Source organism: Streptomyces sp. NPDC001617 (assembly GCF_053596855.1).
In genome coordinates, this window is record NZ_JBSFHA010000045.1 from 1 (window position 1) to 85,772 (window position 85,772).

Here is an 85,772-nt window from a genome sequence, read left to right on the forward strand (position 1 = left end):
GCCGCCCGCCTCCGCCTTGCAGCTGCACGCTCCCCCACTCTCGGCTTCGCTCGAGCGGGGGGACCCCCATGGCCCCGCTCGGCTTGGCCAGGAGGTGCCGTGCCTCACGGCCGACCCGATCCGCCGCACACCCCCTAGGCGAGCCCCGCCTCCGTCAGCAGGTACGCCGTCATCGGGTCGTAGTACCGGGGGCTGACCACGTGGTCGTCGAGGGGGACCGTCACCTGTACGGTCCCCTCGGCCTCGGCGAGGAAGAGTGCCGGGTCGTTGGAGTCGGCGTACCCCACCGAGTCGACGCCGTGCCGGCCGGCGTAGCCCGTCCACCCGTGGTCGGCGACCACCAGGTCGGGCAGCGGGCGGCCCGCGCGTTCGAGTCCCGTCAGGATGGCCTTCATCGGCTCGCCGGAGTGGGTGTGCCACAGGGAGGCGCCGTGCTCCAGGACGGCCACGTCCGCGAACTGCATGACGTACCCCTCCTCCGTCTGCAGCCCCTCCGGGATCACCACGATCTCGCAGCCGGCGGCCCGCAGTGCGGCGGCCGTGGAGTGGTGCACCTCCAGCAGGCCGCCCGGGTGGCCGGTCGCGAACAGCACCCGCTGCTGCCCCTCGGCGGCCTTGCGCAGCCGCCCGGCGAGCCGGTCCAGCGCGGCGACGGTCAGCTCGGGGTCGATGGTGTCCTGGCCGTAGCGGTACTCGGGATCGTCGTTCACACCCACCCGCTCCGCCATCACCGCGAGCACGTCCTGCTCGTCGGTCCAGCGGTCGCCGAGCTCCAGGCCGAGCCAGTAGTGGCGGTTGCCGTTCGCGAGCTGACGGTAGTGCGAGAGGTTGTTCTCCCGCGGGGTGGCGACCTCGCCCGCGATGCGGGTCCGCACAAGGTGGTCGACGAGCTCGGTGCGGCTGGGAGTCCCGGGTATCGGCATGTATCCCATTGTGAGGCAGACGACTGTGCGAATCTCTGGCGTCCCGCGCGCTGGGACGTGCGTCACGTACTCATGCCGCTGAGCCGTCCTCCCTATTGCCCTCCCTATTGCCGGCGCAGCGCGAACCACAGCTCCATGCGGACGTCGGGGTCGTCGAGGTCCGTCTCCAGCAGCGCCGCACACCGGGCGATCCGCTGCCGCACGGTGTTGCGGTGGACCGACAGGGCGACGGCGGTGCGGTCCCAACTGCCGTGCAGGGAGAGCCAGGCGCGCAGGGTCTCGATGAGGGCCGGTGCGTCGGCGATGGGCGCGAGGACGGTACGGGCATGGGCCGCGGCCTCGTCCGCCGACACCAGCTCGGCAAGCCCGCCGCGCTCCCCGTGCCGCACGAGCGCGGACCGGGTGGCACGGGCCCGGGCAAGGGCGCGGGCGGCCTGTGTGTCGGCGGAGGACCAGGCGTCCGGGGAGACGGCGGCACTGACACCCAGCGTCCAGCCGGCTTGCGGCGCGGGCTCGCGACCCGCGGGCAACAGGACGCGTACGACGTCGTCGGCCAGGTCGATCAGCGGCGACCCGAGAGCGCTGCCGAGGGCGGAGGCGGCCACGGGGTCGATGGGGGAGGCGGCGGTCGACGTCGGCTGGGCGGCTCGTGCGGAGGGGGCGAGCGGCGTAGCGCGCGAATCCGTCGCCCCGCCGGTCACCCCGGCTCCGCCTCCGCCCCGCGCGTCGGGCTGGGCGTGCACCACCAGCCAGCGGCCGCCGTCCCCGCCGTCCCCGTCGTCTCCCTCGTCGCCCACTAGCCGCGCCACCTCGACCGGCGCCGCCCCCAGCAGCAGTCGTACGAGGGCCGAAGACCTCGCCGCTGCCGTGCCGCCCTGGTGCTCGGCGGTCAGGAGGGAGAGGAGTACCGCGGCGACGGAGGCGATCGTGTGGTCGCCCGGTTCGCGGTGCGGGGAGGCGACGGCGAGGGTGAAGCCCTGGCCGGTGCCGAGGGCGTAGGCGGCGAGGTGGGTGCCGGCGGTGGTGTCGGTGGCGGAGGTGGGGGTGCCTCGGCCGGAGGGGCGTACGACCTCCGCGAGCTCGGCCAGTGACCGCCGGACGCCGGGAGCCACGGGCCGTCCCGCGCCGGCGATCTCCGCCCCCTCCGGCCCGTACAGCGCGGCCCAGCCGCCCACCCGCTGCCCCAGCTGACGCAGCACCGAAGGCACCGGATCAGGGCGCGAGGCCGCCGCCGCGAGGCTCTGCTGGGCCTCCGTCACACGGCGCAGTTCCGCCGTCCTGGCCTGGGCCATCAGCTGCCAGAGCGCGCGGGCCACGGCGGTGAACGGGGTTTCCGGCGGCACCTCGACGAGCGGGAGCTCGTACGCGTCGCACGCCGCGACCAGCGCACGGGGGACCGTGTCGTGCACCGGGGCCAGTCCGAAACCGAGGGCCACCCCGCCCGCCGCCACGATCCGGGACACGTAGTCGTCGAAGTACGTCCCCGAACCGGCCGCGTCCGGAATGTGCACCCCCGCCGTCAACAGCAGCTCGCCGCCCAGCAGATACGGATACGGGTCGGCCATCTCCGACGCGTGCGCCCAGTGGATGACGAGGTCGGGGTCGACCGGCCCGGCGATCTGCCGCAGGGCCAGGTCCTCACGGGCCAGGAGGGCCGCGAGGGGCACGGGTGGTGTGGGCGGCACTGAGATGTCCTCGGAAATCGGCGCGGTGTGCATTTCCTCCACCCTGCGGCTTGATGATGGGAGAAATGTACACTTCCTCGGCTCTTCTGAGCTGCTTACCGTTGTCGGGAGGCAGTACGACGGCGTGAGGGAGGTGACTCATGACTCTCGGGCAGCCTCGCCTCATGTTTGATCGCGTAGCCGTATCCGTCGCCTCGTTGCAGAAGCTGGATGTTCGTGTGGCGGGTGTCGATGTGGTGTCCGTCGGGGGTGGTGACCCGATGCCGACCGGTGGAGCGGATGGCGATTCGACCGGTGTGGGTTCCGGTATGACGACCAGTGCGGATGACAGCACGAACCAGGTCACCGGTTGCGTAGCCGTAAAACCGCTTCTGCCTCGGCAGGAGCAGGCGGGGAAAGCCGTATGCGTCGGATCGGGTACGCGCATAGGAACCCCGCCCGGTTGCTGTGACGACCAGTACGTCGGTCGGATACCGAACAATGTTGGCGGGGCCGAGATCGCCAACCGCGAGCGCGTCGGTGGTGTGCGTCTTGGCCAGTCCTCCACGCGTGCGGTTGTGCTTCGTCAGCCCGCCCGACCAGGGCCGTACTGGCACACCGAGCCGAGCGAGTTCGCGAGTGAGCTGGAAGCGAGTGGCATTCATGACGGCAGTTCCCAGCAAGGGAGCCTTTGCCTGGGCGAGTATCCGCCGAAGCCGTTCAGGGGCATTGCGGAGGAAGTCCTCGACGGGCAGAGCTCCTCTGGCCTGATTGCACGGCTCGCAGCACAGCGTGAGATTGCTGATTCGACCAGATCCCCCAAGAGCCTTTGGTCTGATGTGCTCGATCTGCAGAGGTACGCCCTTGGTACCGCAGTAGGCGCAGGCTCGTCCCCACCCTGAGGAATTTCATGCAAACACCTGATCGCCCTGCAGTGACCGCCCACCAGTCCGAGGTGCCGCGGGTCGAACCCCGCGGACCCGTCGACTCCTCCCGCGTCCCGCGGTACGCCGGACCCGCGACCTTCGCCCGGCTGCCCCGCCTCGACGAGGTCGGCCGTGCCGATGTCGCCGTGGTGGGCGTGCCGTTCGACTCGGGCGTCTCGTACCGGCCGGGCGCCCGCTTCGGCGGCAACGCGATCCGCGAGGCGTCCCGGCTGCTGCGGCCCTACAACCCGGCGCAGGACGCCTCTCCCTTCGCACTGGCGCAGGTGGCGGACGGCGGCGACATCGCCGTGAACCCGTTCAACATCAACGAGGCCGTGGAGACGGTCGAGGCGGCGGCGGACGAGCTGTTGGGGACGGGCGCGCGGCTGATGACCCTCGGGGGCGACCACACCATCGCGCTGCCCCTGCTGCGGTCCGTCGCGAAGAAGCACGGCCCGGTCGCCCTGCTCCACTTCGACGCGCACCTCGACACCTGGGACACGTACTTCGGCGCGGAGTACACGCACGGGACGCCGTTCCGGCGGGCGGTGGAGGAGGGCATCCTCGACACCGAGGCGCTCTCGCATGTCGGCACCCGCGGCCCGCTCTACGGCAAGCAGGACCTCACCGACGACGAGAAGATGGGCTTCGGCATCGTCACGTCGGCGGACATCTACCGCCGGGGCGCGGACGAGGTGGCCGACCAGCTGCGCCGGCGCATCGGCGACCGCCCCCTCTACATCTCCATCGACATCGACTGCCTGGACCCGGCGCACGCGCCCGGCACGGGCACGCCGGAAGCGGGCGGCATGACCTCCCGCGAACTGCTGGAGATCCTGCGCGGCCTGGCCTCCTGCAACCTGGTCTCGGCCGATGTCGTCGAGGTGGCCCCCGCGTACGATCACGCGGAGATCACGTCGGTGGCCGCGTCCCACACGGCGTACGAACTGACCACGATCATGACCCGCCAGATTGCCGAGGCCCGCGCGAAGTGACCCACGACCACGACCTGGAACTCCGCCCGACGGAGGCGCAGATCTCTGCCGCTCTGAACCCTCCTCCCGGTCGCAACGGAGGAGACCTGGTCGTGGAGACGCTGGCCGGGCTCGGCGCGACAACGGTCTTCGGCCTGCCCGGCCAGCACGCGCTCGGCATGTTCGACGCGCTGCGCCGCTCCGACCTGCGCTACATCGGCCTGCGGGTGGAGAACAACGCGGGGTTCGCGGCGGACGCGTACGGCCGGATCACGGGAGAGGCGGCGCCGCTCCTGCTGTCGACGGGTCCGGGCGCGCTGACGTCGCTCGCGGCGCTTCAGGAGGCGCGTGCGGCCTGTGCCCCCGTACTGGCGATCAGCAGCCAGGTCCCGACGGCGGGCCTGGGCGGCGGCAGGCATGGGTATCTGCATGAACTCCCGGACCAGGCAGCCTCGTTCAGGGGCGTGGTGAAATCGGTCCACACGGTCCGTACGCAGTCCCAGATCCCGTCGGCGATCGCGGAGGCCTGGAAGTCGGCTCTCTCCGCTCCCCACGGCCCGGTGTGGGTGGAGATCCCGCAGGACGTGCTGCTGGCTCAGACGTCGATCCCGGTGGTGACGGGCGGCGACACCTTCCCCGACGACCTGCCTCCGCGCCCCGAACTCACCGCCGTGGCGGCCGACTTGCTGTCGAAGGCCGAGCGCCCGGCGATCATCGCGGGCGGGGGAGTGGTGCGGGCGGACGCGTCGGGGAAGCTGCGCCGGCTGGCGGAGCGGCTGCAGGCGCCCGTCGTCACGACTCCGGGCGGCAAGGGTGCCTTCCCCTGGAACCACCCGCTGTCCCTCCAGTCCTGGATCGAGGACCGCCACACGACGGACTTCCTGGAGGACGCGGACGTCCTGCTGGTGGTGGGCTCGGGCCTCGGCGAACTCTCCTCCAACTACCACACGTTCAAGCCGCGCGGCCGGGTCGTCCAGATCGAGGCGGACCTCGGCAAGCTGGAGTCCAACCATCCGGCACTGGGCATCCACGCGGACGCGCGACTGGCGTTGCAGGCGCTGCTGGAGACGGTGGAGAAGCGGGAGGACACATCGGCTCCGGAGCGGGTGCGCGAGCTGCTGGCAAAGGTCACCGCCCGCATCGCCGCCCAGGAACTCACCCTGGAACAGGATGTGTTGGCGTCCGTCCGCCGTGCCCTCCCCGCGGGCTCCCCGTCCTTCTGGGACATGACGATCCTCGCGTACTGGGCCTGGTCGGCCTTCGACGCCAAGGGCCCCAACCACATGCACTCCGCCCAGGGCGCCGGCGGCCTCGGCTATGGCTTCCCGGCGGCGCTGGGAGCGGCGGTGGCCGACCCGACGACGCCGGTGCTGGCGGTGTCCGGCGACGGCGGAGCCCTGTACTCCATCGCGGAGTTGGCGACGGCGCGGCAGTACGACCTGAACGTCACCTGGCTGATCGTCGACGACGGGGGCTACGGCATCCTGCGCGAGTACATGACGGACGCGTTCGGACAGGCGACGGCGACGGAGCTGGCCCGGCCGGACTATGTGGCGCTGGCGGAGTCGTTCGGGGTGCCGGGGGTGCGGACGACGCCCGAGAACCTGGAGGCGGACCTGGCGAAGGCGCTCGCCTCGCCGGGCCCGTCGGTGGTGGTGCTCCCTGCCGTGCTGCGCATGTTCGCGCCTACGCACCTGGATGGCTGACCGGGTGGCGATCGCGTTCCGTGGGCTCATCCCTCGAACTTGTTGACGGCCAGTGCAGTGGCGGCGATCAGCAACGTCAGTACGGCGGCGGACGCCTTGCCCCCCTTCATCACCGCCACCGCGAGACCGTCTCCTGCCTGGAGCGAGAGGACAGTTGTGATGAGGCCGACCAGTCCGGCACCCAGGAGAGCGACGGTCAGGCCCAGGACGGTCAGGGCGAGGCCGGTCGGAGTGAAGATCATAGGAGTCACCTTCCATCGGTGGTCTTGCGCCTGAGGTGAATCTCCCGGACGGTTCGTACATCGCTGTTCACTGTGTACGTGGATGTACGGCCGCGTGCGGTGTACTCGAACCAGCCATCCGGAGGGGGACGTTGGCGAGTGACGGGCGGAGCGAGGGCGAGGCGGCCGGGGCTCTGGCCGTCCTCAAGAAGCGTCTGCGCGACGCGCGCGAGTCACAAGGGAAAACCGAGGCGTGGCTTGCCGAAGTGACGCAGCTGTCGCGCGGGGCCGTGCGCAACTGTCTCGGTGGTCCGGCGATGCCTCACCGTGACACGGTCGAGCGAGTGGGCCGGGCCCTGGGGGTCAGCAAGACGTCGCTGCTCGGCCTCTGGACACAGGCTCAGCAGGAGAAGGCGGCCCGGATGACCGGCACGAGGGCGTGGTGGCGGGTCGGTCGTGGCCGGCAGGTCGAGATCGACGGGGCGAGAGCCGAAGTACGCGACGGGGACGGGAAGATCTCGTACCTCCTGAACCGGGGAATGCCGAGGCGACGAGACTTCTCCACGCAGGAGGCGCAGGAACGACCCAGTCTGTTGCTCAGGGCCGACCACCAGCAGATTGACTTCGTCGGCAGGCGAGCCGTGATGGAGTCGCTGAGGGAGTGGAGAGATCCGGACGGTCCCGACCCGGACCCGGTGGATGTGCGTCTGCTCCACGGACCTGCCGGGCAGGGGAAGTCGCGGCTGGCCATCGAGTTCGGGGCGGTGAGCCGGGTCGCGGGCTGCTCGGTCCTCCAGGTGCGACACGGCACGGACCAGACGGCCTCGGACATGCTCGACGTAGAGCCGGCCCTGGCTCCGGCCGAGCCCGGTCGTCCGGAAACGCTGCTTCTGGTCGTCGACTACGCCGAGCGCTGGCCGCACCAGCAGCTCGTCGACTTCCTCGACGACTGCCGAGAGCAGGGACACCGGAGAGTTCGGGTACTGCTCATCTCACGCTCGGTCGGAGGGTGGTGGAGTACACCCACGCGGTACCTCACGGATTGGGGAATCCCCTTCGGTGACGTCAGGCTTCCGCCGCTGGAAGAGGACGAGGGCATCGACCGCGGCATGCTCTACACCCGGGCCTGCGCATACTTCGCATCGGCCGTCGACGCGACGATGCCCGACGAGCCGCGCGATCTTACGGGCGACGGATTCTTCACCGTGCTCGCCGTGCACATGGCCGCCTTGGCCGACGTTGAAGCCCAACGCCGGGGTGAGGCACCCCCCAGCAGCCGGGCCGGCATTTCGGAGTACCTGGTGAAGCGGGAGCGTGAACAGTGGGAGCGGCTCCTGCAGTCCGGGCGGGTGGCGATCGGACCAGATGTCTTTGCGCAGGTGGTGTACACAGCGGCACTCACCGGGGCGCTGCCGCGGAACGACGCCGTCGCCGCGGTCGCGCGAGTAGAGGTGGACTGCCACGAAACGCCGGCGAAGGTGGTCAAGGACCACGCCGTCGCCTACCCCGTGCACCAGTCCGGCACCGTTCTGGAGCCGCTCCATCCCGACCTGCTTGCCGAGGACTTCCTCGCGCTGCTCCTGCCGGCCGAACCGGCCTTCTCCCCGCTCGGCGACGACTGGGCCGTGGACGCGCCACGGCGGCTGATCCTCGGCGAAGCGCTCACCGTCGAGGAGGAGCAGGTCGTCAGTGCTGCGTGGACCAAGCGGGCGCTGATCACCCTGATCGAGGCCGCTCGGCGTTGGGAGCACGTCACCCGCCGACAACTCGTCCCGTTGCTGGCGGATCATCCCGAGTTGTTCCGACAGGCAGGCTCGGCCGCGATCTCCCGGCTGGCGGACAACCTCTGTATACCCGAGTCCCTGCTCGACGCGCTGGAAACCGCGCTGCCCTTCATGGACGTGGAACTCGATGCCGGAGCCGCGGCACTGGCTGAGCGCCTCACGGACTATCGTCTGCGCGAGGCGGGAGCCGATGTGTACAAACGAGCCTTGGTCCATCGGCAGTTGGCGCACCGCCTCGACCACGCGGGGGAGTATGTCAAAGCCGCCGCCGAGATCCAGAAGGATCTCGAGATCTTCCGGGAGCTCAAGGACAGGGACGAACACCACCTCGCGCGGTTCGCTGTAGACCTGGACTGGGCCGGAGTCATCTTCACGCGGAGCGGAGACCACGTACGGGGCCTGGAGGCCACGCGCGAGGCGATCGGCATAGAAACAGAACTCGTGGAACGCGTCGGTAGGGCGAACCCGGAACTCGCGGACGAATACCGGCGCATGCTTACCTACAGTCTGGGCAACCTCGCGGGGCGGCCTGGGCTTTCCGCCGAGGAGCGGAGGGACGAAGCGCGTGAGGGGGCTCGCCTCAGTCGGCAGCTGATCGGTGAGGGCGATCCCGCCCAGGACGGCATCGAGCTGGCTGGATGCCTCCATAATCTCGGCTGTGCGTTGATCGACCTCGGGGAGTTCGACGAGGCTCTGGAGCACCTGCACAGTGCGGTGGCGATCCGGCGATCGCAGACGCATCGGCACTTCGGGTACTACGCGCCGCTTCTCGAAATCGTGCTCTTCGACCTCAGGGATTGCCATGCCGCCATGGGGTCCCTGGATGCGGCACTGACCATCGCCGAAGAGCATGTCCGACTCCTGCGGACCTTGGCCGAGGCCAGCGAAGGCCGGTTCGACGACCGACTGGAGGCCGCCGAGAGGCGCCTTCGGGACCTTGCCCGGTCGGCCGACTGAGTGTCCCGGCAGATCCGCGGGGGGTCCGGGTGCGGAGGACCACCCGGACCCTCGCGGGCCCGCCTACCAGATCGCGTCGACCCACTCCGGGTGGTCGATGAACGGGTTCCGGTTGTGCTGGTACGTGGTGTAGATGACGTCGTTGCGGTTCTCCTCGAAGGAGGAGGGCGGGTCCTCGTCGTTCCACTGCTTCAGGATGGAGAGCTTGCCGATGTACGGGTTGGAGCCGTTGTTGACCTGGTCGTCGGGCTCCAGGTCGGCGAAGCCGTCGTCGCCCTCGTAGCGGACGGCCATGTAGAGGATCATGCGGGCGACGTCGCCCTTGACGGCGTCGCGGGGCTCGAAGGAGTCCGAGTCGACCTTGCTGCCGCCGCTGTTGGTGAAGGTGGAGCCGCCCTCGTCGAAGTCGAGGTTGCCGCGCTTGCCGTTGACCGCCACGTCCTCCGGGCGGATGTGGTGCAGGTCGGTGCCCGGACCGGTCGAGGTGGTCAGGTCGCCGTGCGAGATCGCCCACACGTGCTCGCGGTTCCAGTCGCCGCTGTCACCGCCGTTGAGCGACTTGCTGCGGGAGATGCCCGAGTAGAGCAGGATCACGTTGCTGCTGTTGTTCGGGTCCTGGTCCGTGACCTTGAGCGCGTTCCAGAGCGCCGAGTACGACAGCTTCGACACACCCGTGCTGATGATCGTGTGCAGGGAGGACTTGAGGCTGGTGCCCGTCTTGCCGATCGCGTTCTTGTAGTACGTCGAGTCGTACGCGGTCGTCGTCGCGGAGGCCGGGGTCGCCGTGACGGCCGGTGCGGCGAGGCCGACCAGGACGGCTGCGGTGGTGAGGGCCACCGACTTCCAGCGGCGGATGCCTGTCGCCAGCATAAAGGTTGTCCCATCTACGCGGGTTGAATGGAGGCGGCAAGAGGGAGGGTGACATGGACATGAGGTCTTGTCGGTTAACGGGACGTTAAAAACGGCCCCCGACCGTGTGGTCGGGGGCCGTTGTGGGATCGGTTCGCGTCAGCCGACGTCCGACGGGTCCAGACGGTAGACCGTCGAAGTGCTCGACTGGTTCGAGGAGTTCGAGGAGCTGGACGTCTTCGAGGAAGACGAACTCGACGACTCCGACGTCGCGTTCTTGTTGTACGCGCTCTCCTTCACCGCCGTGCCGTGCTTCTGCACCCAGCTGGTGAGTTCCGTGTTCGCGTTGTTGCCGCCACCGGGGCCGCCGCCCATGCCGCCGCCGAGCTGGATGTAGTGCAGCTCGCCCTTCTTCACCAGTTCCTTGAGCTTGGCGAGGGTCATCGCCTTGTCGGAGCCGGTGAAGCCGAACATCGAGATGACGGGCTTGCCGGTGCTGAGGATCATCTGGCCGGCGCTCTGCGAGTTGGAGACCGCGATCAGCCACTCGGCGCCGTCCTGGTGCTTCTCCAGGTACGAGATCAGCTGGCTGTCGGCGCCGCCCATGCCGCCGCCGCCCATGCCGCCGCCCATGCCGCCGGCCTCACCGCCAGGAGCCGTGCCGCCGCCGGGGAACTCCCCGTTCGTGCCGCCCTGTTGGCCGCTCTGGCCGTTCGGCGCACCGCTCGGCATACCGCCCTGCGGCAGCTCACCGTTGCCGCCGCCCGGCGTCATCTGACCGTTCCCGCCACCGGGAAGCTCGCCGTTCGCCTGACCGCCGCCCGGCATCTCGCCGTTCGCCTGGCCGCCCTGCTGCGTACCGCCCTGCTGGCTGCCGCCCGGCCCGTTGCCGCCGCCGAAGCCGCCCCGGCCGCCACCGCCGCCGGGACCGCCCATGCCGCCACCGGTCGACGGGCCCGCCGTCGGGTTGGTGCCGCCCATCATGCCGCTGGAGGAACCGAAGGCCGGGGAGGCGGCGTATGCCGTCGGACCGGCGAGGGCCGCCACGATCGCCGCCGCGATCGACGCGCCGAGCAGCCGCACCTTCGTACCGGAGGTGACGGAGCGGAAGACGAACAGACCCACGATCGCGAGGACCATGACCACGGCGACCGCCGGCCACAGCCAGGTGTTCCAGCCGGTCGCCCGGCGCAGGAGCACCACGGCCCAGATGCCGGTGACGGCCAGACCCGCCGGCAGCACCCACGACCAGCGGGCGTCGCCGCCGCGGAAGGCGCGCCACAGCATGACGCCGCCGCCACCGGTGAGCGCCGCGATGCCCGGGGCGAGCGCGGTCGTGTAGTACGGGTGCATCGTGCCCTCGGCCATGGCGAAGGTCAGGTAGTGCAGGACCAGCCAGCCGCCCCACAGGATCAGCGCGGCGCGCGTGAGGTCGGTGCGCGGGGCGCGGCCCACCAGGACGATGCCGGCGACGCACGCGAGGAACGCGAAGGGGATCAGCCAGGAGATCTGGCCGCCGAGGATGTCGTTGAACATACGGCCGATGCCCGCGCTGCCGGCGAACGTCGCACCGCCACCACCCCCGCCGCCGTTGCCCTCGCCGCCGAGGACGCGGCCCAGGCCGTTGTAGCCCATGATCAGGTTCCAGGCGGAGCCGTCGGTCGAACCGCCGATGTAGGGGCGGTCGTCGGCGGGGACCAGGGAGACCGCCGTGGCCCACCAGAAGCTGGAGACCGCCAACGCCACCGCCGCGAGGGCCAGGTTGACGACCTTCTTCTTCCAGCCGAGCTTGGAGGCGTACACGTACACCGCGAAGACGGCCGGCAGGGCGATGTAGCCCTGGAGCATCTTGGTGTTGAAGGCGAGGCCGAAGCAGACGGCCGAGCCGATCAGGGGCAGCAGCCTGTCGGTGCGGACCGACCTGAGCGCGAGGGCCGCACCGGCGACCATCAGCAACACCAGGATGGTGTCGGGGTTGTTGTCCCGGTTGATGGCCACCGTGATCGGGGTCAGCGCCAGGACCAGGGCGGCGATGGTGGCCGCCACATGGCCGAAGTGACGCTTCACGGAGGAGTGCAGGATCCAGATCGTGCCCAGCGCGGCGGCGATCTCCGGCGCCATCATCTGCCAGGTGCCGAAGCCGAAGAGCCGGCAGGACAGGCCCATGATCATGAGCGCGAACGGCGGCTTGTCGACGGTGATGAAGTTCCCGGCGTCGAGCGAGCCGAAGAACCACGCCTTCCAGCTCTTCGTGCCGCTGTAGACGGCCGCGCTGTAGAAGCTGTTCAGGCTGTTGCCGGACAGGTTCCAGCCGTAGAGGACCGCCGCCAGGACCAGGATCGCGATCAGGGCGGGGAGCGACCAGCGCGGGGCTCGCTCCGGGGGCGCCTGGGCGGGTGGGGCCGGCGGCGGCCAGTCGGCGGAGACGGGCTCGGTGTGGGGGAGTGGATCGGTGGCAGATGTCACGAGGGCATCGTGCAGAGGCGGGGTGAGCGCGCGCTGTGCCGAACCTGGCCCTTGCCTGTGAATTCGCAAAGGGCGCGGTAACGCGTTGTACAGCCGTTGCCCAACAAGCCCGCTGATGCGTACAACCTTTCACCCGAACCTGTGTGTCAACAGGGGCATGACTCACGGGATATCCACCAGACGCGCGAGAGCGCTCGTCACCGGGGCCGTCGGCCTCGGTGTCCTCATACCCGCCGTGGCCGCCGCCTCGCCCGCCGCCGCGGCAACGACGCCGACCGTCAGCTGTACGTCCTCCAAGGCCGCGCTGGCCACCAAGTTGCAGAAGGACATCACCACCGCCCTCGCGAACCGCAAGGGCACGATCGCCGTAGGCCTCTACGACCGCACCACCAACACCACCTGCTCGCTCCGCGCCACCTCGTCCTACGACTCCGCGAGCGTCGTGAAGGTCACCGTCCTCGCCACGCTGCTCTGGGACGCGAAGAAGCACAACCGCTACCTCACCGACACCGAGGCCTCGCTCGCCAAGGCCATGATCACCAAGTCGGACAACACCGCGACCAGCAAGCTCTGGAAGCAGCTCGGCCTGACGAAGATCAAGGGTTTCCTGAGCGCCGCCGGCATGACGAAGACCGTCCCGGGCGCGAACGGCTACTGGGGTCTGACCCAGATCAACGTCACCGACGAGCAGAAACTGCTCAAGCTGATCACCGCGAAGAACGACGTCCTCAGCGACAACTCCCGTGCCTACATCCTGAAGCTGATGGGCCAGGTCATCTCGTCGCAGCGCTGGGGCACGCCGTACGGCGTCCCGTCCGGGGTCTCGTGGCACGTCAAGAACGGCTGGCTCCAGCGCTCCACGCACGGCTGGCGGGTGCACAGCGTCGGCACCTTCAACGGCGGCGGCCACGACTACATGATCACGGTGCTCACCTGGGGCAACAGCACCATGAACTACGGCATCACGACCATTCAGGGCGTCGCGAAGGTCATTCACAGGGATCTGGCCGCGAGTTGACCACTGCCGGTCTCCCGACCGTCACCGTCCCGTCCTACGGTGGCGCCCATGCGCCTGAGAACCGTACTCGCGACCACCACCGCGGCCCTGGCGGCGGCCACCTGTCTGTCCGCCGCCGGGCCCGCCACCGCTGACGTCGACTCGTCGGTGAACCACGCCTGTTCGCCGTCCGTCTCCCTCGACAGCTTCTCCGACGCGCTGGACAAGACGACGTTCGACGGCACGTTCGTCGGCAACTTCTCCGCGCTCGCGATCGACAGGGACGGCTCGATCGCCGCCCTGGAGGACCGCTCCTCGCTGTTCGACCTGGACGCGCAGACCCTCCGGCCGAAGTCCGTCGTCCAGCTCGCCGACGCGAAGGGCGCCGCCCTCGACAGCGAGGGCCTCGCCATCGACCGGGACGGCACCCGGCTGATCACCTCCGAGGTCGAGCCGTCCGTACGGCGTTACAGCACCGACGGCAAGATCCTCGACCGGCTCCCGGTGCCGACCTCGCTGCTCGTCGCCCCGGCCGGACGCGCCACGTCCAACCTGACCTTCGAGGGACTGACCCTGCTGCCCGGCGGCCACACCCTGCTGGCCTCGATGGAGGGAGCCCTCTCCGGCGACAGCTCCACCATCCTCCGCTTCCAGACCTGGGAGCGGACGAAGGGCGGCCACTTCAGGCTCTCCGCCCAGTACGCCTACCCCGTCGACGCCGGTCTCGGCGTCCCCGAGGTCCAGGCCACCCCCGACGGCCGCCTCCTCGTCCTGGAGCGCGGCTTCACCTCCGGCGTCGGCAACACCGTCCGCCTCTACCTGGCCGACCCGCGGCATGCGACGGACACCGGCGGCATCGAGAACCTGACCGGCGAGGCGGGCGTACGGCTCATCAAGAAGACCCTGCTCGCCGACGTCGCCGACTGCCCCTCCCTCGGCGCCACCGCCAAGCAGCCCCAGCCCAACCCCCTCCTCGACAACATCGAGGGCATGACCATCACCGGCCACCACGGCGGCCGGCTCCACCTCCTTCTGGTCAGCGACGACAACCAGAACGCCGTACAGACGACCCGCTTCTACCGGCTCACGGCACGGGTGAAGTGACAGCGCGGGTGAAGTGACAGCGCGGTTGCAGTGACGGCACGGGGCCGCACCCACCGCCCGCCGCGGGCGCGGCCCCGGTTTCCCCTCGGTGACGTCGACGGCACCCACGGCAACCGGACCGGCACGCCGTCCAGCGTTCCCAGCGGTGCGAGCACCTGGCCGCCACCGGGGCGGTCGAGGCTGCCACCTGGCGCGCCCTACGCGCGTAGATGCGGCCGCCCGTCCACCGGCCTCCGCCCTTTTGTTGCGGAGGGATGAAATCCGCTTCTGTCCGTGTTGGTGCCTTCCGGTAGATCAGGGCTGTCGACCGACGGAGGACACCGGCGTGAGCGCGCAAAGGGGCTGGGCACGGCGACTGGCGGGGTACGCATGGCGCTACCCCAAGGACGTCGTCCTCGCGCTCGGCTCCTCCCTGGCCGGCATGGCCGTCATGGCGCTCGTCCCGCTGGTCACCAAGGTGATCATCGACGATGTGATCGGCGACCACAGCCGCCGTATGGGCCCGTGGGCCGGCGCCCTGGTCGGCGCCGCCGCCCTGGTCTACGTCGCCACCTACATCCGCCGCTACTACGGCGGCCGGCTCGCCCTCGACGTCCAGCACGACCTGCGTACCGAGATGTTCGAGACGATCACCCGGCTCGACGGCCGCCGCCAGGACGAGCTGTCCACCGGCCAGGTCGTCGGCCGCGCCACCAGCGACCTCCAGCTGATCCAGGGCCTGCTCTTCATGCTCCCGATGACCATCGGGAACGTCCTGCTCTTCCTGATCTCCCTCGCGATCATGGCGTGGCTGTCGCTGCCGCTCACCCTGGTCGCCCTCGCCGTCGCCCCGGCCCTGTGGTGGATCGCCAGGCGCAGCCGCTCCAAGCTGCACCCCGCCACCTGGTACGCCCAGGCCCAGGCGGCGGCCGTCGCGGGTGTGGTCGACGGCGCCGTCAGCGGCGTACGCGTGGTGAAGGGCTTCGGGCAGGAGGACCAGGAGACCGGGAAGCTGAGGGAGGTCGGCCGCAGGCTCTTCGCGGGTCGCCTGCGCACCATCCGGCTGAACAGCACCTACACCCCCGCCCTCCAGGCCGTCCCCGCCCTCGGCCAGGTCGCCATGCTCGCCCTCGGCGGCTGGCTCGCGGTCCGCGGCCACATCACCCTCGGCACCTTCGTCGCCTTCTCCACCTACCTCGCCCAGCTGGTCGGCCCGGTCCGTATGCTCGCCATGGTCCTCACGGTCGGCCAGCAGGCGAGGGCCGGTACCGAGCGCGTTCTGGAGCTCATCGACACAGAACCGTCCATGACCGACGGCACGAAGACCCTTCCCGCCGACGCCCCCGCGACCGTCGAGTTCGACGACGTCTCCTTCGGCTACGACCACGAGCGCCCCGTCCTCGACGGCCTGAGCTTCGAGATCCGCCCCGGCGAGACCCTCGCGGTCGTCGGCTCCTCCGGCTCCGGCAAGTCGACGGTCTCCCTGCTCCTCCCGCGCTTCTACGACGTCACCCACGGCGCCGTCCTCGTCGGCGGCCACGACGTCCGCGAGCTCACCCACGACTCGCTCCGGGCCGCGATCGGCCTGGTCCCCGAGGACTCGTTCCTCTTCTCGGACACGGTCCGCAACAACATCGCCTACGGCCGCCCCGACGCGACCGAGGAACAGATCCTGACCGCCGCCCGCGCCGCCCAGGCGGACCGTTTCATCAAGGACCTCCCCGACGGCTACGACACCAAGGTCGGCGAACACGGCCTCACCCTCTCCGGCGGCCAGCGCCAGCGCGTCGCCCTGGCCCGCGCGATCCTCACCGACCCGAGGCTCCTGGTCCTGGACGACGCCACGTCGGCCGTGGACGCGCGCGTGGAGCACGAGATCCACGAGGCGCTGAAGCAGGTCATGCAGGGCCGCACCACCCTTCTGATCGCCCACCGCCGCTCCACCCTCAACCTCGCCGACCGGATCGCGGTCCTGGACGCCGGGCGCCTGGCCGACATCGGCACGCACGACGAGCTCCAGCAGCGGTCCGCGCTCTACCGCCGCCTGCTCACCGACCCCGACGAACTCGGCGGCGTCTCACCCGGCCACACCCCGCCCGCGTGTCCTCAGGAGGACACCTCCGTACGCGACGAGCTCGATGCCGAGTTCGACGCCGAGCGCGGGGTGACCCCGCGCCTGTGGACGGGCGACCGTGAGCCCAAGGACCACGCCCTGACCGGGATGCCGGCCACCCCCGAACTCCTGACCCAGGTCGACGCGTTGCCCCCGGCGACGGACACGCCGGACATCGACGAGGCGCGTGCGGTACAGCCGGAGGAGTCGTACGGCCTGAAGCGCCTGCTGCGAGGCTTCGGGCTGCCCTTGCTGGTCAGCCTCGGCCTCGTCGCCGTGGACGCCGGCATGGGTCTGCTGCTGCCGATCCTCATCCGGCACGGCATCGACCAGGGCGTCACCGCGATGGCGGTCGGCGCGGTCTGGTCGGCGTCGCTGCTCGGTCTGCTCGCGGTGGTCGCCCAGTGGGCGGCGCAGATCGGCGAGACCCGGATGACCGGGCGGACGGGCGAGCGGGTCCTGTACTCCCTCCGACTGAAGATCTTCGCCCAGCTCCAGCGGCTCGGACTCGACTACTACGAGCGGGAGTTGACCGGCCGGATCATGACGAGGATGACGACGGACGTCGACGCGCTGTCGACCTTCCTCCAGACGGGGCTGGTCACCGCCTTCGTCTCCGTCGTCACCTTCTTCGGCATCATGGTCGCGCTGCTCGTGCTCGACGTACAGCTGGCACTGGTCGTGTTCGCGACCCTGCCTCCGCTGTTCGTGGCCACGTTCTTCTTCCGCCGGGCGAGCGTGAAGGCCTACGAACTCGCCCGTGAGCGTGTGTCGTTGGTGAACGCAGACCTCCAGGAGTCGGTCTCGGGGCTGCGGATCGTGCAGGCCTTCCGGCGGGAGCGGGACGGCGGGGCGCGGTTCGCGGAGCGCAGCGACAGCTACCGGAAGGCGCGTACCCGGGGTCAGTGGCTGATCTCGATCTACTTCCCGTTCGTCCAGCTGCTGTCGTCCGTGGCGGCCGCCGCGGTGCTGATCGCGGGCGCGGGCCGGGTGGACGAAGCCACGCTCACGACGGGCGCGCTGGTCGCGTATCTCCTCTACATCGACCTGTTCTTCGCGCCGGTCCAGCAGCTCTCCCAGGTCTTCGACGGCTACCAGCAGGCCACGGTGTCGCTGGGCCGCATCCAGGAGCTGCTCCAGGAACCGACCTCCACGAAGGCGGCCGACGAACCCCTCGAAGTCCTCTCCCTGCGCGGTGAAGTCGCCTTCGAGGACGTGCACTTCGCGTACGGCTCCGCCGAAGAGGCACACGGGGAAGAGGCGCTCGGCGGCGTCGGGTTGAGCATCCCGGCCGGGCAGACCGTGGCCTTCGTCGGCGAGACGGGCGCCGGGAAGTCGACGCTCGTGAAGCTCGTGGCGCGGTTCTACGACCCCACGGGCGGCCGGGTCACCGTCGACGGCACCGACCTCCGCGCCCTGGACATCACCTCGTACCGCCACCGTCTGGGTGTCGTCCCGCAGGAGGCGTACCTCTTCCAGGGCACCGTCCGTGACGCCATCGCCTACGGCCGCCCCGACGCCACCGACGCCCAGGTGGAGGCGGCGGCCCGTGCGGTCGGCGCGCACGAGATGATCGCCACGCTGGACGGCGGCTACCTCCACGAGGTCGCCGAGCGCGGCCGCAACCTCTCGGCCGGCCAACGCCAGTTGATCGCGCTCGCCCGCGCCGAACTGGTCGACCCCGACATCCTCCTCCTCGACGAGGCGACGGCCGCCCTCGACCTCGCCACGGAAGCCCAGGTCAACCTGGCGACGGACCGCCTGGCAGGCCGCCGTACGACCCTGGTGGTGGCGCACCGCCTGACCACGGCGGCGCGCGCGGACCGGGTGGTCGTCATGGATCACGGGCGGGTCGTCGAGGACGGTACGCACGACGAACTGCTCGCCCTGGACGGGCGGTACGCCGAGCTGTGGCGGACCTTCATCGGGGAGCCGGGCGCGGAGGAGCCGGTCGGGGTGTCTCGCTGACGGTCGTGCAACCATCCGACGTACGTCATGCGTCCGTACATCAGTACGTTCGTTGGCGGTGATGGGGGAGGGGTTGCAGTGGACACTGGTGCGATACGTCGGCGGATGGCGCTCGGCATGGCCGTGCTGACCGCGTCCGGACTGCTCGCGCTGGCGGCGCCGGGGAACGCGCAGGCCGCCTCGTACTGCGCGGGGCGGAAGGTGCGGGACCTGCCGTTCTCCACGGGGGTCGTGCAGGTCTACAAGCGCGACGGCTACGTCTGCGCCGTCACCTTCCCCGCCAAGTCCTCCACCGCCAAGCGGCCCATGTCGGTCAGCGTCCAGGCCCGCGGCAACCGCCCCGTCGTCGACAAGGGGCGGTACTCGCACCACGCCGGCCCGGTGACCGTGCACGCGGGACACCGGTGTGTGTGGATCAAGGGGTCGGTGAGCCGGGGGTCGATCAGCTCCGGCTGGATTCTCTGCTGATCAACTCCCCTTATGACACCTGGGTGCGGCACAACGCCCGGCACATGCTCTTGGTCTACGGCCAGAACGACCCCTGGGGAGCGGAGCGGTTCCGCGTCGGCAAGGGCGCGAAGGGCTCGTACGTCTTCACGGCACCCGGCCTGGACCACGGCGCGAACGTCGCCGGCCTGGTCGCCGACCAGAGGACGTTGGCCACGGCCCGCATCCTGGAGTGGGCGGGCGTCCCGGCGGCGACCGCGGCGCAGGCGAAGCCGCTGGCCACGTTCGATGCCAGGCTGGACCAGCGGGACGTCGAACGCGAACCGGCGCTGCGTCCGTAACACCGCCCGGCAGCCACGGCGCGCGGACGCGGCCCCGCCGCACTCCGCCGTCGTGGCCGGCCGCCGTCGCGGCGGGGCGAGGGCCTGGACGGCCCGCGCGTAGCCCAGGCCGGGGCCAGGGTTGCCCGTCGGCGGGGGAGGGCTTGGGCGGCGCGTGTGCAGCCCTCTGGTCGGGGCCGGGGGCGCCTGTCGGCCGGGGGTTGTCGCGGCGGGGGAGGGCTTGGGCGGCCCGTGTGCAGCCCTCCGGTCGGGGCCGGGGGTCGTCGCGGTGGGGAAGGGCCTAGGCCGTCCGCGCGCAGCCCACCGGTTCGTTGCCCTTCAGCCGCACATACAGCGCCGTCCCCGTCGGGCACTGGGCCCGCTTGGCGACCGCCTTCACCACCTTGTACTGCGGCTTCCGCTTCCCGCTGCCGTCGCACGCCGTCTCGCGGACCTGGCCGTTGCCCGAGCCGTAGACGCAGTCGCCGACGAGGGTGCGCGGGCCGCCCCCGTTGCCGGGGTCGCCGGGGTGCGGGGGCTCCAGGTTGCGCATGCAGGCGTAGCCCTGTGGCACCGTGCCGTCCCCGGCCGTGTCGGAGGATGGACTCTGCCGGCTGATGTGGAGGACGAAGTCGGTGGTCGCCGGGCACAACGGCCCCGTGCTCACCTTGCCGTCGTAGCGCGCGATCACCCGCGCCGCCGCCCGTTCACTGGTGCACGGCACCTCGGTGAAGCTCGTCGTACCGAACGAGCTGCACTCGTCGACCGCCAGGAACTGCGCCCCGTAGCCGGTCTGTTGGGTCGAGGTCGCGCGTCCGCTTCCCGCGGACTCGCTGGGCCCGTCCCCGCCGGCACCGGACTTCGACAGGAGACCGCAACCGCTCACCAGGCCGACGACCAGTAACAGCAGTGCGCAGACCACCCCCGCGGACCATCTCTCACGCATCGCCATCCCCCACCCCCCCCTGGTCCAGCGTGGCCCGCCGCAGCGGGCGCACGCCAGACGCGCGGGATGCTTTGGGCCCGTTGGGGGTCGCACGCCGGGTGCGCGACGTATGTGCCCTACGCCCCGTTTAGTACGACAGTCCGTATCCGATGGGGTACAGCACCCGCGCCGGATCGTCCGCCCGCTGCACCGCCACCGGCAGCCTCCCGCGCGGCCCCACCTTCCCGGCGATCACCCGGGCCGCCGCCCGCAGCTCGACGTCCGTCCAGGAGTAGGTCGCCAACTGTGCGCGGACAGTGGGCAGTTGCGCCACGTCGTACGGGTTTCGGATCGCCACCGCGACCACCGGCTGCCCCGTCGCCACCAGCTGCTCGGCCAGGGTCCTCTGTGAGCCGGTCGCCGTGAGGTTGTAGGTGGCGATGACGACGGCGTCCGCGTCCTGCGCCGCCGCGACCGCCTTGGCGATGGTGGCGGCGGAGGGTGCGGTCCCGGTCGACAGGGCCGTCGCCGTGAAGCCCAGCTCCGTGAGGGCCGTCGCCAGCACACCCGTCGGCGGGCCCGTCGTGCCGGACGGGGAGGCCGGGTCGGCGCCGACGACGAGGACCGTCCTGTGCGTACGGCGGGAGAGCGGGAGCAGGCCCCCCTCGTTCACCAGCAAGGTCGTGGTCCGCTCGGCGATGCGGTCGGCCGCCGCGAGATGTGCGGGGACGCCCACCACCCGGTCCACGCGGCCCTGGCTGACGTACGGCTGCTCGAAGAGCCGGAGCCGCGCCTTCAGGCGCAGGATGCGGAGGATCGACTCGTCGAGCCGGGACTCGGTGAGCTCTCCGTCCTGCACCGCCTTGAGGACGGCGTTCCAGGCGACCGCCAGGTCCGGCGGGTTGAGGAGCTGGTCGACGCCGGCCTTGAGGGCGAGCACGGGGACGCGGTCGTCGCCGTATTTCGTCCGTACGCCCTCCATGCCCAGGGAGTCGGTGACGACCACCCCGTCGTAGCCGAGTTCGCCGCGCAGGATGCCCGTGAGGATCGGGTGGGACAGCGTGGCCGGGTCACCGGAGTCGTCGAGGGCCGGGAACTGGATGTGGGCGGTCATGACGCAGTCGATGCCGGCCTTGATCGCGGCCCGGAAGGGCACGGCGTCCAGCTTCTCCCAGACCTCGCGGGTGTGGGTGATGACCGGGAAGCCGTAGTGGCTGTCGACGGCGGTGTCGCCGTGGCCCGGGAAGTGCTTGGCGGTGGCCGCGACGTGCGAGCGCTGGTATCCGCCGACCTCCGCGGCGACCAGGCCGGCCACCGCCTCCGGGTCGGCGCCGAAGGAGCGGACGCCGATGACCGGGTTGGCCGGGTTGACGTTCACGTCGGCGTCGGGGGCGTAGTCCTGGTTGATGCCGATCGCGCGCAACTCGGCGCCGGAGATCCGGCCGAGGGTGTGGGCGTCCTTGCGGGAGCCGCCGGCGCCGATGGCCATGGCGCCCGGGAAGAGGGTGGCGGGTGCGCCGACGCGGCAGACGATGCCGTGTTCCTGGTCCGTGGTGATGAGCAGGGGCAGGCCGCGGGGCTGGGTGAGGGACGCCTTCTGGATGCCGTTGGAGAGACCGGCGATCTGGTGCGGGTCCTTGGTGTTGTTGGCCCACGTGAAGTAGATGATGCCGCCGACCCGGTACCTGGCGATCAGCTCGGCGGCCGTGCGGACGCCGATCTCCTTGAGGTTGGCGTCGATGTCGGCCTGGTCGGGGGCGGTGGCGGAGGCGCCGTAGACCCGCATGACGAAGAGCTGGCCGACCTTCTCCGCCAGGGACATTCGGGAGATCAGGGCGCGGAGCCGCTTGTCGTCGGGGGTGCCGGCATGGGCGGGGGTGGTGCCGAGTGCCAGGGCCGCGGTGGCGCCTGCGCCGGCGGCGAGAACGGTACGTCTGGAGGGCACGTGCGCTCCTTCCGGAGTGATCCGCTGGAGATCAGCTGGAGATCAACTGAAGGAAACTTCCGTGGGGGAAGCAATATCCGGGAAGTTTCTGCCAGTCAAGGGAGCGCGCAGGGGAGGGATTTGGCGAAGGGGCCGCCATCGGCGCTGTTGGAGGGGGGCGCGCCGATGGCGGCTGTGCTGCCGGCCGCAGTACGGCGGAGAGGGTAGGTCAGCGATCGCAGCCAGCAGCGAGGGCCGACACCGCACGGCGGAGACTCATCCGGCAGCCTGGGGGTTGGACGAACCGTATTCGGGGTGGGTTCCCGCCTTCCCGGCGAATCCCGGAAGTCGGTGCCGGAGGGTTCAACGGGACGGGTGTGCCGTCACGTTCGGCCACTGCTCCTGCAGAGTGCGTACGGCCTCTGCGATGGCCGGACGACGGGCGGCTCCTTTGTCCGCCCATGCTGGGCGCCCCGGCGGGAGGTGGAGCCCGGGTCCACGGCGACTACGACCAACCCCTGGTGGCAGGCCATGCCGGGCGGGGTGGGGCCGGTGTCGGTGACGCGGGGGCGACGGGAATCGGTCCATCCCGTGGACGAGGCGGCGGTCGAGCCGGTGCTCGGCCGATCATGAGGGCATGCCCTCGATCGACATCCCCGGTTCCAAGTCCATCACCGCCCGCGCCCTCTTCCTGGCAGCGGCGGCCGACGGCGTCACCACCCTCGTACGGCCCCTGAGGTCGGACGACACGGAGGGGTTCGCGGAGGGGCTGGTCCGGCTGGGGTACCGGGTCGGCCGCACGCCGGACGCCTGGCAGGTGGACGGCCGCCCGCAGGGCCCCGCGATGGCGGAAGCGGACGTGTACTGCCGGGACGGCGCGACGACCGCCCGCTTCCTGCCGACCCTGGCGGCGGCCGGGCACGGTACGTACCGCTTCGACGCGTCGGAGCAGATGCGCCGGCGCCCGCTGCTCCCCCTCTCCCGCGCCCTGCGCGACCTGGGCGTGGACCTGCGGCACGAGGAGGTGGAAGGGCATCATCCGCTGACCGTGCGGGCGGCCGGGGTCGAGGGCGGGGAGGTGGTCCTGGACGCGGGCCAGTCCTCCCAGTACCTGACGGCGCTGCTTCTGCTCGGCCCGCTGACCCGCAAGGGCCTGCGCATCCGGGTCACGGACCTGGTGTCCGCCCCCTATGTGGAGATCACGATCGCGATGATGCGGTCGTTCGGCGTGGAGGTCGAGAGACAGGGCGACGTCTTCGTGGTCCCGCCCGGCGGCTACCGCGCCACGACCTACGCCGTCGAGCCCGACGCCTCGACCGCGAGCTACTTCTTCGCGGCGGCCGCGCTGACGCCGGGCGGGGAGGTGACGGTGCCGGGCCTGGGGGAGGGCGCGCTCCAGGGCGACCTCGGCTTCGTCGACGTACTGCGCAGGATGGGCGCGGACGTGAGGGTGGGCCCGGCTGCCACCTCCGTCCGGGGCACGGGCGAGCTGCGCGGCCTGACGGTCAACATGCGGGACATCTCGGACACCATGCCGACACTGGCGGCGATCGCCCCCTTCGCCTCCGGCCCGGTGCGGATCGAGGACGTGGCGAACACCCGGGTGAAGGAGTGCGACCGCCTGGAGGCGTGCGCGGAGAACCTGCGGCGGCTGGGCGCGGAGGTCGCCACCGGCCCCGACTGGATCGAGATCCGACCGGGCCTCGACCCACGCGGCGCCGAGATCAAGTCGTACGCCGACCACCGCATCGTCATGTCCTTCGCGGTGGCCGGCCTGCGGGTGCCGGAAATCTCGTTCGACGACCCGGGATGCGTACGAAAGACTTTCCCGGGTTTCCACGAGGCGTTCGCCGACCTGCGGAGTCGGCTGGCGGACGACCGGTGAGCTGAGAGGCGTCGTACGTGGGTTACGTGCTCGAAAGTCCGTTGCTGGAAGGCGAGTTGGTCCGCCTTGAGCCGTTGTCGCACCGGCATGCGGCCGACTTGGCGGTGGCGGCGGAGGAGGACCGGGACACCTACGCGTTCACGTGGGTGCCGAGGGCGGACGAGGTGAACGCCTATGTCGACGCGCAGTTGGAGCGGGCGTCGACGGGTCGGCTCGCGCCGTACGCGCAGGTGTCGCTCGCGACCGGGCGGGCGGTGGGGGCCGCGGCGTACTGGGAGCCGCGGTGCTGGCGGTCGGACGACCGGCTCGACGCGGTGGAGGTCGGGTTCACCTGGCTGGCCCGCTCGACGCAGGGCACGGGCGTGAACGCCGAGGCCAAGCTGCTGCTCTTCCGGCATGCGTTCGAGGTGTGGGGCGTGCAGCGGGTCGACCTGAAGACGGATGCCCGGAACAGCCGCTCCAGGGCGGCGATCGAGAGCGTGGGGGCACGCTTCGAGGGGGTCCTGCGGAACTGGTCGCGGTCCTGGGCGCCGGGGGAGGAAGGGCGGTTGCGGGACTCGGCGGTCTTCTCCATCACGGCGGGGGAGTGGGCGGAGTGCCGGGGGCGGTTGGAGGAGCGGGTGGCGGGATTCACGGCGCGGGTGTAGCGGTCGCTCGCCGGGCCGTCGGTCGGTGAGGCGACCGTTCGGGCCCGTCTCCTCGGACGAGCCCTGTCTTCGCCAACTCGCCCGAGGTCAGCCGCAGTTGGTCCAGTACCGTCCGTACCACCGGATCCTCCTCCGCCCCCGTCCGCACCGCCGCGAACACATGCCGGTGCGGTGGCTCGCCCTCTGTCGTCAGCAGGGCCAGGCGCCGGTGGGCGTACACGGGGCGGACGAGCCGGGGAACCAGTGCCACGCCCTGGCCCGCCTCCACCAGCGCCGCCAGCGCGCCCCAGTCGTCGACCGCGTGCCGGATGTCCGGGGTGAAGCCGGCCGCCGCGCAGGCCGAGCGGGCCACCGCACCGACGCAGCTGCGGGCGTCCCCGATGATCCACGCGTCGGCCGCCAGCTCCCGCAGCGGGACCCGGGCGCGACCGGCGAGGCGGTGGCCGGCCGGGACGGCGATGTCCATCACGTCCGTGAGCAGGTCGAACCGGCTGTAGCGGGCGTCCGTGTGCGGCGGCGCGGCCGCGTAGTGGACGGCCACCGCGACGTCGACCTGACCGCTGTCCAGCGCGGTGAAGAGATCCGGCGGCTGGGACTCGACCACGTCCACGCGGACCTGCGGCAGCCGCTCGCCCAGCGCCCGCAGCACCCCGGGCAGCAGACCGAGGATGCCGCTCGACAGACAGCCGATCGTCACCGACCCGCGGCCGCCCTCCCCGTACCCCGCCAGGTCGGCCCGCGCCCGCTCCAGTTGGGCCGCGATCAGGTCGGCGTGGGCCAGCAGGACACGGGCCTGGCCCGTCAGCCGTACGCCTCGGCCGTCCTTCTCCGTCAGCGGTGCGCCCACCTCGCGGGCGAGCGCGGCGATCTGCTGGGAGACGGCGGAGGGGGTGAGGTGCAGGGCCTCGGCGGTGCGGGCCAGGCTGCCGCGGCGCTGCAGCTCGCGCAGGACGGTCAACCGGCGTAGATCGACTGTGAAGCTCTCGCTTACCTGTTCCACGATGAAAGATTAACTGGACCGATGCCTCGCTCCACGGCCACCATCGAGCCCATGACCTCGCAGTTCCTCATCCTCCACGGCTTCCAGAACCACCGCCCCGCCGACCACTGGCAGCACCACCTCGCCGACCGTCTGAGCGAGCTGGGCCACCATGTCGTCTACCCCGGGCTGCCCGACCCCGACGACCCCGAACTCGACGTCTGGCTCGGCGAGTTGGCCGGTCACCTCGGCGCGCTCGACCCGGCCGCCGAGCGGGTCGTCGTCGCCCACAGCCTGAGCGTGGTGCTCTGGCTGCACGCCGTCGACCGAGGACTGCCCGGCCTCGGCGTCGACCGGGTCCTGCTCGTCGCCCCGCCTTCCCCGTCCGTCCTCGCCGGCATCCCGGAGGTCGCCGGATTCACCCCGCCCCCACTGGAGTCGACGCTGCCCGGACCGACCCTCCTGGCCGCAGGGGACGACGACCCGTACTGCTCCGAGGGCGCCCGCACCGCGTACGGCGACCCGCTGGGCATCCCCACCGTGATCCTGCCGGGAGCGGCCCACCTCGACCTCGACGCCGGCTACGGCGACTGGCCCGCGGTCCTGGACTGGTGCCTGGACCCGGACGCGACACTCACGACGCGTCCGGCGCCGTAGCCGAGCCGCTGTCCGGCACTTCTGCCGCCCCCTCCCGCAGCTCGGGCGTCGACACAGCCACCCCCGTCACCGCCGCCACACACAGCGCACCCCCGACGACCAGCGCCGTCGCCCCCGAGCTCCAGCCCGCCACCACCCCCGCCCGCAGATTGCCGAGCTGAGGGCCCGCCTGGCCGACGATCGTCTCGGCCGCCGTCACCCGGCCCAGCAGGGCGTCGGGGGTGTGGGTCTGGACGATCGTCGTGCGGGAGAGGACCGCGACCGCGTCCGCCGCGCCGGCCACCGCCAGCATCCCCAGGCCCGTCCAGGCGCTGGTGGTCAGGCCGAACAGGGCCAGCATCACGCCCCAGGTGGCGGACGCGCACAGCATCACCGGGCCGGGGCGGGCCAGTCGGGTCAGCGGGCCGGAGAGGGCGGTGGAGGTGACGCCGCCGACGGCGAGGGCGGACAGGAAGAGGCCCAGGGTGCGCGGGTCGCCGCCGAAGCGTTCGGCGTTGACCAGGGGGAAGAGGCTGGTCGGCATGGCCAGGAGGCAGGCCGCCAGATCGGTCAGCAGCGCGCCGCGCACGGTGCGGTGACCGACCAGGAACCGCAGGCCGTCCAGGACACCGTGGACGCCGGGCCGGGACCTCTCGCCCTCGGGCGGCAGCGCGGGGAGCCCGTAGGCGCCGTAGAAGGACATGCCGAAGCTCAGGGTGTCCAGCAGGTAGCAGACGCCGATGCCCCACCAGCCGAGCACGACACCGGCGACGGCCGGGCCGACCAGCATCATCGCCTGGCCGGTGGCCTGCTGGAGGGCCACACCGGCGCCCACCTGGTCCTTGGGCAGCAGCCTCGGCACGAACACGCCCGCCGCGGGCGCGCCGAGCGCGGCGAACGACGTCTGTACGGCCACCAGCGCGAGGACGACGGCCACCGGCACGTGCCCGGTGAAGCCCTGCACGGCCAGGAGGAGGGAGCAGAACGCCGAGCCGACGGTGCCCGTGAGGTACATCCGCCGCCGGTCCGTCCGGTCGACCCAGGCCCCCGCGAACAGGCTGACCCCGACCATGGGCACCGCCTGCGCCAGCCCCACCGCGCCCGTCCACACCGAGCTGTGGGTCATGTCCCACACCTGGTACATGACGGTGACCATGGTCATGAAGCTGCCCAGCGTCGACACCGTGCGCCCGATCAGCAGCCGCCGGAAGACGGGTGAGGTGCGCAGCGGCCGGACGTCGAGGAACGTACGGCCGAGGCTCATGAGGGCAGGAGAGGGTACGGGGCGGGCCGCTGTGGAATCACCGGGGGACCCTAAGCAGCGGGAGCCCGCCCCCGCCACCGAATTACGTCACGGGTCACGCCGAGTCGTTGAGCAACCGCCCCAGATGTGCGCGGCCCACCTCCAGCAGCCCCTCCAGCGGCGCTGCCTCCTCGTACCACCGCTTCTCGTACTCCCAGCACAGCCACCCGTCCCACTCGTGCCGGGAGAGCACCTCCACGACGTCGGAGAGCGGCAGCACCCCGGCCCCCAGCGCCAGCGGTGTCGTGTCGTCGGCGGAGGCGATGTCCTTGACCTGGACATAGCCGAGATACGGGGAGAGGGCGGCGTAGGTCTCCGCGGGCTGCTCGCCGCCCAGCCAGGTGTGCATGACGTCCCAGAGGGCGCCGACGTGCCGGTGGCCGACCAGGCCGAGGACGCGCATGGCGTCGGCGCCGGTGCGGTGCGAGTCGTGGGTCTCCAGAAGGATGCGTACGCCGAGGTCGGCGGCGTACTCCGCGGCCGTGCCGAGCCTCCGGGCGGCCGTCGCGTCGGCCCGCTCGCGGGTCTGCTCGGTGCCGGCGCCGGGGAAGACACGGACGTAGGGGGCGCCGAGGTCATGGGCGAGGTCGAGGAGGGCGCGGATCTCGTCGATGACGGGACCGTCGTCCCCCGGCGCGGCCACGCGCGCGTACCCGGCGAGGCCCAGCACCTCGATGCCGCCGGCCTTGAACTCGGCGGCCACGTCGGCCCGTCGGCCGGCATCGATGCCGGGATGCACCGGCTCCTCCGGGTGGGCGCGCAGCTCCACGCCGTGGTAGCCGTGGGTGGCCGCGAGCCGGATCACGTCCGGGATGGGCAGGCCGGGGACGCCGAGGGTGGAGAACGCCAGTTTCATGCGCTCTACTGTCACTCGTGCGCCCCGCGCAGGTCCAGGCGACGGTCCCGGGCTTGCGCTCATTCGTACGCGGAGTACGCGGCGTGGGTGCTGTGCGGGTCCGGGCGCCGGTCCCGGCCGCTCCGGTCCTCGCCCGGGCTCACTCGGGTGCGCCGTGCAGATCCAGCCGCCAGTCCTGTCCGTTCAGGTCCTGCCCGAAGGAGCGATGCGGCTTCTCGGCGGCCAGGACGAAGCCGTGCCGCTGATAGACGCGCCGGGCCGCGGCGAGGATGTCATTGGTCCACAGGACCAGCTCCCGGTACCCGACCCCACGCGCGAAGTCGATGACGGCGCCGACCAGCCGGTCCCCGATGCCGAGCCCGCGCGCCTCGGGCTCGACGAGCAGCAGCCGCAGCCGGGCGGTGGCCGGCGCGTCGTCCCGTACGCACATCACGCACCCCACCGGCCGCCCGTCGAGCTCGGCGATCCACACCCGCTCCAGATGCGGATCGTGATCCTCGGCGAAGTCCGCGACGATCCGGGCCACCAGCCCCTCGTAGTCGGCGTTGAAGCCGTACTCGGCCGCATACAGCGCGGCGTTGCGCTGCACGATCCAGCCCAGGTCGCCGGGCCCCGGCTCGCGCAGCAGCACGTCCTCCCGGCGGGGAGGCCGGCCGTCGGACAGCAGCGTCCGGACCGTCTGCATCGCCTCGGTGAGCCGGGGCCGGTCGGCGGACGGCACGGTCGACAGCAGGGCACCCACGGACTCGTCGGCCCGCTCGGCGAGCAGCGCGGCGGTCTCCCGGCCGCGCGCGGTGAGGCTGACGTGCCGACGCCTCGGGTCGTGTTGCGAGGCGGTCCGCTCGATCAGGCCGCCCTCCTCGAACTTGTTGAGAATCCGGCTCAAGTACCCAGCGTCCAGGGAGAGTTCGGTGCGCAGATCGACGGCGTCCGTCCGTGGGGAGTGCGCGAGCTCGTACAGGACGCGGGACTCGGTGAGGGTGTACGGGGCGTAGAGGTGGCGGCTGTAGTCGAGGGCACCGATGACGTTCGTGTAGAAGCGGTTGAAGGCGCGGATGTCCTGGACGGTCATGGTGGTCGAACCCCCGGATAGTTGACTCAGTCAGAGATACCGTCGAACCGAGCCTAGGACGCCCACGCCCGTTCCGGCTACCCCTTTTCGGCGGTCCCGACGGGCCGGTAGACGCTCACCTGCACGCCGGTCTTGCCCGCGACCGTGGAGACCAGCTCGAACCCCCGCTTGACCCCGTCCGCCGGGAAAATGGACTTGCCGCCACCCAGGAGAACCGGCATATGGATGAGCTGAAGCTCGTCCACCAGCCCTTCCGAGATCAGGGTCCGGACGAGGGTGGGACTGCCCATCATGGCGAGGTCGCTACCGGGCGCCTCCCGCAGCGCACGAATCCGAGGGACGGCCTCACTCCCCGGAATCCGCTCGGTGTTGTTCCAGGTCAGCTCCTCATCACGGAGGGTGTCGCTGACGACGTACTTCTTCAGCGCGTTGAGCCGGTCCGCTGGGGGTGCCCCCGTTTACGGGGGAGGATCCCCGGCCCGCTCCGGCCAGGCTTCCGCCATCGTCAGATAGGTCCGCCGCCCGTACAGCAGCGCCTCGGCACTCTCCAGCCCCGCAGCGAAGGCCCCGCCCACCACCTCCGGATCGAAGTACGGGTGCGACCACCCACCGTGCGCGAACCCCCCGTCGGTGTCCTCCTCGGGACCGCCGGGCGCCTGCACGACGCCGTCGAGACTGATGAACTCGCTGATGACGATACGCATGACTGTCTCCTGTCGTTCGCTCGACCGGACTGATCGGATACGGCAAGGAAGACCTGGGTGCGGCGCGGAACTCATCGGTGGTTCGAGCGTAGGCCGGGATTCCGGCCCGTGCAGCCGTCAGCGAACGGCGGTGTACGGCGTCGGGTCCTTCCCTAACCTCTTGTGGATGAACGCACCGGGAAGCACGATCGCGGCCTACGACGCACACGCGGACTGGTACAACGCCCATATGTCGCCCGACGGCGTCGGCGACTACGTCCGGCGGGTCCACACGACCCTGGCCGCCCTGCTCGGCCCCGGCAGCGGAACCTGTCTGGACGTCTGCTGCGGCACCGGAGCCCACGCCGACCCCCTCTCCCGACTGGGCTGGTCCCCCGTGGGCATCGACCTCTCCCGCAACCAACTCCGCCATGCCGCACCGCGGTTGCCGGTCGCGCTGGCCGACGCGACGGCCCTTCCGCTGGCCGACGGCTCGGTACCGGCGGCGGTGTGCGTCCTGGCCAGCACGGACGTGCCGGACTACGCGGCAGTGCTGAGGGAGATCACCCGAGTCCTGACGCCGGGCGGCCGTTTCGTCCACGTCGGCGTACACCCGTGCTTCGTGGGCGCGTTCGCCGATCGCACAGAGGCACCGAGGGTTGTCGTGCACCCCGGCTACACCGACCGCTCCCACACCTACGCCGGCGGCAGCCCCAACGGCGTACGGGCCCGCGTCGGGGCCTGGCACGTACCCCTGGCCGACCTGCTGAACGGCGCGGCGAAGGCGGGCCTGCACATCGTGCGAACAGCCGAGGAGGGGGAGGGAGGCGTACCCGAACTCTTCGCCTTCGCCGCGACATCCGCCCGCTCCGACGCTTGAGGCCCCAGAGCGGTTACCGGTGCCGGTCGGTGTCATCCGGCCCGTCCGACGCGCGCGGGCGAGGCCGGCTCAGCCCCTTCCAGCCCGTCCGGCGTTTGAGGACGAGAGCTGCCATCCCGAACCCCCACCCGTCATCCAGCCCGTCCGGCGTTTGAGGACGAGGCGTTCAGGCCGAAGTGGGGGTCTGGGGGCGGCAGCCCCCAGCAGCGGTCAGGTCGTTGCCGCGGCCCGGGGAACCCCGGACGACCCCCGCACCATCAACTCCCCCCGAATCGCGGCGATCCCCCCCGGCGGCGGCTCCTCCCGCCCCATGGCGATCCGCCCCGCCCGAGCCCCCGCCTCCGCCAACGGCAACCGCACCGTCGTGAGCGCCGGCACCGCGTCCACACTGAACGGCAGATCATCGAACCCGGCGACGGACACATCCTCCGGAATCCGCAACCCGGACTCCCGCAGCGCGGCACACGCCCCCAGCGCCACGGAGTCGTTCGCCGCCACCACAGCCGTCAGCGACGCGTCCCGCCGCAACAGCTCCAGCGTCGCCTCGTACCCGGCCTGACGGTCGTAGCGCCCCCACACCGTCCACCGAGGGTCTTCCTCGATCCCCGCCGCCGCCAGCGCGGCCCGATGACCCTCCAGCCGGTGCCGGGTCGTCGTGCGCTCCTCCGGCCCGGCGATATAGCCGAGGCGCCGATGCCCCAGCCCGATCAGGTGCTCGGTCAGCCGCTGACCGCCCCCACGGTTGTCGAAGGTCAGCGCGATCGCCCCGGTGTCCGGCGCGGGCGGCCGCCCGCACAGCACCACCCGCGTCCCCGCGTCCGCCAGCTTCCGCAGCTTCGACGCCACCGCCGCCGCGTGCGGCTCGTTCTCCACGGCCCCGCCGGTCAGCACCACGGCCGCCGCCCGCTGTCGCTGCAACAGGGTCAGATACGTCAGCTCACGCTCCGGCAAACCCCCCGTGTTGCAGACCACCGCCAGCCGCTCACCCCCGGCACGACCACCCGGCCCCCCGATCTCCGACTGGATCGCACTGGCCATGATCCCGAAGAAGGGGTCCGCGATGTCGTTGACCAGGATGCCGACCAGGTCGGAAGTGGCGGCCGCCAGCGCACTCGCCGGCCCGTTCAGCACGTAGTCCAGCTCGTCGACAGCCTTCAGCACCCGCTCACGGGTGGAGGCGGCCACGGGATAGTTCCCGTTCAGCACGCGCGACACCGTCGCGGGCGAGACCTGCGCGCGCGCTGCCACGTCCGCCAGGGTCACCGTCATCTCGTCGTCCTCCGGTCGCGCATCTCTTCGTACGTCGTCGTACGTGCTCGTAGACAGGGCCGCGGGTGGCCATGGTTCCGAAATGTTTCGAGCCGACCCTACGGGTCAAGCTCCCTGTTGTTCGCCCCCTCGAACAACTCGACTCCGTCACGGTCTTGTCCAGACCGCTGCTCAGAGGCTAGCTTCTTATCGCATAGAAAGCGCTTGCTGTGACGCTCACCAGTAGGAGATCGGGCGTACGCGGCGCAGACCCCGCGTACGAAGGGAATGACGTGACACGCAAGACGGTGCGTATCGCCATGAATGGGGTGACCGGGCGCATGGGCTACCGCCAGCACCTGGTCCGTTCCATCCTGGCCATCCGCGAACAGGGCGGCCTCGACCTCGGCGACGGCACCGTGCTGTGGCCGGAGCCGATCCTGGTCGGCCGCCGCGAGCACGCGCTCAAGGCGCTCGCCGAGCAGCACGGCCTGGACCCGGAGAACATCTCGACCGACGTCGACACGGTCCTCGCCGACCCGACCGTCGAGATCTACTTCGACGCCCAGGTGACCTCGGCCCGCGAGGAGGCGATCAAGAAGGCGATCGCGGCGGGCAAGCACATCTACACCGAGAAGCCGACGGCCACCGGCCTGGAGGGCGCCCTGGAGCTCGCCCGCCTGGCGGGCGACGCGGGCATCAAGCACGGCGTGGTCCAGGACAAGCTCTTCCTCCCGGGCCTGCTCAAGCTCAAGCGCCTCATCGACGGCGGCTTCTTCGGCCGCATCCTCTCCATCCGCGGCGAGTTCGGCTACTGGGTCTTCGAGGGCGACTGGCAGACCGCCCAGCGCCCCTCCTGGAACTACCGCGCAGAGGACGGCGGCGGCATCGTCGTCGACATGTTCCCGCACTGGGAGTACGTCCTCCACGAGCTGTTCGGCCGGGTGAAGTCCGTCCAGGCCATCGCCACCACCCACATCCCGCAGCGCTGGGACGAGAACGACAAGCCCTACGACGCGACGGCCGACGACGCCGCCTACGGCATCTTCGAGCTCGACGGCGGCGCGATCGCCCAGATCAACTCCAGCTGGGCCGTGCGCGTCAACCGCGACGAGCTGGTGGAGTTCCAGGTGGACGGCACCGAGGGCTCCGCGGTCGCGGGCCTGCGCAACTGCCGTGTCCAGCACCGCTCCCTGACCCCCAAGCCGGTCTGGAACCCGGACATCCCGGCCACCTACTCCTTCCGCGACCAGTGGCAGGAGGTCCCGGACAACGAGGACTTCGACAACGGCTTCAAGGCGCAGTGGGAACTCTTCCTCAAGCACGTCTACGCCGACGCCCCCTACCACTGGGACCTCCTCGCCGGCGCCCGCGGCGTCCAGCTCGCCGAACTGGGCCTGAAGTCCTCGACCGAGGGCCTGCGTCTCGACGTACCGGAGATCTCGCTGTGACCATCCGACTCCCCGACTTCAAGGGCGGGTTGAGGGCGTACGAGCCCCGCCCCGAGCCGCTGGCCGTCACCCCCGGCTCGCCCCTCACCTCGCGTACGGTCTTCTCGGCGGCCCACGTGGTCGCCGACCCGTACGCGGACGTGTCGCCCGACTCCCCGGCAGCCGTCGACTGGGACGCCACCCTCGCCTTCCGCCGCCACCTCTGGTCCCACGGCCTCGGTGTCGCGGAGGCCATGGACACCGCGCAGCGCGGGATGGGCCTGGACTGGGCGGGTGCGGCCGAGCTGATCCGCCGAAGTGCCGCCGAGGCCAAGGCCGTCGGCGGCCGTATCGCCTGCGGTGTCGGCACCGACCAGATCACCGCCGGGTCTCTCGTGGAGGTCCGGGCGGCCTACGAGGAGCAGCTCGCCCTCGTCGAGCAGTCCGGCGCACAGGCCATCCTGATGGCGTCCCGGGCGCTCGCGGCCGCCGCGTCCGGCCCGGAGGACTACCTGGAGGTCTACGGCCACCTCCTCCGCCAGGCGTCCGAGCCGGTCGTCCTGCACTGGCTCGGCCCGATGTTCGACCCGGCGCTGGAGGGCTACTGGGGGTCGTCCGACCTCGACGCGGCCACCGACACCTTCCTGGAGGTCATCGCCGCCCACCCCGACAAGGTGGAGGGCATCAAGGTCTCGCTCCTCGACGCCCAGCGCGAGATCGACATCCGGCGCCGGCTCCCGCAGGGTGTGCGCTGCTACACGGGCGACGACTTCAACTACCCCGAACTGATCGCCGGCGACGAGAAGGGCTTCAGCCACGCCCTGCTCGGCATCTTCGACCCGCTGGGCCCGCTGGCGGCGGAGGCGGTACGGGTGCTGGACACCGGCAACGTTGTCGGCTTCCGTGAACTCCTCGACCCCACGGTCGAGTTGTCCCGCCATCTCTTCCAGGCGCCGACGCGCTTCTACAAGACGGGCGTGGTGTTCCTGGCCTGGCTCGCGGGTCACCAGTCGCACTTCACCATGGTCGGCGGCCTCCAGTCGGCCCGCTCCCTCCCGCACTTCGCCCGCGCCTACGAACTCGCCGACGGACTGGGTCTGTTCCCGGACCCGAAGCCGGCCGAGGAACGGATGAAGAACCTGCTGTCGCTGTACGGGGTGAACCAGTGAGCACACTCGGAGACCTGTCCCGCTTCTCCATCAACCAGATGACGGTGAAGCAGCTGTCGATGCCCGAACTGGTCGACGCCTGCCGGGAGTTCGGCATCGGCAACGTCGGCCTGTGGCGCGAGCCCGTCCAGTCCTACGGCCTCGACGCGACCGCCAAGCTGATCCGCGACGCGGGCCTGACGGTCACCACCCTGTGCCGCGGCGGCTTCTTCACGGCGATCGACCCGGCCGAGCGCGCCGCCGCCCTGGACGACAACCGGCGCGCGATCGACGAGGCGGCGACGCTGGGCACGGACACGCTGGTGCTCGTCTCCGGCGGGCTGCCGGCCGGCTCCAAGGACCTCCATGGAGCGCGGGAGCGGATCGCCGACGCGCTGGGGGAGTTGGGCCCGTACGCCGAGCAGCACGGCGTCCGCCTGGCCATCGAGCCGCTCCACCCGATGTACGCCTCCGACCGCTGCGTGGTCTCGACGCTGGCCCAGGCCCTCGACATCGCCGAGAGGTTCCCGGCCCACCAGGTCGGCGTCACCGTGGACACGTACCACATCTGGTGGGACGACCACGCGCCCGCGCAGATCGCCCGCGCGGGCGCCGGCGGCCGTATCCACACCTTCCAACTCGCGGACTGGACCACCCCGTTGCCGGAGGGCGTGCTGAACGGGCGTGGGCAGATCGGTGACGGCGCGATCGACATGCGGGAGTGGAAGGGGTACGTCGAGGCCGCCGGCTACACCGGCCTGATCGAGGTCGAGCTGTTCAACGACGGCCTCTGGGCCCGGGACGGCCGCGAGGTGCTGGCCGAGACGGCCCGGCGTTTCGTCGAGCACACCGGCGGACCGCACGTGTGAGAACACCTTCACCCGGTTTCTGCTCATCACGGCAGTTCACGGCGTACGTGCGTTCCTGAATTCCTCTGTGGACGCACGTATCGCCGTGGCCGCCACCGGCATCGACGCGGGCACCAAGGTCTTACCCTTCGGCCGAAGGACGGCCTGCACAGGGGAACGGGACACATGACACACGTGACTGCTCAGCGCACCACCGGCACGGTGGCCGCCCTGCGGCGCTACCCGGTCAAGTCGATGCTCGGCGAGCGGATCGAGGCCGCCGAGGTGACCGACCGCGGTCTCGCGGGCGACCGGCGGCTCGCGCTGGTGGACCGGGAGACGGGCAAGGTGGCCAGCGCCAAGGCCCCGCGTCTGTGGCGGGAGCTGCTGAGCTGCGCCGCGACCCTCACGCAGACCGGCGCGGACATCACCACCCCGGACGGCCGGACCCTCCGCAGCACCGGCCCCGGCACCGACGACGCCCTCTCGGCCCTCGTCGGCCGCACGGTCACCCTGACCGACACGCCCCCGCCCGCCGCCGCGCTCGACCGTTCCCGCCCGGAGCAGGTCCTGGAATCGGGCCTGGACGCCCAGGTGGAGGCGGACCTCGTCCAGTTCGGCTCGGCCTCCCCGCCCGGCACCTTCTTCGACTTCGCGCCGGTCCACCTGATCACCACCGCGACCCTGGCCCGCATCGCCGCCCTGAGCCCGCGTGGCACGGTCGAGGCCGAGCGCTACCGCCCCAACCTGGTCATCGACCTCGACGAGGACGGCTTCCCCGAGAGCGACTGGCTGGGCAAGGAACTGACCGTCGGCGACGAGCTGATCCTCCGGGTGATCGCCCTCACCCCTCGCTGCGCGATCCCCACCCTGGCCCACGGCCCCTTCCCCCGCGACCCCGACGCCCTGCGCGTCCCGGCCCGCCACAACCGCGTCCCCGCCCTCCCGGACCGCGCGCCGGAGCCGTGTGCGGGGGCGTATGCGCAGGTGGTGCGGGGTGGGCGGGTGCGTGTGGGGGATGTCGTACGGGTCTGACGGCCACCCGCGAAAAATTCTTGAAGTTTCCGTACAACCCTTCCGGCAGTCGGCGGGTCGTACTTGGCATCAGGACTCTTGGAGGGGGATCTGGGGGGATCGCGGGGGTTCTGATGTTGGAGGGGAAAAGCCGAGGGGGCCCGGTCGACGGATCGGGCCCCCTCGAATTTGTGGTGACGCGGTTGCACGGGGCTAGCCTCGACGTCAAGCTCCGTTCCCACAAGTGGTACGCGTCCTGCTGAACCGCGGACGACCGGAAGACGGACCGGCGGGCCCGGGGTGCCGGGGCCCGCCGATGCGCACCGCTCGCCTCAGAAGAACACCCCGCACCGCAGCAGCACATTTGCGTACGGCCGCGCCTCGCCCGTGCGCACCACCAGCCGCGCCCCCGCCGACAGCTCCTTCAGCCGCTCGTGCGAGACGAGTTGCAGCTCGGGGAACTCGTCCTTGAGCAGGGCGGCGACCCCGGGGTTCGCCTCCATGACCTCCGCTGCGGCCGTGGCGCCCTCGATCACCAGCTCGGCCAGCAGCCCGTCCAGGACCGTCGCGAAGGACGGCACCCCGGCACGGAAGGCGAGGTCGACCACGCGCGGCCCCTTCGGTATCGGCATGCCCGCGTCGCACACCAGCACCCCGTCCCCGTGCCCCAACTCGGCCAGCGCCCCGGAGAGATGACGGTTCAGGATTCCCGCCTTCTTCACAGTGCGTCGACCTCCTCGGCGGTCGGGAAGGACACCTGCGCGCCCTCCCTGGTGACGGCGGCGGCCCCGACCCGGGCCGCGTACGCGGCCGCCTCGGCCAGGGACGCGCCCGCCCCCAGCCGCCACGCCAGCGCCGCCGTGAAGGCGTCGCCCGCACCCGTCGTATCGACCGCGTCCACCTTCACCGAAGGCACCCGCGTCACCCCCGCCGAGGAGGCCACCAGCGCGCCCTCCGCGCCCAGGGTGATCACCACCGACCGCGGGCCCTTGGCCAGCAGCAGCCGCGCCCAGTCCTCGGGGCGGTCGCTCACACAGGTCTCGCCGAGGACCACCCTCGCCTCGTGCTCGTTGACGATCAGCGGGTCGCAGGCCGCCAGCACCTCGGTCGGCAGCGGGCGGGGCGGGGAGGGGTTGAGGACGAAACGGCTGCCCTCGGCCAGATTCCGCACGACTTCCACGACCGTCTCCAGCGGGATCTCCAGCTGGACCGACACCACCCGGGAGGCGAGGAAGAGGCTGGCCGCCGTACGGATGTCCTGCGGGGTCAGCCGGCCGTTCGCGCCCGGTGACACCACGATGCTGTTGTCCCCCGACGGGTCGACGGTGATCAGCGCGACGCCGGTCGGCGCCCCGCCCACCAGCACGCCCAGTGTGTCGACGCCGGCCGCCCGCTGCGAGTCGAGCAGCAGCCGGCCGTACGCGTCGTCACCGACCCGGGCCAGCAGGACCGTACGGGCCCCGAGGCGGGCGGCGGCGACCGCCTGGTTGGCGCCCTTGCCGCCGGGGTGCACGGCCAGGTCGGACCCGAGTACCGTCTCGCCGGCCCCGGGCCGTCGCTCTACGCCGATCACCAGGTCGGCGTTGGCCGACCCTACGACCAGTAGGTCGTAGTCGTACATGAAATGGCTCCCCTAGTCAGTGCCGTGGGGCGGGCGGTCGCACAGGACCGCCCGCCCGCTTCCCCGTTGTCAGCCCGTGAAGCCGGCCACGTTCTCCTTCGTGACCACCTTCACCGGCACCTTCACCGTCTCCTCGACCGTCTTGCCCTCAATGGCCTTCAGCGCGTTGTCCACGGCGATTTTGCCCAGCATCGACGGCTGTTGTGCCACAGATGCGTACAGCGTGCCGTTCTTCACGGCCGTGAGCCCGTCCGGCGTGCCGTCGAAGCCGACCACGGAGACCGACTTTCCGGCCTTGGAGCCCAGCGCCTTGATCGCGCCGAGCGCCATCTCGTCGTTGGCGGCGATGACGCCCTGGACGTCCGGGTGGGCCTGGAGCAGGTTCGACATCACGTCGAGGCCCTTGGTGCGGTCGAAGTCGGCGGGCTGCTGGGCGACGACCTGGATGCCCGGGTAGGCCTTGAGGCCCGCCGCGAAACCGGCCGCGCGCTCGCGGGCCGCGGAGGTGCCCGCCTGGCCCTGCAGGATCACGATCTTGCCCTTGCCGCCCAGCTTCTCGCCGATCGTCCGGGCCGCGAGCTCACCGCCCTTGACGTTGTCGGAGGCCACGAGGGCGTCCACGCTCGCCTTGTTGACTCCGCGGTCGACCGCGATGACCGGGATCTTCGCCTGGTCGGCGGCCTTCACGGAATTGCTCGCCGCGTCCGAGTCGACCGGGTTGACGATGATCGCGCCCAGGTTCGAACTGGTGAAGTTCTGCAGCTGGTTGGCCTGCTGCGAGGCGTCGTTCTGGGCGTCGGTGACGGTCAGGTCCACGCCCAGCTTCTTCGCCTCGGCCTGGGCGCCCGCCCGGATCTGCACGAAGAAGGGGTTGTTGAGGGTGGACAGGGACAGGCCCATCTTCGGGGTGGTGGAGGACGAGGAGCCGTTGTGCAGGAAGGAGGTCGCGCCCACGAGCGCCACGGTCACCACCGCCGCGAGGGCATACGTCCCCGCCTGCCTGGTCTTGTTGCCACCCGGGCCGGCGGCCACCGGGGTCGCCCCCGCCCTGCGCCGCAGCGTGTCGAGGAGCACCGCGAGCGCGATGACCACACCGATGACGACCTGCTGCCAGAAGGCGGACACGTTCAGCAGGTTGAGGCCGTTCCTGAGCACCGCCAGGATCAGCGCGCCGACGAGGGTGCCGGACGCCTTGCCCGTGCCGCCGGCCAGCGAGGCGCCGCCGATGACGACCGCGGCGATCGCGTCCAGCTCGTAGCCGTCGGCGGCCTGCGGCTGCGCGGAGGAGAGCCGGGAGGCGAGCACGATGCCCGCGACCGCGGCGAACAGGCCGGAGAAGGCGTAGATCGCGAGCTTCTGCTTCTTGACCCGCAGACCCGACAGACGAGCCGCCTCCTCGTTGCCGCCGATCGCGTACATGGAGCGTCCGATGTACGTCCGCCCGAGCACGAAGGCCGCGATCAGACCCATCACGATCATGACCAGCACGGGCACCGGCAGCCAGCCGCCGAGGGTGTCGCCGAGGTGCGAGACCGAGTCCGGGAAGGGGATCGGGGAGCCCTCGGAGATCACCAGCGACAGACCGCGCGCCACCGACAGCATGGCGAGCGTCGCGATGAACGGCGGCAGCTTCCCGTACGCGATCAGGAAGCCGTTGACCAGGCCCGCCGCTATGCCGGTCGCGACGGACAGCACGACCGCCAGGAAGACCGGCACGCCGTGCGCAGTGGCGCTCCAGGCGAGGACGGTGGCCGACAGGGCCGCCACCGAGCCGACCGACAGGTCGATGCCCGCCGAGACGATCACGAAGGTGACGCCGAAGGCCAGGATCGCGGTCACCGCCGCCTGGACGCCGACGTTGAGCAGGTTGTCCGTCGTCAGGAAGTCACCGGACAGCGCCGACAGGGCGATGACCAGGACGATCAGCGCGGTGAGCGCGCCGTTGTCGAGCAGGAGGCGGCGCAGCCCGCTGGTGGCGCTGCCGGCGCCCGCCCGGCTCTTGAGCGTGTCAGTGGCCACGGCTGGCCTCCGTTTCGGTCTTCTCGTTCGTGGGGTTGCTGACGGCGAGGGCCATCACGGAGTCCTGGGTGGCCTCGTCGGCCGCGAGTTCGCCGGCGATCCGGCCCTGGGCCATCACCAGCACCCGGTCGCTCATGCCGAGCACCTCGGGGAGGTCACTGGAGATCATCAGTACGGCGGCCCCGGCGGCCGTCAACTCGTTGATCAGCTGGTAGATCTCGACCTTGGCGCCGACGTCGATCCCGCGCGTCGGCTCGTCGAGGATCAGCACCTTGCTGTCGGCGAGGAGCCACTTGCCGATGACGACCTTCTGCTGGTTGCCGCCGGACAGCGTGCGCCCGTGCTGCTGGAGTCCCGCCATCCGGACCCCGAGCTGCTCGGCGATCCGCGCGGCGGCCTCGCGCTGGCCCTTGAGGTCGACGAGCCCCGCGCGCGTGGCGGCGCGCATGGTCACCAGGCCGAGGTTCTCCTCGACGGTCTGGTCGAGCACCAGCCCCTGGCCCTTGCGGTCCTCGGGGATCAGCCCGATGCAGGCCGTCATGGCCGCGCCCACGTCATGGCCCTTCAGCGGTGTCCCGGAGACCTTGACGGCCCCCTTGTCGTACGGGTCCGCGCCGAACACGGCCCGCACGACCTCGGTACGCCCGGCGCCGACGAGGCCCGCGATCCCGACGACCTCACCGGCGTGCACCTCGAAGCTGACGTCATGGAAGACGCCGTCCCGGGTGAGCCCCTCGACGGTCAGCAACGCGGCGCCCGTCTCGGGCTGTTCACGCGGGTACTGCTGCTCGATGGACCGGCCCACCATCAGCCGCACGAGCTCGTCCTCGGGGGTGGCGGCGGGCACCTGGTCGACGGACCTGCCGTCGCGGATCACCGTCACCCGGTCGCCCAGGGCGGCGATCTCCTCCAGGTGATGGGTGATGAAGACGATGCCGACCCCGTCCTCGCGGAGCTGCCGCACGATCGCGAAGAGCTTCTCGACCTCCTCGGAGGTGAGCACGGCGGTCGGCTCGTCCATGATCAGCACGCGCGCGTCGAGGCTCAGCGCCTTGGCGATCTCGACCATCTGGAGGCGTGCGATGCCGAGTTCGCGGACACGCGCGCGTGGCGACACGTTGACGCCGACACGCTTCAGCAGCACCTCGGCGTCGGCCTCCATCCGCTTCCGGTCGATCATCCCGAGGCGGCGCGGCTGGCGGCCCAGGAAGATGTTCTCGGCGACGCTCAGGTCGGGGACGAGGTTGAACTCCTGGTAGATGGTGGCGATGCCCAGCCGCTCGGCGTCCTGCGCGTCGCGGATGTGCACCTCCTCGCCGTCCACCAGGACACGGCCCTCGTCGGGGTGGTAGGCGCCGGACAGCATCTTGATCAGCGTGCTCTTGCCGGCACCGTTCTCACCGAGGAGTACGTGGACCTCGCCCCGGCGCAGGTCGAAGTCGACGCCGTCGAGCGCGACCACGCCGGGGAAGGTCTTCCGTATGCCCTCGATGCGCAGCAACTCGTCCGCGTTGCTCACGACAGGCTCCTGTTCTGTTCAGGGTTCTCACCGCACGAGCGGCGTACGACGAGCCGGGCGGTGAGGGTGACGGACTCGGGGGGCCGTCCCTCGATGCGATCGACGAGCGCGCGCACGGCGGCACGCCCCAGCTCGCCCGTGGGCTGGGCGATCGCGGTGATCGGCGGATCGGTGTGCACGAACCACGGGATGTCGTCGAAGGCGGCCAGCGCGATGTCCTGCGGAACGCGCAACCCACGCGCGCGTACGGCGTCCAACGCGCCCAGCGCCATCAGGTTGTCGGCCGCGAACACGACCTCGGGCGGCTCGGGCAGGTCGAGGAAGCCCTCGGTGACCCGCCGGCCGCTCTCGGCCTGGAAGTCGCCCTGCCCTGTGTAGGCGTCGGGCAGCCCGAGCCCGTACTCGGCGAGCGCCTCCCGGAAGACCTCGACACGCTCCCGCCCGGTCGTGGTGGCCGCGGGCCCCGCGATGATCGCGAGCCTGCGATGCCCCAGCCCGTGCAGATGCGCGACGAGATCCCGTACGGCGGCCCGTCCGTCGGCCCGCACCACGGGTACGTCGACACCCGGGATCCACCGGTCGACGAACACCATGGGCGTCCCGGCCCGCGCGGCGTCCAGCATCAACGGCGAGCCGCCGTCGGTGGGGGAGACCAGCAGCCCGTCGATACGGCGGTCCAGCAGGGTCCGCACGTGGTGGTCCTGGAGGTCCGGCCGCTCGTCGGCGTTCCCGATGATCACGCTGTACCCCAGCGCGCGGGCCTCCTCCTCGACGGAGCGGGCCAGCTCGGTGAAGTAGGGGTTCATCACGTCGCTGATGACCAGGCCGAGGGTGTGGGTCTGGTCGGTGCGCAGCGAACGGGCGACGGCGTTCGGGCGGTAGCCCAGCGCCTCGACGGCGGCCAGCACGCGGGTACGTGCCTCGGCGCTGACCGACGGATGGTCGTTCAGAACGCGCGACACCGTGGCGACGGAAACCCCCGCCTCGGCCGCGACGTCCTTGATGCTCGCCATCGCCGCTCCACCTCCTCGTGGAATGTGTGGAATCGATTACACGACTCCGTGCAGGGAGGATTGGAATCGATTACACGATCGGGCGCAAGCCCCCGAGACCGGATCGTGATGAAGCGCCGGTGCGCGGCGGGCCGATGCGGCTACGCGGTCAGGGGGCGACCGGGATGTGGGTCAGGACGTCGGTGCCGCCCCGCCCAGCAGCTCCGTCAGCTCCCGCGCCGTCTCCGTGACCCGGCGGCCGATCTCCGGCAGCCGTTCGTGCGTCACCCGGGACGCGGGGCCCGAGATGCTGATCGCCGTCACGACCGCGCCGGCGTGGTTGAACGCCGGTGCGGCCACGCAGCGGATGTCGAGTTCGTTCTCCACGTCGTCGATGGCGTAGCCGCGTTCGCGGATGACCGCGAGGTCGGCGCGGAGCTGGTCGGGGGACGTGATCGTGGACGGCGTGCGGGCGGGGAGGCCGGCCGCGAGCACCTTGTCGAGGACCTCGTCGGCCGCGTGCGCGAGGAACGCCTTGCCGGTCGCCGTGCAGTACGCCGGCTGGCGACCGCCGACCCGGGAGTGCATGCGTACGGCCTGCGGGCTCTCCACCTTGTCGATGTAGACGATCTCCGGCGGGTCGAAGCTGACCAGGTGCACCGCTTCGCGCGCGTCCTGGGCGAGTCGGTGCAGCAGGGGTGACGCCGTCCGCCGGATGTCCAGCCGCTCCAGGTAGACCTGTCCGAGCAGGGCGTTCTGCGGGCCGAGCCGGTAGTGGCCGCTCTCCGGATCCTGGTCGACCAGGCGGGTGTCCCGCAGCGGGGCCAGAAGCCGCAGGATCGTGCTCTTGCTGAGCTGGAGGCCGGTGGCCAGGTCGGTGAGGGACGTGCCGTGCGGATGGCCGTCGTCCTCGGCCAGGTACATCAGGATGCTCAGCGCGCGCCGCAGGGAGGACGAGGAGTTGCGGCGGGTTTCGGGGGCGTCGAGGGTCACGAGGCGCACCCTACCGTACTGCATTGCAAAACTGAATGTTACATATTGAAATCCGCCGTTGACGGCTCTGGGGCTCCGGGCTAATTTCTCCGCAACGCAATCCGCAGCGCAATGCGAAACGTTGTTCTGCATTGCAGAACAACACTCTCTTCGGTCTTCTTCTCCGGCCTTCGGCCACCTGGCTCCCCGGCCCCGGCTTCCCCGGCCCCGCCTCCCCTCGCACCCTCCCGGAACGGAACGCAAGTGATGAGACTTCGTCACGGTACCCGCAACCTGATGGCGATTTGTATCGGTGTGACCGCCGTCGCATCCCTGTCCGCCTGCACCTCCGCCTCCGCCGGCACCTCCGGCACGGCCTCCGGCCGGCAGTCCTCGACGCTCCAGGACGTCATCAAGCGCGGCACCCTCAACGTGGCCAGCTGCCTGACGTTCCCGCCGTTCGGCTCGATGGACAAGAACAACAAGCCGCAGGGCTTCGACGTCGACGTGGCCACCGCCATGGCCACGGCCCTCGGCGTCAAGGTGCACATCGTCGACACCACGTCCGCCAACCGCATCCCGAACCTGCAGACCAAGAAGGTCGACGCGGTGGTCTGCAACTTCACCACCACGGCAGAGCGGGCGAAGCAGGTCGCCTTCAGCGACCCGTACATCGTCGCGGGCGAGGTGCTGCTGGTGAAGAAGTCCAGCGGCATCGACACCCTCAAGGACCTGACCGGCAAGACGGTCGCCGTCACCAAGGGCTCCACCAACGGCGACGCGGTGACGGCCGGCAACCCCAAGGCGAAGATCCAGGAGTACGACACCTCCTCCGCCGCCGTTCTCGCGGTGAAGCAGGGTCAGGCCGACGCGATGGTCGAGGACTCCAACTTCCTCAACTACCAGGCCAAGCAGGACCCTTCGCTGAAGGTGACCAAGGAGTCCGTGGTGCCGCTGGAGTACAACGGCATCGGCGTGCCGCTCGGCGACGCCACCTGGCTGCAGTGGGTCAACACCTGGCTGCGGGAGTTCAACGCCTCCGGGCAGGCCGCCGACCTCTACAAGAAGTGGTTCGGCGTCAGCCGCCCCTACCCGCTCAACCCGTCCTACTGACCTCGACCCACTGAGTCCCGGTCGGGCGGCGGGGTCCTTCCCGCCGCCCCGGGAGGAGTCCCATGTTCGTCGACTGGAGCTACGCCCTCCGGGACTGGCCCACCTATCTGGACGCCGCCTGGCTGTCCCTGCGGCTGTCGCTGGAAGCCTTCGTGCTCGCCTTCGCCCTCGGCCTGCTCGGCGCGCTCGCCCGTGGATCCCGTCTCCTCGTGCTGCGCGCACCCGCCGCCGTCTACGTCGAGGTCATCCGCAACACCCCCGTACTGCTGCAGATGTTCGTCGCCTACTTCGCGCTCCCGTCGGCCGGCCTGCGGCTGACCCCGGTGCAGGCGGGCGTGCTCGCCCTCGGCGTGAACGTCGGCGCGTACCTCACCGAGATCTTCCGCGCGGGCATCCAGGCCGTCCCGCGCGGCCAGCGCGAGGCCGCCCGGGTACTCGCCCTGAGCCCGACCCGCACCTTCGCGCACGTAGTGCTGCCGCAGGCGCTGCGCAACGTCTACCCGGCCGTCGTCAACCAGCTGGTGCAGATCATCCTCGGCTCGTCCCTGCTGTCCGCCATCTCGGTGCCCGAACTGACCGGTACCTCGATGGTCATCAACTCCCGCACCCTGCTGACCGTCCAGGTCTTCGGCATCGCCGCCGTGCTCTACCTGGTCCTCACCAACGCGGTGGTCGTGGTGGCGGGGCTCGTCGGGCGCGTCGCCTTCAAGCCCCCGCTGCGGCCTGCCGCCCGGCCGCGTCCGCTGAGTGCCGTACGGCGTCTGCTGCCCGCGCGGCCCGCCCCGAAGGAGGCCTGAGATGGACTGGTCCGTCATCTGGTCCAACCGCGAGCTCTACCTCTCCGGGCTGTGGGCCACCGTCCAGCTGTCGCTCGCCGCGATCGCCACCGGCACGCTCCTCGGACTGGTCGTCGCCGCGATCCGCACCAGCCGCATCCCGGTGCTGGCCCAGTTCGCCCGCGGCTATCTGGAGGTCTTCCGCGGCACCCCGCTGCTCATCCAGATGCTGTTCATCTACTTCGGCGCCGCCTATCTGAGCGGCTTCGGCATCACCATCTTCGGTGCCGCCCTGCTTGCCCTGACCCTCTACCAGGGCGCCTACATCGCCGAGATCTTCCGGGCCGGGATCGAGGCGGTGCCGCGCGGCCAGTGGGAGGCGGCGCGGGTGCTGGGGCTGGGCCGGGGGAGGACGTTCGTGAGCGTCGTACTGCCCCAGACCCGCGCGATCGTCCTGCCGCCGCTGGTCGGCCAGTACCTCTCGCTGATCAAGGACACCTCCATCGCCGTGGTCATCGGCTACGTCGAACTGGTCCGCCAGGGCCAGGCAGTCATCGACCGCGTGGGCTCGCCGGCGACCTCCTACATGGCAGTCGCCGTCCTCTACTTCGTCATCTGCTACCCGCTGTCGCTGCTCGTGCGGCACATGGAGCGAAAGGCCGTCACCGCATGATGATCACCGACCCCACCGCGCAGCAGGCGGTGACCCCCGCCCGGATCGCCCTCTCCGGCGTGCACAAGCGCTTCGGTGACCTGGAGGTCCTCAAGGGCGTCGACATCGACGTGGAACCGGGCGAGGTCGTCGTCCTCATCGGCGCCAGCGGCTCCGGCAAGAGCACCCTGCTGCGCATCATGTGCGACCTGGAGCGCGCCGACAGCGGCGAGGTGTGGGTGAACGGCGTACCGCTGCACGACCGCAAGCGCGCCCCCGAGATCTTCGGCCATGTCGGCATGGTCTTCCAGCAGTTCAACCTGTTCCCGCACAAGACGGCCCTCGGCAACGTCACCCTCGCCCTGCTGAAGGTGCGGGGGCTCGCCCGCACGGAGGCCGAGGAGCGCGGCCGGGCCGCCCTGAAGCGGGTGGGACTGTCGGACAAGGCCGACTCCTACCCCGCCCAGCTCTCCGGCGGCCAGCAGCAGCGCGTCGCCATCGCCCGCGCGCTCGCCATGGACCCCGCGATCATGTTCTTCGACGAGCCGACCTCCGCCCTCGACCCCGAACTCGTCGGCGAGGTCACCGGTGTCATGCGCTCGCTCGCCGAGGACGGCATGACCATGGTCGTCGTCACCCACGAGATGCGCTTCGCCAAGGACACCGCCGACCGCGTCGTCTTCATGGACGGCGGTGTCGTCCTCGAACAGGGGCCGCCCGAGCAGGTCTTCGGCAACCCGGCCCAGCAGCGCACCCAGCAGTTCCTGCACCGGGTCCTGGACACGTGAGGGGCGCTGACGCGGAGGCCCCCACCGAGGTGGTGTGCATCGGCGAGACCATGGCCGTCCTCGGTCCCGTGGACGCCCGCCCCCTCGCGCACCAGAGAACGCTCGCGCTGGCCGTCGGCGGCGCGGAGTCCAACGTGGCCTGCGCCCTGGTCGCCCTCGGGCACCGCGCGGCCTGGCTCGGCCGGGTCGGCGACGATCCGCTCGGCCGGCGCGTCCTCGCCGATCTGGCGGACCGGGGCGTGGACGTCTCCGCCGCCCGGACGGACCCGGAGCGGCCGACCGGCGTCTACTTCAAGGACCCCGGTCCCGACGGCACCGGCGTCCACTACTACCGACGCGGCTCGGCCGCCTCCGCCATGGGCCCGGCCCTGGCCGGCCTGCCCCTGCTGCACCGGGCCCGGGTCCTCCACCTCTCCGGCATCACCGCCGCCCTGTCGGACAGTTGCGCCGAACTGGTCACCCGTCTCGTCGCCCACCGGGCCGTCCCCGGGCCGTTGATCTCCTTCGACGTCAACCATCGCCCGTCCCTGTGGCGGGACCACCCGGCGGACGCGGCCCCCGTCCTCCTCCAACTGGCCCGCGCCGCCGACCTGGTGTTCGTCGGCCGCGACGAGGCCGAGACCCTGTGGGGCACCCGCACCCCCGCAGCCGTCCGCGACCTCCTCGGCCCCGGCGGGACCCTCGTCGTCAAGGACGCCGGATACGGCGCGACGGCGTACGGCACCGACGGCACCGAGGCCTTCGCGCCCGCCCCGGCCGCCCGGATCGTCGAACCAGTGGGCGCCGGCGACGCCTTCGCCGCCGGCTATCTGGCGGCCCTCCTCGAAGGCCGCGCCCCCGAGGCAGGCCTGCGCCTGGGCCACCTGGCCGCCGCCGCGGCCCTGGCCACGCGTGAGGACGTGCCGGCCGTCCTGCCCCGGGACACCCTCTTCGCTCCTCTGTGTCAGACCCCACCGGTACCGTCGGATCATGGCTCAGCAGGCGGAGAATCCCACGGGTGAACGGCGACTGGCCGTCCTGGAAGGCGTACTCGAACGCATCACCTACGCCAACGAGGAGAACGGCTACACGGTCGCCCGCGTCGACACCGGCCGGGGCGGCGCCGACCTCCTCACGGTCGTCGGTGCGCTGCTCGGTGCCCAGGTCGGCGAATCCCTGCGGATGGAGGGCCGTTGGGGCTCACACCCCCAGTACGGCAAGCAGTTCACCGTGGAGAACTACACGACCGTCCTCCCGGCCACCGTCCAGGGCATCCGGCGCTATCTCGGCTCGGGGCTCGTCAAGGGCATCGGCCCGGTCTTCGCCGACCGCATCACCCAGCACTTCGGCCTGGACACCCTCCAGATCATCGAGGAGGAGCCGAAGCGGCTGATCGAGGTCCCCGGCCTCGGCCCGAAGCGCACGAAGAAGATCGCCGACGCCTGGGAGGAGCAGAAGGCGATCAAGGAGGTCATGCTCTTCCTCCAGACGGTGGAGGTGTCCACGTCCATCGCCGTACGCATCTACAAGAAGTACGGCGACGCCTCGATCTCGGTCGTCAAGAACCAGCCGTACCGCCTCGCGGCCGACGTCTGGGGCATCGGCTTTCTCACCGCCGACAAGATCGCCCAGTCCGTCGGCATTCCGCACGACAGCCCGGAGCGCGTGAAGGCGGGCCTGCAGTACGCGCTCTCCCAGGCCACCGACCAGGGCAACTGCTACCTCCCGGAGGAGCGGCTGATCGCGGACGCGGTGAAGCTGCTGCAGGTCGACACGGGGCTGGTCATCGAGTGCCTCGCGGAGCTGGCCGCACCTCCCGAGGACGGCGAGGACCCGGGTGTCGTACGGGAGAAGGTGCCCGGTGAGCACGGGGAGCCCGTCACCGCCGTCTACCTCGTCCCCTTCCACCGCGCCGAACTCTCCCTCTCCGCCCAGCTGTTGCGCCTCCTGCGCACCGACGAGGACCGGATGCCGGGCTTCCACGACGTGGCCTGGGACAAGGCGCTGGCCTGGCTGAAGGACCGTACGGGCGCGGACCTCGCCCCCGAGCAGGAGGCCGCCGTCAAGCTGGCGTTGACGAAGAAGGTGGCCGTCCTGACCGGCGGCCCCGGCTGCGGCAAGTCCTTCACGGTCCGGTCGATCGTGGAGCTGGCGCGGGCGAAGAAGGCGAGGGTGGTCCTGGCGGCCCCCACCGGCCGCGCCGCCAAACGTCTCGCCGAACTCACCGGCGCCGAGGCCTCCACCGTCCACCGGCTGCTGGAGCTCAGGCCCGGCGGTGACGCGGCCTACGACAAGGACCGCCCGCTGGAGGCGGACCTGGTGGTCGTGGACGAGGCCTCGATGCTGGACCTGCTGCTCGCCAACAAGCTGGTGAAGGCGGTGCCACCAGGAGCGCATCTGTTGTTCGTGGGCGATGTCGACCAGTTGCCCAGTGTGGGCGCGGGCGAGGTGCTCCGCGATCTGCTCGCCGACGGCGGCCCGATCCCGGCCGTGCGCCTCACGCGCGTGTTCCGGCAGGCCCAGCAGTCGGGGGTGGTGACCAACGCGCACCGGATCAATGCGGGGCAGCACCCGGTGACCGACGGCATGAAGGACTTCTTCCTCTTCGTCGAGGACGACACGGAGGAGGCGGGCCGGCTCACGGTGGATGTGGCGGCGCGTCGAATTCCGGCCAAGTTCGGGCTCGACCCGCGCCGGGACGTCCAGGTGCTCGCGCCGATGCACCGGGGCCCCGCGGGCGCCGGCAACCTCAACGGCCTGCTCCAGCAGGCGATCACGCCCGGCCGCCCGGACCTGCCCGAGAAGCGGGTCGGCGGCCGGGTCTTCCGGGTCGGCGACAAGGTCACCCAGATTCGCAACAATTACGAGAAGGGAAAGAACGGTGTCTTCAACGGCACCGTGGGCGTCGTCACCTCGCTCGACCCGGTCGACCAGCGCCTGACGGTGCTGACCGACGAGGACGAGGAGGTGCCGTACGAATTCGACGAACTGGACGAGCTGGCGCACGCGTACGCGGTGACCATTCACCGCTCGCAGGGCAGTGAATATCCCGCGGTGGTGGTCCCGGTCACCACCGGAGCGTGGATGATGCTCCAGCGGAACCTGCTGTACACGGCGGTCACCCGGGCGAAGAAGCTGGTCGTCCTCGTCGGTTCACGCAAGGCGATCGGCCAGGCGGTGCGCACGGTGTCGGCGGGACGACGCTGCACGGCGCTCGACTTCCGGCTCTCACCCCGCCCCCTGGAGCCGTGAGGCCGGACGCCGAGGCAGGGATCACAAAAAATGATCGATCAAATGAGTCGCGAAGGTCACAGAGCACTTCCGGTTGGGGAATCAAGGGGGCAGGATGGGCAAGCTGGCGGCACTCAGTGCCGCGAGTAGGCCCGATGGTCGACCCCGAGTGCACTCTCCTGAGCCAATTGGGGGATGGTAGAGACAGTCAGGGCAACCTCGAAGATGAGGCACTACGTCGGTGAGGGAAGACGTGAGCGACAACTCTGTAGTACTGCGGTACGGCGACGGCGAGTACACCTACCCGGTGATCGACAGCACCGTCGGCGACAAGGGCTTCGACATCGGGAAGCTCCGCGCCCAGACCGGGCTGGTGACCCTGGACAGCGGTTACGGGAACACCGCCGCCTATAAATCCGCCGTCACCTACCTCGACGGCGAGGCGGGCATCCTCCGGTACCGCGGCTACCCGATCGAGCAGCTGGCCGAGCGCTCGACGTTCCTGGAGGTCGCCTACCTGCTGATCAACGGCGAGCTCCCGACCGTCGACGAACTCAGCACGTTCAAGAACGAGATCACGCAGCACACCCTGCTGCACGAGGACGTCAAGAACTTCTACAAGGGCTTCCCGCGCGATGCCCACCCGATGGCCATGCTGTCGTCGGTCGTCTCCGCGCTGTCCACGTTCTACCAGGACAGCCACAACCCCTTCGACGAGAAGCAGCGCAACCTCTCGACGATCCGCCTGCTCGCCAAGCTTCCGACGATCGCCGCGTACGCGTACAAGAAGTCGATCGGGCACCCCTTCGTCTACCCGCGCAACGACCTCGGCTACGTCGAGAACTTCCTGCGCATGACCTTCTCGGTCCCCGCGCAGGAGTACGACCTCGACCCGGTCGTCGTCTCGGCCCTGGACAAGCTCCTCATCCTGCACGCCGACCACGAGCAGAACTGTTCGACCTCGACGGTCCGTCTGGTGGGCTCGTCCCAGGCCAACATGTTCGCGTCGATCTCGGCCGGCATCAACGCGCTGTGGGGCCCGCTGCACGGCGGCGCCAACCAGTCCGTCCTGGAGATGCTCGAGGGCATCCAGGCGAACGGCGGCGACGTCGACTCCTTCATCCGCAAGGTGAAGAACAAGGAGGACGGCGTCCGCCTGATGGGCTTCGGCCACCGGGTGTACAAGTCCTTCGATCCGCGCGCCAAGATCATCAAGGCGGCGGCGCACGACGTCCTCTCGGCCCTCGGCAAGTCCGACGAGCTGCTGGACATCGCGCTCAAGCTGGAGGAGCACGCGCTCTCCGACGACTACTTCGTCTCGCGCAACCTCTACCCGAACGTCGACTTCTACACCGGCCTGATCTACCGCGCCATGGGCTTCCCGACCGAGATGTTCACGGTCCTGTTCGCCCTCGGCCGCCTCCCGGGCTGGATCGCCCAGTGGCACGAGATGATCAAGGAGCCCGGCTCCCGCATCGGCCGCCCGCGCCAGATCTACACGGGCGTGGTCGAGCGCGACTTCGTGCCGGTGGAAGAGCGCTGACACCTGCAGGTGAGTGAGGGGCGCCGCTTCGGCGGAGGGCGTCCCTCGAGCGCCGTAGGCACACAGTCGTAGAGACGCGGAAAGCGGAAGGCGCCCTGGCGCCGGTCCCCCCACGGGCCGACGTCCAGGGCGCCTTCCCATGTCCCGGTGCGGATTCCCCCCACGGGATCCGGCCGGGCGTTGAGAGGACAGCGCCTGAATCGCTGTTCTTTCGGTGGTGCAGGTACTGCTTCTCCTGCCGTTTGAGCAGAACGAGCAAAACTTCTCGTACTACTCGGTGTGCGGTCTGCCGGGACAGCGCACGGTCGGGAGGGCCGCTCAAAGCTTCCCGAAGCACGTGTCCCGGCAACGCATCTCTGAGGAAGTCCCCCAAGACATCCCCAGATGCCAGTTCGCGCCCCCCAAGACGCTCCCTGACATCGCCAACTTAGACCTTCGAACCCCTTCGATGGTTACGTTCACATCACTGTGATCTGCGTCTCTTGCATTTGTCCGTTTGATACGCAAGAGCCCCGATGCACTGATCGGGACTCAAGCGTAAGGATGATGCGCGAGCCTTGTGAAGAGCTTATGTGAGCCCGGCCCGGCGTTCCAGAGGTGCTCTGGTCACGACTTTGGGGTAACCGCCAGTAACTTCGCCGGAGTTCACCGGAACGTCCGCAATCTGAGACTGTTGGTCACCACGAATACCGACGAGAACGCCATCGCGGCCCCCGCGATCATCGGGTTCAGCAGTCCCAGTGCGGCCAGCGGCAGCGCGGCCACGTTGTAGCCGAAGGCCCACACGAGATTGCCCTTGATCGTCGACAGCGTCTTCCGCGACAGCCGGATCGCGTCCGCGGCCACCCGCAGATCCCCGCGCACCAGCGTCAGATCGCCGGCCTCGATCGCCGCGTCCGTCCCGGTCCCCATCGCGAGCCCCAGGTCGGCGGTGGCCAGCGCGGCGGCGTCGTTGACCCCGTCGCCGACCATGGCGACGACCCGTCCCTCGCCCTGCAGCCGCCGTACGGCGTCCACCTTGTCCTCGGGCAGCACCTCGGCGATCACCTGCTCGATCCCGACCTCCCGCGCCACCGCCTCCGCGACCGCCCGGTTGTCCCCGGTCAGCAGCACCGGCGTGAGCCCCAGCGCGCGCAGCTCGCGCACCGCGGCCGCGCTGGTCGGCTTCACCGCGTCCGCGACGGCGACGACACCGCGTGCCACTCCGTCCCAGCCGACCACGACGGCGGTACGGCCGCCCCTCTCGGCCTCCTCCTTGGCGCGGGCCAACTCCTCGGGCAGTGACTCGTACAGCCGCCCCACGGCCACGTCACGGCCCTCCACACGCCCGCGCACACCCCGCCCGGGTACGTTCTCGAAGCCCTCGACCTCCGGGAGCCGCCCGCCTCGCTCCTCGGCGCCCAGAGCGACGGCCCGGGCGACCGGATGCTCCGAGGCGTGCTCGACGGCGCCCGCGAGGCGCAGGACCTCCTTCTCGTCGGCGCCGTCGGCGACGTGGACCTCCTGGAGGGTCATCCGTCCCGTGGTGACCGTCCCGGTCTTGTCGAGGACGACGGTGTCGACACGGCGGGTGGACTCCAGCACCTCCGGACCCTTGATCAGGATGCCGAGCTGGGCGCCGCGTCCCGTCCCGACCAGCAGCGCGGTCGGCGTGGCCAGGCCCAGCGCGCACGGGCAGGCGATGATCAGGACCGCGACGGCCGCGGTGAAGGCGGCGACCGTGTCGCCCGTGACGCCGAGCCACACCCCGAAGGTGCCGAGCGCGATGAGGATGACGACGGGCACGAAGACCGCCGAGATGCGGTCGGCGAGCCGCTGCACCTCCGCCTTGCCGTTCTGCGCGTCCTCGACCAGCTTCGCCATCCGCGCGAGCTGCGTGTCGGCGCCCACGCGGGTGGCCTGCACGACGATCCGGCCACCGGCGTTGACGGTCGCCCCGGTGACCGCGTCACCCACGGAGACGTCCACCGGCACCGACTCGCCGGTCAGCATCGAGGCGTCCACCGCCGACGCGCCCTCGACGACGGTGCCGTCGGTCGCGACCTTCTCTCCCGGCCGTACGACGAAACGGTCCCCGACGGCCAGCTGTGACACGGGAATCCTGACCTCCCGCTCACCCGCCCGTCTCCCACCACCGCCCTCGACCGAGAGCGCTCCGCGCTCGCCCTCTTCGTATCGCAGCACCGCCACGTCCTTCGCGCCCAGCTCCAGCAGCGCCCGCAGCGCGGCGCCCGCCCGCCGCTTGGAGCGGGCCTCCAGATAGCGGCCCAGCAGGATGAACGCGACGACACCGGCGGCCACTTCGAGGTAGATCGTCGAAGCGCCGTCCATCCGCGAGACGGTCAGCCGGAACTCGTCGTGCATGCCGGTCATGCCCGCGTCGCCGAGGAACAGCGCCCACAGCGACCAGCCGAACGCGGCCAGCGTGCCCACCGAGACCAGTGTGTCCATGGTCGCGGCGCCGTGCCGGGCATTGGTCCAGGCGGCCTTGTGGAAGGGCAGTCCGCCCCAGACGACCACGGGCGCGGCGAGGGTGAGGGCGAGCCACTGCCAGTTGTCGAACTGCAGGGCCGGGATCATCGAGAGGAGGACGACCGGGACCGCGAGGACGGCGGAGACGATGAACCGCTCGCGGTAGGCGGCGAGTTCGGGGTCCGTCTCCCCGGTGGGCGCCTCGTCCGCGACGGGCGGGGCCGGCTCCTCGGCCGTGTACCCCGTCTTCACCACCGTGGCGATCAGGTCGGCGACCTGGATGCCCGCGGGGTAGCTGACCTTGGCCTTCTCCGTCGCGAAGTTCACCGTGGCGGTGACCCCGTCCAGGCGGTTGAGCTTCTTCTCGACGCGGGCCGCGCAGGAGGCGCAGGTCATCCCGCCGATCTGCAGTTCGACTTCCGAGGTGTCGGCTATCGGTGTCTGTGTGGTCGTGCTGCTGGTCATGTCCGGACTCCAGACATCGGACCGGACCGTGCGGAGCCAGTATCAGCTGGTCGGCACGGCCCGCTCGGAGAACAGGAACGTGTCGGTGCTCAGGCCGGGCCGACGAGCTCGAAGCCGGCCTCGTCCACCGCGGCGCGCACCGCGGCCTCGTCGAGGGGTGCCTCGGAGACCACGGTGACCTCACCGGCGGAGGCGACGGCCTTCACCGAGCTGACGCCGGGCAGCTCGGAGAGCTCGCTCGAGACGGAACCCTCGCAGTGTCCGCAGCTCATCCCGCTCACCTTGTAGACGGCGGTGACGGAACCCGGGGTGTCGGTCTGCGCGGTCATGTCGTTCTCCTCGTGGAGGCGTGTGGGGCTGACGAGACCCACGATGGGGTCCGTGCTCTGCAGAGCTTACCCCTAGGGGGTATGGATCCAAGAGGGATCGCGCCGGGCCGGCGACCGCACCCGGGCGATGCCGAACAGCGACACCAGCACCAGCCCTCCCACGGAGAACCACGTGAAGAGGTGCTCCTGACGCTCGGTCGGCTGCGGGATGTACCCCTCGGCGAAGAGCTGCCTGTCCAGCCCTGTTCCGGCCAGCCGCGCCACCAGCCAGATCGCGATGCCGTGCGTGGAGTCCCACAGGGCGTGCAGCAGCGAGACGCCGAGACAGGTGCGGATGACCGGCCCGGCGAAGTGGAAGTGCCCGTTCGGGCGACGGTACGAGAGCAGCACGCCACCGGCGATCGCCGTCCACAGCCCATGTCCGAAGGGGGCGAGCACCCCGCGCAGGATCTCCGTCTCCAGCAGGGCCCGCAGGTCGATGCCGTCCGTCGAGACGGCCGCGTCGAAGGCGTACCCCGCGCTCTCCAGGGCGGCGAAGCCGAAGCCGACGGTCGCGCCGAGCACCAGCCCGGCCCGCATCCCGCGCGGCCGTACCTGCCGCCGCAGCACGAACATCAGCGCGCCCAGCTTCACCGCCTCCTCGATCAGTCCGACGCCGACGAACATCCGCAGGGAGGGGTGGAGCAGGTGGTACTCCATCACCGAGGCGCCGAGAACGCCCAGCGTGCCGCCGGTCAGGAAGCAGCCGAGGATCACGCTGACCCCGAGGTCCTGACCGTGGCGCTCGTACGCCCACAACACGAAGGTCACCGGTACCAGGAAGCTGCCGAGCAGGATCAGGGTCGGCAGCAGGGTGGTGTTCCTGGTGGCGTGGGTGACGAGCGCGGTCATCGTCCACAGCCCGAGCCCGCCCCACAGACAGTGCTTCCACAGGCCCGCCCGGATCCGGGGATACGTCGGCGGAGGCTGCTTCGGACCAGGGATGCGGGCCTGGGGCGCGCCGGGCGGTGGAGAGTAGGTCACGGCAAATCCCTCTGTTCGGACGGATTTATCCGCACCTTATGGGGAGTGCCCCTGTGCCGCAGGCCGGGACGCTCGTACTGATCACGTCCATCGCGGTACGGCGCCGCTCCTGGCTTACGGGACCAGCCGCCGGCTCCCGGTCCCGCCCGGTCATCCTCGAGATCCCGCCGGGCAGCCTGGTCGGTCCGCACGCACTGGGCTGGGCGGGCGACGCAGGGGGCGATCGACACGCGTCCCGCCTGGGCCCGACGATGCGGATCTTCCTCGCCGGGTACGAGACCGAGTTCGACAAGGTGCGCGGCTGATCAGAGGGTCGGTCCATGTCCTCGACCCGCTGTACGTCCCACGACGGGACCGGCGTCCTCGCCCTCCTCGCGCCCTCGCCCTCCCGCTGGTCGTGGACATCACGACGCTCGGGGGCGACGACACGGTCCTGAAGGCGGCGGACGTGGCGGCGCTGGTCGGCGTCGCGATGGTGTCGGTGCTGGTGTTCCCGTTGCTCGGAGTGCGGCTAGGGGCGAGCGGGTGCGGCGGAGGTGCGGGTCAGGTGGACGGGGGCGTGGACCGAGTCGTGGTGCGTGCGTCCGGGTGGCCGAGGCGGTCGCCGACGAGCGGGGCGAGATAGCGGATCAGGATGTTCTTCAACTCCCGGACGTAGGCGTCGCGTTCGGTGCCCTCATGGGCGAGGACCAGCTCCAGTCCGGCCTTGTACATGCCGAGGCAGACCTGGGCGGTGCGGCTGAGGTCGGCGGGGGCCATGTCGGGCAGGACGCTGTCGAGTACGCCCTCGATCCGGCCGAGCAGCGTCGCGTGCAGGGCGTCGTGCTCCTCGGTGATCCGGCCCGGCACGTCCGGGCCGTGCATCAGCGCGAAGAACACCGGGTGGTCGCAGTTGAAGGCGATGAACCGGTCGACGGCCGCCCCGACCGCCTCCTCCAGCGGGGTCGCGGGGTCGACCGGTGCGAGCGCCTCCCCGAACGTCTCCCGCATCTCGTGCACGAGCCGCTCGCCCAGCTCGATCGCGATCGCTTCCTTGTTCGGGAAGAACTGGTAGAGCGTGCCGGGGGAGACGCCGGCCTCGCGGGCGATGGCGTTGGTGCTGGCGGCCGTGTAGCCGGTCGTGCAGAAGACGTTGGCGGCGGCATCGAGGAGCTGGGCGATACGGCGCTCACCGCGGGCCTGACGGCGACGCGGCTGTTCCGCCTGCTCGCTCTGCTCCGTCCGCTCTGCCTGTTCCTTCTGCGGGTTGTCGGGCACGCGTTATCCCCAGCTCTCCGAACGTGATTGACAAACACGAGTGGTCGCTCGCATTCTGGATCCAGCGAAATGCGAGCGATCTCTCGTGTTTCCGACTTCATGGTGCCATGATGAAGGGGACATCGCGCGATGACCGAAGTCAACAAGCCACCACAGCCCGGAGGCTGGACGCGGTTCGTCACCGCACGCCCCCGGCTGTCCCTGCTCGTGGCCCTCGTCATCACGGCGCTCGCCGTGGTGGCCGGCAGCGGGGTCGCCGACCGTCTCGGCAGCGGCGGCTGGGAGGACCCGGCCGCCCAGTCGACGTACGCGACCAAGGCCCTGGAGCGCGAGTTCCCGGCCTCCCAGCCCAACCTCCTGCTTCTCGTCGACTCCGGCGGCTCCTCGGTGGACGCCCCGTCGGTCGCCGCCGAGGCGAACCGCCTCACCACCCGCCTGGCCTCCGAGCAGGGCGTGGAAGGCGTCGGCTCCTACTGGCAGACCAGGTCACCGTCCCTCCGCGCGAAGGACGGCCACGAGGCGCTGATCGCCGCGCACATCACGGGCGACGAGAAGACGCAGAGCGACACCCTGGACCGCATCGCGCCGCACTACCGGGGCCCACACGGCCCGGTGCGGGTGAAGGTCGGCGGCATCGTCGCGGTGCGGCACGAGATGCAGACGACCATCAAGGAGGACCTGGCCCGCGCCGAACTGATCGCCCTCCCCGTGACGCTCGTCCTGCTGGTGATGGTCTTCGGCTCGGCGATCGCGGCCCTGCTCCCGCTGGGCATCGGCATCGTCGCCATCCTGGGCACGAACGCGGTCCTGCGCGGCCTGACGACCTTCACGGACGTCTCGGTCTTCGCCCTGAACCTCACCACGGCCCTGGGCCTGGGCCTCGCGATCGACTACGCCCTCTTCATCGTCCGCCGCTTCCGAGAAGAGCTGTCCACAGGCGCGGACCCCTTGCCGGCGGTCGCCACCACCCTCCGCACAGCCGGCCGCACAGTCCTCTTCTCGGCCCTCACGGTCGCGGTCTCCCTGGCGGCGATGCTGGTCTTCCCCCAGTACTTCCTACGGTCCTTCGCCTACGCCGGCATCGCGGTGGTCCTCCTGGCCGCGGCGGCCGCCCTGATCCTGCTCCCGGCTGCCCTGGTCCTGCTGGGCCACCGGGTCAACTCCCTGGACCTGCGCCGGCTGTTCCGCCGCGGACGCGGCCCGTCGAAGACCTCCGGAGAGGAAGGCACCGCCTGGGCTCGCATGGCGACCCTGGTCATGCGCAGGGCCCCGTTCTTCGCCCTGGGGACCACGGCAGTGCTGGTCCTCCTCGGGCTCCCCTTCCTGGGCGTGAAGTTCGGCACCGCCGACGACCGCCAACTCCCGTCGACCGCCGAGTCCCATGTGGTCCAGCAGCACATCCGGGACGGCTTCCCGGGCAACCCGGGCGGCGGCCTGGAGGTGCTGGCCGAAGGAAAGGCGACCCCGGCGCAGTACACGGCCTACAAGGACCGCATAGCGGCGCTCCCCGGTGTGCTCCGGGCCGACGGTCCCCTGGTGAAGGGCGACTCGGCGTACTTCACGGTCCTGCCCAAGGGCGAGGCCGTGGACGACACGGCGCAGCACCTGGTCCACGAACTGCGCGCCACCAAGGCCCCCTTCGACACCAAGGTGACGGGCACGGCGGCGGTCCTGGTCGACTCCAAGCACGCGATAGCGGAACACCTGCCCTGGGCGGCGGCCTTCATAGCGATCGTCACCCTGCTCCTGGTCTTCCTGCTGACCGGCAGTGTCCTGATCCCCCTCCAGGCGGTCATCCTCAACGCGCTCAGCCTGACGGCGATGTTCGGCGCGGTGGTCTGGGTCTTCCAGGACGGCCACCTCTCCGGCCTGCTCGGCTTCACCAGCCCCGGCTCCATAGAGACGACCCTCCCGGTCCTGATGTTCTGCGTGGCCTTCGGCCTCTCCATGGACTACGGCGTCTTCCTGCTCTCCCGCATCAAGGAGGAGTACGACAGAACGGGCGATCACGACGAGGCGGTCCGCCACGGCCTGCAACGCACGGGCGGCCTGATCACGGCGGCAGCGGTGATCCTGGCGGTCGTGATGGTCGCCATCGGCACCTCCAGGGTGACCAACACCAAGATGCTGGGCCTGGGCATAGCCCTGGCGGTCCTGATGGACGCGATGATCGTCCGGAGCTTGCTGGTGCCGGCGGTGATGAGGCTGACGGGAACGGCGACCTGGTGGGCCCCGACCGCATTGCGGCGCATCCATGAACGGTTCGGATTGAGCGAGGGTGGGGGGAATCCACCCAAGGGCGCGGGGCTGTGTCGAGATGCCGCTCCGCCGCGGGGCGCGACCAGCCACGATGAACCCGCAGACGGCAATGGCGACGGGAGCCCACATGAGAGCGGCGATCTTCGAGCAATACGGTGAACCCCTCAAGGTACGTGAGGTGTCCGACCCCCGACCGGCCCCCCACGGAGTGATCGTCCGAGTAGAGGCCACCGGCCTCTGCCGAAGCGACTGGCACGGCTGGCAGGGCCACGACCCGGACATCACCCTCCCGCACGTACCCGGCCATGAACTCGCCGGCGTGATCGAGGAAGTCGGCCCCCGCGTGACCGCCTGGCACGCGGGCGACCGAGTCACCGTGCCCTTCGTCTGCGCGTGCGGAACCTGCGGAGCATGCGCGGCCGGCGACCAACAGGTCTGCGAACGCCAGACACAGCCCGGCTTCACCCACTGGGGCTCCTTCGCCCAGTACGTGGCGCTGGACCACGCCGACGTGAACCTGGTCGCCGTACCTCGGGAGCTCTCCTTCGCCACAGCGGCAGCGCTGGGCTGCCGGTTCGCGACCGCGTTCCGGGCGGTGGTGCAGCAGGGCAGGCTCGCGGCGGGGGAGTGGGTCGCGGTGCACGGTTGCGGGGGAGTGGGCCTGTCGGCGGTGATGATCGCGGCGGCGTCCGGGGCGAGGGTGGTCGCCGTCGACGTGTCACCCCAGGCCCTGGACCTGGCGAGGAAGTTCGGCGCCACGGAGTGCGTCGACGCCTCCCGGACCCCGGACACAGCCGCGGTGATCCGCGAACTGACCGGCGGCGGCGCCCACTTGTCCCTCGACGCCCTCGGCTCGCCGGTGACCTGCGCGGCCTCCGTGAACGGCCTGCGCCGCCGAGGCCGCCATGTCCAGGTGGGCCTGCTCCCGTCACCGGACGGCACGACACCCGTCCCGATGGCCCGTGCGATCGCCCTGGAGCTGGAACTCCTGGGCAGTCACGGCATGGCGGCACACACCTACCCGTCGATGCTGGAGCTGGTGAGGGCGGGTGTCCTGCGCCCCGACCTCCTCGTCACGTCCACGATCACCCTGGACGCGACCCCTGACGCGCTGGCGGCGATGGGGACGGCGCCGGGAGCGGGGGTGACGGTCATCGAGCCGTGGAGCTGAGGGAATCGGGCCGGCCACGGTGGGCTGCCCACTCGTGGTCGAGGACGGCCATGAGCACCTCGTCGACCCACTCGCCGTCGCGCACCCGCACCTCCCGCCGTACGCCTTCGACGACGAACCCGACCTTCTCGTACACGCGCAGGGCCCGGTGGTTGTGGCCGTAGGCCTCCAACTGGACGCGATGCAGGCCGAGTTGCTCGAAGGCGTACCCGACGACGAGGCGCGTGGCCTCGGTGCCGACGCCGCGCCCCCGCCCTCGCGGCCCGATGAGGGTGCGGAACGTACAGCTGCGGGCCGCCGCATCCCACTCGTGGAGGACGACCTCGCCGAGGAGTTCGCCGGTGTCCGGGGCGGTGACGGCCAGGTCCAGGCGATCGGGCTGGGTGGCCCGGGACCCGTACCAGGAACGCAGGCGCTCCAAGGTGAGCTCGGTGGACGGTTCGAAGGTGAAGCGGATGACCTCCGGGTCCTGGATGATCTCCCAGATCGCGTCGGCGTCGGCCTCGCCGAAGGGCCGTAGGACGGTCTTCTCACCGGTCAGGACGGGTTTGACGGCGAAGTCGCTCATGGTCGTCATGGGCTCGACTGTGCCCCATGGGCGGGGTGGGGCACAGGAGTCTCTCCCCGGGGTCGGCGGCTCAGGCGTCCCTGCGGCCGCGGTTGCCGGGCCGCGCGGCCACCCAGGCCCGGACCGTGTCGGCGTACCAGAAGGGCTTGCCGCCCTCGACATGGTCGGGCGGCGGGAGCAGCCCGTGCTTGCGGTAGGAACGCACGGTGTCCGGCTGCACCTTGATGTGCGCCGCGATCTCCTTGTAGGACCAGAGCCGTCGGTCGGTCATGAGGTGCACCTCCCTGCGCGCACCGCGGGGGCGGCCGGGGGCGGCCGTCGGGGGAGCCGGGCGCTGCGCTGGCGATCACAAAGCCTGTGCCCCCGTGAACGACGGAGCGTGAGGGCAGGTCAGGGCCTGTGCACCGGGTGTGACGCACAGGTCGCGTACATGCGACATATGTGACACGGAGGAGGTGTTTGTGACACGAGTGCAGCAGAGGCGTACGCGGACTCATGGGCGCGGCGCGTTGACATCGGCGGGACGCGCACGGCATGGGCGAGGTGGGCCGGACCCGCTGCGCCGGGCCCGGCCCACCGGCTCCCCCGCTTCCCGGTGGCGCTGCCGCCGAAGAGCCCTCCCCCCAGGGGGGATCATCCGGCCGGACGCCGATCATCGTGCAATCGACGCACCCTGCCGGTCTTGGAGAAATCCGCACTTCGGGCGGATGCGAGCAAGAGACTCGTGGCCTCCCCGGCCATCCGGTCGGCGGCAGGCACCCCCGGCTGCGAGGCCGGCGGAATGACCCGGGCCAGGGTGAACTCACGGGGCGTGCACCCGGTCATGGCCCTGAACTCACCGCTGAGATGGGCCTGGTCGTAGAACCCGCAGATGGCCGCGGTCTCCGCCTGCCCGCGCCCCTCGGCCAACAGCCGCCGGGCCCGTTGCAGCCGCAGGACCCGGGCGGCCACCTTCGGCCCGAGCCCGATCTGCTCCCGGAACCGGTTCTCCAACTGCCGTACGCCCCACCCCACTTCATCGGCGAGCGACCGCACCGGCACCGCACCCCACGTCCGCACCAGCTCCGACCAGGCCCGCACGACCCGCACCGAACTGGGCGTCCCGGCCTCCGACCACCGCACCAGCACATCGTCGAGCAGCCCGAACCGCTCCTCCCACGTCGGCAACGAGGCCAGCGCGGCGGAGAGTTCACGAATGGTGTTCCGTCGGTCTCCCATGCACCGCGTGCCCAGAACATGCGGCAGATCATCGGGATCGATGGTCCGGTCGATGAGTTCGTGGAGGGGGGTCCCGAAGAGCGTGAACGCCGCCCAGGGCGTCATCAACACCTCGATCCCCGACAGCCGCCCACCGTGCTCCCCGATGGCCGGCGTGGTCGTGGGCCCGGCGAACACGGACTCCAGGGTGACCGGAGCCCGCCCCGCACGGGTGACACGTACAGGCTGCTCAAACCCGAGCAACAGGGTCGCGGCCCCGATGGGCGTCTCCAACCGCCGCCGTGGCCGATCGAGGGCCAGCCGAAGCCCGCGATAGCTGATCACGCCGGGCCGCAACAGAGGATGGGGCCGGGCAAGAACGGTCTCCCAGGTCCCCCACGGCCCTTGCCCGGACCGCACACGCACGGCAGTAGTCATGCCCCCATGCTGCAACCCCTCAAGGGGCGCGGGACAGTGTCGGTTTGCGGCTCCGCCGCGGGGGCGCGACAAGCCACGACTCACCCGCAGCCGCACACGCACAGCGCCCGGCGCCCCACGAGGCGCCCCTATGCCCCGCAGGACCGAAGAAACGCCCGAGTCCGCTGAGCGATGGGCAACGGCTTGTCCGGCGCACACGGATACATGTCCTGCTCGACGATCGCGAACAAGTCCACGTCCAGCTTCTGAGCCGCCTCCAGGACGGGCCCCAGCGCGGGCACCCCGGTCGGAGGCTCACACATCACCCCCTGGGCGACGGCCGGCCCGAACGGCGTCCCCTTCGCCCGCACGTCGGCAAGGATCTCCGGGTCCACCTGCTTGAGGTGCAGATACCCGATCCGCGCCCCGTACGTCTCGATCAGCTTGACGCTGTCACCGCCGCAGTACGCGTAGTGCCCCGTGTCCAGACACAGCGACACCAGCGAGGAGTCCGTCCCGTCCAGGAACCGGACGACGTTCTCCTCACTGTCGATGTGGGTGTCGGCATGCGGATGTACGACGATCTGCAGCCCGTACCGCTCCCGCACCTCATGCCCGAGCCGCTCGGTCAGGGAGGTCAGATTCCGCCATTGTTCGGGCGTCAGCGTGTCGGACTCCAGCACCTCACCGGTCTTGTCGTCCCGCCAGAAGGACGGGATGACCACCAGGTGAGAAGCGCCCATGGCCTGCGCGAGCACCGCGTTGTCGGCGACGTGGGCCCAGGTCTTCTCCCAGACGGCCTCACCGTGATGCAGCCCGGTGAAGACGGTCCCCGCGGACACCTTCAGCCCCCGCCGGTCCACCTCCTCGGTGAGCACCGCCGGATCGGTCGGCAGATAGCCGTACGGGCCGAGCTCGATCCACTCGTAACCGGAATCGGCGACCTCGTCGAGGAACCGCTGCCAGGGGACCTGCTGAGGGTCGTCGGGGAACCACACACCCCACGAGTCGGGAGCCGACCCGATCCGGATGCGGGACAGTGAGGACTGGGAGGACAACGACGTCATGCCGGTCAGCTTCCGCGCGGGCAGCAAGCGCTGTCAAGGTCTCGTCCGAATGTCTGGACAAAACATTGACAGGGTCGAGCGCACGGGACTAGAAACGCGGGGAGAGCCGTAACGAAGGGATGCCGATGGCGTACGACCTGATCACCATGGGGCGGATCGGAGTGGACCTGTACCCGCTCCAGACCGGCGTCCCGTTGCCGCAGGTGACGAGCTTCGGCAAGTTCCTCGGTGGCTCCGCGACGAACGTCGCCGTCGCCGCGGCCCGTCTGGGACGGCAGACCGCGGTGATCACCCGCACCGGCGACGACCCCTTCGGCACCTACCTCCACGAGGCCCTCCAGGGCTTCGGTGTCGACGACCGCTGGGTGACCCCGGTCCCGGGCCTGCCCACGCCGGTCACCTTCTGCGAGGTCTTCCCGCCGGACGACTTCCCGCTGTACTTCTACCGACGGCCCAAGGCCCCGGACCTGGAGATCGACGCCCACGAGCTGGATCTCGACGCCATCCGCGAGGCGAGCATCTTCTGGGTGACCGGCACCGGCCTGAGCGAGGAGCCCAGCCGTACGGCGACCCTCGCCGCCCTCGCCCACCGGGCCAAGTCCGGTACGACGGTCTTCGACCTCGACTGGCGCCCCATGTTCTGGAAGGACACAGCCTGGACGGACCCCGACTCCGCCCGGTCCTTCTATCGGGAGGCCCTCCGCCACACCACCGTCGCGGTCGGCAACCTCGACGAGGTGGAGGTGGCCACCGGCGTCCGTGAACCGCAGGCCGCCGCGCAGGCCCTCCTGGACGCGGGCGTCGAGCTCGCGGTCGTCAAGCAGGGCCCCAAGGGCGTCCTCGCCGTCAACGGCAAGGGCGAGTCCGCCGAGGTCCCGCCCCTCCCGGTGAACGTCCTCAACGGACTCGGCGCCGGCGACGCCTTCGGCGGCTCCCTCTGCCACGGCCTCCTCGAAGGCTGGGACCTGGAGACGATCATGCGGCACGCCAACGCGGCCGGCGCGATCGTCGCCTCCCGCCTGGAGTGCTCCTCCGCGATGCCGACCACCGACGAGATCGAGGCCGCCCTCAAGGCCGGAGCGGTGCTGTGAGCACGCGTAAGCGCCGCAGGGGCGTGGACGAGACCGGCGACACCGGCTGCCTGGGGATGCAGACGGTGCCGAGGAGCGAGGCCGTTTCCGTGTCGGCCGAGTCCCCGTCCACACCGGCCCCGTTGCGGAACGTCGACGTCACCGAACTCGTCCGCCTCCGCGCCCACCGCCCCGAGGCCGTCGCCGAGGCCGCAGCCCGCCGCACCCGCCGGCCCCTCCTCGACGACTCCGGCCGGCTGATGATCGTCGCCGCCGACCACCCGGCCCGTGGCGCCCTCGGTGTCGGCGACCGCAGGTTCGCCATGGCCAACCGTGCCGACCTGCTCGAACGTCTCTGCCTGGCCCTGTCCCGCCCCGGCGTCGACGGTGTCCTCGCGACCGCCGACATCCTCGACGACCTGCTGCTCCTGGGCGCCCTGGAGGGCAAGGTCGTCATGGGCTCCATGAACCGCGGCGGCCTCCAGGGCGCCAGCTTCGAGCTGGACGACCGCTTCACCGGCCACCGCGCCGAGGACATCGACCGCCTCGGCTTCGACGCCGGCAAGCTGCTCCTCCGGATCGACTACGACGACCCGGGCTCGCTGACCACCCTGGAGTCGACCGCCCGCGCCATCGACGCCATGGCGGCACGCCGACTCCCCGTGTTCGTCGAGCCGTTCATCAGCCGCCGCACGGACGAGGGCAGGCTCAGGAACGACCTGTCCGCCGAGGCCGTCACCAAGTCCATCGCCATCGCGAGCGGGTTGGGCGGCACCTCCGCCTACACCTGGCTCAAGCTCCCGGTCACCGAGAACCCCGACGACATGGCCGAGGTCATGGAGACGTCCACCCTGCCCGCCGTGCTGCTGGGCGGCGAGGTGGGCGACGATCAGGACGGCGCGTACGAGAAGTGGCGCGGCGCCCTCCAACTCCCCACCGTGCGCGGCCTGGTGGTCGGCCGTTCGCTGCTCTACCCGGCGGACGGCGATGTGGCCGCCGCCGTGGACACCGCCGTAGGACTGCTGTGAGGGCCGCATGAGCAAGCTCCACATCCCGCAGGGCGTCACGGCCGATGCCGACCACGCCCTCGACATCGACCCCGAGCGGGCCGGATGGTCGTTCTGCGGTCTGCGGATCGTCGAGCCGGCGGAGCGTGGTACACACACCTTCACCACCGGCGACAGCGAGTGGATCGTGCTTCCGCCGGAAGGCGGATGTACGGTGCAAATAGGCACCGAAGGCACAACAGACGGGTTCCAACTCCTGGGCAGGGAAAGCGTGTTCGCGTCGGCCACCGGCTTCGCGTACGCACCCCGAGATGCCCGGGTCCAGATCGCCTCCGGCGCGGGAGGCCGCTTCGCCCTGGCAGGAGCGAAGTGCGAGCGACGACTCCCCGCCCGCTACGGCCCCGCGCCGGAGGTCCCTGACGCAAGGCCTTTGCGGCCACGACATGTACCGCGTCACGTGCCCAGTGGCAGTGCCGCGGGCTCGCGGCGCGGTCGCCACTGGCTGTGGCGCGCCGGGTGCGTCCGGCGCCGCGCCGGGCTCGGCGGGGCGCAGGGGCCAGTGACCGGGCCCCGCACCTCAAGTGATCAACGCCCTTGCGAAACCGTCTCCTCCGGCCGTCGCGCCGGGTTCGTGCCGTCCAGGCTCTCACCAGGGGACGACAACCGTAAACCGTCCGATAGCCCTACGTGTCGACCCGAGCACGCTGGGGTCCGACATGCGGGCCGTCGAGACACACGGGGTTCCCGGGCCGTACAGGAGTGGTGGATCTGCTTCCATCCGGCCCACGTACAAGGCACTGGGGGTTACCGATGACGACCTCAACGACGAGGCTCACGGTCGCGCAGGCGCTCGTCCGCTTCCTGTCCGCGCAGTACACGGAGCGGGACGGCGTACGGCGGCGGCTGATCGGCGCCACCTGGGGCATCTTCGGCCACGGCAACGTGGCGGGCATCGGCCAGGCGCTCATCGAGTGCGCCGACGACATGCCGTACCACCAGGGCCGCAACGAACAGGCCATGGTGCACGCGGCGGTCGGCTACGCCAGGCAGTCCAACCGGCTCTCCACCCACGCCGTGACGACCTCCATCGGACCGGGCGCCACCAACCTGGTCACCGGTGCCGCGCTCGCCACGATCAACCACCTCCCGGTCCTGCTCCTCCCCGGCGACGTCTTCGCGACCCGCCCCGCCGACCCGGTCCTCCAGCAGCTCGAAGTCCCGTACGCCGGCGATGTGTCGGTCAACGACTGCCTGCGCCCGGTGTCGAAGTACTTCGACCGCGTCACGCGCCCGGAAGCGCTGATCCCCTCCGCGCTGAACGCCATGCGGGTCCTCACCGACCCCGTCGAGACCGGCGCGGTCACTCTCGCTCTCCCGCAGGACGTTCAGGCCGAGGCCTACGACTGGCCGGACGAGTTCTTCGCCGAACGCACCTGGGTCGTACGACGTCCGGGGGCCGACCCCACCGAACTCGCCGAAGCCGTGGTCGCGATCAGGTCGGCCCGCCGGCCCCTCGTCGTCGCGGGCGGCGGCGTCCACCACAGCCGGGCCGAGGGCGCGCTCGCCGAGTTCGCCGAGTCCACCGGCATACCGGTCGCCTCCACCCAGGCCGGCAAGGGCAGCCTGACCTGGGACCATCCGCAGGACGTCGGCGGCGTCGGCCACACCGGCACGGCGACCGCGGACGAACTCGCCCGCACCGCCGACCTGGTGATCGGCGTCGGCACCCGCTACACCGACTTCACCACCGCCTCCGGCACCCTCTTCACCGGCGACGGCGTCCGCTTCCTCAACCTCAACATCGCGCCCTTCGACGGCCACAAGCTCGCCGGCATGCCGCTGATCGCGGACGCCCGCTCCGGCCTGGAGGAGCTGACCGAGGCGCTGGAGATCCACGACCACCGGGTCGCGGACTCGTACGTCGCCGAGTACACGGAGGACAAGGAGCGCTGGGAACAGCGCGTCGACGCCTGTTACGAGGCCGACGAACCGGACGTGCGTCCGACGCAGCCGCAGGTCCTGGGTGTGCTCGATTCCCTGGTGGACGAGTCGGACGTGCTCATCAACGCGGCCGGCTCCCTCCCCGGCGACCTGCACAAAATGTGGCGGGCGCGCTCGCGGGACCAGTACCACCTGGAGTACGGCTACTCCTGCATGGGCTACGAGATCCCGGCCGCGATCGGCGTGAAGATGGCCACCCCCGAGCGGCCGGTCTGGGCCCTGGTCGGCGACGGCACGTATCTGATGATGCCGACGGAGATCGTGACGGCCGTACAGGAGGGTATCGCGATCAAGATCCTCCTGATCCAGAACCACGGGTACGCGTCCATCGGCGGTCTGTCCGAGTCGGTGGGCGGCGAGCGGTTCGGCACGGCCTACCGCTTCCCGTCCGACGACGGTACGTACACGGGGGCGCCGCTGCCCGTGGACCTCGCCGCCAACGCGGCCAGCCTGGGCATGCGCGTCCTGCGGGCCAAGACCGTGAGCGACCTCCGGGACGCGCTCGCCGAGGCCCGCGCCGCCGACACACCCACATGTGTCTACGTCGAGACCGAAACCGCAGACACAGTGTCGGGCGCGCCTCCGGCGCAGGCCTGGTGGGATGTTCCTGTGGCCGAGACCGCGACCCGACCGTCGGCGGTCAAGGCACGTGAGCTGTACGAACGGCACGTCTCTACCCGACGCCGCCATCTGTGAAGGAGCAACTGGGCATGACGAAGATCGTCAACCACTGGATCGGCGGCAAGACCGCCGAGGGCACGTCGGGTAACTACGGCCCGGTCACCGACCCGGCCACCGGCGCCGTGACGACGAAGGTCGCCTTCGCGTCGGTCGACGAGGTGGACGCGGCCGTCGCCGCCGCCAAGGACGCCTTCGCGACCTGGGGCACCTCCTCGCTCGCCAAGCGGACCACGATCCTGTTCAAGTTCCGCGCGCTGCTCGAGGCCAACCGGGACGCGATCGCCGAGCTGATCACCGCCGAGCACGGCAAGGTGCACTCCGACGCCCTCGGCGAGGTGGCGCGCGGCCTGGAGATCGTCGACCTGGCGTGCGGGATCACCGTGCAGCTCAAGGGCGAGCTGTCGACCGAGGTGGCCAGCCGTGTGGACGTCTCGTCCATCCGCCAGCCGCTGGGTGTCGTCGCGGGCATCACGCCGTTCAACTTCCCGGCGATGGTCCCGATGTGGATGTTCCCGATCGCCATCGCGACCGGCAACACCTTCGTCCTCAAGCCGTCCGAGAAGGACCCGTCGCCCTCCATCAAGATCGCCGAACTGCTGGCCGAGGCCGGCCTCCCCGACGGCGTCTTCAACGTCGTGCACGGCGACAAGGTGGCCGTCGACCGCCTCCTGGAGCACCCGGACGTCAAGGCCGTCTCCTTCGTCGGCTCCACCCCCATCGCCCGCTACATCCACACCACCGCCTCCGCCAACCACAAGCGCGTCCAGGCGCTGGGCGGAGCCAAGAACCACATGCTGGTCCTCCCGGACGCCGACCTGGACGCGGCGGCGGATGCGGCGGTGAGCGCCGCCTACGGCTCGGCGGGCGAGCGCTGCATGGCCATCTCGGCCGTGGTCGCGGTCGGCTCCATCGGTGACGAACTCGTCGACAAGATCCGCGAGCGCGCCGAGAAGATCAAGATCGGCCCCGGCAACGACCCGACCTCCGAGATGGGCCCGCTGATCACCAAGGTCCACCGCGACAAGGTGGCCTCCTACGTCACCGGCGCCGCCGCCGAGGGCGCGGAAGTCGTCCTGGACGGCACCGGCTACACCGTCGAGGGCTTCGAGGACGGCCACTGGATCGGCATCTCGCTCCTCGACAAGGTGCCCACCACCGCGAAGGCCTACCAGGACGAGATCTTCGGCCCGGTGCTGTCCGTGCTGCGCGTGGACACGTACGACGAGGGCGTGGCCCTCATCAACGCCTCGCCGTTCGGCAACGGCACCGCGATCTTCACCCGGGACGGCGGCGCCGCCCGCCGCTTCCAGCTGGAGATCGAGGCCGGCATGGTCGGCGTGAACGTCCCGATCCCGGTCCCCGTCGGCTACCACAGCTTCGGCGGCTGGAAGGACTCCCTCTTCGGCGACCACCACATCTACGGCAACGACGGCACCCACTTCTACACCCGGGGCAAGGTCGTCACCACCCGCTGGCCCGACCCCGCCGACGCCCCCTCCGGCGTCGACCTGGGCTTCCCGCGCAACCACTGACACGCGCGCGTGGGGCCGTCCGTATAGCGGGCGGCCCCATTTTTTTGTGCCTCTTTTTTGTGCCTCGGGACGACGGTTCCCGTACGGGTGAACGACGGAGAATTCCCTCCACGATGTGCCGTATCCGGGACTGAAGACCCTTTCGATCTACGGATTTCGTAGGTAAACAGCTATTGACGCGCCGGTTTTCGTTGGGATTCCATTCAGCGCAATCTGCTGCCCCCGGCGATCGGACCCGCGCATGACCGACACGCTCCGCCCCGTCGACACCGTCGTCGACGCGCCCCACGGCCCTCAGAAGCTCAAGCGCTCCATCGGCGTGGTGGGCGGAACACTGCTGACCCTCTCGTGCGTGACCCCGGCCTCCACGCTCTTCGTGGTCGTCCCCGACCTGTTCGGCACCCTCGGCACGGCCACCGCCCTGACGATCGCCATCGGCTCCCTCCTCTGTGTCGCCGTGGCGTTCTGCTACTCGGAGCTGGGCACCCTCATCCCCAGCGCGGGCGGCGAGTACGCCATGGTGTCGACGCTGGCGGGCCGCTTGGCGGGCTGGCTGGTCTTCGTCCTGTCCCTCCTGGTCGTCATGATCGTCCCGCCGGTGATCGCGATGGGCACGGCGGACTACCTGGCCCCGGTCGTCCACCTCGACCCGTCCCTCACCGGCGCGGGCGTCATGCTCCTGGCCACCCTCGCGGGCCTGCTGGACCTGCGCGCCAACGCCTGGATCACGGGCATCTTCCTGGTCCTTGAGGTCGTCGCGGCGGGCGTGGTCGCGGTTCTGGGCTTCTCGCACAGCGAGCGCGGCCTCGGCAGCCTCACGTCGATGCGGGTGGCGGGCGCGCACGGCCACACGGACACCGTCACCGCCATGCTGGTGGTCTCCGGCCTGGCGATCGCCCTCTTCGTCACCCAGGGCTTCTCGACGGCCGTCTACCTCTCCGAGGAACTGGAGCACCCGCGCCGCAACGTGGCGCGCACGGTCCTGGCCACCCTCGCGATCTCCACGTTCGTCATCCTGATCCCGGTCGCGGCGATCACGATGGGCGCCTCGGACCTCTCCACCCTCACCGGCGGCGACATCAGCGGCATGGTCACGGCCTGGTCCAACTCGGCGGTCGGCACCTTCGTCAGCCTCTGCGTGGCCCTCGCGATCATCAACGCGGGCATCGTCATGGTCATCCAGAACTCCCGCGTCCTGTTCGCCTCGGCCCGCGACAAGGCCTGGCCCACCCCGGTCAACACCGTCTTCTCGAAACTCGGCCGCTTCGGCTCCCCCTGGGTCGCCACCCTCGCCGTAGGCGTCCCCGGCGCCCTGCTCTGCTTCGTGAACCTGGACACCCTGTACGGCGTGACAGGCGTCTCCGTGACCGGTATGTACCTCCTGGTCGCGGTGGCCGCCCTCCTCTCCCGCCGAGGCTCCCACCAACACACCCCGGCCTGGCGAATGCCCCTCTGGCCCGCGATGCCGATCCTCCTGATCGCGGTCCTGGCCTACATCCTGACCCAGCAGGAGACCGGCTACCTCCTGTGGACGGGCGGCATCACGGCGGCGGCAACTCTGTACTGGGCCTTCTACCTCCGCCCCCACAAGGAGACACGGTGGCTCGTCTCACTCCCGGAGGACGAACGCCCGACGCGTACGAGCTCATAGCCGTACAACAGTCGCGGTACAAGGCGATCACCCCGTACTCCCAGGGGATGGCCGCCCCCTCACTCCCCAGTCTGCTCCGACTGTCGGAGACACCCCGTACCGTTGACGCATGGATCTTCGACTGCCCCGTCTGCGAGGGCGACTTCGGAGGCCCCGTCGGTTCGTCGCCGCCGGGGCCGCCGTCGTCGTACTCGCCGGAGCCGGGACATGGACGGCCGTCGCCTCGGACGAGGAGACCCCGGTGCACCGGACCGACCGGGTCATGGCGATGAACGGCGTCCGCATCGACACCTCGTACTTCACGTCCGGCCCAAGCGGCGCACGCCACCCCGCGGTCCTCCTGGCCCACGGCTTCGGCGGCACCAAGGACGACACACGCCAACAGGCCGAAGACCTGGCCAGAGACGGCTACGCGGTCCTGACCTGGTCCGCCCGCGGCTTCGGCAAGTCCACGGGCAAGATCGGTCTGAACGACCCCAAGGGCGAGGTCGAGGACGTCTCCCGGCTGATCGACTGGCTGGCCAAGCAGCCCCAGGTCCAGCTCGACAAGTCCGGCGACCCGCGCGTGGGCGTCGCGGGCGCCTCGTACGGCGGCGCGATCTCCCTGCTCGCGGCCGGTTACGACACCCGCGTGGACGCCATCGCCCCGGCGATCACGTACTGGAACCTCGCGGACGCCCTGTTCCCGAACGGCGTGTTCAAGAAGCTGTGGGCCGGAATCTTCGTCAACTCCGGCGGCGGTTGCGACAAGTTCGAGGCCCAGCTGTGCCAGATGTACGAGCGGGTCGCCGAGACGGGCAAGCCGGACGCACAGGCACGTCAACTCCTGGAGTCCCGCTCGCCGTCCGCGGTCGGCAGTCGCATCAAGGTGCCCACCCTGCTGCTGCAGGGCCAGACGGACTCCCTCTTCCCGCTCGGCCAGGCCGACGCCGCCGCGCAGGCGATCCGTGCCAACGGCGCCCCCGTGGACGTCGACTGGATCGCGGGCGGGCACGACGGCGGCGACATGGAGACCGGCCGCGTCCAGGCACGCGTGCGTGCGTGGTTCGACCGCTATCTCAAGGACGACAAGGGCACGGACACCGGCCCGGCCTTCCGCGTCACCCGCACCGGAGGCGTGGACTCCACGGACGGCACAGCCCAGCTGCGCGGCGCGACCGGCGACACGTACCCCGGCCTGGAGAGCGGCCGGCGATCGTTCTCCCTGCGCGGCACGGAGCAGCGCTTCGACAACCCGCCCGGCGCCACCCCGCCCGGCGTCTCCGCCCTGCCCGGCCTCGGCGGCGCGGGCGGCCTCGCCCAGCTGTCCTCGCTGGGCGTCGGCGTCTCACTGGACTTCCCCGGCCAGTACGCGCGGTTCGAGTCGGCACCGGTGCGCAGCGGCCTGCGCATCACCGGATCGCCGACGGTGACCGTCCATGTGAAGTCGACCGACGACGACGCCGTGCTGTTCGCCAAGGTGTACGACGTCGGTCCCGGCGGCGGCACCCCCGTACTGCCGTCCCAGCTGGTGACGCCGGTCCGGGTCGAGGGCGCCAAGGCCGGCAAGGACGTCACGATCACCCTCCCGGCGATCGACCACGAGGTCGAGCAGGGCCACCGGCTGCGCCTGGTCCTCGCCTCCACCGACCTCGGCTACGCCTCCCCGGCCGCCCCGGCGACGTACACCGTCTCCCTGAAGGGCGACCTGAAGGTGCCGACGGCTCCCGGCGTGACGACCGCGGCGGCGCCGCTGCCGTCCTGGGTGTGGTGGCTCCCGCTGGCCGGCGCGGTCGCCGCACTGGCCCTCCTGCTGACCGGCCGCCGCCGCACCACCACCCCGCCCCCGGACCCGGCGCTCGCCGAAGTCCCCCTGCAGATCACCGACCTGAGCAAGCGGTACGCCGGGTCGGCGGACCGTTACGCGGTCCGGGAGCTGTCCTTCCGCGTCGAGAAGGGCCAGGTCCTCGGCCTGCTGGGGCCGAACGGCGCGGGCAAGACGACGACCCTGCGCATGTTGATGGGCCTGATCAAGCCGGACGACGGCGAGATCCGCGTCTTCGGCCACGCGATCCGCCCCGGCGCCCCGGTCCTGTCCCGGGTCGGCTCCTTCGTGGAGGGCGCGGGCTTCCTCCCCCACCTGTCCGGCCGCGAGAACCTGGAGCTGTACTGGCAGGCGACGGGCCGCCCGCCCGAGGACGCGCATCTCGCCGAGGCCCTGGAGATCGCCGGCCTCGGCGACGCGCTGGCCCGCGCGGTGCGCACGTACTCCCAGGGCATGCGCCAGCGCCTGGCCATCGCCCAGGCCATGCTCGGCCTCCCGGACCTGCTCATCCTCGACGAACCGACCAACGGCCTCGACCCGCCACAGATCCGTGAGATGCGCGAGGTGATGATCCGGTACGCCGCCGCGGGCCGCACGGTCATCGTCTCCAGCCACCTCCTGGCCGAGGTCGAGCAGTCCTGCACCCACCTGGTCGTCATGGACCGCGGCCGCCTCGTCCAGGCAGGCCCGGTCGCCGAGATCGTCGGTTCCGGCGACACCCTGCTCGTAGGCCTGGCGGCCGACATCACGGACCCCGTGGTGGAGAAGGTGGCGGCCCTGCCGGGCGTCGAGTCAGCGACACGAACCGACGGCGGCTTGCTGGTACGCCTGGCACCCGCCGAGAGGTCCCGCCCGAGCAGGGCCGACGAAGTCGGTGCGACCAGCCACGACGGCGCCGCGGACGGACAACGGCACACCGTGGCACTTCCCGCGGCGCTCGCCGGTGACGAAGCCGGACCCGTTGCCCTCGCGACCGTCGCGCCCGAGACCGACGACACGGAACCGGCCCCGCCCCCCGGCACCGGCGCGGCAGGCCCCGGCACCGGCTCCGCAGCTGCCCGGCTCCTCGTCGAGCTGGTGCGCCTCGAAGTCCCGGTCTCCTCGCTGGGCCCCCACCGCCGCCTGGAGGACGCCTTCCTCACCCTGATCGGAGGTTCCGCATGAGCACGCTCGTCGAGCGCACCGAGACCGCCTCCGGGTACAGGGCGGGCCGCACGCTGCCCCTGCGGGTCGAGCTGGTGCGGCAGCTGAAGCGGCGTCGCACGCTGATCATGGGCGGGATCCTGGTCGCGCTGCCGTTCGTGCTGCTGATCGCGTTCGCGATCGGCGGCGACCCGAGCGAGCGCAACGGGCAGGTGACGCTGATGGACACGGCCACCGCCTCGGGCGCCAACTTCGCGGCCGTCAACCTCTTCGTGTCGGCGGGCTTCCTGCTGGTCATCCCGGTCGCCCTGTTCTGCGGGGACACCGTGGCCTCGGAGGCCAGCTGGTCCTCCCTGCGCTATCTGCTGGCCGCACCCGTGCCGCGCGCCCGCCTCCTGTGGTCCAAGCTCGTCGTCGGACTCGGTCTCAGCCTCGCCGCGATGATCCTGCTGCCGGTGGTCGCGCTGGCCGTCGGCACGGCGGCCTACGGCTGGGGCCCGCTGCAGATACCCACCGGCGGCGCGCTGGACACGGGGACGGCCGCCCAGCGCCTGCTGGTGGTGGTGGCGTACATCTTCGTGTCCCAACTGGTCACCGCCGGGCTGGCGTTCTGGCTGTCCACGAAGACCGACGCACCCCTCGGCGCCGTCGGTGGCGCGGTCGGCCTGACCATCGTGGGCAACGTCCTGGACGCCGTGACGGCCCTGGGCCACTGGCGCGACTTCCTGCCCGCGCACTGGCAGTTCGCCTGGGCGGACGTCGTCCAGCCGCACGCCGAGTGGTCCGGCATGATCCAGGGCACGGCGGTTTCCATAACGTACGCACTCGTGCTGTTCGCCCTGGCCTTCCGGGGTTTCGCCCGCAAGGACGTCGTCTCCTAGGTCAACGGAGGATCACCCACCGGTCTCGACGAGCCATGATCGTGGCCGCTTCGAGATTCATCCGCAACGGTTCGTCACGCACGTTCCGACCCCCTTCGCCGTCACAGTCGCAGAGAGCCTGCGCCGCACCTCGGGCTTTCGGCCATGTCAATCGGCAAAGGGGGCACGGAAGATGGAGCAGCGGTACCGAACAGCACGGCCGGGCACAGCACACGGCCGTACCCGCAGGCTGCGTGCCGTCGTCCTCGCCCTCGCGGCGACCGGCGGCCTGCTCCTGTCGGCCTGCAGCGCGAGCGAGGGCAGCAACACCAGCGCCTCCGACCGCTCGAACCACTACGGCGGCCCGGCCTCGGGCAGCACGGCGAACGGCGAGAACCGCAGCGTCACCTCGGACGAGAGCCCGTCCCCGACCACGGACTACCTCTCCACCTTCGCCCTCGACGTGGACACCGCCTCCTACGGCTACGCGCGCCGCGTCCTGGACGACGGCCGGCTGCCCGACCCGTCGAACGTGCGCCCCGAGGAGTTCGTCAACAGCTTCCGCCAGGACTACGAGCGCCCTGACGGCAACGGCTTCACGGTCACCGTCGACGGCGCCCGCACCGAGAAGGCGAACTGGTCCCTGGTCCGCGTGGGCCTGGCCACTCGCTCCGCCGACTCGGAAGAGGACCGCCGGCCCGCCGCCCTCACCTTCGTCGTCGACGTCTCCGGCTCCATGCAGGAAGTCGGCCGTCTCGACCTCGCCAAGAGGTCCCTCGACACGATGACGGACCAGCTGCGCGACGACGACTCGGTCGCCCTGGTCACCTTCAGCGACGAGGCGAGGACCGTCCTGCCGATGACCCGCCTCGGCGACCATCGGGGCACGGTGCACAGCGCGATCGACAAGCTCGACACCCTGGACTCGACCAACCTCGGTGCGGGGGTGGAGAAGGGCTACGCCACCGCCACCGAGGGCCTGCGCGAGGGCGCCACCAACCGCGTCGTCCTGATCTCCGACGGCCTCGCCAACACCGGCGACACCGACGCCGACTCGATCCTCGAACGCGTCGCCCGAGAACGCCGCGACCACGGCATCACCCTCTTCGGTGTCGGCGTCGGCAGCGACTACGGCGATGCCCTGATGGAACGCCTCGCCGACAAGGGCGACGGCCATACCGCGTACGTGTCCGACGACGCCGACGCCCGCAAGGTCTTCGTCGACCAACTGCCGCAGAACATCGAACTCGCCGCCCGCGACGCCAAGGCCCAGGTCGCCTTCGACCCGGAGACGGTCGCTGAGTTCCACCTCGTCGGCTACGAGGACCGCAAGGTCGCCGACCAGGACTTCCGCAACGACAACGTGGACGGCGGCGAGGTCGGCCCCGGCCACACCGTCACCGCCCTCTACGCCGTGCGCACCCGGCCCGGCGCCGACGGCCACCTCGCCACGGCGAGCGTCCGCTGGCTCGACCCCGACAGCCGCGCCCCGCACGAGGAGTCCGGCCAGCTGGAGACCGGCGCCCTCCACGACGACCTGTGGACCGCCCCGGACCGCTTCCAAGTGACCGCGGTCGCCGCCTACTTCGCCGACTCCCTGCGCACCCGCGACTCCGAGGCCGACACCGTGGGCTCCCTCCCCGGAAACCCCGGCCTCGACCAACTCGGCGAACGCGCCCACGCGTTGGCCAAGGAGACCGAGGACAAGGACGTGGACCGGCTGGCCGAGGCCATCGACGAGGCCGGCCTCATGAAATGAGAACCGGCCGTCGAATCAGCCGAACCGATCCCATTGACCTTTCCTTACCTGCGAGTAAGTTACCTCCCAGTCAGAGCCGACTGGGAGCCGTCATGGGCGTACGCAAGGATCTGAAGCGGGCCAAACAGCGCACCGACCTGGCGGCCCGCACCAGGGTCGAGGTCGTCGGGGACGAGAACGGTGTGGTGCGCGAGGCCCGCACCGCACCGCTGGCCACGAGGCCCACCACCGGCAGCACCGCCGACCTGCCCTTCACCAACGCGGCCGAGGCCCCCGACGCCGGGGTCCTGCGTCGGAAGCAGCAAGGCGTCTGGCAGCCCGTCACCGCGGCGGCCTTCGCCCGCGAGGTCACCGCCGCGGCCAAGGGGTTGATCGCCGCCGGTCTCGAACCGGGGGGCCGGGTCGCCGTGATGTCCCGCACCCGCTACGAGTGGACGGTCCTCGACTTCGCGATCTGGGCCGCCGGCGGCCAGACCGTGCCGATCTACGCCACCTCCTCCGCCGAGCAGGTCGAGTGGATCGTCCGCGACTCGGGCGCCCGCTTCGTCGTCACCGAGACCGCCGAGAACGCGGACACCGTGACGGCGGGGACCGCGCGCCACCCGGCCCCGCCCCGTGTCTGGCAGCTGGACGCCGGCGCCCTGACCCGGCTCACCACCCTCGGTCAGGACGTCCCCGACGAGGAGGTCACCAAGCGCCGTACGGCCCTGACCCCCGACACCATCGCGACCATCTGCTACACCTCGGGCACCACCGGCCGGCCCAAGGGCTGCGTCCTCACCCACGCCAACCTGCACGCCGAGGCCGCCAACACGGTCGAGCTGCTGCACCCGATCTTCAAGGAGGTCACCCGCCAGGTCGCCTCGACGCTCCTCTTCCTCCCGCTCGCCCACATCCTCGGCCGCACCCTCCAGATCGCCTGCCTGATGGCCCGTATCGAGATCGGCCACTGCCCGAGCATCAAGCCCGACGAACTCCGGCCCGCGCTCAAGGAGTTCCGCCCGACCTTCCTGGTCGGCGTGCCGTACCTCTTCGAGAAGATCCACGACACCGGCCGGGCGACCGCCGAGAGGATCGGCCGGGGCGCTTCGTTCGAGCGCGCGGACCGCATCGGGGTGCGCTTCGGGGAGGCGTACCTGAACAAGTTCCTCGACCGGGGCAGGGGACCGGGCCTCGCCCTCTACGCCGCCTGGGCCCTCTACGACCAGCTGGTCTACCGCCGGGTCCGCAAGGAACTCGGCGGCCGGATGCGGTACGCCATCAGCGGCGGCTCCCCGCTCGACCGCAATCTCAACCTCTTCTTCTACGCCGCCGGGATCATCGTCTACGAGGGCTACGGCCTGACCGAGACCAGTGCGGCCGCCACCATCGTGCCCCCTCTGAAGCCCCGCCCTGGCACCGTCGGCCAGCCCGTGCCCGGCACCGCGGTGCGCATCGCCGACGACGGGGAGGTGCTCATCAAGGGCGGCATCGTCTTCGGGTCCTACTGGAACAACCCGGCGGCCACGGACGCCGTGCTCCAGGACGAGTGGTTCGCCACCGGCGACCTCGGCGCGCTCGACGAGGACGGCTATCTCACCATCACGGGCCGCAAGAAGGACATACTCGTCACCTCCGGCGGCAAGAACGTCTCCCCGGCCGTCCTGGAGGACCGCCTGCGCAGCCGGCCGCCGATCGGCCAGTGCCTGGTCGTCGGCGACAACCGCCCCTTCGTCGCCGCCCTGATCACCCTCGAACCGGATGCGGTCGCCCACTGGCTGTCCGTCCGCAGGCTGCCCGCCGACACCCCGATGTCCGAGGTGGTACGGGATCCCCGGATGTGCGCCGACGTCCAAAGGGCCGTCGACTACGCCAACGAGGCCGTCTCGCGCGCCGAGTCGATCCGCGCGTTCACGCTGGTCGAGGGCGAGTTCAGCGAGGAGAACGGCCTGCTCACCCCGTCCCTGAAGGTCAAGCGGCACGCGGTGGTGGAGGCTTACGCGGAGCGGATCGAGGAGCTGTACCGGAAGTGACCCGGGAGGCGCCGCCACGCACCGCTCTGGTCAGCGGCGGCGCCATGCACGGTTATTTCTTTTCACTCCGATGGCCTACACCGAGCGGCGCCTTGGGCGGAGGAATTCCAGCGATGGCGAGGGCTGACTGGCGGTGAATACTTCCATTGGGTGAAGCCGCGAAACCAACCGTGGCAATCGAGGTTTCCACCAGCGGAAACGCGGTCAATTATTCGTCCGGCAACCTGTCGCCAAGGGGTTGCGGATAGTAGCGGACCTCGTGTCATGGAAGACCGCTCGGGCCGCCCCGTTCCTTCCCCGCGTGGGCTGCCCGAGCCTTTCCTCGGTTCACTCCTGTGTTGCCCGGAGGCGTTCGGGTGAATTCCCGGAGGGATCGCGTTCCGCAGTTGCTTCGGCCGTCTATGCCTCGTTTACAGCGCGTAGGTCATGGTGCGAGCTGTCCACGCTGTGCTCGCTCGGTTCTGGCCGACAAAAGGACATGACCGCAGAGAGAAGGGAAGCTTCATGAAGAAGAGCGCTGCCGTCGTCGCGGGCGCGATCATGGCCATGGGGGTGGCCGCCCCGGCTTTCGCCGACGGGGACGCCACAGGCGCGGCCTCGAATTCACCGGGCGTCCTCTCGGGAAACATGGTCCAGGTTCCCGTGAACCTTGACCTCGGCGCCTGCGGCAACACGCTCGACGTCGTCGGTCTGCTGAACCCAGCGTCCGGCATCAGCTGCAGCAACTGACGCCCCCGCTGCGTCACGGCCGGCCTCGGAAACCTCTTCTCTGTTCCGAGGCCGGCCTTTCCCACCTCTCCAAAGCAGGAAGACAACGAACGTGCGACAGACCCTGAGCAGGGGAACGGTCGTGGCCGCCGCCGCGACGAGCCTCCTCTCCCTGTGCGGCAGTGCCGCCTTCGCCGACTCGAACGCGGACGGAGCCGCCAGCGGCTCGCCCGGCGTCCTGTCCGGCAACAACGTCCAGGCGCCGGTGAACGTCCCGGTGAACATCTGCGGGAACTCCGTGAACGCGGTGGGCCTCCTCAACCCCGTGTTCGGCAACTCGTGTGCGCACGACGGTGTGGGGTCCCAGGCGGTGGACGGTGTCGCGAGCCAGTCCGTCGGCCAGACGGCGGACTCGCCCGGTGTGGTGTCGGGCAATGAGGTTCAGGTGCCGGTGAGTGTTCCGGTGAACGCGTGTGGGAACTCCGTGAACGTGGTGGGTCTCCTCAACGACGCGAGCGGCAACTCGTGTGCGCACGATGGTGTGGGGTCCCAGGCGGTGGACGGTGTCGCGAGCCAGTCCGTCGGCCAGACGGCGGACTCGCCCGGTGTGGTGTCGGGCAATGAGGTTGAGGTGCCGGTGAGTGTTCCGGTGAACGCGTGTGGGAACTCCGTGAACGTGGTGAGTCTTCTCAACAACGCGAGCGACAACTCGTGTGCCCACGACGGTGTGGGGTCCCAGGCGGTGAGCGGTATCCCCAGCCAGCCCGCCCCCGCCGACGACTCGACGGTCTCGTCCGGCGACAGCTCGGCGACCTCGTCCGGCACCGGGAGTGACACGTCGTCGGTGTCACGGGCCGACCAGGGTGCCACGCAGCCGGCGAAGGTCGCGGAACCGCCATGTCTGGCTCCGCAGGCGACCTGCGCGGACTCGCCCTCGACGACCTCGTTCGGCAGGTCCGCCGAGTCCACGGACTCCGGAGACCGGCAGGCCCTGGCCGAAACCGGCGGTGGGAACGTGCTCGGGGCCTCGGCCGCCAGCGCCGCACTGATCGTCGGTGGAAGCCTCGTCCTCTACCGACGGCGCCGAGCCACGGGGCTCGGTGGTGCACCGGTCCAGCGCCGTACGTTCCGATAAGGGTGCCCGCCGTGAATGAGGATCACCCCATTGGCGGCACAACCCGGCTGGTCGCCGCGCGTTGACACAGTGTTGGGCATCCCGCCCGCATGTTGTGTCAATACCAAGGAGCATCTCTCCATGTTGCGTATCGCGAAGGGCCTGGCCCTGGCCTCCGTTGCTGCTGCGGCCGTGGCAGGCACCGCCGGTGTCGCCGCCGCCGACAGCGGTGCTTCCGGCACCGCCACGGACTCCCCGGGCGTGCTGTCGGGCAACGGCGTCCAGGCCCCGGTTCACACCCCGGTCAACGTCTCCGGCAACACCGCCAACGTCGTGGGCCTGCTGAACTCGGCGTACGGCAACGCCTCGGTCAACGGCTGATTCCGGCGCGATCCCTTCCACCGGCCGCTCTCCCATCTGGGAGGGCGGCCGGTTCGCGTGCCCCGGCTCCCTGGTCCGCCGTTCAGACGGACGCCTCCGCACAATCGCCTGCCCCCTCGTCCCCGGCCCTGCCCGCACGCGGCTGGTTGAGGTCTTTCTTCTCACTCGAAACGGCGATCTGACGCCATGGCCGACAGGATCATCCCGGCCGGCGTGATGTACACGTGAATACTGACGCTGTGTCAAACAACGTCGCATCCGATCGTCTCTCGCCTTCCGGCGCTCCGGTGTCCGAATTCCGCGTGCTCGTCGTGTGCACCGGCAATCTCTACCGTTCCCCTCTCGCCGAGTGCCTGCTCAGGCACCGGCTCGGTGAGACGGGGCAGGAGATCCGGCTGAGCAGCGCGGGAACCCGGGCAGTCCCCGGTACGCCCATGGCGGCCGCAGCCGAACACTTCCTTCTGACCCGCGGCGCGGATCCCACCGGGACGGGATCCCACCGGCTGACCAGGAAGCTGGTCGAGCGCTCTGACCTGGTACTGGGGGCCGCGACCGAGCACCGTGAGGCCGTTGTACGGCTGTCGCCCGTACGGGCGCTGTCCCGGGCTTTCACGCTCTGCGAATTCGTCCGGCTGATGCGAGCAGAGGATGCCCTGGGTGTGGTGGACCCGGCCGCACGGTTCGCGGCTCTCGTCCAGGGCGCGGCCGCTCGGCGGGGAGCCGCGGGGGCGCACATGGCTGACGACGTCGAAGACCCTCTTGGTGCGCCTCCTCCACAGGTGCAGGAGTGTCTGGCACGGATCGACGACGCAGTGGAACGTATCGCCGCGGCGGTACGGATCGGGTAGTGCCCGGCGTGGTGCGTGGCCGCAGGGCCTCCGATGCCGGCACATCGGCCGCGAATGACGGGCCGATAATTCTGCTTATTGTGTTAAGCGTTGTAAGTACGCCGCAAAGAAACTATTTCCGATGAAATAGAATTCACCAGTCCAGCGTGCGCTTCCTTTACCTCGAACACCCATGCCTCACTCGGATGCCTCGCATCTGGCGCACAATTGCGTTCGTTGGGGGGGTATGTCGACCATGCAGCTCCGCACAGCACCTGCGGAAGATTATTCAGACGGTGTGAGGGCCCTAACATCGCAGTTGGGGGAGTGGACTTTCACGCCGGCTTCGGAGTCCTCGGCCTCGGAGGCGTTCGCTGTTCTCCAGCGAGGCGGTGAGCGTGTGGAGCTGAGGTATTCCTCGGTGCCGCTCAAAGACCTCCTGCTGGCACTGAGCCGGATCCAGGGCGATGTCATCCATCTGTCGGACAATGACGGGTACGAGACGCGCAAGCAGCGGGTGGGAAGCCGTGCGTGATGGTCTGTCACCTGGTTTCTCTCACCGCGGCCCAGTCGGCGAGAACCTGTACGACGTGTGGATGAACTCGACCCGTCACGTTCCCCGGGCAGGGGCTGACCGGGAGTCACTGAACCCGGGCGACCTGCACGTTCCAGAGCACTGGGACCCGGCCGAGGAACTGGCTCATCTGCTGCGTTCGGGCAGCACGGACGAGGGCTGGGCCGCGCCGTACCTGGATGCCGGTCGCCTCCTCTCGGACACCGCGACGGCCTCCATGGCGAGGGCCGCGGTCGTGCCCCAGCGTCCCTCACGACACCGCCGGGTCCATGAACGCCAAGAGGGTCTGTCGTTGTTGCGGACCACCAGCTTCCTGGTGGCCGCCGTGGCAAGCGTCATCGTGGCCATGGTCAGTGTCTTCGGCGGGATGGTCGCCTACGACCCGTTGTCCGAGGTGGCGATGGGTACCCCTGCCGGCTCCGGTGGGAGCAGCTGGTGGCCGTTGCTGATCTACGGGCCATGGATGGTCGCGTCCCTGTCGATCCTGCGAGCCGCTCTCCATCGGCGACGCGCCATGCACTCATGGTGCGCCGTGACGTTCTTCTCCGCCGTGGCCGTGGCGCTGTGCGTCGTCGAGGCGCCGAGAACCTTTCCGCACGCTGCCACGGCGGCACTCCCGGCGATCGCGGCACTGACCTGCTTCCATCAACTGGTACGCCAGATCACGCTGACCCGGCCGCCGCGCAAGGTCATGCCCCGGCACCGTGACTGCTCGACCTCCAGGAATTCCGTCGGCGCACCCTGAGGACGCGCCGTCAGCGGCCCGGTGAGGCCACATGGCTGACAGGCGGTCGGAGAATTCCGCATCGCCGAATGCGGGGCGCCACCCGACGCCGTGGAGCTGCTAGCTCTAGATGGGCCAGCGAAAAGGACATCTGATGCAAAACAGATGAATCTGTTCGCTGCCCCAACTCTTCCGAGAAAGGTTAGGGATGCCCAGAATCATTGGCGTGACCGTCCTCACGCTCACGCTTGCGGCTGGTGCGCCGTACGCCGTCGCCGCGTCGCCCGCGGCGGCCTCCCCGCCCGCGGCCGCGGCACCCGCCAAGGCAGGCAGGATTCCCGGCCACTACATCGTGACCCTCAAGGAAAGCACCGCCGGCAGGAAGGCGGACGCGAAGGCGGCCGTCGAGCGTGCCTCCGCCATGGGTGCCGTGGTCCACCAGGTCTATCGCTATGCCCTCCAGGGCTACGCGGCGGTGATGAGCGCGCACACCGCGGCCCAAGTCGCCAAGGACCCTGACGTGCAGTCGGTGCAGCAGGACCAATGGGTCCACGCGTCGGCCCAGTCGGTTCCGACCGGCGTGGACCGGGTCGACGCCGACCGCAGCCCCACCGCCGCCATCAACGGTGTGGACACCCGGGTCAACGCGGACGTCGCGGTCATCGACACCGGTATCGACCTGAGCCATCCGGACCTCAACGTGTACAAGGCCGGAGAGAAGAACTGCTGGATGCCCAGCCTGCCGCCGCAGGACCAGAACGGCCACGGCACCCATGTGGCCGGCACTATCGGCGCCCTGGACAACAGCACCGGGGTCGTCGGGGTGGCGCCGGGCGTACGGCTGTGGCCGGTGCAGGTGCTCAGCCCCTCCGGCTCCGGAACCTCGTCGAGCGTCATCTGCGGCATCGACTACGTCACCCAGCACGCCGACCAGATCGACGTCGCCAACATGAGCCTGGGGGGTGTCGGCACCGACGACCGCAACTGCGGCAGGACCAACGGCGACGCCATGCACCAGGCGATCTGCGCGTCGGTCGCCAGAGGCGTCACCTATGCCGTGGCAGCGGGCAACTCCCACGCCAACGCCGCGAACACCGTGCCTGCCGCATACGACGAAGTGATCACCGTCAGCGCCCTGGCGGACTTCGACGGGAAGCCCGGTGGCCTGGGTCAGCCGACCTGCCGCGCCGACCAGGACGACACGTTCGCCGACTTCTCCAACTACGGCCCGGACGTGGACCTGATCGCTCCGGGCGTCTGCATCCGCTCGACCTACCTGGGCGGCGGCTACGCAACCATGTCCGGCACCTCCATGGCCACTCCGCATGTGGCGGGTGGCGCGGCCCTGTACCGGGCCACCCACCCCACCGCGTCGCCCGCGGCCGTCAAGGCGGCTCTGCAGGCGGCGGGCAGCCTCGACTGGATCTGGCCGTCGCAGGACGGGGACGCTGTGAAGGAACGCCTCCTCAGGGTCTCCTCGTTCTGACCCGGGATGCCGCCTTCGTCACAGAGCCGGCAGCGCACCGCGATGGACATCGCGGTGATGGCCTGGAACCCGGAGTTCCTGCGCGAGGGGTTCGCCGTCGACGACACCCTGCACCCGGACCGGATCGTGGCC

69 protein-coding genes and 5 pseudogenes are annotated in these 85,772 nt (G+C 70.6%); 45 read left to right on the top strand and 29 right to left on the bottom strand.

Annotation, left to right across the window (positions count from 1 at the left end; all coding sequences use genetic code 11):
* Positions 1-134: 134 nt before the first annotated feature.
* The 4 genes and pseudogenes from ACWC09_RS29580 to ACWC09_RS29595 all read right to left on the bottom strand — a co-directional run.
* Positions 135-923: a phosphatase gene (locus tag ACWC09_RS29580; protein WP_450853973.1), complete on the bottom strand. Its 789-nt coding sequence runs from the start codon at positions 921-923 to the stop codon at positions 135-137.
* A gap of 104 nt (positions 924-1,027) precedes the next feature.
* On the bottom strand, positions 1,028-2,641 hold the full coding sequence (locus tag ACWC09_RS29585) for a PucR family transcriptional regulator (protein ID WP_450853974.1): 1,614 nt from the start codon (positions 2,639-2,641) through the stop codon (positions 1,028-1,030).
* Between the two features lie 62 nt (positions 2,642-2,703).
* Complete coding sequence (locus ACWC09_RS29590; protein WP_450853975.1) at positions 2,704-3,252, bottom strand: hypothetical protein; 549 nt, start codon at positions 3,250-3,252, stop codon at positions 2,704-2,706.
* A gap of 102 nt (positions 3,253-3,354) precedes the next feature.
* Positions 3,355-3,459 (bottom strand): annotated as a pseudogene (locus ACWC09_RS29595) (HNH endonuclease); the annotation flags it as partial.
* A 62-nt stretch (positions 3,460-3,521) separates the two neighbouring features.
* Between ACWC09_RS29595 and speB the strand changes: the two are divergent.
* Positions 3,522-4,508: an agmatinase gene (gene speB / locus ACWC09_RS29600; protein ID WP_450853976.1), complete on the top strand. Its 987-nt coding sequence runs from the start codon at positions 3,522-3,524 to the stop codon at positions 4,506-4,508.
* On the top strand, positions 4,505-6,193 hold the full coding sequence (locus ACWC09_RS29605; RefSeq protein ID WP_450853977.1) for a thiamine pyrophosphate-binding protein: 1,689 nt from the start codon (positions 4,505-4,507) through the stop codon (positions 6,191-6,193). The genes speB and ACWC09_RS29605 overlap by 4 nt, the downstream gene beginning before the upstream one ends.
* A 26-nt stretch (positions 6,194-6,219) precedes the next feature.
* Here ACWC09_RS29605 and ACWC09_RS29610 read toward each other — a convergent pair whose 3' ends face one another.
* On the bottom strand, positions 6,220-6,435 hold the full coding sequence (locus tag ACWC09_RS29610; protein WP_450853978.1) for a hypothetical protein: 216 nt from the start codon (positions 6,433-6,435) through the stop codon (positions 6,220-6,222).
* Positions 6,436-6,470: 35 nt separating this feature from the next.
* On the opposite strand from ACWC09_RS29610, the pseudogene ACWC09_RS29615 reads away from it, so the two are divergent.
* Positions 6,471-6,773 (top strand): annotated as a pseudogene (locus ACWC09_RS29615) (hypothetical protein); the annotation flags it as partial.
* A gap of 438 nt (positions 6,774-7,211) precedes the next feature.
* Entirely contained in the window at positions 7,212-9,155 is a 1,944-nt protein-coding gene (locus ACWC09_RS29620) for a tetratricopeptide repeat protein (protein ID WP_450854038.1), read from the top strand.
* 63 nt (positions 9,156-9,218) lie between these two features.
* Here ACWC09_RS29620 and ACWC09_RS29625 read toward each other — a convergent pair whose 3' ends face one another.
* Both ACWC09_RS29625 and ACWC09_RS29630 read right to left on the bottom strand, forming a co-directional pair.
* Positions 9,219-10,025 (bottom strand): endonuclease I family protein, encoded by an 807-nt coding sequence (locus ACWC09_RS29625; RefSeq protein WP_450853979.1) that lies wholly within the window; start codon positions 10,023-10,025, stop codon positions 9,219-9,221.
* A 138-nt stretch (positions 10,026-10,163) separates the two neighbouring features.
* Positions 10,164-12,470 carry a glycosyltransferase family 39 protein gene (locus ACWC09_RS29630; protein ID WP_450853980.1) on the bottom strand — a complete coding sequence of 769 codons (2,307 nt, stop codon included), beginning with the start codon at positions 12,468-12,470 and terminating at the stop codon, positions 10,164-10,166.
* 157 nt (positions 12,471-12,627) lie between these two features.
* On the opposite strand from ACWC09_RS29630, the gene ACWC09_RS29635 reads away from it, so the two are divergent.
* The 5 genes and pseudogenes from ACWC09_RS29635 to ACWC09_RS29655 form a co-directional block, all read left to right on the top strand.
* Entirely contained in the window at positions 12,628-13,488 is an 861-nt protein-coding gene (locus tag ACWC09_RS29635; protein WP_450853981.1) for a serine hydrolase, read from the top strand.
* Positions 13,489-13,536: 48 nt separating this feature from the next.
* Positions 13,537-14,571 carry an esterase-like activity of phytase family protein gene (locus ACWC09_RS29640; RefSeq protein ID WP_450853982.1) on the top strand — a complete coding sequence of 345 codons (1,035 nt, stop codon included), beginning with the start codon at positions 13,537-13,539 and terminating at the stop codon, positions 14,569-14,571.
* Positions 14,572-14,896: 325 nt separating this feature from the next.
* A complete protein-coding gene (locus ACWC09_RS29645; protein ID WP_450853983.1) occupies positions 14,897-18,631 on the top strand; it encodes an ABC transporter ATP-binding protein in 3,735 nt (1,244 codons plus the stop codon).
* A gap of 78 nt (positions 18,632-18,709) precedes the next feature.
* Positions 18,710-19,099 carry a hypothetical protein gene (locus tag ACWC09_RS29650; RefSeq protein WP_450853984.1) on the top strand — a complete coding sequence of 130 codons (390 nt, stop codon included), beginning with the start codon at positions 18,710-18,712 and terminating at the stop codon, positions 19,097-19,099.
* A 14-nt stretch (positions 19,100-19,113) separates the two neighbouring features.
* Positions 19,114-19,419: pseudogene (locus tag ACWC09_RS29655) on the top strand (aminopeptidase); the annotation flags it as partial.
* Between the two features lie 280 nt (positions 19,420-19,699).
* Here the strand turns inward: ACWC09_RS29655 and ACWC09_RS29660 are convergent.
* Both ACWC09_RS29660 and ACWC09_RS29665 read right to left on the bottom strand, forming a co-directional pair.
* Positions 19,700-20,344: a hypothetical protein gene (locus ACWC09_RS29660; RefSeq protein ID WP_450853985.1), complete on the bottom strand. Its 645-nt coding sequence runs from the start codon at positions 20,342-20,344 to the stop codon at positions 19,700-19,702.
* A 127-nt stretch (positions 20,345-20,471) separates the two neighbouring features.
* Positions 20,472-22,268, bottom strand: a complete 1,797-nt coding sequence (locus ACWC09_RS29665) for a glycoside hydrolase family 3 protein (protein ID WP_450853986.1) — start codon at positions 22,266-22,268, stop codon at positions 20,472-20,474.
* Positions 22,269-22,884: 616 nt separating this feature from the next.
* Here ACWC09_RS29665 and aroA point away from each other — a divergent pair.
* Positions 22,885-24,132, top strand: coding sequence for a 3-phosphoshikimate 1-carboxyvinyltransferase (gene aroA, locus ACWC09_RS29670; protein WP_450853987.1), 1,248 nt, complete (start codon positions 22,885-22,887; stop codon positions 24,130-24,132).
* Positions 24,133-24,149: 17 nt separating this feature from the next.
* A complete protein-coding gene (locus ACWC09_RS29675) occupies positions 24,150-24,779 on the top strand; it encodes a GNAT family N-acetyltransferase (RefSeq protein WP_450853988.1) in 630 nt (209 codons plus the stop codon).
* Here ACWC09_RS29675 and ACWC09_RS29680 read toward each other — a convergent pair.
* Positions 24,763-25,779, bottom strand: a complete 1,017-nt coding sequence (locus ACWC09_RS29680) for a LysR family transcriptional regulator (RefSeq protein WP_450853989.1) — start codon at positions 25,777-25,779, stop codon at positions 24,763-24,765. The genes ACWC09_RS29675 and ACWC09_RS29680 overlap by 17 nt on opposite strands.
* Positions 25,780-25,830: 51 nt before the next feature.
* On the opposite strand from ACWC09_RS29680, the gene ACWC09_RS29685 reads away from it, so the two are divergent.
* Positions 25,831-26,415, top strand: coding sequence for an RBBP9/YdeN family alpha/beta hydrolase (locus tag ACWC09_RS29685; RefSeq protein WP_450853990.1), 585 nt, complete (start codon positions 25,831-25,833; stop codon positions 26,413-26,415).
* Here the strand turns inward: ACWC09_RS29685 and ACWC09_RS29690 are convergent.
* The 4 genes and pseudogenes from ACWC09_RS29690 to ACWC09_RS29705 form a co-directional block, all read right to left on the bottom strand.
* Positions 26,393-27,658 carry an MFS transporter gene (locus ACWC09_RS29690; RefSeq protein WP_450853991.1) on the bottom strand — a complete coding sequence of 422 codons (1,266 nt, stop codon included), beginning with the start codon at positions 27,656-27,658 and terminating at the stop codon, positions 26,393-26,395. The genes ACWC09_RS29685 and ACWC09_RS29690 overlap by 23 nt on opposite strands.
* Before the next feature lie 94 nt (positions 27,659-27,752).
* Complete coding sequence (locus ACWC09_RS29695) at positions 27,753-28,553, bottom strand: sugar phosphate isomerase/epimerase family protein (RefSeq protein WP_450853992.1); 801 nt, start codon at positions 28,551-28,553, stop codon at positions 27,753-27,755.
* A gap of 139 nt (positions 28,554-28,692) precedes the next feature.
* Positions 28,693-29,625 (bottom strand): bifunctional helix-turn-helix transcriptional regulator/GNAT family N-acetyltransferase, encoded by a 933-nt coding sequence (locus tag ACWC09_RS29700; RefSeq protein WP_450853993.1) that lies wholly within the window; start codon positions 29,623-29,625, stop codon positions 28,693-28,695.
* Positions 29,626-29,702: 77 nt separating this feature from the next.
* Positions 29,703-30,329, bottom strand: a pseudogene (locus tag ACWC09_RS29705) (dihydrofolate reductase family protein).
* A 166-nt stretch (positions 30,330-30,495) separates the two neighbouring features.
* Here ACWC09_RS29705 and ACWC09_RS29710 point away from each other — a divergent pair.
* On the top strand, positions 30,496-31,188 hold the full coding sequence (locus tag ACWC09_RS29710) for a class I SAM-dependent methyltransferase (RefSeq protein ID WP_450853994.1): 693 nt from the start codon (positions 30,496-30,498) through the stop codon (positions 31,186-31,188).
* Between the two features lie 210 nt (positions 31,189-31,398).
* Here ACWC09_RS29710 and ACWC09_RS29715 read toward each other — a convergent pair whose 3' ends face one another.
* The gene (locus ACWC09_RS29715) at positions 31,399-32,457 is read right to left on the bottom strand and encodes a LacI family DNA-binding transcriptional regulator (RefSeq protein ID WP_450853995.1); all 1,059 of its coding nucleotides are present in this window, start codon (positions 32,455-32,457) and stop codon (positions 31,399-31,401) included.
* A 272-nt stretch (positions 32,458-32,729) separates the two neighbouring features.
* Between ACWC09_RS29715 and ACWC09_RS29720 the strand changes: the two genes are divergently transcribed.
* From ACWC09_RS29720 to ACWC09_RS29735, 4 genes are all read left to right on the top strand, one after another.
* Positions 32,730-33,887 carry a Gfo/Idh/MocA family protein gene (locus ACWC09_RS29720; protein WP_450853996.1) on the top strand — a complete coding sequence of 386 codons (1,158 nt, stop codon included), beginning with the start codon at positions 32,730-32,732 and terminating at the stop codon, positions 33,885-33,887.
* Positions 33,884-35,035 (top strand): dihydrodipicolinate synthase family protein, encoded by a 1,152-nt coding sequence (locus ACWC09_RS29725; RefSeq protein WP_450853997.1) that lies wholly within the window; start codon positions 33,884-33,886, stop codon positions 35,033-35,035. Before ACWC09_RS29720 ends, ACWC09_RS29725 begins: the two co-directional genes overlap by 4 nt.
* A 38-nt stretch (positions 35,036-35,073) precedes the next feature.
* Positions 35,074-35,883 (top strand): sugar phosphate isomerase/epimerase family protein, encoded by an 810-nt coding sequence (locus ACWC09_RS29730; RefSeq protein WP_450854039.1) that lies wholly within the window; start codon positions 35,074-35,076, stop codon positions 35,881-35,883.
* Positions 35,884-36,048: 165 nt separating this feature from the next.
* Complete coding sequence (locus ACWC09_RS29735; RefSeq protein WP_450853998.1) at positions 36,049-36,897, top strand: MOSC domain-containing protein; 849 nt, start codon at positions 36,049-36,051, stop codon at positions 36,895-36,897.
* 311 nt (positions 36,898-37,208) lie between these two features.
* Here ACWC09_RS29735 and rbsD read toward each other — a convergent pair whose 3' ends face one another.
* The 6 genes from rbsD to ACWC09_RS29765 all read right to left on the bottom strand — a co-directional run bounded on the left by rbsD (position 37,209) and on the right by ACWC09_RS29765 (position 44,020).
* Positions 37,209-37,598 carry a D-ribose pyranase gene (gene rbsD, locus ACWC09_RS29740; RefSeq protein WP_450853999.1) on the bottom strand — a complete coding sequence of 130 codons (390 nt, stop codon included), beginning with the start codon at positions 37,596-37,598 and terminating at the stop codon, positions 37,209-37,211.
* Positions 37,595-38,497 (bottom strand): ribokinase, encoded by a 903-nt coding sequence (locus tag ACWC09_RS29745; protein ID WP_450854000.1) that lies wholly within the window; start codon positions 38,495-38,497, stop codon positions 37,595-37,597. Before ACWC09_RS29745 ends, rbsD begins: the two co-directional genes overlap by 4 nt.
* Before the next feature lie 69 nt (positions 38,498-38,566).
* Positions 38,567-40,516, bottom strand: a complete 1,950-nt coding sequence (locus ACWC09_RS29750) for an ABC transporter permease/substrate-binding protein (protein ID WP_450854001.1) — start codon at positions 40,514-40,516, stop codon at positions 38,567-38,569.
* On the bottom strand, positions 40,506-42,035 hold the full coding sequence (locus ACWC09_RS29755; RefSeq protein WP_450854002.1) for a sugar ABC transporter ATP-binding protein: 1,530 nt from the start codon (positions 42,033-42,035) through the stop codon (positions 40,506-40,508). The genes ACWC09_RS29750 and ACWC09_RS29755 overlap by 11 nt, the downstream gene beginning before the upstream one ends.
* The gene (locus ACWC09_RS29760) at positions 42,032-43,048 is read right to left on the bottom strand and encodes a LacI family DNA-binding transcriptional regulator (RefSeq protein ID WP_450854003.1); all 1,017 of its coding nucleotides are present in this window, start codon (positions 43,046-43,048) and stop codon (positions 42,032-42,034) included. Before ACWC09_RS29760 ends, ACWC09_RS29755 begins: the two co-directional genes overlap by 4 nt.
* Positions 43,049-43,219: 171 nt before the next feature.
* Positions 43,220-44,020 carry an IclR family transcriptional regulator gene (locus ACWC09_RS29765; protein WP_450854004.1) on the bottom strand — a complete coding sequence of 267 codons (801 nt, stop codon included), beginning with the start codon at positions 44,018-44,020 and terminating at the stop codon, positions 43,220-43,222.
* A gap of 276 nt (positions 44,021-44,296) precedes the next feature.
* On the opposite strand from ACWC09_RS29765, the gene ACWC09_RS29770 reads away from it, so the two are divergent.
* The 7 genes from ACWC09_RS29770 to ACWC09_RS29800 all read left to right on the top strand — a co-directional run bounded on the left by ACWC09_RS29770 (position 44,297) and on the right by ACWC09_RS29800 (position 52,081).
* The gene (locus ACWC09_RS29770; protein ID WP_450854005.1) at positions 44,297-45,112 is read left to right on the top strand and encodes an ABC transporter substrate-binding protein; all 816 of its coding nucleotides are present in this window, start codon (positions 44,297-44,299) and stop codon (positions 45,110-45,112) included.
* Positions 45,113-45,174: 62 nt separating this feature from the next.
* Positions 45,175-45,909 carry an amino acid ABC transporter permease gene (locus tag ACWC09_RS29775; RefSeq protein ID WP_450854006.1) on the top strand — a complete coding sequence of 245 codons (735 nt, stop codon included), beginning with the start codon at positions 45,175-45,177 and terminating at the stop codon, positions 45,907-45,909.
* Position 45,910: 1 nt separating this feature from the next.
* A complete protein-coding gene (locus ACWC09_RS29780; RefSeq protein ID WP_450854007.1) occupies positions 45,911-46,561 on the top strand; it encodes an amino acid ABC transporter permease in 651 nt (216 codons plus the stop codon).
* Positions 46,561-47,328 carry an amino acid ABC transporter ATP-binding protein gene (locus tag ACWC09_RS29785; protein WP_450854040.1) on the top strand — a complete coding sequence of 256 codons (768 nt, stop codon included), beginning with the start codon at positions 46,561-46,563 and terminating at the stop codon, positions 47,326-47,328. The genes ACWC09_RS29780 and ACWC09_RS29785 overlap by 1 nt, the downstream gene beginning before the upstream one ends.
* Positions 47,325-48,329 (top strand): sugar kinase, encoded by a 1,005-nt coding sequence (locus tag ACWC09_RS29790; RefSeq protein WP_450854008.1) that lies wholly within the window; start codon positions 47,325-47,327, stop codon positions 48,327-48,329. The genes ACWC09_RS29785 and ACWC09_RS29790 overlap by 4 nt, the downstream gene beginning before the upstream one ends.
* Entirely contained in the window at positions 48,298-50,559 is a 2,262-nt protein-coding gene (gene recD2 / locus ACWC09_RS29795; RefSeq protein WP_450854009.1) for an SF1B family DNA helicase RecD2, read from the top strand. Before ACWC09_RS29790 ends, recD2 begins: the two co-directional genes overlap by 32 nt.
* Before the next feature lie 232 nt (positions 50,560-50,791).
* A complete protein-coding gene (locus tag ACWC09_RS29800) occupies positions 50,792-52,081 on the top strand; it encodes a citrate synthase (protein WP_450854010.1) in 1,290 nt (429 codons plus the stop codon).
* 645 nt (positions 52,082-52,726) lie between these two features.
* Here ACWC09_RS29800 and ACWC09_RS29805 read toward each other — a convergent pair.
* The 3 genes from ACWC09_RS29805 to ACWC09_RS29815 form a co-directional block, all read right to left on the bottom strand.
* Positions 52,727-55,018: a heavy metal translocating P-type ATPase gene (locus ACWC09_RS29805; RefSeq protein ID WP_450854011.1), complete on the bottom strand. Its 2,292-nt coding sequence runs from the start codon at positions 55,016-55,018 to the stop codon at positions 52,727-52,729.
* A gap of 89 nt (positions 55,019-55,107) precedes the next feature.
* Positions 55,108-55,347, bottom strand: coding sequence for a heavy-metal-associated domain-containing protein (locus tag ACWC09_RS29810; RefSeq protein ID WP_450854012.1), 240 nt, complete (start codon positions 55,345-55,347; stop codon positions 55,108-55,110).
* 72 nt (positions 55,348-55,419) lie between these two features.
* Positions 55,420-56,370 (bottom strand): PrsW family intramembrane metalloprotease, encoded by a 951-nt coding sequence (locus ACWC09_RS29815; protein ID WP_450854013.1) that lies wholly within the window; start codon positions 56,368-56,370, stop codon positions 55,420-55,422.
* A 38-nt stretch (positions 56,371-56,408) separates the two neighbouring features.
* Between ACWC09_RS29815 and ACWC09_RS29820 the strand changes: the two genes are divergently transcribed.
* The gene (locus tag ACWC09_RS29820) at positions 56,409-56,675 is read left to right on the top strand and encodes a hypothetical protein (RefSeq protein WP_450854014.1); all 267 of its coding nucleotides are present in this window, start codon (positions 56,409-56,411) and stop codon (positions 56,673-56,675) included.
* A 238-nt stretch (positions 56,676-56,913) separates the two neighbouring features.
* Here ACWC09_RS29820 and ACWC09_RS29825 read toward each other — a convergent pair whose 3' ends face one another.
* On the bottom strand, positions 56,914-57,627 hold the full coding sequence (locus tag ACWC09_RS29825; protein WP_450854015.1) for a TetR/AcrR family transcriptional regulator: 714 nt from the start codon (positions 57,625-57,627) through the stop codon (positions 56,914-56,916).
* A gap of 129 nt (positions 57,628-57,756) precedes the next feature.
* On the opposite strand from ACWC09_RS29825, the gene ACWC09_RS29830 reads away from it, so the two are divergent.
* The gene (locus ACWC09_RS29830; protein WP_450854016.1) at positions 57,757-60,045 is read left to right on the top strand and encodes an MMPL family transporter; all 2,289 of its coding nucleotides are present in this window, start codon (positions 57,757-57,759) and stop codon (positions 60,043-60,045) included.
* On the top strand, positions 60,014-61,057 hold the full coding sequence (locus ACWC09_RS29835; protein WP_450854017.1) for a zinc-dependent alcohol dehydrogenase family protein: 1,044 nt from the start codon (positions 60,014-60,016) through the stop codon (positions 61,055-61,057). The genes ACWC09_RS29830 and ACWC09_RS29835 overlap by 32 nt, the downstream gene beginning before the upstream one ends.
* Here the strand turns inward: ACWC09_RS29835 and ACWC09_RS29840 are convergent.
* From ACWC09_RS29840 to ACWC09_RS29855, 4 genes are all read right to left on the bottom strand, one after another.
* Complete coding sequence (locus tag ACWC09_RS29840) at positions 61,038-61,625, bottom strand: GNAT family N-acetyltransferase (RefSeq protein WP_450854041.1); 588 nt, start codon at positions 61,623-61,625, stop codon at positions 61,038-61,040. The two genes, ACWC09_RS29835 and ACWC09_RS29840, sit on opposite strands and share 20 nt — an antisense overlap.
* 70 nt (positions 61,626-61,695) lie before the next feature.
* The gene (locus tag ACWC09_RS29845) at positions 61,696-61,896 is read right to left on the bottom strand and encodes a helix-turn-helix transcriptional regulator (RefSeq protein ID WP_450854018.1); all 201 of its coding nucleotides are present in this window, start codon (positions 61,894-61,896) and stop codon (positions 61,696-61,698) included.
* Between the two features lie 362 nt (positions 61,897-62,258).
* On the bottom strand, positions 62,259-63,260 hold the full coding sequence (locus ACWC09_RS29850; RefSeq protein WP_450854019.1) for a helix-turn-helix domain-containing protein: 1,002 nt from the start codon (positions 63,258-63,260) through the stop codon (positions 62,259-62,261).
* A gap of 128 nt (positions 63,261-63,388) precedes the next feature.
* Positions 63,389-64,306, bottom strand: coding sequence for a sugar phosphate isomerase/epimerase family protein (locus ACWC09_RS29855; RefSeq protein WP_450854020.1), 918 nt, complete (start codon positions 64,304-64,306; stop codon positions 63,389-63,391).
* 125 nt (positions 64,307-64,431) lie between these two features.
* Here ACWC09_RS29855 and iolC point away from each other — a divergent pair, with 125 nt between their 5' ends.
* From iolC to ACWC09_RS29945, 18 genes and pseudogenes are all read left to right on the top strand, one after another.
* Entirely contained in the window at positions 64,432-65,397 is a 966-nt protein-coding gene (gene iolC, locus ACWC09_RS29860) for a 5-dehydro-2-deoxygluconokinase (RefSeq protein WP_450854021.1), read from the top strand.
* A complete protein-coding gene (locus tag ACWC09_RS29865; protein WP_450854022.1) occupies positions 65,394-66,404 on the top strand; it encodes a Cgl0159 family (beta/alpha)8-fold protein in 1,011 nt (336 codons plus the stop codon). The genes iolC and ACWC09_RS29865 overlap by 4 nt, the downstream gene beginning before the upstream one ends.
* A gap of 7 nt (positions 66,405-66,411) precedes the next feature.
* A complete protein-coding gene (locus ACWC09_RS29870) occupies positions 66,412-67,197 on the top strand; it encodes a 5-deoxy-glucuronate isomerase (protein ID WP_450854023.1) in 786 nt (261 codons plus the stop codon).
* Positions 67,194-69,080, top strand: coding sequence for a 3D-(3,5/4)-trihydroxycyclohexane-1,2-dione acylhydrolase (decyclizing) (gene iolD, locus ACWC09_RS29875; protein WP_450854024.1), 1,887 nt, complete (start codon positions 67,194-67,196; stop codon positions 69,078-69,080). The genes ACWC09_RS29870 and iolD overlap by 4 nt, the downstream gene beginning before the upstream one ends.
* Before the next feature lie 14 nt (positions 69,081-69,094).
* Positions 69,095-70,597: a CoA-acylating methylmalonate-semialdehyde dehydrogenase gene (gene mmsA, locus ACWC09_RS29880; protein WP_450854025.1), complete on the top strand. Its 1,503-nt coding sequence runs from the start codon at positions 69,095-69,097 to the stop codon at positions 70,595-70,597.
* Between the two features lie 241 nt (positions 70,598-70,838).
* A complete protein-coding gene (locus ACWC09_RS29885) occupies positions 70,839-72,248 on the top strand; it encodes an APC family permease (protein ID WP_450854026.1) in 1,410 nt (469 codons plus the stop codon).
* A gap of 109 nt (positions 72,249-72,357) precedes the next feature.
* Positions 72,358-75,216, top strand: coding sequence for an alpha/beta fold hydrolase (locus ACWC09_RS29890; protein WP_450854027.1), 2,859 nt, complete (start codon positions 72,358-72,360; stop codon positions 75,214-75,216).
* Positions 75,213-76,076 (top strand): ABC transporter permease, encoded by an 864-nt coding sequence (locus ACWC09_RS29895; protein WP_450854028.1) that lies wholly within the window; start codon positions 75,213-75,215, stop codon positions 76,074-76,076. The genes ACWC09_RS29890 and ACWC09_RS29895 overlap by 4 nt, the downstream gene beginning before the upstream one ends.
* A 172-nt stretch (positions 76,077-76,248) precedes the next feature.
* Complete coding sequence (locus ACWC09_RS29900) at positions 76,249-77,814, top strand: YfbK domain-containing protein (RefSeq protein ID WP_450854029.1); 1,566 nt, start codon at positions 76,249-76,251, stop codon at positions 77,812-77,814.
* A gap of 92 nt (positions 77,815-77,906) precedes the next feature.
* A complete protein-coding gene (locus ACWC09_RS29905; RefSeq protein WP_450854030.1) occupies positions 77,907-79,826 on the top strand; it encodes an AMP-dependent synthetase/ligase in 1,920 nt (639 codons plus the stop codon).
* A 504-nt stretch (positions 79,827-80,330) separates the two neighbouring features.
* A complete protein-coding gene (locus ACWC09_RS29910) occupies positions 80,331-80,555 on the top strand; it encodes a chaplin (RefSeq protein WP_450854031.1) in 225 nt (74 codons plus the stop codon).
* Positions 80,556-80,646: 91 nt separating this feature from the next.
* Entirely contained in the window at positions 80,647-81,669 is a 1,023-nt protein-coding gene (locus tag ACWC09_RS29915) for a chaplin (protein ID WP_450854032.1), read from the top strand.
* Between the two features lie 120 nt (positions 81,670-81,789).
* A complete protein-coding gene (locus ACWC09_RS29920) occupies positions 81,790-82,029 on the top strand; it encodes a chaplin (protein WP_450854033.1) in 240 nt (79 codons plus the stop codon).
* A 287-nt stretch (positions 82,030-82,316) separates the two neighbouring features.
* On the top strand, positions 82,317-82,877 hold the full coding sequence (locus tag ACWC09_RS29925) for an arsenate reductase/protein-tyrosine-phosphatase family protein (RefSeq protein WP_450854034.1): 561 nt from the start codon (positions 82,317-82,319) through the stop codon (positions 82,875-82,877).
* 379 nt (positions 82,878-83,256) lie between these two features.
* Positions 83,257-83,391 (top strand): hypothetical protein, encoded by a 135-nt coding sequence (locus tag ACWC09_RS29930; protein ID WP_450854035.1) that lies wholly within the window; start codon positions 83,257-83,259, stop codon positions 83,389-83,391.
* Positions 83,392-83,452: 61 nt separating this feature from the next.
* Entirely contained in the window at positions 83,453-84,175 is a 723-nt protein-coding gene (locus ACWC09_RS29935; RefSeq protein WP_450854036.1) for a DUF2637 domain-containing protein, read from the top strand.
* A 205-nt stretch (positions 84,176-84,380) separates the two neighbouring features.
* A complete protein-coding gene (locus ACWC09_RS29940; protein ID WP_450854037.1) occupies positions 84,381-85,640 on the top strand; it encodes a S8 family serine peptidase in 1,260 nt (419 codons plus the stop codon).
* 39 nt (positions 85,641-85,679) lie between these two features.
* Positions 85,680-85,772: pseudogene (locus ACWC09_RS29945) on the top strand (hypothetical protein); the annotation flags it as partial.

Excerpts from the sequence above, each read along its gene's own strand:
- ACWC09_RS29580 (WP_450853973.1), bottom strand. The coding sequence starts at position 923 with ATGCCGATACCCGGGACTCCCAGCCGCACCGAGCTCGTCGACCACCTT.
- ACWC09_RS29585 (WP_450853974.1), bottom strand. The coding sequence starts at position 2,641 with ATGCACACCGCGCCGATTTCCGAGGACATCTCAGTGCCGCCCACACCA.
- ACWC09_RS29590 (WP_450853975.1), bottom strand. The coding sequence starts at position 3,252 with ATGAATGCCACTCGCTTCCAGCTCACTCGCGAACTCGCTCGGCTCGGT.
- ACWC09_RS29610 (WP_450853978.1), bottom strand. The coding sequence starts at position 6,435 with ATGATCTTCACTCCGACCGGCCTCGCCCTGACCGTCCTGGGCCTGACC.
- ACWC09_RS29625 (WP_450853979.1), bottom strand. The coding sequence starts at position 10,025 with ATGCTGGCGACAGGCATCCGCCGCTGGAAGTCGGTGGCCCTCACCACC.
- ACWC09_RS29635 (WP_450853981.1), top strand. The coding sequence starts at position 12,628 with ATGACTCACGGGATATCCACCAGACGCGCGAGAGCGCTCGTCACCGGG.
- ACWC09_RS29640 (WP_450853982.1), top strand. The coding sequence starts at position 13,537 with ATGCGCCTGAGAACCGTACTCGCGACCACCACCGCGGCCCTGGCGGCG.
- ACWC09_RS29660 (WP_450853985.1), bottom strand. The coding sequence starts at position 20,344 with ATGCGTGAGAGATGGTCCGCGGGGGTGGTCTGCGCACTGCTGTTACTG.
- aroA (WP_450853987.1), top strand. The coding sequence starts at position 22,885 with ATGCCCTCGATCGACATCCCCGGTTCCAAGTCCATCACCGCCCGCGCC.
- ACWC09_RS29685 (WP_450853990.1), top strand. The coding sequence starts at position 25,831 with ATGACCTCGCAGTTCCTCATCCTCCACGGCTTCCAGAACCACCGCCCC.
- ACWC09_RS29690 (WP_450853991.1), bottom strand. The coding sequence starts at position 27,658 with ATGAGCCTCGGCCGTACGTTCCTCGACGTCCGGCCGCTGCGCACCTCA.
- ACWC09_RS29695 (WP_450853992.1), bottom strand. The coding sequence starts at position 28,553 with ATGAAACTGGCGTTCTCCACCCTCGGCGTCCCCGGCCTGCCCATCCCG.
- ACWC09_RS29700 (WP_450853993.1), bottom strand. The coding sequence starts at position 29,625 with ATGACCGTCCAGGACATCCGCGCCTTCAACCGCTTCTACACGAACGTC.
- ACWC09_RS29710 (WP_450853994.1), top strand. The coding sequence starts at position 30,496 with ATGAACGCACCGGGAAGCACGATCGCGGCCTACGACGCACACGCGGAC.
- ACWC09_RS29715 (WP_450853995.1), bottom strand. The coding sequence starts at position 32,457 with ATGACGGTGACCCTGGCGGACGTGGCAGCGCGCGCGCAGGTCTCGCCC.
- ACWC09_RS29730 (WP_450854039.1), top strand. The coding sequence starts at position 35,074 with ATGACGGTGAAGCAGCTGTCGATGCCCGAACTGGTCGACGCCTGCCGG.
- ACWC09_RS29735 (WP_450853998.1), top strand. The coding sequence starts at position 36,049 with ATGACACACGTGACTGCTCAGCGCACCACCGGCACGGTGGCCGCCCTG.
- ACWC09_RS29745 (WP_450854000.1), bottom strand. The coding sequence starts at position 38,497 with ATGTACGACTACGACCTACTGGTCGTAGGGTCGGCCAACGCCGACCTG.
- ACWC09_RS29760 (WP_450854003.1), bottom strand. The coding sequence starts at position 43,048 with ATGGCGAGCATCAAGGACGTCGCGGCCGAGGCGGGGGTTTCCGTCGCC.
- ACWC09_RS29770 (WP_450854005.1), top strand. The coding sequence starts at position 44,297 with ATGGCGATTTGTATCGGTGTGACCGCCGTCGCATCCCTGTCCGCCTGC.
- ACWC09_RS29775 (WP_450854006.1), top strand. The coding sequence starts at position 45,175 with ATGTTCGTCGACTGGAGCTACGCCCTCCGGGACTGGCCCACCTATCTG.
- ACWC09_RS29780 (WP_450854007.1), top strand. The coding sequence starts at position 45,911 with ATGGACTGGTCCGTCATCTGGTCCAACCGCGAGCTCTACCTCTCCGGG.
- ACWC09_RS29785 (WP_450854040.1), top strand. The coding sequence starts at position 46,561 with ATGATCACCGACCCCACCGCGCAGCAGGCGGTGACCCCCGCCCGGATC.
- recD2 (WP_450854009.1), top strand. The coding sequence starts at position 48,298 with ATGGCTCAGCAGGCGGAGAATCCCACGGGTGAACGGCGACTGGCCGTC.
- ACWC09_RS29805 (WP_450854011.1), bottom strand. The coding sequence starts at position 55,018 with ATGACCAGCAGCACGACCACACAGACACCGATAGCCGACACCTCGGAA.
- ACWC09_RS29810 (WP_450854012.1), bottom strand. The coding sequence starts at position 55,347 with ATGACCGCGCAGACCGACACCCCGGGTTCCGTCACCGCCGTCTACAAG.
- ACWC09_RS29820 (WP_450854014.1), top strand. The coding sequence starts at position 56,409 with ATGGGGAGTGCCCCTGTGCCGCAGGCCGGGACGCTCGTACTGATCACG.
- ACWC09_RS29830 (WP_450854016.1), top strand. The coding sequence starts at position 57,757 with ATGACCGAAGTCAACAAGCCACCACAGCCCGGAGGCTGGACGCGGTTC.
- ACWC09_RS29835 (WP_450854017.1), top strand. The coding sequence starts at position 60,014 with ATGAGAGCGGCGATCTTCGAGCAATACGGTGAACCCCTCAAGGTACGT.
- ACWC09_RS29840 (WP_450854041.1), bottom strand. The coding sequence starts at position 61,625 with ATGAGCGACTTCGCCGTCAAACCCGTCCTGACCGGTGAGAAGACCGTC.
- ACWC09_RS29845 (WP_450854018.1), bottom strand. The coding sequence starts at position 61,896 with ATGACCGACCGACGGCTCTGGTCCTACAAGGAGATCGCGGCGCACATC.
- ACWC09_RS29850 (WP_450854019.1), bottom strand. The coding sequence starts at position 63,260 with ATGACTACTGCCGTGCGTGTGCGGTCCGGGCAAGGGCCGTGGGGGACC.
- ACWC09_RS29855 (WP_450854020.1), bottom strand. The coding sequence starts at position 64,306 with ATGACGTCGTTGTCCTCCCAGTCCTCACTGTCCCGCATCCGGATCGGG.
- iolC (WP_450854021.1), top strand. The coding sequence starts at position 64,432 with ATGGCGTACGACCTGATCACCATGGGGCGGATCGGAGTGGACCTGTAC.
- ACWC09_RS29870 (WP_450854023.1), top strand. The coding sequence starts at position 66,412 with ATGAGCAAGCTCCACATCCCGCAGGGCGTCACGGCCGATGCCGACCAC.
- iolD (WP_450854024.1), top strand. The coding sequence starts at position 67,194 with ATGACGACCTCAACGACGAGGCTCACGGTCGCGCAGGCGCTCGTCCGC.
- mmsA (WP_450854025.1), top strand. The coding sequence starts at position 69,095 with ATGACGAAGATCGTCAACCACTGGATCGGCGGCAAGACCGCCGAGGGC.
- ACWC09_RS29885 (WP_450854026.1), top strand. The coding sequence starts at position 70,839 with ATGACCGACACGCTCCGCCCCGTCGACACCGTCGTCGACGCGCCCCAC.
- ACWC09_RS29890 (WP_450854027.1), top strand. The coding sequence starts at position 72,358 with ATGGATCTTCGACTGCCCCGTCTGCGAGGGCGACTTCGGAGGCCCCGT.
- ACWC09_RS29895 (WP_450854028.1), top strand. The coding sequence starts at position 75,213 with ATGAGCACGCTCGTCGAGCGCACCGAGACCGCCTCCGGGTACAGGGCG.
- ACWC09_RS29900 (WP_450854029.1), top strand. The coding sequence starts at position 76,249 with ATGGAGCAGCGGTACCGAACAGCACGGCCGGGCACAGCACACGGCCGT.
- ACWC09_RS29905 (WP_450854030.1), top strand. The coding sequence starts at position 77,907 with ATGGGCGTACGCAAGGATCTGAAGCGGGCCAAACAGCGCACCGACCTG.
- ACWC09_RS29910 (WP_450854031.1), top strand. The coding sequence starts at position 80,331 with ATGAAGAAGAGCGCTGCCGTCGTCGCGGGCGCGATCATGGCCATGGGG.
- ACWC09_RS29920 (WP_450854033.1), top strand. The coding sequence starts at position 81,790 with ATGTTGCGTATCGCGAAGGGCCTGGCCCTGGCCTCCGTTGCTGCTGCG.
- ACWC09_RS29935 (WP_450854036.1), top strand. The coding sequence starts at position 83,453 with ATGAACTCGACCCGTCACGTTCCCCGGGCAGGGGCTGACCGGGAGTCA.